The sequence below is a fragment of the Comamonas kerstersii genome (assembly GCF_002056725.1).
In the GTDB taxonomy this organism is placed as follows: Bacteria; Pseudomonadota; Gammaproteobacteria; order Burkholderiales; family Burkholderiaceae_C; genus Comamonas; species Comamonas kerstersii.
This window is the reverse complement of record NZ_CP020121.1, coordinates 3,206,591-3,321,933: the sequence shown is the minus strand read 5'-3', so window position 1 is coordinate 3,321,933 and position 115,343 is coordinate 3,206,591. Positions and strand designations below refer to the sequence as shown.

The 115,343-nt window shown below is 57.4% G+C and carries 85 protein-coding genes, 6 tRNA genes and 2 pseudogenes; 61 read left to right on the top strand and 32 right to left on the bottom strand.

Annotated features, from left to right (window positions below; genetic code table 11):
• The first annotated feature begins 11 nt into the window (after positions 1 to 11).
• On the top strand, positions 12 to 2,384 hold the full coding sequence (locus tag B5M06_RS15560) for an arginine/lysine/ornithine decarboxylase (protein WP_054065561.1): 2,373 nt from the start codon (positions 12 to 14) through the stop codon (positions 2,382 to 2,384).
• A gap of 128 nt (positions 2,385 to 2,512) precedes the next feature.
• Here the strand turns inward: B5M06_RS15560 and B5M06_RS15555 are convergent, their stop codons facing one another.
• Together B5M06_RS15555 and fabI are read right to left on the bottom strand one after the other, a co-directional pair.
• Positions 2,513 to 3,373 carry a DNA ligase gene (locus tag B5M06_RS15555; RefSeq protein ID WP_077344712.1) on the bottom strand — a complete coding sequence of 287 codons (861 nt, stop codon included), beginning with the start codon at positions 3,371 to 3,373 and terminating at the stop codon, positions 2,513 to 2,515.
• A gap of 164 nt (positions 3,374 to 3,537) precedes the next feature.
• Positions 3,538 to 4,338: an enoyl-ACP reductase FabI gene (gene fabI, locus B5M06_RS15550; protein WP_054065560.1), complete on the bottom strand. Its 801-nt coding sequence runs from the start codon at positions 4,336 to 4,338 to the stop codon at positions 3,538 to 3,540.
• 100 nt (positions 4,339 to 4,438) lie between these two features.
• Between fabI and B5M06_RS15545 the strand changes: the two genes are divergently transcribed.
• The 5 genes from B5M06_RS15545 to B5M06_RS15525 all read left to right on the top strand — a co-directional run bounded on the left by B5M06_RS15545 (position 4,439) and on the right by B5M06_RS15525 (position 10,621).
• Positions 4,439 to 6,289, top strand: a complete 1,851-nt coding sequence (locus B5M06_RS15545; RefSeq protein ID WP_054065559.1) for an extracellular solute-binding protein — start codon at positions 4,439 to 4,441, stop codon at positions 6,287 to 6,289.
• A gap of 6 nt (positions 6,290 to 6,295) precedes the next feature.
• Positions 6,296 to 7,324: a microcin C ABC transporter permease YejB gene (locus B5M06_RS15540; RefSeq protein ID WP_054065558.1), complete on the top strand. Its 1,029-nt coding sequence runs from the start codon at positions 6,296 to 6,298 to the stop codon at positions 7,322 to 7,324.
• A 45-nt stretch (positions 7,325 to 7,369) separates the two neighbouring features.
• A complete protein-coding gene (locus B5M06_RS15535; RefSeq protein WP_240183955.1) occupies positions 7,370 to 8,443 on the top strand; it encodes an ABC transporter permease in 1,074 nt (357 codons plus the stop codon).
• A complete protein-coding gene (locus tag B5M06_RS15530) occupies positions 8,443 to 10,056 on the top strand; it encodes an ABC transporter ATP-binding protein (protein ID WP_205245344.1) in 1,614 nt (537 codons plus the stop codon). The genes B5M06_RS15535 and B5M06_RS15530 overlap by 1 nt, the downstream gene beginning before the upstream one ends.
• A gap of 109 nt (positions 10,057 to 10,165) precedes the next feature.
• Positions 10,166 to 10,621, top strand: coding sequence for an RcnB family protein (locus B5M06_RS15525; RefSeq protein ID WP_080025310.1), 456 nt, complete (start codon positions 10,166 to 10,168; stop codon positions 10,619 to 10,621).
• A gap of 187 nt (positions 10,622 to 10,808) precedes the next feature.
• Here B5M06_RS15525 and B5M06_RS15520 read toward each other — a convergent pair whose 3' ends face one another.
• Positions 10,809 to 11,549, bottom strand: a complete 741-nt coding sequence (locus B5M06_RS15520; RefSeq protein WP_077344710.1) for a lipocalin family protein — start codon at positions 11,547 to 11,549, stop codon at positions 10,809 to 10,811.
• A gap of 433 nt (positions 11,550 to 11,982) precedes the next feature.
• Between B5M06_RS15520 and B5M06_RS17275 the strand changes: the two genes are divergently transcribed.
• The 9 genes from B5M06_RS17275 (at position 11,983) to B5M06_RS15480 (ending at position 22,548) form a co-directional block, all read left to right on the top strand.
• Positions 11,983 to 12,150, top strand: a complete 168-nt coding sequence (locus B5M06_RS17275) for a hypothetical protein (protein ID WP_165442789.1) — start codon at positions 11,983 to 11,985, stop codon at positions 12,148 to 12,150.
• Positions 12,151 to 12,335: 185 nt separating this feature from the next.
• A complete protein-coding gene (locus B5M06_RS15515; protein WP_054065555.1) occupies positions 12,336 to 12,689 on the top strand; it encodes a thioredoxin family protein in 354 nt (117 codons plus the stop codon).
• A gap of 192 nt (positions 12,690 to 12,881) precedes the next feature.
• Complete coding sequence (gene rimP / locus B5M06_RS15510) at positions 12,882 to 13,460, top strand: ribosome maturation factor RimP (RefSeq protein WP_054065554.1); 579 nt, start codon at positions 12,882 to 12,884, stop codon at positions 13,458 to 13,460.
• Between the two features lie 80 nt (positions 13,461 to 13,540).
• Positions 13,541 to 15,028, top strand: coding sequence for a transcription termination factor NusA (gene nusA, locus B5M06_RS15505; protein WP_054065553.1), 1,488 nt, complete (start codon positions 13,541 to 13,543; stop codon positions 15,026 to 15,028).
• Positions 15,029 to 15,053: 25 nt separating this feature from the next.
• Positions 15,054 to 17,915, top strand: a complete 2,862-nt coding sequence (gene infB / locus B5M06_RS15500) for a translation initiation factor IF-2 (protein WP_054065552.1) — start codon at positions 15,054 to 15,056, stop codon at positions 17,913 to 17,915.
• Positions 17,916 to 18,007: 92 nt separating this feature from the next.
• Entirely contained in the window at positions 18,008 to 18,388 is a 381-nt protein-coding gene (gene rbfA / locus B5M06_RS15495) for a 30S ribosome-binding factor RbfA (RefSeq protein WP_054065551.1), read from the top strand.
• A gap of 4 nt (positions 18,389 to 18,392) precedes the next feature.
• Positions 18,393 to 19,358, top strand: coding sequence for a tRNA pseudouridine(55) synthase TruB (gene truB / locus B5M06_RS15490; protein WP_054065550.1), 966 nt, complete (start codon positions 18,393 to 18,395; stop codon positions 19,356 to 19,358).
• A 24-nt stretch (positions 19,359 to 19,382) separates the two neighbouring features.
• Positions 19,383 to 21,206, top strand: a complete 1,824-nt coding sequence (gene typA, locus B5M06_RS15485; RefSeq protein WP_054065549.1) for a translational GTPase TypA — start codon at positions 19,383 to 19,385, stop codon at positions 21,204 to 21,206.
• Positions 21,207 to 21,447: 241 nt separating this feature from the next.
• Positions 21,448 to 22,548, top strand: a complete 1,101-nt coding sequence (locus B5M06_RS15480) for an enoyl-CoA hydratase/isomerase family protein (protein ID WP_054065548.1) — start codon at positions 21,448 to 21,450, stop codon at positions 22,546 to 22,548.
• Positions 22,549 to 22,725: 177 nt separating this feature from the next.
• Here the strand turns inward: B5M06_RS15480 and B5M06_RS15475 are convergent, their stop codons facing one another.
• Complete coding sequence (locus B5M06_RS15475; RefSeq protein ID WP_080025309.1) at positions 22,726 to 24,354, bottom strand: methyl-accepting chemotaxis protein; 1,629 nt, start codon at positions 24,352 to 24,354, stop codon at positions 22,726 to 22,728.
• A 583-nt stretch (positions 24,355 to 24,937) separates the two neighbouring features.
• Here B5M06_RS15475 and B5M06_RS15470 point away from each other — a divergent pair.
• Positions 24,938 to 26,146: an HD-GYP domain-containing protein gene (locus B5M06_RS15470; protein ID WP_162777376.1), complete on the top strand. Its 1,209-nt coding sequence runs from the start codon at positions 24,938 to 24,940 to the stop codon at positions 26,144 to 26,146.
• On the opposite strand, the gene B5M06_RS17190 is transcribed toward B5M06_RS15470, so the two are convergent.
• Complete coding sequence (locus B5M06_RS17190) at positions 26,128 to 26,367, bottom strand: hypothetical protein (RefSeq protein ID WP_130932708.1); 240 nt, start codon at positions 26,365 to 26,367, stop codon at positions 26,128 to 26,130. The two genes, B5M06_RS15470 and B5M06_RS17190, sit on opposite strands and share 19 nt — an antisense overlap.
• Before the next feature lie 192 nt (positions 26,368 to 26,559).
• On the opposite strand from B5M06_RS17190, the gene B5M06_RS15465 reads away from it, so the two are divergent.
• From B5M06_RS15465 to B5M06_RS15455, 3 genes are all read left to right on the top strand, one after another.
• Positions 26,560 to 26,796, top strand: a complete 237-nt coding sequence (locus tag B5M06_RS15465) for a hypothetical protein (RefSeq protein WP_058880184.1) — start codon at positions 26,560 to 26,562, stop codon at positions 26,794 to 26,796.
• A 21-nt stretch (positions 26,797 to 26,817) separates the two neighbouring features.
• A complete protein-coding gene (gene infA / locus B5M06_RS15460; protein WP_054065223.1) occupies positions 26,818 to 27,087 on the top strand; it encodes a translation initiation factor IF-1 in 270 nt (89 codons plus the stop codon).
• An 81-nt stretch (positions 27,088 to 27,168) separates the two neighbouring features.
• Entirely contained in the window at positions 27,169 to 27,534 is a 366-nt protein-coding gene (locus B5M06_RS15455) for an RNA recognition motif domain-containing protein (protein WP_054065222.1), read from the top strand.
• A 714-nt stretch (positions 27,535 to 28,248) separates the two neighbouring features.
• Here B5M06_RS15455 and B5M06_RS15445 read toward each other — a convergent pair.
• The 4 genes from B5M06_RS15445 to B5M06_RS15435 form a co-directional block, all read right to left on the bottom strand.
• On the bottom strand, positions 28,249 to 29,946 hold the full coding sequence (locus B5M06_RS15445; protein ID WP_054065221.1) for a sensor domain-containing diguanylate cyclase: 1,698 nt from the start codon (positions 29,944 to 29,946) through the stop codon (positions 28,249 to 28,251).
• A gap of 380 nt (positions 29,947 to 30,326) precedes the next feature.
• A complete protein-coding gene (locus B5M06_RS17185; RefSeq protein WP_162777401.1) occupies positions 30,327 to 30,683 on the bottom strand; it encodes a hypothetical protein in 357 nt (118 codons plus the stop codon).
• 86 nt (positions 30,684 to 30,769) lie between these two features.
• The gene (locus B5M06_RS15440; protein WP_054066211.1) at positions 30,770 to 31,378 is read right to left on the bottom strand and encodes an HD domain-containing protein; all 609 of its coding nucleotides are present in this window, start codon (positions 31,376 to 31,378) and stop codon (positions 30,770 to 30,772) included.
• A gap of 15 nt (positions 31,379 to 31,393) precedes the next feature.
• The gene (locus B5M06_RS15435; RefSeq protein ID WP_240183953.1) at positions 31,394 to 32,815 is read right to left on the bottom strand and encodes an aminotransferase-like domain-containing protein; all 1,422 of its coding nucleotides are present in this window, start codon (positions 32,813 to 32,815) and stop codon (positions 31,394 to 31,396) included.
• Positions 32,816 to 32,966: 151 nt separating this feature from the next.
• Between B5M06_RS15435 and B5M06_RS15430 the strand changes: the two genes are divergently transcribed.
• Positions 32,967 to 33,590: a LysE family translocator gene (locus tag B5M06_RS15430; RefSeq protein WP_054066213.1), complete on the top strand. Its 624-nt coding sequence runs from the start codon at positions 32,967 to 32,969 to the stop codon at positions 33,588 to 33,590.
• A 58-nt stretch (positions 33,591 to 33,648) separates the two neighbouring features.
• Here the strand turns inward: B5M06_RS15430 and B5M06_RS15425 are convergent, their stop codons facing one another.
• Positions 33,649 to 34,572, bottom strand: a complete 924-nt coding sequence (locus B5M06_RS15425) for a LysR family transcriptional regulator (RefSeq protein WP_054066214.1) — start codon at positions 34,570 to 34,572, stop codon at positions 33,649 to 33,651.
• A gap of 216 nt (positions 34,573 to 34,788) precedes the next feature.
• On the opposite strand from B5M06_RS15425, the gene B5M06_RS15420 reads away from it, so the two are divergent.
• Together B5M06_RS15420 and B5M06_RS15415 are read left to right on the top strand one after the other, a co-directional pair.
• A complete protein-coding gene (locus B5M06_RS15420; RefSeq protein ID WP_054066215.1) occupies positions 34,789 to 36,129 on the top strand; it encodes a DUF3100 domain-containing protein in 1,341 nt (446 codons plus the stop codon).
• A 141-nt stretch (positions 36,130 to 36,270) separates the two neighbouring features.
• Entirely contained in the window at positions 36,271 to 37,449 is a 1,179-nt protein-coding gene (locus B5M06_RS15415; protein WP_054066216.1) for a M20 aminoacylase family protein, read from the top strand.
• Positions 37,450 to 37,551: 102 nt separating this feature from the next.
• On the opposite strand, the gene B5M06_RS15410 is transcribed toward B5M06_RS15415, so the two are convergent.
• Entirely contained in the window at positions 37,552 to 38,631 is a 1,080-nt protein-coding gene (locus tag B5M06_RS15410) for an AbrB family transcriptional regulator (protein WP_114070913.1), read from the bottom strand.
• Between the two features lie 117 nt (positions 38,632 to 38,748).
• Here B5M06_RS15410 and B5M06_RS15405 point away from each other — a divergent pair.
• From B5M06_RS15405 to fdhE, 5 genes are all read left to right on the top strand, one after another.
• A tRNA-Pro gene (locus tag B5M06_RS15405) sits at positions 38,749 to 38,825 on the top strand.
• 689 nt (positions 38,826 to 39,514) lie between these two features.
• Positions 39,515 to 42,568 (top strand): formate dehydrogenase-N subunit alpha, encoded by a 3,054-nt coding sequence (fdnG, locus tag B5M06_RS15395; protein WP_205245360.1) that lies wholly within the window; start codon positions 39,515 to 39,517, stop codon positions 42,566 to 42,568.
• Positions 42,569 to 42,576: 8 nt separating this feature from the next.
• Positions 42,577 to 43,488, top strand: a complete 912-nt coding sequence (gene fdxH / locus B5M06_RS15390; RefSeq protein WP_054066218.1) for a formate dehydrogenase subunit beta — start codon at positions 42,577 to 42,579, stop codon at positions 43,486 to 43,488.
• On the top strand, positions 43,485 to 44,144 hold the full coding sequence (locus tag B5M06_RS15385; protein ID WP_054066219.1) for a formate dehydrogenase subunit gamma: 660 nt from the start codon (positions 43,485 to 43,487) through the stop codon (positions 44,142 to 44,144). The genes fdxH and B5M06_RS15385 overlap by 4 nt, the downstream gene beginning before the upstream one ends.
• Positions 44,141 to 45,100 (top strand): formate dehydrogenase accessory protein FdhE, encoded by a 960-nt coding sequence (gene fdhE / locus B5M06_RS15380; RefSeq protein WP_080025307.1) that lies wholly within the window; start codon positions 44,141 to 44,143, stop codon positions 45,098 to 45,100. The genes B5M06_RS15385 and fdhE overlap by 4 nt, the downstream gene beginning before the upstream one ends.
• A gap of 146 nt (positions 45,101 to 45,246) precedes the next feature.
• Here the strand turns inward: fdhE and B5M06_RS15375 are convergent.
• From B5M06_RS15375 to B5M06_RS15360, 4 genes and pseudogenes are all read right to left on the bottom strand, one after another.
• Positions 45,247 to 45,462: pseudogene (locus tag B5M06_RS15375) on the bottom strand (IS3 family transposase); the annotation flags it as partial.
• Between the two features lie 548 nt (positions 45,463 to 46,010).
• Positions 46,011 to 46,101, bottom strand: a tRNA-Ser gene (locus tag B5M06_RS15370).
• Positions 46,102 to 46,269: 168 nt separating this feature from the next.
• A tRNA-Val gene (locus tag B5M06_RS15365) sits at positions 46,270 to 46,346 on the bottom strand.
• A 151-nt stretch (positions 46,347 to 46,497) separates the two neighbouring features.
• On the bottom strand, positions 46,498 to 47,295 hold the full coding sequence (locus tag B5M06_RS15360; RefSeq protein WP_054066221.1) for an outer membrane protein assembly factor BamD: 798 nt from the start codon (positions 47,293 to 47,295) through the stop codon (positions 46,498 to 46,500).
• Positions 47,296 to 47,514: 219 nt separating this feature from the next.
• Between B5M06_RS15360 and dnaE the strand changes: the two genes are divergently transcribed.
• The 17 genes from dnaE to B5M06_RS15280 all read left to right on the top strand — a co-directional run bounded on the left by dnaE (position 47,515) and on the right by B5M06_RS15280 (position 75,547).
• The gene (dnaE, locus tag B5M06_RS15355) at positions 47,515 to 51,060 is read left to right on the top strand and encodes a DNA polymerase III subunit alpha (protein WP_054066222.1); all 3,546 of its coding nucleotides are present in this window, start codon (positions 47,515 to 47,517) and stop codon (positions 51,058 to 51,060) included.
• 122 nt (positions 51,061 to 51,182) lie between these two features.
• Positions 51,183 to 51,542 carry an ATP-dependent Clp protease adapter ClpS gene (gene clpS / locus B5M06_RS15350; protein WP_054066228.1) on the top strand — a complete coding sequence of 120 codons (360 nt, stop codon included), beginning with the start codon at positions 51,183 to 51,185 and terminating at the stop codon, positions 51,540 to 51,542.
• Positions 51,543 to 51,604: 62 nt separating this feature from the next.
• Positions 51,605 to 53,929: an ATP-dependent Clp protease ATP-binding subunit ClpA gene (clpA, locus tag B5M06_RS15345; RefSeq protein ID WP_054066223.1), complete on the top strand. Its 2,325-nt coding sequence runs from the start codon at positions 51,605 to 51,607 to the stop codon at positions 53,927 to 53,929.
• A 119-nt stretch (positions 53,930 to 54,048) separates the two neighbouring features.
• Positions 54,049 to 55,503, top strand: a complete 1,455-nt coding sequence (cls, locus tag B5M06_RS15340; protein WP_054066224.1) for a cardiolipin synthase — start codon at positions 54,049 to 54,051, stop codon at positions 55,501 to 55,503.
• Positions 55,504 to 57,991: 2,488 nt separating this feature from the next.
• On the top strand, positions 57,992 to 58,903 hold the full coding sequence (locus B5M06_RS15335) for an ABC transporter permease (protein ID WP_240183952.1): 912 nt from the start codon (positions 57,992 to 57,994) through the stop codon (positions 58,901 to 58,903).
• Positions 58,900 to 59,574, top strand: coding sequence for an ABC transporter ATP-binding protein (locus B5M06_RS15330; RefSeq protein WP_054065217.1), 675 nt, complete (start codon positions 58,900 to 58,902; stop codon positions 59,572 to 59,574). The genes B5M06_RS15335 and B5M06_RS15330 overlap by 4 nt, the downstream gene beginning before the upstream one ends.
• A complete protein-coding gene (locus B5M06_RS15325; RefSeq protein WP_205245334.1) occupies positions 59,571 to 60,695 on the top strand; it encodes a KpsE/RkpR family capsule polysaccharide export protein in 1,125 nt (374 codons plus the stop codon). The genes B5M06_RS15330 and B5M06_RS15325 overlap by 4 nt, the downstream gene beginning before the upstream one ends.
• 142 nt (positions 60,696 to 60,837) lie before the next feature.
• Positions 60,838 to 62,625 (top strand): polysaccharide biosynthesis/export family protein, encoded by a 1,788-nt coding sequence (locus B5M06_RS15320; RefSeq protein WP_054065219.1) that lies wholly within the window; start codon positions 60,838 to 60,840, stop codon positions 62,623 to 62,625.
• 212 nt (positions 62,626 to 62,837) lie between these two features.
• Positions 62,838 to 65,138, top strand: a complete 2,301-nt coding sequence (locus tag B5M06_RS15315) for a bifunctional glycosyltransferase/CDP-glycerol:glycerophosphate glycerophosphotransferase (protein ID WP_080025305.1) — start codon at positions 62,838 to 62,840, stop codon at positions 65,136 to 65,138.
• Between the two features lie 47 nt (positions 65,139 to 65,185).
• Positions 65,186 to 66,307 (top strand): capsular polysaccharide synthesis protein, encoded by a 1,122-nt coding sequence (locus tag B5M06_RS15310; RefSeq protein ID WP_080025304.1) that lies wholly within the window; start codon positions 65,186 to 65,188, stop codon positions 66,305 to 66,307.
• A gap of 7 nt (positions 66,308 to 66,314) precedes the next feature.
• A complete protein-coding gene (locus B5M06_RS15305; protein WP_080025303.1) occupies positions 66,315 to 67,688 on the top strand; it encodes a bifunctional cytidylyltransferase/SDR family oxidoreductase in 1,374 nt (457 codons plus the stop codon).
• Position 67,689: 1 nt separating this feature from the next.
• The gene (locus tag B5M06_RS17180) at positions 67,690 to 68,934 is read left to right on the top strand and encodes a hypothetical protein (protein WP_162777423.1); all 1,245 of its coding nucleotides are present in this window, start codon (positions 67,690 to 67,692) and stop codon (positions 68,932 to 68,934) included.
• 9 nt (positions 68,935 to 68,943) lie between these two features.
• Positions 68,944 to 71,028, top strand: coding sequence for a capsular polysaccharide biosynthesis protein (locus B5M06_RS15300; protein ID WP_080025302.1), 2,085 nt, complete (start codon positions 68,944 to 68,946; stop codon positions 71,026 to 71,028).
• 232 nt (positions 71,029 to 71,260) lie between these two features.
• A complete protein-coding gene (locus B5M06_RS15295; protein ID WP_240183951.1) occupies positions 71,261 to 72,610 on the top strand; it encodes a capsule biosynthesis protein in 1,350 nt (449 codons plus the stop codon).
• 8 nt (positions 72,611 to 72,618) lie between these two features.
• Positions 72,619 to 73,821 carry a hypothetical protein gene (locus tag B5M06_RS15290; protein ID WP_240183950.1) on the top strand — a complete coding sequence of 401 codons (1,203 nt, stop codon included), beginning with the start codon at positions 72,619 to 72,621 and terminating at the stop codon, positions 73,819 to 73,821.
• Positions 73,818 to 75,206: a cytochrome P450 gene (locus B5M06_RS15285; RefSeq protein ID WP_054065766.1), complete on the top strand. Its 1,389-nt coding sequence runs from the start codon at positions 73,818 to 73,820 to the stop codon at positions 75,204 to 75,206. The genes B5M06_RS15290 and B5M06_RS15285 overlap by 4 nt, the downstream gene beginning before the upstream one ends.
• A complete protein-coding gene (locus tag B5M06_RS15280) occupies positions 75,203 to 75,547 on the top strand; it encodes a hypothetical protein (RefSeq protein WP_054065767.1) in 345 nt (114 codons plus the stop codon). The genes B5M06_RS15285 and B5M06_RS15280 overlap by 4 nt, the downstream gene beginning before the upstream one ends.
• Positions 75,548 to 76,091: 544 nt before the next feature.
• On the opposite strand, the gene B5M06_RS17175 is transcribed toward B5M06_RS15280, so the two are convergent.
• A complete protein-coding gene (locus B5M06_RS17175) occupies positions 76,092 to 76,910 on the bottom strand; it encodes a hypothetical protein (RefSeq protein ID WP_162777403.1) in 819 nt (272 codons plus the stop codon).
• Positions 76,911 to 77,028: 118 nt separating this feature from the next.
• Here B5M06_RS17175 and sbcB point away from each other — a divergent pair, with 118 nt between their 5' ends.
• Positions 77,029 to 78,477, top strand: a complete 1,449-nt coding sequence (gene sbcB, locus B5M06_RS15265; protein WP_054066246.1) for an exodeoxyribonuclease I — start codon at positions 77,029 to 77,031, stop codon at positions 78,475 to 78,477.
• Between the two features lie 1,172 nt (positions 78,478 to 79,649).
• On the opposite strand, the gene B5M06_RS15260 is transcribed toward sbcB, so the two are convergent.
• Positions 79,650 to 81,695, bottom strand: coding sequence for a M3 family metallopeptidase (locus B5M06_RS15260; RefSeq protein WP_054065545.1), 2,046 nt, complete (start codon positions 81,693 to 81,695; stop codon positions 79,650 to 79,652).
• Positions 81,692 to 82,045 carry a hypothetical protein gene (locus tag B5M06_RS17170; RefSeq protein WP_205245587.1) on the bottom strand — a complete coding sequence of 118 codons (354 nt, stop codon included), beginning with the start codon at positions 82,043 to 82,045 and terminating at the stop codon, positions 81,692 to 81,694. The genes B5M06_RS15260 and B5M06_RS17170 overlap by 4 nt, the downstream gene beginning before the upstream one ends.
• A 30-nt stretch (positions 82,046 to 82,075) precedes the next feature.
• Here B5M06_RS17170 and B5M06_RS15255 point away from each other — a divergent pair.
• The 3 genes from B5M06_RS15255 (at position 82,076) to B5M06_RS15245 (ending at position 82,381) form a co-directional block, all read left to right on the top strand.
• Positions 82,076 to 82,152 (top strand) — tRNA-Gln (locus B5M06_RS15255).
• Between the two features lie 37 nt (positions 82,153 to 82,189).
• Positions 82,190 to 82,266: transfer RNA gene (locus B5M06_RS15250), tRNA-Gln, on the top strand.
• A 38-nt stretch (positions 82,267 to 82,304) separates the two neighbouring features.
• Positions 82,305 to 82,381 (top strand) — tRNA-Gln (locus B5M06_RS15245).
• 134 nt (positions 82,382 to 82,515) lie between these two features.
• Here B5M06_RS15245 and B5M06_RS15240 read toward each other — a convergent pair.
• From B5M06_RS15240 to B5M06_RS15225, 4 genes are all read right to left on the bottom strand, one after another.
• A complete protein-coding gene (locus B5M06_RS15240; RefSeq protein ID WP_054065768.1) occupies positions 82,516 to 82,836 on the bottom strand; it encodes a DUF2322 family protein in 321 nt (106 codons plus the stop codon).
• Between the two features lie 74 nt (positions 82,837 to 82,910).
• On the bottom strand, positions 82,911 to 84,851 hold the full coding sequence (locus B5M06_RS15235) for a UvrD-helicase domain-containing protein (protein WP_240183949.1): 1,941 nt from the start codon (positions 84,849 to 84,851) through the stop codon (positions 82,911 to 82,913).
• A 98-nt stretch (positions 84,852 to 84,949) separates the two neighbouring features.
• Positions 84,950 to 85,684 (bottom strand): hypothetical protein, encoded by a 735-nt coding sequence (locus B5M06_RS17165; protein WP_054065769.1) that lies wholly within the window; start codon positions 85,682 to 85,684, stop codon positions 84,950 to 84,952.
• A gap of 32 nt (positions 85,685 to 85,716) precedes the next feature.
• Positions 85,717 to 86,187 carry an EVE domain-containing protein gene (locus B5M06_RS15225; RefSeq protein WP_054065770.1) on the bottom strand — a complete coding sequence of 157 codons (471 nt, stop codon included), beginning with the start codon at positions 86,185 to 86,187 and terminating at the stop codon, positions 85,717 to 85,719.
• A gap of 121 nt (positions 86,188 to 86,308) precedes the next feature.
• On the opposite strand from B5M06_RS15225, the gene B5M06_RS15220 reads away from it, so the two are divergent.
• From B5M06_RS15220 to B5M06_RS15195, 6 genes are all read left to right on the top strand, one after another.
• Positions 86,309 to 87,559 (top strand): aminotransferase class I/II-fold pyridoxal phosphate-dependent enzyme, encoded by a 1,251-nt coding sequence (locus tag B5M06_RS15220; RefSeq protein ID WP_114070893.1) that lies wholly within the window; start codon positions 86,309 to 86,311, stop codon positions 87,557 to 87,559.
• 208 nt (positions 87,560 to 87,767) lie between these two features.
• Positions 87,768 to 89,825: a BCCT family transporter gene (locus B5M06_RS15215; RefSeq protein ID WP_054065771.1), complete on the top strand. Its 2,058-nt coding sequence runs from the start codon at positions 87,768 to 87,770 to the stop codon at positions 89,823 to 89,825.
• Positions 89,826 to 90,005: 180 nt separating this feature from the next.
• Positions 90,006 to 91,046 carry an ABC transporter ATP-binding protein gene (locus B5M06_RS15210; protein WP_054065772.1) on the top strand — a complete coding sequence of 347 codons (1,041 nt, stop codon included), beginning with the start codon at positions 90,006 to 90,008 and terminating at the stop codon, positions 91,044 to 91,046.
• Positions 91,047 to 91,078: 32 nt separating this feature from the next.
• Positions 91,079 to 92,365, top strand: a complete 1,287-nt coding sequence (locus B5M06_RS15205; protein WP_054065773.1) for an ABC transporter substrate-binding protein — start codon at positions 91,079 to 91,081, stop codon at positions 92,363 to 92,365.
• Positions 92,366 to 92,478: 113 nt separating this feature from the next.
• Positions 92,479 to 93,381, top strand: a complete 903-nt coding sequence (locus tag B5M06_RS15200; protein ID WP_054065774.1) for a carbohydrate ABC transporter permease — start codon at positions 92,479 to 92,481, stop codon at positions 93,379 to 93,381.
• The gene (locus tag B5M06_RS15195; RefSeq protein ID WP_054065775.1) at positions 93,378 to 94,202 is read left to right on the top strand and encodes a carbohydrate ABC transporter permease; all 825 of its coding nucleotides are present in this window, start codon (positions 93,378 to 93,380) and stop codon (positions 94,200 to 94,202) included. The genes B5M06_RS15200 and B5M06_RS15195 overlap by 4 nt, the downstream gene beginning before the upstream one ends.
• Positions 94,203 to 94,217: 15 nt before the next feature.
• Here B5M06_RS15195 and B5M06_RS17585 read toward each other — a convergent pair whose 3' ends face one another.
• The 4 genes from B5M06_RS17585 to B5M06_RS15180 form a co-directional block, all read right to left on the bottom strand.
• Complete coding sequence (locus B5M06_RS17585; protein WP_240183948.1) at positions 94,218 to 94,757, bottom strand: hypothetical protein; 540 nt, start codon at positions 94,755 to 94,757, stop codon at positions 94,218 to 94,220.
• A 15-nt stretch (positions 94,758 to 94,772) separates the two neighbouring features.
• Positions 94,773 to 95,579 (bottom strand): HD-GYP domain-containing protein, encoded by an 807-nt coding sequence (locus tag B5M06_RS17580; protein WP_240183947.1) that lies wholly within the window; start codon positions 95,577 to 95,579, stop codon positions 94,773 to 94,775.
• A gap of 112 nt (positions 95,580 to 95,691) precedes the next feature.
• On the bottom strand, positions 95,692 to 96,330 hold the full coding sequence (locus tag B5M06_RS15185; protein ID WP_054065776.1) for a 3-oxoacid CoA-transferase subunit B: 639 nt from the start codon (positions 96,328 to 96,330) through the stop codon (positions 95,692 to 95,694).
• A 1-nt stretch (position 96,331) separates the two neighbouring features.
• Complete coding sequence (locus B5M06_RS15180; RefSeq protein WP_054065777.1) at positions 96,332 to 97,051, bottom strand: CoA transferase subunit A; 720 nt, start codon at positions 97,049 to 97,051, stop codon at positions 96,332 to 96,334.
• Between the two features lie 79 nt (positions 97,052 to 97,130).
• Here B5M06_RS15180 and B5M06_RS15175 point away from each other — a divergent pair, with 79 nt between their 5' ends.
• A complete protein-coding gene (locus B5M06_RS15175; protein ID WP_054065778.1) occupies positions 97,131 to 97,673 on the top strand; it encodes a PAS and helix-turn-helix domain-containing protein in 543 nt (180 codons plus the stop codon).
• Positions 97,674 to 98,059: 386 nt separating this feature from the next.
• Positions 98,060 to 100,240 (top strand): catalase/peroxidase HPI, encoded by a 2,181-nt coding sequence (gene katG, locus B5M06_RS15170; RefSeq protein ID WP_054065779.1) that lies wholly within the window; start codon positions 98,060 to 98,062, stop codon positions 100,238 to 100,240.
• Between the two features lie 158 nt (positions 100,241 to 100,398).
• Here katG and B5M06_RS15165 read toward each other — a convergent pair whose 3' ends face one another.
• Positions 100,399 to 100,890, bottom strand: a complete 492-nt coding sequence (locus B5M06_RS15165) for a DUF6882 domain-containing protein (RefSeq protein WP_054065780.1) — start codon at positions 100,888 to 100,890, stop codon at positions 100,399 to 100,401.
• Positions 100,891 to 100,991: 101 nt separating this feature from the next.
• Here B5M06_RS15165 and B5M06_RS15160 point away from each other — a divergent pair, with 101 nt between their 5' ends.
• Positions 100,992 to 101,567 carry a peroxidase-related enzyme gene (locus B5M06_RS15160; protein WP_054065781.1) on the top strand — a complete coding sequence of 192 codons (576 nt, stop codon included), beginning with the start codon at positions 100,992 to 100,994 and terminating at the stop codon, positions 101,565 to 101,567.
• Positions 101,568 to 101,640: 73 nt separating this feature from the next.
• Here the strand turns inward: B5M06_RS15160 and folD are convergent, their stop codons facing one another.
• From folD to B5M06_RS15145, 3 genes are all read right to left on the bottom strand, one after another.
• Positions 101,641 to 102,501, bottom strand: coding sequence for a bifunctional methylenetetrahydrofolate dehydrogenase/methenyltetrahydrofolate cyclohydrolase FolD (gene folD, locus B5M06_RS15155; RefSeq protein ID WP_054065782.1), 861 nt, complete (start codon positions 102,499 to 102,501; stop codon positions 101,641 to 101,643).
• Between the two features lie 87 nt (positions 102,502 to 102,588).
• Positions 102,589 to 103,224, bottom strand: coding sequence for a response regulator transcription factor (locus B5M06_RS15150; protein WP_054065783.1), 636 nt, complete (start codon positions 103,222 to 103,224; stop codon positions 102,589 to 102,591).
• Positions 103,225 to 103,344: 120 nt separating this feature from the next.
• Positions 103,345 to 105,864, bottom strand: coding sequence for a PAS domain S-box protein (locus tag B5M06_RS15145; protein ID WP_054065784.1), 2,520 nt, complete (start codon positions 105,862 to 105,864; stop codon positions 103,345 to 103,347).
• 302 nt (positions 105,865 to 106,166) lie between these two features.
• On the opposite strand from B5M06_RS15145, the gene aceE reads away from it, so the two are divergent.
• Genes aceE through lpdA form a run of 3 tightly spaced genes read left to right on the top strand, consistent with a single transcriptional unit; the run spans position 106,167 to position 112,549 of the window.
• Positions 106,167 to 108,884, top strand: coding sequence for a pyruvate dehydrogenase (acetyl-transferring), homodimeric type (gene aceE, locus B5M06_RS15140; protein ID WP_054065785.1), 2,718 nt, complete (start codon positions 106,167 to 106,169; stop codon positions 108,882 to 108,884).
• A 21-nt stretch (positions 108,885 to 108,905) separates the two neighbouring features.
• Positions 108,906 to 110,666 (top strand): dihydrolipoyllysine-residue acetyltransferase, encoded by a 1,761-nt coding sequence (gene aceF, locus B5M06_RS15135; protein ID WP_054065786.1) that lies wholly within the window; start codon positions 108,906 to 108,908, stop codon positions 110,664 to 110,666.
• Positions 110,667 to 110,683: 17 nt separating this feature from the next.
• Positions 110,684 to 112,549: a dihydrolipoyl dehydrogenase gene (gene lpdA / locus B5M06_RS15130; RefSeq protein WP_054065787.1), complete on the top strand. Its 1,866-nt coding sequence runs from the start codon at positions 110,684 to 110,686 to the stop codon at positions 112,547 to 112,549.
• A 558-nt stretch (positions 112,550 to 113,107) separates the two neighbouring features.
• On the opposite strand, the pseudogene B5M06_RS15125 reads toward lpdA, so the two are convergent.
• Together B5M06_RS15125 and B5M06_RS15120 are read right to left on the bottom strand one after the other, a co-directional pair.
• Positions 113,108 to 113,750: pseudogene (locus B5M06_RS15125) on the bottom strand (IS5 family transposase).
• A 1-nt stretch (position 113,751) separates the two neighbouring features.
• Entirely contained in the window at positions 113,752 to 114,084 is a 333-nt protein-coding gene (locus B5M06_RS15120; protein WP_077344733.1) for an addiction module antidote protein, read from the bottom strand.
• Between the two features lie 361 nt (positions 114,085 to 114,445).
• On the opposite strand from B5M06_RS15120, the gene B5M06_RS15115 reads away from it, so the two are divergent.
• Positions 114,446 to 115,321: a YrhK family protein gene (locus B5M06_RS15115; RefSeq protein WP_054065789.1), complete on the top strand. Its 876-nt coding sequence runs from the start codon at positions 114,446 to 114,448 to the stop codon at positions 115,319 to 115,321.
• Positions 115,322 to 115,343: the final 22 nt, after the last annotated feature.

Below are 115,343 nucleotides of genomic sequence, written 5' to 3'. Positions count from 1 at the left end.
AAGGGTTGCGCATGAAATTCCGCTTTCCCATCGTCATCATTGACGAGGATTACCGCTCCGACAATACGTCTGGTCTTGGCATCCGCGCTTTGGCTCAGGCGATTGAGGCCGAAGGTTTTGAAGTGCTGGGGGTGACCAGCTATGGTGATCTGAGTCAGTTTGCGCAACAGCAAAGTCGGGCCAGCGCCTTCATCCTGTCGATTGACGATGAGGAGCTGACGGGCCATGACGAAGACCCCATCATTCACAGCCTGCGCAGCTTCATTGGCGAGCTGCGCCGCAAGAATGAAGAGGTGCCGATCTACATCTACGGCGAGACCAAGACCGCGCGCCACCTGCCCAACGACATTCTGCGTGAGCTGCACGGCTTTATTCACATGTTTGAGGACACGCCGGAATTCGTGGCCAAGCACATCATCCGTGAAGCCAAGGCCTATCTGGAAGGCGTGCAGCCGCCGTTCTTCAAGGCGCTGCTGGACTATGCGGAAGACGGCTCGTACTCCTGGCACTGCCCCGGTCACTCCGGCGGCGTGGCGTTTCTGAAGAGCCCCGTGGGCCAGATGTACCATCAGTTCTACGGCGAGAACATGCTGCGTGCCGACGTGTGCAATGCGGTAGAAGAGCTCGGTCAGCTGCTGGACCACAACGGCGCGATTGGCGAGTCTGAGCGCAATGCGGCGCGCATCTTCAATGCCGACCACTGCTACTTCGTGACCAATGGCACATCGACATCGAACAAGATCGTCTGGCACCATGCTGTGGCGCCGGGTGACGTGGTGGTGGTCGATCGCAACTGCCACAAGTCCATCCTGCACTCCATCATCATGACGGGTGCGATTCCGGTGTTCTTGAAGCCCACGCGCAACCACTTCGGCATCATTGGCCCGATTCCGCAAAGCGAATTCAGTGTGGAATCCATCCAGGCCAAGATTGCGGCCAACCCGCTGCTCAAGGGTGTGGATGCCAAGGCGGTCAAGCCCCGCGTGCTGACGCTGACGCAGTCCACCTATGACGGCGTGCTCTACAACACCGAGACCATCAAGCAGATGCTCGATGGCTACGTGGCCAACCTGCACTTTGACGAGGCATGGCTGCCCCACGCGGCCTTCCACCCCTTCTATGGCACCTACCATGCCATGGGCAAGAAGCGCATTCGCCCGAAAGAGTCGGTGGTCTACGCCACCCAGTCCATCCACAAGCTGCTGGCCGGTATTTCGCAGGCTTCGCATGTGCTGGTGCAGGATTCGCAGACACAGAAGCTGGACCACCACCTGTTTAACGAGGCGTACCTGATGCACACCTCGACCAGCCCGCAGTACAGCATCATTGCTAGCTGCGACGTGGCCGCGGCCATGATGGAGCCACCCGGCGGCACTGCGCTGGTGGAAGAATCCATTCTGGAGGCGCTGGACTTCCGCCGCGCCATGCGCAAGGTCGATGATGAGTTTGGTGAGGATGACTGGTGGTTCCAGGTCTGGGGCCCAGAGAAGCTGGCCGAAGAGGGTGTGGGTCGTGCGGACGACTGGATCATCCGTGGCAAGGACGCAGCGCCCAAGACCAAGTCCAAGAAGAAAAACGGCAAGCAGTTTGACAACTGGCACGGCTTTGGCGATCTGGCCGACGGCTTCAACATGCTGGACCCTATCAAGTCCACCATCGTCACGCCCGGCCTGGATCTGGATGGTGAGTTTGCTGAGACGGGTATTCCTGCCTCCATCGTGACCAAGTACCTGGCCGAGCACGGTGTGGTGGTGGAGAAGACCGGCCTGTACTCCTTCTTCATCATGTTCACCATCGGCATCACCAAGGGCCGCTGGAACACCATGCTGGCTGCGCTGCAGCAGTTCAAGGACGACTACGACCGCAACCAGCCTCTGGTGCGCATCCTGCCCGAGTTTGTGCAGCAGCACCGCCGCTACGAGCGCATGGGCCTGCGTGACCTGTGCCAGCACGTGCACGAGCTGTACGCCAAGTACGACATTGCGCGCCTGACGACAGAGATGTACCTGTCTGATCTGCAGCCAGCCATGAAGCCCTCGGACGCCTACGCCCACATCGCGCAGCGCAAGACCGAGCGTGTGGAGATTGACCACCTGGAAGGCCGTATCACCGTGGGTCTGGTCACGCCTTACCCACCCGGCATTCCGCTGCTCATTCCCGGTGAAGTCTTCAACAAGAAGATCGTGGACTACCTGCTGTTCGCGCGCGAATTTGCCAAGGAGTGCCCCGGCTTTGAAACCGATATCCATGGTCTGGTGGAAATCGAGGACGAAAAGGGCGAAGTGCACTACTACGCAGACTGCGTGGCGCAAGAGCAGCCTGCTGCGAAGCCAGCAGCCAAGCCTCGCGCGAAAGCCGCACCCCGCAAGACGGCTGCCAAATAAGCTCAGCCAAGATCAGCAAGGGCATTGCCCTTCAAAAATAAAAGCGCCTTGCGCTTGATTCATAAGGGTTTCAGGTAGAAAACTATCTGAAACCTTTACAGAATCAGCGCAAGGCGCTTCTTTTTTTATTATTTGGTGGGTGAAGTGGCCTCTTCTCGCACACGCCAGAACCGTGCAAAGCGTGGCACCCCACTGGGATGCGTGCCGTTGTAGCGATAAGTGATGGTGCTGCCAATCGGGGGCGGGTTGGCACGGTCTGCATCCTTGAGCCCACTGCCAATGCGAAAGCGCAGGCCCTCGGGCGTCTGCACCAGCAGCGCGCCTGTCATGCCCGTGTATTTACCTTTGCCGGGCAGGTGGCCAATGACCACGGCTTCTGCGTCATCAAACAGCTTGAGTTTGATCAGGTCATCACTGCGCCCAACGCGATAGGGCGCGTGCTGGTGGCGCAGCATCAAGCCTTCCGCGCCTTGCTGGCTGAACTGGCGCAACTGCTGCATCAGTGTGGCGTGGTCCGGCACTTGCCATTGCGGCGCAGCCTGCACCCAGGGCTGCGCGATGCCTTGTACCAGCTGCTGCAGCGCCTGGTAGCGCTGGGTGAAGCCTCCGCTGTGCTGCGGCAGGTCAAACACCATGTAGCGCAGCTGCTGCCAACCTGTTTCATCTTTGCTGCCTTGTGCCACCGTGGACTGCACTTTGGCAAACTGCCCGCGCCCGGCCCACAGCTCACCGTCCAGGGCGTAGGCAGGCCAGCCTGCCGTGAACCAGGCAGGGGCTTCAATCGGCAGGCCCTGGCGGCTGAGGAACTGCTGGCCGTTCCAGTAGGCGCGAATGCCATCGTATTTTTCGCTGACCCAGTAGTGCGCCAGGTTCAGGTTGGGGTGGTAGGGGGTGGCGAGGGTGAGTGGAGTGCTGTACGCAAGTTGCGCTGACAGCATCCAGCCTGCCATCCAGTAGAGCATCTGAGAGATAAAGCACCGCCTGTGCATGGTTACCCTCCACTTTCTGGGTAGCGTAATCTCCGGTGGATAAGCTACAAGGCCTTATATCGGGGAGATAGCACTATGGTGGTGCGCGTCTCAGACTGAGCCACAGATAAAAAATCCCCGCAGCTTTCAAGGCTGCGGGGATTTTTTTGAGGAACTGGTTGGTATCAGACCTGATCAGCACTCAGACCTGCGGTCTGGCTGAAACCGCCGTCCACATAGGTGATTTCAGCGGTCACGCCAGAGGCGAGGTCAGACAGCAGGAAGGCAGCTACATTGCCCACGTCTTCAATGGTCACGTTGCGGCGCAGCGGTGCAGCGTCGGCCACGCGGCCCAGCAGCTTGCCAAAGTCCTTGATGCCCGAGGCAGCCAGTGTCTTGATGGGGCCGGCAGAGATGCCGTTGGCGCGGATGCAGCGGCCATCTTCGGTGCGGCCCACGGCTTCGGCCAGGTAGCGCACGGAAGCTTCCAGCGAAGCCTTGGCCAGGCCCATGGTGTTGTAGTTGGGGATGGAACGCAGGGCGCCCAGGTAGGACAAGGTCAGCAGCGAGGACTTGTCGTTCAGGTAAGGCAGGGCAGCCTTGGCCATGGCTGGGAAGCTGTAGGCGCTGATTTCGTGTGCAATCTTGAAGGATTCGCGCGACAGGCCGTCCAGGAAGTTGCCTGCAATGGCTTCACGGGGAGCAAAACCGATGGAGTGCACAAAGCCGTCAAACTTGCCCCATACAGCGCCCAGATCGGCAAACAGCTTTTCAATTTGTGCGTCGTCAGCAACGTCGCAGTCAAACACCAGCTTGGAATCGAATTCGGCAGCAAACTCGGTGATGCGATCCTTGAAGCGCTCGCCCACATAGCTGAATGCCAGCTCGGCACCTTGCTCATGGCAGGCCTTGGCAATGCCGTAGGCGATGGAGCGGTTGGACAGCACGCCAGTGATCAGCAGCTTCTTGCCGGTCAGAAAACCCATTGTTCTTCTCCTTGTGAAAATGCGGTGAAGGCCTGCCAGACAAATTCGCCAGCTGCAATACAAGCTGTGGTGGCAGGCCGCTGTGGTGCAGAATTGTCGCATGCGCCTATGGAAGTTTTTTTTCTTGCTCGCAGGAGCCACTACGGCAGTCCCAGTTTGGGCTGAGCACGCTTACGCTTTATGGGGGCAACCCAAATATGCGCAGGGCTTTACGCACTTTGACTACGTCAACCCTGATGCTCCCAAAGGCGGTGAGCTGCGGCTGGTGAGCAATCTGCGTGTTTCCACCTTCGACAAATACAACCCCTTCACCATCAAAGGCACGGCGCCTGCGTATCTCTCGGGCCTGCTGTTTGATACCTTGCTGGTAGGCAGCATGGATGAAACCGCCACCGGCTATGGGCTGCTGGCGGAGGATGTGCAGGTCGCACCTGATCGCCTGTCGGCCACCTTCCGCCTGCGGCCCCAGGCGCGCTTTCACAATGGCAAGCCGGTGCTGGCGGAAGATGTGAAGCACAGCTTTGATACCCTGACCGGGCCGCATACCTCTCCCGGCTACAAGACCGTGCTGGCCGAGGTGCAAAGCTGGGAAGTGTTGGATGCGCGCACCATTCGCTTTCACTTTCGCTCACCCAACCGGGAGCTGCCTTTGACCGTGGGCGGCATGCCCATCTTCAGCCGTGACTGGGGGGCAGGCAAAGCTTTCAATGAGGTGGTCATGGAAACACCCATTGGCAGTGGCCCGTACCGCATTGGCTCCGTAGTGTTTGGCAAGGACATTACCTATGTGCGTGACCCTGACTACTGGGCCAGAGACTTGCCCGTGCGCCGGGGCACCGGCAACTTTGACCGCATCATCGTCAAGATCTACAAGGACAGCACGGCACGGCTGGAGGCGTTGAAGGCCGGTGAGTTTGATGTGATGCGCTTTTTCAGCGCGGGCGACTGGGCGCGGCGCGTGAATGGGCGCAAGTTTGATGCGGGAGAACTGGTCAAGGGCGAGTTTGCACACAAGCAGCCCACGGGCTTTCAAAGCTATGTGCTCAATGTACGCCGACCTTTTCTGCAGGATGCCCGTGTGCGCGAGGCGCTGGGCATGGCGCTGGACTATGAGTGGATGAACCGCCAGATGTTCTATGGCTCCTACCAGCGCGTCAAAGGCCTGTTTGGCAATACCATCTGCGAGGCCAATGGCAAGCCCACGCCCGAGGAACTGGAGTTGCTGGAGCCATTCCGTGGCGAAATTCCAGATGCAGCCTTTGGCCCCATGGCAGTGCCGCCGCGCACCGATGGTGAGCAAGGCCTGCGCGGCAATCTGCGTGCGGCCAAGCAGCTGCTGGCGCAAGCGGGCTGGGAGGTTGGCAAGGACGGTGTGCTGCGTAATGCAGCAGGGCAGGCCATGGTGCTGGAGTACCTGGACAGCGGCGAAAGCGGCCAGCGCGTGGTGGCACCGTGGCAGCGCAACCTGCAAAAGCTGGGCATTCAACTCAAATTCCGCGCGGTGGACTTTGCGCTGTACCAGCAGCGGCTGCAGAAGTTTGATTTCGACATCACCTCCATCGCCTACCAGGGCACGAACAACCCGGGCCAGGAGTTTGCGGACCTGTTCGGCAGTGCGGCGGCAGACCAGGAAGATTCCGGCAACTTCCCCGGGGTGAAGAACCGCGCCGTGGATGCGCTGATTGCCGCCATGGTCCAGGCCAAGACGCAGGAGCAGATGCAGCCCGCCTGCCGTGCGCTGGAGCGCGTGATTGCGCACAGCCACTACCTGATTCCACAGTGGTCGGCCAACACCCACCGCATGGCCTACAACCAGTGGCGGCTGGAGCACCCCAGTGTAATTCCGCCGTACTCCAATGGAGAGGGCTGGGTCATAGATACCTGGTGGGCGCGCATGCCCCCGCTCAATGCAGAGACGGCGCGCGTCGCTTTGCCTTCCACACAGCCCTAAGCCGCCATGTTTGCCTATATTCTCAAACGCATTTTTTTGATGATTCCCACGCTGCTGGGCGTGCTGCTGCTGACCTTTGTGGTCATTCAGTTTGTGCCCGGCGGCCCGGTGGAGCAGTACCTGGCCGAGGCCAAGGCCGGCGCGGGTGCCGGGGCTGAAGGCGGCGGCATGGCCTACCGCGGCGCGCAGGGGGTAGACCCGCAACGCATTGAGCAGATCAAGGCCTTGTATGGCTTTGACAAGCCTGCCCATGAGCGCTTTGTGCAGATGCTGGGCCAGTTTGCGCAGTTTGATCTGGGCACCAGCTTTTTCCAGAACAAGCCCGTGTGGGAGCTGATTGTGGAAAAGCTCCCGGTCTCCATCAGTCTGGGGCTGTGGACCTTTCTCATCAGCTATCTCGTGGCAGTGCCGCTGGGTGTGGCCAAGGCAGTGCGTGCAGGTTCGCGCTTTGATCTGGTGACGACGCTGATGATTCTGGTGGGCTATGCCATTCCCGGTTTTGTGCTGGGCGTGGCACTGCTGGTGATTTTTGGCGGGCAGCTGCAATGGTTCCCGCTGCGCGGGCTGACCTCGGCCAACTGGGAGTCGCTCAGCCTCATGGGCAAGATCACGGACTATCTGTGGCACATCGCCTTGCCGGTCACAGCCATGGTGGCAGGCAGCTTTGCCGTGACTGCCATGCTGACCAAGAATGCTTTCCTCGAAGAAATCCGCAAGCAGTACGTGCTCACGGCGCGTGCCAAGGGCTTGAACGAGAAGCAGGTGCTGTACCGGCACGTGTTTCGCAATGCGCTGATTCCCATCATCACCGGCTTTCCTGCGGCGTTTATTGGCGCGTTCTTTGCGGGTTCCCTGCTGATTGAGACCTTGTTCTCGCTCGATGGTCTGGGCCTGCTCAGCTACGAGAGTGTCATCCGGCGCGACTACCCTGTGGTGCTGGGTTCGCTCTACCTCTTTACCCTGATTGGTCTGGTGACCAAACTCATCAGCGACCTGTGCTATGTCTGGGTCGATCCCCGTGTGAAATTTGATTGAAATATGGCGCTAACGCAATCCGCATCTGCGCAAGCAGCTATATCTATGCAAGCAGAAAACACCGCCTTGCCGCGTTCTCTTTCCCCCAGCCAGCGTGCCTGGCAGCGCTTTCGTCGCAACAAGCTGGGCTTTTACAGCCTGGTGCTGTTTTGCGTCATGGTGGTGGTCAGCCTCTTTGCCGAGGTGGTCAGCAACGACAAGCCGCTGGTGGTGCGCTATGAAGGGCAGTTTTACTTCCCGCTGCTGAAAAACTACCCGGAAACCGTGTTTGGCGGCGACTTTGCCACGCCCACGGATTACCTCGACCCCTTTATCGAAGCGCAGCTGCACAAGCCCGGCAACTGGGCCATTTTCCCGCTCAACCGCTACGGGGCAGACACCATCAACTACTTTGCCAAGGCGCCCAACCCAGCCCCGCCATCGCGGGAGAACTGGCTGGGCACGGACGACCGTGGGCGTGACCTGCTGGCCCAGCTCATCTACGGCTTTCGCCTGAGCGTGCTGTTTGCGCTGGCGCTGACGGCAGTGGGCGTGGTGCTGGGCGTCATCACTGGCGCCATTCAGGGCTTTTTTGGCGGCAAGGTGGATCTGGCCTTCCAGCGCTTTATTGAGATCTGGGGCTCCATGCCGGAGCTGTACCTGCTCATCATCTTCAGCGCCGTGCTGGCCCCCAGTATCTCCTTGCTGCTGGTGCTGCTGAGCCTGTTTGGCTGGATGGGGCTGTCTGACTACGTGCGCGCCGAATTTTTGCGCAACCGTCAGCTGGACTATGTGAAGGCCGCACGGGCGCTGGGTGTGCCCAATGGACAGATCATCTGGCGGCACATCCTGCCCAACAGCCTCACACCCGTGGTGACGTTTTTGCCGTTTCGCATGAGTGCCGCCATTCTGGCGCTGACCTCGCTGGACTTTCTGGGCCTGGGCGTGCCGCCCGGCACCCCGAGCCTGGGTGAGTTGCTCAATCAGGGCAAGAACAGCATTGATGCGTGGTGGATTTCGCTGTCCACCTTTGGTGTGCTGGTCATCACCTTGCTGCTGCTGACTTTTATGGGCGATGCGCTGCGTGATGCGCTGGACCCCCGCAAGGCACAGGCCAGCGACGCGAAGGAGGGCGCATGATGCAGCCAGACCAAAATCCACAGCCGCTGCTGTCCGTGCGTGACCTCAAGGTGCGCTTTGGCAGCAAGCAGGTGGTGCATGGCGTGAGCTTTGATGTGCGCGCTGGGGAAAAGCTGGCGCTGGTGGGCGAATCCGGCTCGGGCAAGACCGTGACTGCGCTCAGTTTGCTGCGGCTGGTGGGCGAAGCCCAGCTCAGCGGTCAGGCCCTGTTCGATGGGCGAGATCTGCTGGCACTGACCGAGCGCGAAATGCGTGGCGTGCGTGGTGGCGATATCGCCATGATTTTTCAAGAACCGATGACCGCGCTCAACCCGCTGATGACCGTGGGTGCGCAGGTGGCGGAAGTGCTGCAGCTCAAGCAGGCGCTCAGTACACAGCAGGCCTGGGCGCAGGCCGTGGAGCTGCTCGCCGCCACGGGCATTCCAGAGCCTCAGCGCCGCGCGCAAAGCTATCCGCACCAGCTCAGCGGCGGCCAGCGCCAGCGCGCCATGATCGCCATGGCGCTGGCATCGCGCCCCAAGCTGCTGCTGGCCGATGAACCTACGACGGCGCTGGATGTGACGCTGCGCATGCAGATGCTGGAGCTGCTGGGCGATCTGCAGCGCCAGACGGGTATGGCGCTGCTGCTGATTACCCACGATCTGCATCTGGTGCGCCGCTTTGCCGACCGCGCCGTGGTCATGGAGCATGGCGTGCTGGTCGAGCAGGGGCCGGTGGCGCAGCTTTTCGAGCATCCACAGCACCCCTATACCGAAAAGCTGCTGCACAGCCAGCCTGAGCGCGAGGTGCTGGTGGTCGATGCCGCCGCACCCGTGGTCGTGCAGGCCCAGCAGCTGCGCGTGGGCTACCCCGTGCCGTTGCCAGGCATCAAGGGCTGGTTCAGCAAAGGGGAGTTTGTGGCCGTGCAGGGCGTGGATGTCTGTCTGCGCCAGGGGCAGACGCTGGGTGTGGTGGGCGAGTCCGGCTCGGGCAAATCCACGCTGGCACAAGCCATTCTGGGGCTGTTGCCCAGTCAGGGGGAGCTCCAGATTACGGGCCAGTGCTGGCAGCAGCCAGCCATGCGCAATACGCCTGCGAACCAGGCCTTGCGGCGCATGGTGCAGGTGGTGTTTCAGGACCCGTTCTCGTCGCTCTCGCCGCGCATGACGGTGGAGGAGATTGTGGGCGAAGGCCTGCGCGTGCATGCCCCTGATATCAGCGAAGCAGGCCGTCGTACCCAGGTGCTGGAGGTGCTCCAGAGCGTGGGCTTGAGTGAGCAGCAGTTCCCGGGGCTGCTGCAACGCTATCCGCATGAGTTCTCAGGCGGCCAGCGCCAGCGTCTGGCGGTGGCACGGGCCTTGATTTTGCGGCCCAAGGTGCTGGTGCTCGATGAGCCCACCAGTGCGCTGGATGTGACCATTCAGAAACAGGTGCTGCAACTGCTGCAGCGTCTGCAGCGCGAGCTGGGGCTGAGCTATCTGCTGATTACGCACGACATGGACGTGATCCGCGCCATGGCGCATGAGGTGATGGTGATGAAAAACGGCCAGGTGGTAGAGGCCGGCAGTGTCGAGCAGGTGCTGCAGCAACCCCACCATCCATACACCCAGCAACTTGTGCAGGCCACGCTGTAGCAGTGGAAGGTGCTACAAAATTTGCAATCCCTTTACAGACCGTGGCGTAAAGCTTTGCGGTGCCTGCCTATGATGGCTTCATCAGCAAGCACCGTCACAAGGAGGCGCTATGAACCCAAACAAGATCACCGCAGCGCTGGCTGCATTCGTGCTGGGCAGCACATCGCTGATGGTCAGCGCACAGCCCATGCCTCCCGGGCACGGAGGCCAAGGAGGTCCGGGCCGTGGACCTGCCGCAGTCAAGCCTGCGCATCCAGGTGGTAAAGCGCCCGGGCATGCACCGAATGCCTACAGGCCCGCTCCCAACATGGCAGGCAAACCCATGCACCCCCATGGCATGCCACCGGGGCAGGCCAAGCGCATGGGCGCAGGCCCGCAGTACAACTGGGTCAAGGGATCGCGTGTGCCGCCGCAGTACCGCACGCCACACTACGTGGTCAATGACTGGCGAGGGCATGGTCTGAAGGCGCCGCCCCGAGGCCATCAGTGGGTGCAGTACGGTGCGGACTACATGCTGGTTGCCATCGCCACGGGTGTGATCGCGCAGCTGATTCTGGGCCGTTAAAACCAAGAGTCTGCAACCATGGACTGCTGCAAGCTTTGCAGCATGAAGCTGGATGCAGGTGTTCATCAAAAAAGCCGATGCATCTGCATCGGCTTTTGTTTTGATAGCTGCTTGCGCTTGTTTTTAGGGGCTTTCAGATATAAAGCATGTGGAATTCTTTATAAATCAAGCGCAAGCAGCTATGGTTTTATAAGTACGAGCCTGTGGGGTTGACGCCATCCTGATGCACCCAGAGCACCTTGGTCAGGTCTACGCCCAGCTGCTGCGCATGGTGCAAAAGGCGCTCCTGCACACCATCGGGCAGGGTGGGAGTGCGCGAGAGAATCCAGAAATAGTCCAGCTTGTCGCCAATCACCATGGCCCAGCGGTACTTGTCGTCCAGGGCGACCACGTTATAGCCACCGTAAAAAGGGCCGAAGAAGGACACTTTCAGTGCCGCAACGTCAGGCCGGATGGTGGGCATGGCCTTGCCGAAGGAGATCTTCCATTCTCCGCGCTTGGGGTCATAGCCGCGGTTGACCACCTGAATGCGTCCATTGGGCAGCAGGCTGTATTCGGCCTGCGTGCGCTGCAGGCCTTTTTCAAAACTGTGGTCAATGCGTGCCACCTCATACCACTTGCCCAGATAGCGCTGCAGCTCAAAGTCTTCGACCGGGTGAATGCCCTGCGGTATGCGCGGATTGCGCGTGGCGTAGAGGGCAAGGCCTGCTACGGCAACCAGGCCCAGCGTGCACAGTGCTGCCTGGTTGACGCCAGACCGGGCCTGTTGAGGCGGCTCGCTGGCAATCTGAGGCAAATGGCCTGCCTTGCGATGCTGCAGCAGTGTGGCCTGAATGCTTTGGATGGTGTTTTGCAGGGCATCCTGCGTAGCGCAGCGCGGGCAGCTGGGTAATGCGGAGTGCGTGCTGGAGCGACGAAAAAGCGGCATGGGTATGTTCCTGTAGCGATGAACACAAAAGGCGCACCAAAAGCTTGGCACATCTGCAGACATCGAGCACCAAGTATTTGCAGCAGCAACTGCCAGGGCATTGTAGGTGGCGGCTGTGAAATGCTGTCGTAACGATGGCTGCAAACGGTGTTGCTATGGATAAAAGTGATTGCAGCTACTGCGTGGTGTGATGCGTGTGTAGTGCTGCGTGTGTAGTGCTGCGTCCCTGGATCTATCCCAGCTTGCGCGAGCATGATCCTGCAACAGTGGCCATGGTATCCATGCTGCGCAAAATCTGGCACAAGGAGTCTGCAGCGTGTTGTCAGGTCCATAGCACCCGCCTTTTTTTGTGTTTTTCATGGGATTTCAAGAATAAACAGAGCGAATGTGGAAAAATACGCCGTTTACTCAAACTTCAACTGGAGAAATTGCCATGGGCAATAAAATCGTTACTGAAGCTGACCGCAAGCGCACACCCCGTCCCGTTCCTCCCAAGGGTGTGACCCTGCTGGCCCAAGGCCGTGGCCAGCGCGTGAGCCTGGAGCGTGGTTCCCACACTCGCAGCAAGAAGAATCCTGGCAAGCGTGCTCACTCGGGTTAATTCCCGCCAGCACGACTGGACTGCATAGCCCAGTCGCCAAGCAAAGCCTCAGACCTGTGTCTGGGGCTTTTTGCATTTCGGACGCCTGCCGTGTGCAATAGCTGCCGTCAGGCGGCTGGCATCAAGGGTAGGATGCCAGTCTGAAATATCTGAATGCTGGCCCCGGGCCTGGAGAGCAGAACAAGATGAACAGTGATCAAGCCCCCGTAGGGGTCGTCTGCCTGTGTGCAGCATGGTGCGGCGTGTGCCGTCAGTACGCACCGGAGTTTGAGGCCCTCAAGGCCAGGTTTCCGCAGGTGCGCTTTGACTGGGTTGACGTCGAGGATGAAGAAGAAGTCGTGGGCGATGTAGATGTAGAAACCTTTCCCACATTGTTGATTGGGCAAGGCTCCAAAGCCCTTTTTCTGGGGCCACTGCTGCCGCAGATCAAAGTGCTGGAGCGCTTGCTGACATCGTTGCTGGCAGGTGAGTCTGGAGGGACGGCAGTCTCTGAGGAGGCCGATGCATTGTGGCAACGCGTATGCAAAAAATGGCAGTGATGCCTACAGGAATTGCATGTGGCTGACATCGCGAATCAACACTTTGCGGATACAATAAAGCATTCACGACCAAACGGGCGGATACCAACCGCCCGTTTTTTTTGGTCGGTTGCTTTTGGAGCTCGAAGCCGTCCCCAAGCAATTGCAGGATGGTTGTCGGGTTTTTCGTACTTCCGGGATTGAACTTAGCACGTGGCACTACAGCAAATTGTTGAACAAACCGTAACGGGTCTGGGCTATGACCTGGTGGAAATTGAGCGCTCGGCCGGTGGCCTGCTGCGCATCACCATCGATCTGCCTTGGCAGGCACCTGAAGAGGGCGTCGATCCGCTACCAGAGGCTTTTGTGACTGTGGAAGATTGTGAAAAGGTCACGCGCCAACTGCAATTTGCACTGGAGGTGGAAGGGGTGGACTACACGCGTCTGGAAGTTTCCTCTCCTGGCATCGATCGTCCCCTGCGCCATGAGCAGGATTTTGTCCGCTTTGCTGGCTCTGAGATTGACATCACCCTGAAGGAAGCCATTGGTGCAGCAGGTGCAGGTGTGGTCAATGCCAATCGCAAGAAATTCCGCGGCACGCTGGAGCGCGCGGAAAATGGTGGCTGGCAGATTGTCTGGAGTGATGAGCCAGCACGCAAACCCGGTGCCAAGGTGAGCAAAAAGCGTGAGCCCGCACCATTGCAGGCTATGGGCTTCACGCTGGATGAGCTGAAAGAGGCACGACTGGCTCCTGTGGTGAACTTCAAGGGGCGTGGCGTCAAGCCCGTTTAAGACGAAGACATTGCTAAATGCTAAACAGGCGTCCCGGCAGGCGCCACGCTGGAAAGAATTGAAATTAGGAGAGTCATCGCATGAACCGCGAACTGTTGATGTTGGTTGAGGCCATTTCGCGCGAGAAGAACGTAGAACGCGATGTGGTGTTTGGCGCCGTTGAGCAGGCTTTGGCGCAGGCCACCAAGAAGCTGTACGAAGGCGAAGTGGACATTCGCGTTGCGATCGATCGCGACACTGGTGACTACGACACCTTCCGTCGCTGGGTCGTCGTGCCCAATGACGCAGGTCTGCAAAACCCTGAGGCCGAAGAGCTGCTGATGGATGCTGAAGAGCGCAGCCCTGGTATTGAAGTGGGTGAGTTCATCGAAGAGCAGATCGAGTCGCTGCCCATCGGCCGTATCGGCGCGATGACTGCAAAGCAGGTCATCCTGCAAAAGATCCGTGACGCTGAGCGCGAAATGCTGCTCAACGAATTCCTGTCGCGCGGCGAAAAAATCTTCACCGGTACCGTCAAGCGCATGGACAAGGGCGACATCATTGTCGAATCCGGCCGCGTGGAAGGCCGCCTGCGTCGCAGCGAAATGATCCCCAAGGAAAACCTGCGCAATGGCGACCGCGTGCGCGCCATGATCATGGAAGTGGATCTGACACTGCGTGGCGCCCCCATCCTGCTGTCGCGTTCGGCACCTGAGTTCATGATTGAGCTGTTCCGCAACGAAGTGCCAGAAATCGAGCAAGGTCTGCTGGAAATCAAGAGCTGCGCACGCGATCCCGGCAGCCGTGCCAAGATTGCGGTGCTGTCCCATGACAAGCGCGTAGACCCCATCGGCACCTGCGTGGGTGTGCGTGGCTCGCGTGTCAACGCAGTGACCAACGAACTGGCTGGTGAGCGCGTGGATATCGTGCTGTGGTCTGAAGACCCCGCACAGTTCGTGATCAATGCACTGGCTCCTGCGAACGTGTCGTCCATCGTGGTGGATGAAGAAAAGCACGCCATGGACGTGGTGGTGGACGAGGAAAACCTGGCCATCGCTATCGGTCGTGGCGGTCAGAACGTGCGTCTGGCTTCCGACCTGACAGGCTGGAAGATCAACATCATGGATGCAGCTGAGTCTGCACAGAAGCAAGCTGAAGAAACCAGCTTTGCGCGCAAGCTTTTCATGGAAAAGCTGGATGTGGACGAAGAGCTGGCCGACATTCTGGTGTCGGAAGGTTTTGCCAGCCTCGAAGAAGTGGCCTATGTGCCGCTGTCTGAAATGCTGGAAATTGAAGCTTTCGATGAGGAAACCGTGACTGAGCTGCGTGCCCGTGCAAAGGATGCGCTGCTGACCATGGAAATCGCTCAGGAAGAAAGCGTGAGCGCGGTCTCGCAGGAACTGCGTGACTTGGAAGGTATTACACCCGAGATTGTGGCCAAGCTGGCAGCAGGTGGTGTGTTGACGCGTGATGATCTGGCTGATCTGGCCATCGACGAGCTGACCGATTTGACCGGCCAGTCGGAAGAAGAGGCCAAGGCCTTGATCATGAAGGCGCGTGAACACTGGTTCGCCGACGGTCAGGAATAAGGGTCAGGGAGGATAGAACGGAGATATGTCTTTGAACACTGTTGCAGAGTTCGCCAATGAACTGAAAAAGTCCCCCGAAACCTTGCTTGTGCAATTGCAGGCAGCGGGTGTTTCTAAGCGCGCGATTACTGACGTCCTGACGGAAACTGACAAGCAAAAACTGCTGTCTCACCTCAAAGCCGCACATGGCCAAGAAAGTGAAGGCAAGAAAAAGATCACGCTGACGACCAAGTCCACCAGCGAGATCAAGCAGGCCGATGCCACAGGCAAGGCCCGCACCATTCAGGTGGAAGTGCGCAAGAAGCGTACTTTCATCAAACGTGACGACACCCCAGAGGTGGCTGCAGAGGCTGCAGCCCGCTCTGCGCAAGCTGCGCAGGCTTCCAAGGAGTTGGTACGCCGTGAAGAGGAAGCGCGCAAGCAAGCAGAGATGATCAAACAACAGGAAGACCAATTGGCCCAGGAACGCCAGGAACGCGAAGAACGTGAGCGTAAGGAGCGCGAAGCTGAAGAGCGCGCGCGTGCATACGCAGAAGCTGAAGCTGCCAAGCAGCGTCAGGTAAAGGAAGCCCAGAAGGAAGCGCAAGCGGAAGCTGCTGCTGCAGCTGAAGCACGTGCCAAGGCGCAAGCCGAAGCCCGTGCCAAGGCAGAAGAAGAATCGCGCCAGCGCGCAGCTGAAGAAGCCGCGCGTGCCAAGGATCTGGAAGATCGTCGCCGCAAGGCACTGGCTGAGGCTGAAGCCATTCGCGCCATGATGGCAGCACCTAAGAAGGTGCTGGTGGCCAAGAAGCCTGAAGAGCCCAAGAAGGCAGCGCCTGCTGCTGACGCCAAGAAGGACCCCAAGGCTGCGCCGGCCAAGGATGCCAAGGATGCCAAGTCGGCTGTCAAGGCTCCTGCTACGGCTGCCAAGGACGACAAGTCCGGCACCAGCGGTCGCGGCGGCAAGGACAAGGATGGCAAGTCCAAGTCCGCATGGGGCAGCGATGCTCCTGGCAAGAAGAAGGAAATCAAGACCCGCGGTGACGCCGGTGGTGATAGCCGTGGCAACTGGCGTGGTGGCCCCAAGGGTGGCCGTCGTGGCAATGATCGCAACGACCAGCGCAACAGCCAGCCTCAGCAGCAGGAATTCCGTGCACTGGAGATTTCCGTGCCCGAAACCATCACTGTGGCCGAACTGGCCCACAAGATGGCGGTGAAGGCTTCCGAGCTGATCAAGGTGCTGATGAAGATGGGCCAGATGGTCACCATCAACCAGCCGCTGGACCAGGACACCGCCATGATCGTGGTGGAAGAAATGGGCCACACCGCCAAGGTGGCAGCGCTGGACGACCCAGAAGCCTTCAGCGAAGAGGATGCAGCACGCTACACCGGCGAGCTGCTGCCTCGCGCACCTGTGGTGACTGTGATGGGCCACGTGGACCACGGCAAGACCTCGCTGCTGGACTACATCCGTCGCACCAAGGTGGCAACTGGCGAAGCTGGTGGTATTACCCAGCACATCGGTGCCTACCACGTCAAGACGCCTCGCGGCATCGTGACCTTCCTGGATACCCCCGGCCACGAGGCGTTTACCGCCATGCGTGCCCGTGGTGCACAGTCCACCGACATCGTGATTCTGGTGTGTGCGGCTGACGACGGCGTGATGCCCCAGACCAAGGAAGCGATCAAGCACGCCAAGGCTGCTGGTGTTCCTATCGTGGTGGCTATCACCAAGGCCGACAAGCCTGAAGCCAACCCCGAAAAGGTCAAGCAGGAGCTGGTGGCTGAAGAAGTGGTGCCTGAAGAATACGGTGGTGATTCGCCGTTCATCGCTGTGTCCTCCAAGACCGGCATGGGCATCGACGAGCTGCTGGAAAACGTGCTGCTGCAAGCCGAAGTGCTGGAACTGAAGGCGCCTGTGGATGCATCCGCCAAGGGTCTGGTCATCGAAGCACAGCTGGACAAGGGCCGTGGTACCGTGGCAACGGTGCTGGTGCAGTCCGGTACGCTGAAGGTGGGCGACGTGGTGCTGGCTGGTCAGACTTATGGCCGCGTGCGTGCCATGGTCGACGAAGACGGCAAGCAGACCAAGGAAGCTGGTCCTTCGATCCCTGTGGAAATTCAGGGCTTGAACGAAGTGCCTCAGGCTGGCGATGACTTCATGGTCATGTCCGACGAGCGCCGTGCCCGCGAAATTGCGACTTACCGTGCTGGCAAGTTCCGCAACACCAAGCTGGCCAAGCAGCAGGCTGCGAAGCTGGAGAACATGTTCTCCGAGATGAGCGCTGGCAACGTACAGACACTGCCTCTGATCATCAAGGCCGACGTACAGGGTTCGCAGGAAGCGCTGGCTGCCTCGCTGCTCAAGCTGTCGACCGACGAAGTCAAGGTGCAGGTCGTGTACTCCGGCGTGGGTGGCATTTCCGAATCCGACGTCAACCTGGCGCTGGCTTCGAAGGCCATCATCATCGGCTTTAACGTGCGCGCTGATGCCCAGGCCCGTAAGACGGCTGAAGGCAACGATGTGGACATCCGCTACTACAACATCATTTACGATGCGGTAGACGAAGTGAAGGCTGCCATGTCCGGCATGCTGGCTCCCGAGAAGCGCGAAGAGATCATCGGTATGGCCGAGATCCGCACCGTGTTCGTGGCGTCCAAGATCGGTACGGTGGCTGGTTCCTACATCACCCAGGGTCACGTGACCCGCAACGCACACTTCCGTCTGCTGCGCGACAACGTGGTCATCTACACGGGTGAGATCGAATCGCTGCGCCGCATGAAGGACGATGTCAAGGAAGTCAAGGAAGGCTTCGAGTGCGGTATCAAGCTGCGCAACTACAACGACATCCGCGAAGGCGATATGCTGGAAGTCTTTGAAATCAAGGAAATCGCGCGTACGCTGTAAACTATAGCTGCCAACGCTGATGAATAAAGGGTTTGAAGGTCGCAAGGCTTTCAAACCCTTATCTGACTAGCGCTACAAGCTCACAATTTTTAATGGCACCTAAACGTAAATCTGCTGCGCCCAACCGCAGCTTCAAAGTTTCTGACCAGATCCAGCGCGATCTGGCGGAGCTGATCGCCCGTGAGTTGAAGGACCCACGCGTAGGCATGGTCACACTGCAAGGTGTGGAAGTCACACCCGACTATGCACACGCCAAAGTGTTTTTCAGCCTGCTGGTGGGTGATCCCGACGAGACACAAAAGGCCCTGAACCAGGCAGCAGGCTTCCTGCGCAACGGCCTGTTCAAGCGCCTGCACATTCACACTGTGCCCACCCTGCATTTCATCTACGACCGCACCACTGAGCGTGCTGCTGACATGAACGCCTTGATTGCCAAGGCTGTGGCGTCGCGCGGTCCTGAAGAGAACCAATAAGCCTATGAACGCCACGCGCACACGGGTGCAGCGGCGCCCTGTGCATGGGGTGGTGCTGCTCGATAAACCGCTGGGCCTGTCCAGCAACGACGCTTTGCAGAAAGTGAAGTGGTTGCTGCGCGCCGAAAAAGCCGGTCACACTGGAACGCTGGACCCTCTGGCCACGGGCGTGTTGCCCCTGTGCTTTGGAGCGGCGACCAAGTTCAGCCAGCTGCAGCTGGAAGCTCCCAAAACCTATATCGCTGTAGCCCGTCTGGGGCAGGTGACCACCACGGCCGATGCCGAAGGTGAGGTGCTGCGTGAGCGTCCTGTGGAGCTTGCGTCTTACACGCCTGAGCTGCTGGCGCAGGTGCAGGCCAGGTTCACAGGCCCGATCAGCCAGGTGCCGCCCATGTACAGTGCCCTCAAGAAAGATGGCAAGGCGCTGTACGAGTACGCACGGGCTGGCATAGAAATTGAACGCCCTGCAAGAAACGTCACTATTCACGCTCTGGACATGGTTTTGTGTCAGGATGCGGACGGATTTGCTGCCTTGCAGCTGACGGTGACGTGCAGCAAGGGCACCTACATTCGTACACTGGCAGAGGACATTGGCGAGGCACTCGGTTGCGGTGCCCACCTGCGTTCACTGCGCCGTACTGATACGGGCGGCATTGGTGTCGATCGCTGCATCACTTTGGATGCCTTGATCGCCATGCCCGAAGAAGAGCGCCTGCATGTGGTGCAGCCGGCAGATTGTCTGCTGCATGCCCACACCCGCGTGGTGCTTGATGCGCGCGAGAGCGGACGGTTTCTGACCGGTCTGCGCCGCCGTGGTGACTGGCCCGATGCCGAAGCCGTTGCCGTTTATGGAGATGAACCGCGCGCCTTGCTGGGTGTGGGGCACATCACAAGTGGGGAGCTGATACCCGATCGCCTGCTCAGCCCCCTAGAAATTCAACAAATTTTGGAAGGCACGCCGCGCGCATAAGTCTCGTGGCATTTTGGAAACCGTATGAGCAAAGAAATCCGCAACATCGCCATCATTGCGCACGTTGACCATGGTAAGACCACCATGGTTGACCAGTTGCTGCGCCAATCCGGCACATTCGCCGAACACGAAAAAGTGGTTGACACCGTGATGGACAACCACGCCATCGAACGTGAACGCGGTATCACGATTCTGGCCAAGAACTGTGCCGTGTCCTGGAAGGGCACCCACATCAACATCCTCGACACACCCGGCCACGCGGACTTCGGCGGTGAAGTGGAACGTGCGCTGTCCATGGTGGACGGCGTGGTGCTGCTGATCGACGCGCAAGAAGGCCCCATGCCTCAGACCCGCTTCGTGACCAAGAAGGCACTGGCCCTGGGCCTGCGTCCTATCGTGGTGGTGAACAAGGTGGACAAGCCCGGTGCGAACCCCGACAAGGTGGTGAACCTGGCATTTGACCTGTTCGACAAGCTGGGTGCGACCGACGAGCAGCTGGACTTCCCCATTGTGTACGCCTCCGGTATCAACGGCTGGTCGTCCAAGGAAGAGGGCGTGCCCGGTGAGAAGTGGGGCGAAGACATGTCGGCCCTGTTCGACACCATTCTGGAACACGTGCCTTCTGTCAAGGGTGATGCTGAAGCGCCTCTGCAGCTGCAAATCTCTGCGCTGGACTACTCCACCTTCGTGGGCCGTATCGGCGTGGGCCGTATCACCCAGGGCACGATCAAGCCCGGTCAGCAAGTGACTGTGATGGCTGGTCCTGAAGGCAAGCCTTACACCGGCAAGATCAACCAGGTGCACACTTTCCAGGGTCTGGACCGCGTGCAAGCCACCGAAGCTGGTCCTTCCGAGATCGTGCTGATCAGCGGTATTGAAAACATCGGTATCGGTGAAACCGTGACCGATCCTGCCAATCCTCAGCCTCTGCCCATGCTGAAGATTGACGAACCTACCCTGACCATGAACTTCTGCGTGAACACCTCGCCTCTGGCAGGTCGTGAAGGCAAGTTTGTGACCAGCCGTCAGATCTGGGACCGCCTGCAAAAGGAACTGCGCTCCAACGTGGCCCTGCGTGTCAAGGAAACCGACGAAGACGGTATCTTTGAAGTGTCTGGCCGTGGTGAACTGCACTTGACCATTTTGCTGGAAGAAATGCGCCGCGAAGGCTACGAGCTGGCCGTCTCCAAGCCCCGCGTGGTGATGCAGACCATCGATGGCGTGAAGTACGAGCCTATCGAGCTGGTGACTGCTGACATCGAAGAAGGCCACCAGGGCGGCGTGATGCAAGCTCTGGGCGAGCGCAAGGGCGAGCTGGTGAACATGGAACCCGATGGACGTGGTCGTGTGCGTCTGGAATACCGCATTCCAGCACGTGGCCTGATCGGCTTCACCAACGAATTCCTGAACCTGACACGTGGTTCCGGCCTGATCTCCAACATCTTCGACGGCTACGAGCCCCACAAGGGTGACATCGGCGGCCGTAAGAACGGTGTGCTGATCTCCATGGACGACGGTGAAATCTTCACCTACGCCCTGGGCAAGCTGGACGACCGCGGTCGCATGTTCGTGAAGGCTGGCGACCCTGTGTACGAAGGCATGATCATCGGTATCCACAGCCGTGACAACGACCTGGTGGTGAACGCAACGCGTACCAAGCAGCTGACCAACTTCCGCGTGTCCGGCAAGGAAGATGCGATCAAGATCACACCTCCTATCGAGCTGTCGCTGGAATACGGTGTGGAATTCATCGAAGACGACGAGCTGCTGGAAATCACTCCTACCAGCCTGCGCGTTCGCAAGCGCTTCCTGAAGGAACACGAGCGCAAGCGCGCTTCGCGTGACTAAGACCTGCTCACACAACACGTCATCCGTTGTTGTGTGCTGCCAGTCGCACTAAGCACAGTAGCTGGGGCATGTCCCCAGCTATGCCAAGGCCGCCATGGAGCGGCCTTTTTTGCGTCTGTACAGGCGTTGTGAGCGCTGCCGCTGACCTATGGTTTGTCCTAGGAATGCAGCAAGGGTGACAAAGTTTGCCGCTGGCCTGCGCTATGGTTGCCGCATCAGGAGACACAAGGAACACAGCGCAATGACACAAGCAAGTTCAGACATCGTGGCCGAGGTACGTGGCCAGGTCGGTTTTATTACGCTAAACCGCCCCAAAGCCATCAATGCACTTTCGCTGGGCATGGTGCGTGATCTGTACGCCCAGCTGCTGGCCTGGAAAGACGATCCACAGGTGCTGGCGGTTGCCATTCGTGGCAGCAACAAGGAAGGGGTGTTTGGCCACTTCTGTGCAGGCGGAGACATCCGCTTTCTGCACCAGGCAGGCAGCACGGGCAACCCGCAGCTTGAAGACTTCTTTACTGAGGAGTACACGCTCAACCACCTGATCTTTCACTATCCCAAGCCCTATATCGCTTTCATGGACGGCATCGTCATGGGCGGTGGCATGGGCATTAGCCAGGGGGCAAGCTGGCGCATCGTCACGGAAGCGACCAAGATGGCGATGCCAGAGACCATCATTGGCCTTTTCCCCGATGTGGGTGGCGGCTACTTCCTCTCCCGCTGCCCCGGCGCCGCCGGCGAATGGCTGGCGCTCACGGGTGACACCATTGGCGCGGCAGATGCTATTGCATTCCGCCTGGCTGATGCCTTTTTGCCCGCCGCAGAGCAGGGCGCGTTGTGGGATGCGCTGGGTGTGCAGACCTTTGCAGACAGCCATGCCGTGCAGGCCTTTGTGCAGGCCAGCACACAAAAGCAGGCGCCCGGTGCGTTGCGTGATCTGGCGGAGATCAACCGTGTGTTTGCTCTGTCTTCCGTGCAGGACATCATTCGTGCGCTGGAAGCAGACCCCGCCAGTGCATGGGCACAGAGCACGGCTGCAGCGCTGCGCAAGCGCTCACCGCTGATGCTGTTTGTGGTGCTGGAGCAGATCCGCCGGGCCCGCAAGCTGGGGGTGGCGGATGACTTGCGCATGGAACGCGACATGGTGCGCCACTGCTTTTATCTGCGCCCTGGCCAGAGCGAGACAGTGGAAGGCATTCGCGCGCTGGCGGTGGACAAGGACCACAACCCGCGGTGGAACCCTGCACGCATCGAAGATGTGCCTGAAGACCTGTGGAAAGCCTTTTTTGTCAGCCCCTGGCCTGCGCACTCCCACCCGCTGGCTGCGCTCAAAGACAGCTGAGCAGGCACTGGAGAAGACATGAAAAAAACCACCTGTGCAGACCACAGGTGGTTGGTTGGAAATTTAAAAAGTAGAGCTGCCAGCGCTTGCAGATAAAGGGTTTGAAAACAAAATCTATTTCAAACACTTGTATATCAAGCGCTGGCAGCTTTTTATTTGATAGCTGCCGGCAGGCAATCAGCCCCCCAGCAGTGCAGGCTCCTGGCGGTTGTCAGCCAGGTGTGCTGTGCCTGCAGGGCTGGGCTTGCCCAGATGCTGCTCTGCCAGTCTGAAGGCATCTACCAGCTTGCGCAGCTGCTCGGCCTGTGCGTACAGATGCCCGGCGGCAGCGCTGGATTCTTCCACCAGTGCGGCGTTCTGCTGGGTCATCTGGTCCAGCTGGGCAATGCTCTGGTTGATCTGCGTGGCGCCCGTGCTTTGCTCCAGCGTTGCAGCGTTGACCTCTGACACGATGTCCTGCACGCGGGTCACGTTGTCCAGAATGTCGCGCATGGCCGCGCCTGCTTCCTGCACCTGGTTGTTGCCAGCCGTCACGCTTTGCAGATTGCTGTTGATGAGCTGGCGAATTTCCTTGGCCGCTGCAGCACTGCGCTGTGCGAGGGTGCGCACTTCGCCTGCCACCACGGCAAAACCGCGGCCTTGCTCGCCAGCGCGTGCAGCTTCCACCGCTGCGTTGAGTGCCAGGATGTTGGTCTGGAAGGCAATGCCGTCGATCACGCCGATGATGTCGCCAATCTTCTGGCTGCTTTGCTGGATCTCCTGCATGGTGTCCTGCGCCAGTCTGGCTTTTTTAAAGCCCAGCTGCGTGGCCTGCAGCGAGTTGCGCGACAGGTGCTCTGCCTGACGGGTGGAGTCCGAGCACTGCTGGGCTGAAGTGCTCAGCTCTTCAATGGCTGCCGCGCTTTCTTCCAGATTGGCCGCGGTGTTTTCGGTACGGCTGCTCAGGTCATTGCTGCCGCTGGACACCTGGGCGCTGGCCGTGGAAATGCTTTGTGAGGCCTGCAGCACCTGGGCCATGGTGCGGTTCAGGGCATCGCGCATCTGGTCGATGGATTGGAGCAGCTCGCCGGTCTCATTGTGTGTGTAGTGTGTCTGTGCAGGCTGGCTCAGGTCCAGCGCTGCCATGGCCTTGGCTGCAGCATTGGCGCGCTGCAGTGGCTCGGTGATGCTGCGTGTCACCGCGATGGCCAGCCAGATGCCCAGGGCAAGCGCTGCTGCCGAGAAAATCATCAACTGCACCATGCTGTCCGCACGCAGTTCTGCGCTGCGATGGGCCATCGTGTCGAGCTGCTGGCGCTGGTATTCGGTCAGTTCGGCCACTTTGTCCAGGTAGGCCTGCATGGTGGGCTCAAAGCGGTTGGTGAACACCTGCTCTGCTTCACCCATGCGCCCCACATTCTTGAGCGCTGCAATGTCCTTGCGCAGGCTGAGATACGCGTCACGCAGCTTGGAAGCCTCCGCCAGCATCTGCAGCTCGTGTGGAGACTTCAGATTGGCTTCGATGATCTTCATCTGGCGTGCCGTGTCGGCGGTCGCGTCCTTGGTGGCCTTGTCAAAGTAGGCCACCAGGCTGGTGTCAGTGCTTTTGGCAATGGCTGCTGCGCGCTGTACACCCGCCGTCACGTTCTTGGACCAGTTGGCCAGGGCGCGCTCGGTCAGCAGCACTTCGCCAACCATGTGATTCAGGATTCTGTCTTGTTCGCGCGTCTGATAGAGGGAGAGGGCGCTGCTGCCCATGAATAAAACCAGAATGCTTGCTAAGACGGCCGCGAGCTTGCGGCCAATGGACCAGTGACGGAAAAACATGTTCCCCTTCGTGTCGGATCAAGATTGGGAGGCCTGGCACAGATCGGTGTGCAGGTCTCTGAAGTGATTGGAGTGTCAGAACGCAGGGAGAACCGTCAGCACAGCTTTAGGGGGGTGAATTTGCTTCACCTGTGCGTGCGACGTGTGCGGTCTGCAGCGCTGCTATGCAGTGCGGGCAGCTCTGATGACGTAAGTGACTTCCAACTTCAGTTTAATAGTGAAGCATTTGTGACATTTGGGTGACAAATATAAACGCACTGAAATAGTGCTTTATCGCAAAGGTGTGCATCTTTCTTGTGCGTGCATATTGATTTTTGTTTCTTTTTGGTGCACCGCAGCATGCAGCTTGCTGCTTTATTTGGCCCATAAGTTCACCGCCAAGGCCCGTGAAGGCTTGGTATGTGCTGCATGGACAGCGAAGTCTGTCATCGCAAAACGCGCAATGTCCGAGTGTGACAAGGTGTGTTTTTTGCGTCTAATTGCTTGATTGCCAATAAGCGCTGCAGGTGCTGTGGCCACCAGCGCAGAGCACCGCCTTTGACAGGTGGCTCCGCCCGGCTCAAGAAAAACAATGGAGCAAGCAATGAAGACCACAATGCGGCGCATTCTTCCTTATGAACTGGCATTGAATGAGGCGCTGCCCTGGACGGTATATGACGAGTTCGGCAACCTGCTGCTGCGCGAAGGCTATGTGATTCGCCAGCAGCGGCATCTGGACTCACTGTTCACGCGCGGTGCCTACATCTATGAGCAAGCTCCAGACGAGGAGGTGGAAGAGGCCCCGGCCGCACCTGTGGCAGCACCGCGCCAGCGTGTGCCGCACAAGGCTGAGCCGGTGTTTGTGCGCACGCGCCGGTTAGCCAATAGCCTGGAGCGTCTGCACGCCAGTTTGCTGGCTGGTGAGCTGCGCAACGACATGCGCATGCTGGTCATTGGCATGGCCCACGTGATTGCTCAGGCCTGCAAGGACGATGCGGATGCGTTGCTGGCGGGTCTGCATACCAACCGCTCCCACAGCTATCTGGTGGTGCAGCAGCTGCTGGGCGCTGCTGTGGTGGAAGTGCTTGCTTCTGAAGCAGGGATCGATGAGGACACGCGCACCTCCTGGGTCTGCGCCGCACTGACACGCGATGTGGGCATTCTGGACCTGCAGCAGCAGCTCGATACCCAGACCCGGCCGCTGACTGCGGAGCAGCAGGCCGAAATACGCTGTCACCCCGCCTATGCAGAAACCATGCTGGGTCAGATGGGTGTCAAAGACCCACTCTGGCTGCAGGTGGTGCGTGAGCACCATGAACGCTGTGATGGCACGGGCTACCCACAGCGCCTGCTGCGTGATGCCATCTGTGATGGTGCGCGCCTGCTGGCCGTGGCGGACTCTTACGCTGCCATGGTCACATCACGGGCCAATCGCACGGCGCGACTGCCGCGCCAGGCCATGCAGACCCTGTACATCGAGCGCGAGACAGCCTATGACAGCGCCTGGGTGCTGGCACTGGTGCGCAGCCTGACACTGTTCCCGCCCGGCAGCATGGTGGCTTTGCACAATGGAGATCTGGCACTGCTGCGCACCCGCCAGCGCAAGCCGCAGGACATGCAAGTGTGGGCCGTGCAAAACCGCAGTGGTGCACTGCTGCAGCCGCCGCAGCCACGCAGTACGGCGCAGCCTGACCATGCGGTGGAGCAGCCTGTTGCCGTGCCTGAAGCACTGTACGCCGCCATCGACTGGGCCAGTCTGTGGCAGCCGCCCGAGCCACCCACACAGGTCGAGCCTCAGGCAGAAGCTGTATAAAAAATTGCCCGGCCTTGCGAAAGGCGGTGGTGTCTGGTGCTGCAAGGGGGCGTCGAGGAAAAATTTTCAAATAAAAAACATAGCTGCAAGCGTATATGCAGCAAGGGAAAAGCAGTTTTTTGTACTGCTTTTTGGGAATAACCTTGCAACTTGCCGCACCAAGACTTGCGCGCTGCAGCATAAGTTCTGTTAGAGTGAGCATCTTTGAGCTTGCTGCTCATGGCAGTAAGTCTGATTTTTCAGCCGCCACAGTAGGCGGTTTTTCTTTACCTCCGTCCATCAGGCGTGGCCCCCGCCGGTGGAATGCAGCACAGGGCCAGTCCTCTCTAAATTACGTTTTCCCAAAAAAGCGTAAAGCGGCTTGCTTTTGAGCCACCTTTTTTCTGCGCCAGCGCTGTGCTTGCGCCACTTTGTTGAACTACGTTTCCCCGACCTTAGAAGTCATCGGCAGATATGCGCTGACACCAGCCGCCGAACTGACAAACAGCGGTTCCTACACCGCCTCGCTTTCCATCCGCAGCGGCCACGGCCAGAGCACGCATGATCGCGTGTTTCGTTTTGTGCCTGACTTTGATACCGCCGCCGCTGCCCTGCGCTACGCCTGCCGTGAAGGCCGGCGCCTGCTGCAACAGCCGGGCCTGACTGCCTGACATCCCATCGAAGGAGATCCCATGTCAAAAGAAGATCTGATTGAAATGCAAGGCCAGGTCATGGAAGTGCTGCCCGACTCGCGTTTTCGCGTCACGCTGGACAACGGCCATGAACTGGTTGCCTACACCGGCGGCAAGATGCGCAAGTTCCGCATCCGCATCCTGGCTGGTGACAAGGTCACCCTGGAGATGTCGCCCTATGACCTGAACAAGGGCCGCATCACCTTCCGACATATCGAGCAGCGTTCGCATGCTGGCCCATCGGCCGCCAAGCGTCGCCCTCACCGATAAATCGCACAGAGCAACCACCTCTTTTCTTTTTTCCCTGGCACGGCGTGGTGGCTGTGCGTTTTTTCTCTCAAGAGTTTCACCATGAACAACAAACTGTACGTTGGCAATCTGGCCTATTCCGTCCGCGACAACGATCTGGAGCAAGCATTCTCCGAATTCGGTAACGTCGTATCCGCTAAGGTCATGATGGAGCGCGACTCCGGCCGTTCCAAGGGCTTCGGCTTTGTGGAAATGTCTTCCGACGCTGAAGCACAAGCAGCCATCGAAGGCCTGCACGAGCAGCCTCTGGGCGGCCGTAACATGATGGTTAACGTGGCCCGTCCCCGTGAAGAGCGTCCTGCCGGCTTCGGCGGCGGCTTCCGTGGCAACAACGGCGGCGGCGGTTTCCGCGGCGGCCGTGAAGGCGGCTTCGGTGGCGGTTTCGGCGGTGGCCGCGATCGTTACTAAGCACTCAGATTTCGCTGTCTTTCCTGGAAGGGCAGCGTGCTGACAAAAAAATCTGCCCTTGTGGCAGATTTTTTTTTCGCCTGTGCATGCCTGCCGCCGGGCTACAGTGGCGGCATGAGCCCCATGCTTGCAGGCGCGCAGCGCATTCTCATCCTTGGCAGCCCCGGAGCCGGTAAATCTACCCTGGCCCGGCAGCTGGCGCGCAGCATGGCTTTGCCACTGGTGCACCTGGATGCCCTGTACTGGGCGCAGGGCACACCACCCGCAGCTGGCAAGGCCAGCGTGCCGATGGCGTGCCAGCCACATCGCTGCCGCGTTGGGACTGGCGCTTTGTGCAGCGTGTATGGCACTACCCCAGTGTTCAGCGCCCACGGGATATGGCGCTGCTTTCTGCTTTTGAGGGCCCGGTGCTGCGGTTCACAGGGCCTTCCGCTTTGCAGCAATGCTTGCACGAAGCTAAATACTTATAAATTAATAGCTGCTAGCGCTTGCTGGGTAAGCGTTAGAGCAACTTTTTATACTTAAATTTTGTTGCTGGCCGCAGGCAGCCACTGCTGCACAAGCGCAGCCTGAAAGCTGCAACTCCAGGCCATCTGCTCCTCACCCAGCTTGGCCTCTCTGGTCTGCGGCGCAATCCTTGCTGAAAAGCTATGGGCCCTCAATCTGATGGGCCACGGTATCAGCGGTGATGGTGTTGTCGCTGCAGGCTTGTGCTCAGTCGCTGAAGCACACTTTGTTGCGGCCACTGTTTTTGGCCGCATACAAGGCGGCATCGCTGCGCTTGATCATTTCATTCAAGCTGTCTCTGGCCTGGTCGAGATACAGGCTGCTTACGCCAATGCTCACGGTGATGTGGCCAACAGGTGCAAGGTGTAAATCTGCAATGCTTTGGCGCAGATGCTCCGCCATGTGTTTGGCACCTTGAGCATCGGTGTCGGGCAAGAGCAGCACAAACTCTTCACCCCCAAAGCGCGCGAGCACATCGGAGTCGCGGGCGCGTTCAGCCAAAGTACGGGCCAAGGCTTGCAGCACCATATCACCCACATCGTGGCCATAGGTGTCGTTGATGCGCTTGAAGAAGTCGATGTCGATGCTCAGTACGCTGAGCGGCCGTGCATTGCGAACGGCCAGGGCCAAAGCCAGTGCAGCGCGGGCTTCAAAACCGCGGCGGTTGAGCAGCTGTGTGAGTGGATCGGTCGTCGCCTGGCGTTCCAGCTCCGCATTGGCTTGTTGCAGCTCCAGAGTATGCAGGCGCACTTGCGCCTTCATCTCGTCATTGGCCTGCAGCAGTTTTTGCGTCATGTGGGACAGCGACGCGCTCAGCAACTGCACTTCACGGTTGCTGTTCATGAGTGGCAGGGGGGTGTCTACCGCACCAGCATGGATGCGGCCTGCCGCCTGGGCCAGGGTCTTGAGGTCATCGCTGACGTGCTTGGCCAAGCGCCAAGCGATCAATGCGCCCAGAAGCCCTAGGAACAAACCAGCTGCCAGGGCCATCCAGATCACGCGGTTGGCATCGGCATAGGCCATTTCCAGCGGCTGGCGCGCTACGATCCACCAGCCCAGGTCAGTGACTGTAGCTGGCAGCTGGACTGCCGTGGTCAGATAAGGCTGGGGCCTGTCTTTCCAGATGGCGGATACCGGCGCACCAGTCAGCGCATCTTGTAGTTGCTTGCCTTGCAGCGGCAAGCTTTGGCCTAAGTCGGTGTAGGGAGCCATGACTCCTGCTGGTGCATAAATCAGCGCCCCTTGGCGGTCGAAGATAAATACGCTTTGCTGCAGCTCCGTACCAGGCCCTTGGAGCAGGCGCTCTACCGAATCGCGTATCCAGTCCCAGCTGCCGTGCACGCCCAGCACACCCGCAATATGGCCGTCTGGGTGGTAGATGGGGGCCGAGAAGTCCACCAGACGCAAGGGCTCGCCGGTCATGCTGCGTGGCAGCAAATCTGCCAGCAGCTTGGCGGGGTGCACTTCGCTGATAAAGGGTGTGCTCATGCCTTCCTGAAACCAGGGGCGTGCAGCCACATTCGCACCTTGCAGCATGCCTTGTGTGGCATTGCGTACCGTGCCTTGTGTATCAGCGACGCCAATCCAGACGTTGTGTGGGTTGATGTGCTGCACGCGGTCAAGCATGGTGCGTACGCTGTCGGCATCCAGGCCGCTTTCCCACAGCTCTTTGGCACGTGCCAGCACTTGTGTGCGGTGGCTTTGCTGGCTGATTTCTTCGTGCAGCAAGGTCACAGTGTTGTGCGCGACCATGTTCAGGCGGGTCGCGGCTTGTTGCTGCAGGCGCAGTTTGAGGATTTCCCCCCACAGCAGACACAGTGCAATGGTCAGCAATGCCGTAAAGCTGCCAAATACCAGCGCAATGTGGGTGCGAAAACTTTTGGCGGGAGGGCTGGAAGGGGTCATAACGCGGGGGGCAGGAGAAAGAGGCTGCACAGGGTGCGTGTAGCAAGGCGCAATCATCAATGTATGCGCTTTGCAAGTTCCATGCTGGGGCTTGTTGTGGTGAAGCTCCAGTTAAGGAAGCGCTGCATCAAGCGCTTTCGCGCGCGATGGCTTGACTTTGAAAGACCTGCTAGGCAGCGGTCGCAACGAAGAAACAACAACTTACCGATGATGCTTTGCACGCCAATGGCTAGGGCGTGTTCACATAAAGCTTGGGAATTCGCGTTGAAGGCTTGGGGATGGGCTGCTAGGCGCGGTGGCGCAGCAATGCCGAGCGCCTTGCCAGCCACCGCAACAACGCAGACCGCCCCAAGCCTTCAACCCCATTGGTGATTTCAATATCAGGGGCAGCCACGACAAGGCCGCCCCTGCTTTGTTGCCCGTCTTGCGCGGGTGGACACCCGCGCTGCACCGTGCGTCGCGCATTGACGGCCTTGTCGTGGCTGCGCGAACCCAATGTTTACGTGAACACGCCCTAGACGTTCGTTTTTTTGGCTGCTGATTTTTGATGGATGCAGAGTATCCTCAAGCGGCATGCTTGTCGCTGTAAGCCATTCATGATGATTGAAATATTCCCAGAAAGAATCATCGACATCATCCACCACCGACATCACCGCTGGCACCGGCAACCGCAACATCGTTGCCATCTGCCGTGCGAGCACTTCGGTATCTTGCCCTGCATAGACCCAGATCAACATGCCACGACCAGGCCCATGTTCTCCACGAGCTTGAGGCAGAACTGACTGGGCAAGGGCGTCACCAGTTAGGCATGCTGCGGGAAAGGTCAGGGCGTTGCCGCAGGCAGCCACTGCTGCACAAACGCTGCCTGAAAGCTGCGAATCCAGGCCATGCGCTCCTCTCCCAGCCGCCTTCCGGCTGCGGTCTGCATGCTGGCGGGCAGGGTGGCGAGCTTGACCTCGATATGGTCCAGCGTGTACGTCACATCGTCGAGCGGGCGCTGCTGCGCCAGAGGGTCGGTGGGGTGGGCCAGCGCACGGCCCAGCTGACCGCCCACGCTGAACATGCGTGCAATGCCTACAGGGCCAAGGGCATCGAGCCGGTCAGCATCCTGCACGATCTTTGCCTCTATGGTCTGTGGCGCAATACCTGCCGAAAAGCTATGGGCCTCAATCGCATGGGCCACGGCATCGAGCTTGTGCGCGGGAAAGCCTCGCGCTCGCAGCGCAGCGACTGCTTTTTCTGCCGCCATGCGCGAAGCCTGTGCACGCTGCGGATGGTTTTTGGGCAGATTCACACAGTCATGCCACAGGCAGGCAGCGTGCACCACTTCGGCATCTGCTTCGGGGTGGTCTTGCAGCAGGGTTTGGGCAGTGGCCCAGACACGGGTGAGATGGGTGGTGTCGTGGGCGGGGTCAGTTGAAAAGCAGTTCATCGAGAGTAATGCCGTTCACTTAAGCGGAAAAAGCCACATTCTTGGCTCATTGAGAAGTAGAGAAATGTCTGAATCAGTGATCGACACCGGCAACCGCAACATGGTTGACCCCTGTTGATTGGCAGAAAACAACACCCCCGGTGCCAGTAAAACCCCTTGCGCTGCCATCTGCCGTGCCAGCACTTCGGTATCGCGCCCTGCATCGGCCCAGATAAACATGCCGGCCAGTGGCTCCTGGTGCACGACCAGGCCCATGTTCTCCACGAGCTTGAGGCAGCGCTGGCGGGCCGTGTCCACCCGTTCGCGCAGGCGCTGTACATGCTTGCGGTACTGGCCATCGGCAAGGATGCGGTGCACCACGCGTTCGCCCAGCTCCGGGCTGGTCAGGCCGCTGAGCAGCTTGGCATCCGTCAGCGCGCGAATGCGCTCGGGCTGTGCGGCCACATAGCCCACGCGCAGACTGCCAGCCAGTGTCTTGGAAAAGCCCCCAATCAGCAGCACACGGCGCAGCCGATCCAGCGTCGCCAGGCGCATGGGCTGTGGCACAAAGTCTGCATAGGTGTCGTCTTCCAGAATCAGAAAGTTGTGCTGCTCGGCCAGGCGCAGCACGTCATAGGCCACGGGCAGAGAAAGGCCAAAGCCCGTGGGGTTGTGCACCACGGTGTTAGTGATCAAGAGCTTGGGCCGGTGCGCCCTGGCCAGGCGCTCCAGCACTTCCAGATCAGGGCCATCGCGCAGACGGGGCACGGGCAGCACCTGTACGCCCAGCGCGCGCAGCATGCCAAACACCATGAACCAGGCGGGGTCCTCCACCAGCACGGCGTCGCCCGCGCGCAGGGTGCTGCGCAAGATCAAATCCATGCCCTGGGTGACGCCGGTGACGGTCATCAGCTCCAGTTCAGGGTCTATCTGCAGCCCTTGCGCCAGCAGCATGGCGCTGATTTGCTGGCGCAGCGGCGCGTATCCCTGTGGCTCGCCATAGCCCAGCAGCTGCATGCCTGCGCTGCGGCCCACGGCACGTACGGCGGCGTTGAGCATGTCGTGGTCCATCCAGCTCTGGGGCAGCAGGCCGGTGCTGCCGTCAAACTGCACCTGTCCATGGCTGCGGAACATGCTGCGCAGCAAAAAGGGGGTGTCAAAAGCCTGTCCTGCAGAAAGACAGGGCATTTCAGGGGTGGAGGGCGCATGCAGCCTGCGCTGGGTGCTCACAAAAAATCCAGCACCGGGGCGCGAATGCAATAAACCGAGCGCGACCAGCCTGTCATAGGCCTGCACCACGGTGTCGCGGCTCACGCCTGCGCTGTCTGCCAGCTGGCGAACAGAAGGCATGCGGGTGCCCGCACGCAGGCTGTGGTTGCCCAGCAGCTGCTGGCAGTGCTGCACCAGTTGCTCGACCAGCGGCGGGCTGTCGCTGCCGCGCAGGGGTTGCCAGCCCAAGGCGTTGCTGCTGTCAGCGGTTTGGGGGCGTACTGTTCGGGTGTTTGAGGCCATACAGTCTCTAAAGTGAGTGGAATAACTGTATGGCAACTGTATGGGTAATTGCGCCTAGCATGCAAGCCTTGTGATGGTTTTGCTACGAGGTGTCTGCATGAATCTGCCGCTGGATTTGTCGTCTTCCAACCATTGGTTGCCGCTGGTGATGTTTATTGTGGTGAGCTCCATCACGCCGGGGCCGAACAATGTGATGCTCACGGCCTCTGGTGCCAACTTTGGCTACCAGCGCAGCGTGCCGCATATGCTGGGGATTTCAGTGGGTACATCGGTGCAGCTGCTGATGGTAGGCGCAGGGCTGGGGGCTGTGTTTACGCAGCAGCCCCAGTTCTATACCGCAGTGCAGTGGCTGGGGGCGGCCTACCTGATCTGGCTGGCATGGAAGATTGCAAGCGCTGGCCGCATGCAGACCCAGGGCGGCAGAGTTCAGCCTTTGAACTTCTGGCAGGCTGCAGCCTTTCAGTGGGTGAACCCCAAGGCATGGCTGATGAGTATTGGTGTGGTGGCAGCCTATACCTCGCCACAGGCGTACTGGCCCAGCCTGTTGCTGAGTGCACTGCTGATGCCGCTGGTGAACTACCCCTGCATCAGCGTATGGACACTGTTTGGCAGCGCGATTGGCCGCTGGCTGCAGTCGCGCCGGGCGTTGCGCATCTTCAATGCTGCGATGGCCGCTTTGCTGCTGCTGTCACTGTGGCCCATGCTGGCAGTGAAGATATAAAAATTTAATAAAAATGGCTGCTAATGCCCGAAAAATAAGCGCTGACAGCTATTAATTTTTAAGTCTCAGCAGCCTGCTGCTGGAAGGCAGCCATACCCTGCAGGCAAAACCGCAGAAAGCGATTGGCAGCTGGTGAAAGCTGACGGCCTGTGCGCGTGATGAGCTGCATCTGCGCATGGGCAAAGGCGGGGTTGTCGATAGGCACGGCGCGCACCAGGCCCTGTGCCAGTTCGGTGGTGACGGCGCACTGGGGCAGCAGGGTGACGCCCTGGCCGCTGCCGACAAAGTGCAGCAGTACACTGATCAGGTTGCTGGTCAGCGCAGGGCTCAGCCGCAGCTGGTCGGTCTGCTCTGCATATTCCACCAGCTGGCGAATGCCGTACACGCCCTGCAGCAGGGCAACGGGCCATTGCTGCAGCTCGTGCAGCGAGGTCATGGGCTGGCTGGCCAGCGGGTGGTTGCTGGCGACGATGGCATGCATGGGCTGCAGCGCGCTGGCACGCACCTGCACCATGGGATCTGCCGGGGCGTAGTACACCAGCCCCAGCTCGGCCTGGTCTTCGCGCACGCGGCGCATGATTTCGTTGGTGCCATACACCTCCAGCGATACCGAGATGCCAGGGTGCTGCTGGCGAAACTGCTGCAGCGGCCCCTGCACCAGTTCCTGGGCAAAGCCTTCACCGCTGACCACGCTCACAGTGCCGGTGTGCAGGCCGCGCAGGGCTTCAATCTTGGCCAGCATGTCGTGCTGGTGGGCCAGATGCTGGCGGTAGTAGTCCAGCAGCAGCAGCCCCGCTGCCGTGGGCACCACGCCGCTGCGGTGACGCTCGAGCAGCACCAGCCCCAGCTCTTCTTCCAGCAGTGCAATCTGGCGGCTGACGGCAGAAGGCACGATGCCCAGCTTTTCTGCAGCATGGCGCACACTGCCAGAAGTTACAGCCTCATACAAATAACGAGCACGGGAATCGTGAAAGGCGAGCATGTGCAGCAGAAAGTGATGACTTACGAGAGAACGGGGCAGCAACTGGTATTTTGTTCTAATTTTCAGAACGCAAAACTAATAAAGTGCAATCTATGCGCAGATATAGTCATTGACAGTGGTCCGTGTGCATAACCAGCGTAGTTGTGGGTGCGGCCGAACGGTTTGTTCAATATCAGCGCGTGGGACTGCGCAGGCAGCAGCGCAAAAGGAAAATCGATGACTTCCAACGTTCCAAAGGCCGCTTCGGCCCAGCCCGGCATCAGCGCCGGCAGCGTCATGCAGGTGTTTGCATTGGCACTGGTGATTGCCGCTTTGTCCGAGTGGCTGGGGCCACTGCCCATTGAGCTGGGTGTAGGCAAGGTGGTGTTGCTACCCATGATCTGGGCGCTGCTGATTGGCCTGATTCTGGGCCTGCTCGCCAAGCGCATGCCCAAGCCCGTGAGCCTGGGGCTGCACAGCCAGCACCTGGCGGCAGCTGTGCTGTCGTGCGCACTGTTCCTGTTCATTGCCAAGCTGGGCCTGATGGTAGGTGGCTCGCTGCCGCAGCTGGCCAAGGTGGGCTGGGGCCTGGCGCTGCAGGAGCTGGGCAACCTGATTGGCTGCGTGCTGCTGGGTATGCCAGTGGCGCTGTTGCTGGGCATCAAGCGCGAAGCCATTGGTGCAACGTTCTCGATTGGCCGTGAGCCCGGTCTGGCCATTGTGGGTGAGCGCTTTGGTATGGACTCGCCCGAAGGCCGCGGCGTGCTGGCGGAATACATCACTGGCACTTTGATTGGCGCCATCTTTATCTCGCTGCTGGCGGGCTTTGTGGCCAGCCTGGGCATTTTCCACCCCATCGCGCTGGGCATGGGCGCGGGCGTGGGCTCGGGCAGCATGACGGCGGCGGCGGTGGGTGCCATCTCTGCGCAATACCCAGAGCGTGCGAATGACATTGCGACTTTTGCTGCTGCGGCCAACCTGATCGCCACCACGCTGGGTACGTATCTGACGCTGTTTATCTCCCTGCCTCTGGCCATACGTGCCTATCGTTTCCTGGAGCCTATTCTGGGCCGCAATCGCAAGGCAGTGGCGGTGCAGGAGGCTGCACCTGCTGCGCATGAAGTGGTGCATGTGCCTGCGCTGAACCTGGGTATGCGTCTGCTGGCATGGGTGTATGTGGGTTTCCTGGTGCTGGTGGGCAACCAGATCGGCTACGGCATCCCCATGCTGGATGCGCTGCCTGGCATCGCACTCATCGTTGCTGTGGTACTGGTGGGTGATCTGATCTATATGGGTACTGGCCGCAAGCTGCCTGCGGTGTGCTGGATTTCTTTTGTGGCCATGGCGCTGACTTTCCCTGCCGTGCCCTATGCGGCAGAGGTGGCAGCGATTACCAGCAAGGTGAGCTTCCTGGCCATGATTACGCCCATGCTGACTTTTGCGGGTCTGTCGCTGGCCAAGGACATTCCCGCCTTCCGCCGCCTGGGCTGGCGCATTGTGGTGGTCTCGCTGATGGCCAATGCCGGAGTCTTCCTGGCGGCTGCGGTGATCGCACAGTTCTTTGTGAGCAATATGTAAGGCGGTCATCACCACCGATGTGATCTATGCCTCGTCAGTACATCCCGATGTGCTGCGAGGCATTTTGTTTGGGGCTGCGCTGGCATTGCTGCAGGCGTATATTGCTATCAACTTTGATTTTTTGAACAAGAGGAATCTGTCATGAACACCATCAAGTGGCCCGGTCAGCAAACGCTGCAGGCATGGAGGCATGACTTTCACCGCCATCCCGAAACCGCCTACCAGGAGCACCGTACCAGCCAGCGTGTGACTGAGCTGCTGCAAAGCTTTGGCCTGGAAGTACACACGGGACTGGCTGGCACGGGCGTGGTGGCTGTGCTGCGCGGCAAGCGTGGCGATGGCCCATCGATTGGCCTGCGCGCAGACATGGATGCCCTGCATGTGCAGGAGCTCAACAACTGCGAGCACAAGTCTGTCAACGAAGGCCGCATGCACGCCTGCGGCCACGACGGTCACACCACCATGCTGCTGGGCGCAGCGCAGGCCCTGGCCTCCAACCCTGACTTTGCGGGTACGGTGCATTTCATCTTCCAGCCTGCCGAAGAAAACGAGGGCGGTGCACGCACCATGATTGAGCAGGGCCTGTTTGAGCGCTTCCCCGTGGATGCGGTCTACAGCATGCACAACTGGCCCGGCCTGCCCGTGGGCACAGCAGCCGTGCACAGCACCGCCGTGATGGCAGCCTTTGACATTTTTGACCTGACACTGACGGGCAAGGGCTGCCACGCCGCCATGCCGCATCTGGGCAAAGATGCATTGCTGGCCGCCTGCCAGCTGGTGACGCAGTTGCCCGCACTGATTGCCCGTGAGCAGGAAGTGCACAAGCCTGCCGTGCTGAGTGTGACCAGCTTTAACGCAGGCGATACCTACAACGTCATGCCCGAAGTCATCAAGCTGCGCGGCACCGTGCGCTGCTTTGACATGGAGCAGCGCGCCCGGATTGAGCAGCGCTTTCGTGATGCCATTGCCGCTACCTGCACCCTGCATGGTCTGGAGGCACAGCTGGACTACCGCGTGAGCTACCCCGCCACCATCAACCACCCCGAGCATGCTGACATCTGCGCCGAGGTGCTGACCCAGGTGCTGGGCGAAGGCAATGTGCGCCGCGATCTGAAGCCCAGCATGGCCTCGGAAGACTTTTCCTTCATGTCGCAGACCCGCCCCGGTGTCTATATCTGGATGGGCAATGGTGAAGACAGTGCCTCGCTGCACAACCCGAAGTACGACTTCAACGACAACGTATTGCCCAAGGGCGTGCAGTATTTTGTGGAGCTGGTCTACGCATTGCTGCGTGACGGCAAGCTGCCCAAGGCGGGCTGAGTCGCAGACAGCATCTGCCAATCACGAAAAAGCGCTTCCTGGTGAAGCGCTTTTTTTATAGCTGCCAGCGCTTGCTGCATAAGCGCTAGAGGCCAATTTGGCTTATGTTTTTCGTACATAGAGCCAGCGGTGCAAAGGCTCGGTGAGCAGCAGCACGGCAATCAGGCGCGTGACCTGAAACGATGTGACCACGGGCACGGACAGCGCAAAAATCTTGGCAGTGATGGACATTTCCACAATGCCACCCGGTGCAGTGGCCAGCAGCAGCGAGGTGTAGTCCAGATCCATGCATTGCCACAGCAGCCAGGCAAACCCGGCACACAGCGCGATCAGCCCCAGCGTCAGCAGCGTAATGCTCAAAGCCCAGCGCGGCGCGCTCTTCAGAAACTGGCGGTTAAAGCGCACACCAAGACTGATGCCGATGACCAGCTGTGCAGCGTTGCTCAGGCCTGGTGGCAGGGCGGAAAGCTGCAGATCACACAAAGCCATGATGACGGAAGCTGCGAACGGCCCCAGAAACCATGGGTTGGGTTGCCTGAGCCACTGAAACACCGCCACGCCAGCCGCAGTGAGCAGCGCAAACAGCGCAAAGCCTGCAGGCTCAAAGCTCAGTGCCAGTGGTGCGCTGGGGAGGCTGGCGGCGGGAACTTCACGCTCAATCAGGGCCACGAGAAAAGGCACGCACAGTGTGACCAGCATCAACCGCAGGCTGTGGCTGGCGGCGACCAGATCGGTTCTGGCCTGGCTGCGCTCCGCCAGGATGGACATTTCCGAGGCAGCCCCAATCACCCCCGAAAAGTAGGCGGTGGAGTGCAATTGCTCCGGGCTGTGGAAGCCGTCGTTACCACGGTTGCACCACGCAATGAACCGGGCGCTGAGCAGGCCCAGCCCCAGCGAAAACATGACGGCCAGCCCCACGGCCCACCACAGCTGGGCCAGCAGCCCCAGGATCTCCGACGAAAAATACATGCCCAGTGCAGAGCCCATGGCCCATTGGGCCAGGTTGCGCATGCGGTTCAGGCTGACTACGGGCAGCTGCATGACGGACAGCACGCCCGTCACCAGCAACGGGCCGGTCAGCCAGGGCAGTGGCACATGCCACCACACAAACAGCTGGGCTGCCGCAAAGGCAATGAGCAGGGTGAGCAGATAGGCAGGAAGAGGGCGCAGAGGCAAACGCATGTTGTAAAACTTCGGTCTATTCAGATTGCTTTGCACATGATGTGCCATGAATGCTTGATGCTGACACGCTTTTCACTTTTCATAGCAAAAAAAGGCGTAGAATCTAAGGATTGTCATCGGAGCGTAGCGCAGCCTGGTAGCGCATCTGCTTTGGGAGCAGAGGGTCGCGAGTTCGAATCCCGCCGCTCCGACCAAAAGATTCAAGGACTTAGCTGAGAGATCGGCTAAGTCCTTTTGTCTTTTCTGGGCTGAGGGGTAAACAAAGGGGTAAACAAGAAATTTGCTACTTGCGCCTTCGAGGCGCGCCTGCCGACATCGCACTGCAGATCCGCGTTAGGCACAAACCTGTCAGGCAGTTCTGCTGCAAAAACGAGGAGTGCTGGAGTGGTGCACGTGCGGCAAGTTTTCTGGAGTAGAAAGCAAAAAACCTCTGTAAATCAAAGATCTACAGAGGTTTTTTGTTCTGGCGGAAGGGGCGTCCGCCATTGATGCCCCATTCTTCGGGCCCCTAAAAAGTAAAAAATAACTGACAAATTTTCAGCGCTATATAGCATTTTGTCCATCGAGCTATATGTGCGGTGGTAGATTGGCGCTCTTTTGACTTTTTAACATAGGTCAAGTGACAGAAGCTTGAGGGCTTTTGTTTGAATTCCCTCGTCTTGCGAGCCGTTCTCATCGAGCAGCTCTATTGCTTGCCATTGGCATTCCCTCAACATTCGACGTGGCCCGTGAGGCTCGGCAATGTGTGAGCAATCGTCAAGGTCGAGGCCTTTGAGTTCGGGCTGTTCCCCCGACTCAACAGGTAGCATTCCTCATGCACTGCTGCCTGTAAACCTAACGCCCTCCATGGTCATGGGAGCGCGGTTTATGAAAACTACTCACGATGATGAATCACGGCAGAAGAAGATTCTTTAAGCTGTGTGGCGCTGCTGCTGCTAGCGCCACTGCTGCGTCCTTGGGCTTTGCCCCCTCTGTTGCGCAAGCCACTCTCCCCCGCCAGTACAAACTACTGCGCGCCAAAGAAACACGCAATAACTGCACCTACTGTTCAGTGGGTTGCGGCATGCTGATGTACAGCTTGGGTGATGGTGCCAAAAACGCCAAGTCCAAGATCTTCCACATCGAAGGTGACCCAGACCACCCAGTAAGCCGTGGTTCTCTGTGCCCCAAGGGTGCGGGCGCATTGGATTACATTCATTCCGAACAGCGCCTGAAGTACCCCGAAGTGCGCGAAGCTGGGACCAATGAATGGAAGCGCATCAGTTGGGAGGAAGCGAACGAGCGCATCGCTCGCTTGCTCAAGGACGACCGAGACGCCAACTTCATCGAGAAAAATGACAAAGGCGAAACGGTCAATCGCTGGCTCTCTACTGGCATGTTAGCTTCTTCTGCAGCATCCAATGAAACCGGCATCTTAGACTTCCGCTTTGCCCGTGCCTTGGGCATGGTAGGTTTCGACTGCCAAGCCCGTCTGTGCCATGGTCCCACCGTGGCGGCCCTCGCCCCTTCGTTTGGCCGTGGTGCTATGACCAACCACTGGGTGGACATCAAGAACGCCAATGTGATCTTGGTCATGGGCGGCAACCCCGCTGAAGCCCACCCGGTGGGATTCAAGTGGGCGATTGAAGCCAAGATCCACAACAAAGCCCACCTGATGGTGGTGGACCCACGCTTCAACCGCACGGCGGCTGTTGCTGACTTCTACGCCCCCATTCGCGCTGGCGCAGACGCTGCATTTTTGATGGGCATCGTCAACTATTTACTGCAAAACGACAAAATCCAGCACGAATACGTCAAAGCTTACACCAATGCAAGTCTGATCGTGCGGGAGGACTACAACTTTGAAGAAGGCTTGTTTAGCGGTTACGACGAAGACAAAAAAATCTACGATAAGTCCAGTTGGACCTACGAGCGAGATGCTGAAGGCCATGCCCTGCAAGACGACACGCTGCAAAATCCCCGCTGTGTGCTGAACTTGCTGAAAAAGCATGTGGAGCGCTACACCCCCGAGATGGTGAACACCATCACAGGCACCAAGGTGGAAGACTTCCTGCACGTGTGCGAGCAACTGGCCAGCACCTGCGTGCCTAACCGCACCGCCACCTTCCTGTACGCCCTGGGCTGGACGCACCACACTGCTGGCGCTCAGATCATTCGCGGTGCAGCCATGATCCAGTTGCTGCTGGGCAACATTGGCATGGCTGGCGGCGGCGTGAATGCGCTACGCGGACACTCAAATATTCAGGGCTATACCGACCTTGGCTTGCTATCCACACGCCTGCCTGGCTACATGGATCTACCCAAAGATGCACAGCAAACCCTGGAAGGCTATCTGAGCGATATCACACCCAAAGCGGATGTGGCAGGCCAAGTGAACTTCTGGAAAAACACGCCCAAGTTCTTTGTCAGCCTGATGAAGGACCTGTACGGCGAGCACGCCACCAAAGACAACAACTGGGGCTTCGACTGGCTGCCCAAGTGGGACCGCAGTTACGACATGCTGGCATACTTTGACCTGATGTACCGCGGCAAGGTCAACGGCTACATCGCCCAGGGCTTCAACCCCGTGGCGGCCATGCCCGACTCCACCAAGGTGCGCGATGCACTAGCTAAACTGAAGTTCTTGGTCGTCATCGACCCACTACAAACAGAAACTTCGACTTTCTGGAAGAACCACGGCGAATTCAACGACGTGGACCCAGCCCAGATCCAAACGACGGTGTTCCGTCTGCCCTCGTCGTGCTTTGCCGAGGAAAACGGCGCCATTGTCAACTCAAGCCGCTGGCTGCAGTGGCACTGGGCTGCGCAAGAGCCCCCATTTGAAGCACGCCATGATGGCCGCATTCTGGGTGGCATCTTCATGAAACTGCGTGAGCTGTACGCCAAGGAAGGTGGAACATGCCCCGAGCCGCTAATGAATATGCGCTGGGAATACCACAACCCAGAAGATCCACACCCCGAAGAAGTCGCCAAGGAAGCCAACGGTTATGCGCTGGCCGACCTGTATGACGACAGCGGCAAGCTGATCGCCAAGAAGGGGCAACTGCTTTCTGACTTCGGCATGTTGCGTGACGACGGCACCACCGCCAGCTACTGCTGGATTTTTGCCGGCTCATGGACCGAAGCAGGGAACCAGATGGCCCGCCGCGACAACACAGACACAGGTCACGGCAATACTCCCGGCTGGGCTTGGGCCTGGCCGGCCAACCGCCGTGTGCTCTACAACCGTGCCTCGGCTGACCCAGCGGGTAACCCTTGGGACCCGAAGCGCCAAATACTGCACTGGGATGGAAAGAAATGGGGCGGCGCTGATGTACCCGACTACCCAGTCACAGCAGCCCCCAATAGTGGCGTCAATCCCTTCATCATGCTTCCCGAAGGTGTGGGACGTTTGTTCTCTGCCAAGGGGATGAACGATGGTCCTTTCCCCGAACACTATGAACCGACGGAAAGTCCCATCGCCGCAAACCCATTGCACGCAAAGGTCAGTAAGAGCCCCGTGGCTCGTGTGTTCGCTGATGACGCTGCACGCATGGGGACACGCGAGCAGTTCCCCTATGTCGCGACCACCTACTCGATCACCGAGATGTTCCGCCACTGGACCAAGCACTCGCGTCTGAATGCGATTGTTCAGCCCGAACAGTTCATTGAGTTATCCGAAAAACTGGCTCAGAAAAAAGGTATTAAGGCCGGCGATGTCATTCGTGTCTCTAGCAAACGTGGCCATATCAAGGGTAAAGCAGTTGTTACCAAACGCGTGATGACGTTGCAAGTTGATGGCCAGGAGATTGAACAGATCGGTATTCCCTGCCACTGGGGCTACGAAGGCACCACACGCAAGGGTTATCTGGCAAATACGCTGAGCCCTGGTATTGGCGATGCCAATGCCCAGACTCCCGAGTTCAAGGCCTTCTTGGTCAACATCGAAAAGGCATAAGGCACGCCATGACCATGCAATCCCAAGATATCGTGCGGCGCTCGGCCACCAACGGTTTCACACCGGCTGCCCATGCCCGCGACCATAAGGCCGAAGTGGCTAAACTTATCGACGTCAGCATCTGTATTGGCTGTAAAGCCTGCCAAGTCGCTTGTAGCGAATGGAATGATCTGCGCGATGACGTTGGTGAGAACTTCGGCGTTTATGACAACCCACGCGATCTTTCACCCCAAACTTGGACCTTGATGCGCTTTGATGAGCACGTCAATGAGCAAGGCAAACTGGAATGGCTGATCCGCAAAGACGGTTGTATGCACTGTGAGGATCCTGGCTGTCTGAAAGCATGCCCGCAACCTGGTGCGATCGTGCAATATGCTAACGGCATTGTTGATTTCCAGTCCGAGCACTGTATTGGCTGCGGCTACTGTGTGGCCGGTTGTCCGTTTGATGTACCACGCATCAGCGAAAAGGACAACAAAGCCTACAAATGCACCTTGTGTTCTGACCGTGTCGCTGTGGGGCAGGAGCCGGCTTGCGTAAAAACCTGTCCGACTGGTGCGATTTCGTTCGGCACGAAAGACGACATGCTGATCAAGGCAGAAGGTCGTGTGGACGAGATGAAATCCCGTGGGGTGCAAAACGCTGGGGTTTACGACCCGGCAGGTGTGGGTGGCACTCATGTGATCTACGTGCTGCAACACGCTAATCAACCCGAGCTCTACCACAAGCTGCCTAATGAGCCCAAGATCAGCAGTGTGGTTGAAGGCTGGAAGGGCTGGTTCAAGCCACTGGCAGCACTTGGCTTTGTGACTGCGTTGGCAGGCGCTGCCGCTCACTACATCACTACAGGCCCCAATGAAGTCGACGATGACGATATCGAGGGCGATCACACATCCACGTCGAAGGGAGAAAAGGCATGAAAAAAGACCGCATGATTTTGCGTACACCCTTGCCTGAACGTTTGTGTCACTGGGCCATGGTGGTGTGCTTCTTTCTAGTTGCCATGTCGGGGCTCTCTTGGGTATTTCCCAGCTTGAACTGGCTAAATGGCGTCTTCGGCACGCCACAGATGGCGCGAGTCTTACACCCCTTCTTTGGCATCGGGGTGTTCTTGGCACTGGTGTATTTATTTATCCGTTTTGTGAAATACAACTTGTTCGTCAAGGAAGATCGTATCTGGGCAGACAACATTAAGTCTGTAGCCGCAGGTGATCACAGCAAGCCACTGCGTATCGGTAAGTACAACGCCGGCCAAAAATTCCTATTTTGGGGAATCATGTTGCTGATTAGCGTGCTGCTGATTAGCGGTCTGGTCATCTGGCGTGCCTACTTTGCTCACCTGTTTCCCATTCCTGTATTGCGCGTTGCTTTGCTGCTGCATGCGGTAGCGGGTGTCGGCCTGATGTTGCTGATCATAGGCCACATCTATCTGGCGCTCTGGGTCAAGGGCTCTATCCGTGGAATGGTCACGGGCTACGTCAGCCATGCTTGGGCACGTGCCCACCACGATCGTTGGTACCAAGAAATTGCCAGCAAAAGCTCCAAGGAAAAAACAAAGGTTAAAGGAACACAATGAGCATCCAAGTCGTTCCTGAAGCAGAGCGATCGCCGGGCGTGGGGGAAATTGCATCCTTGCAGCGTCCTACGGCCAAGCTTCCTTACACACAGCGCTCCAGTCGTTTGCAAGCGCTAGCTGAGGGCCATGCGATGGCGGACTATCTGCTATGGGCTGCGGACCTCGTTAGCGCGCAGCAGACCACAGCACAAGCTCTACCTTTGCCAGAGGCAGAAAGCCTATATCTTGGCACTGTTTTGCAGCATAGTAAGAAAGCACCATTGCATTCAGCGCAATGGAAACGATCTGTTCATTGGCAAACACTGCTAGATCAGTTTCTCGTGCAGTTGACCGAGCAACCGCGGATGCATACCAGTGCTGTACAAAAAGCACTGCAAAGTCTGCAGTCTGCAGACGCTGAACAGCGTGAAATGTGGGCAGATGCGCTGCTCACCGCACTGCGTGGCGAGGAGCTAAGTGATGCTGGAGCTTTGCCGGAACCTGGTATTGCACAACTGCTGTGGTGTGCGTTGTCCATGTATTGGCGTCAGCTAAGTAGCCAATTGCCAGCGTCTGGCCAGGCGGAAATAGGAGACCTTAATCATCTCTGCCCCGTGTGCGGTCATGTTCCTACTGGCAGCTTAATACAAGGCGGCGCGCAAGCTGGTCTGCGCTATCTGCAATGCAGTTTGTGTGAATGCCAATGGCATGTGGTTCGCGCCACTTGTACGAACTGCGATAGCACTGGTGCCTTGGACTACTGGTGCCTAGAAAGTGAAAAAGCGCCAATCAAGGCAGAGAGCTGCAACGGCTGCAACACCTACCTGAAGGCCTTTTACCAGCAACTGGATCACCAGCTTGAGCTCGTTGCCGACGATTTGGGGAGCCTTGCACTCGATGCGGAAATGGAAGAAAAGGAGCTGGCACGTAGCGGAGTGAATCCCTTAATGCTGCCCGCACTCGATGTCCCAGGCTAGAGGGTACAGACTCTTCCGTGTACCTTAGCTCTCGGCGAAGGTGCTAAAAGCCCATCTGTAGATTGATTTGCAGATGGGCTTTTTCGTTAGCCGTAATTTAATCGAACTGATGTTGCCCCTGCTTTGTGGAGCTCTTAGCTCCCTGCTTACGCGGCCTTTTTACGCTGTGCTTCGTACCAGCGTTTCTCGTATTGCATGGGGCTGAGGTAGCCCAAGCTCGAATGCAATCTACGGTGATTGTTGAAGGCCATCCAGTTCATGATGACCTGCCTTGTTTGCTCCCGGGTAGCGAAGCGCTGTCCATGCACACAAGCGTTCTTCAATCGTCCCCAGAAGCTTTCAATGGGGGAGTTGTGATCGCATCAGCAATTGGCTGAAGCTGCTTGGCTAGGTAGTGCTGGCACTGAGCACTTCCAACAGCTCTGCCCCATTTCTGGCCATTACGTACTGAATCCCGCCCCCGCTCTGGTACTACTGTGCCCCTGCATACGCTGGTTGTATTCATCGGCAATGCGCGCAGCTCTGACTTGCGACGGCACATTCTTGACGTACTCATCCAAATGAGTTCCTTAGGCGCCTGCGGTAGATGAGTAGATCATCTTTGTGACCAGCAAGGGGCTTGCACGTACTCAGCCAAAAACTCTTTGTATGGCTCGCCTTTGAAGAACCGTGCGAGCAGGCCATCCTGAAACTGCCGCGCCAGCAACGCCCCATCACTGCACGCAATCTCGCAGTACGGAAAGAACATCAGTCAGCATGCGTATTTGAACCGGAATGCTCAGGCTTGGTTTTTTGCTCTAGATTGATCCAATCCAGCAGCAACAAATCAAACGATCCATGGCATACCAAATGGCATACCGATTCAAAGCAAAAAAAAGCCTAAGTGAATCAATCACTTTGGCTTATGTCTTGGCGGAAGGGGCGGGATTCGAACCCGCGGTAGGCTATTAACCTACACACGCTTTCCAGGCGTGCGACTTAAACCACTCATCCACCCTTCCGGGGTGTAACTCAAGCATTTCTAACATGCTGAAGTGCAAATTTACTTTTTGCTCTTGATTTTGAAGCTGTAAGCCTGGCTTCTTTGAGCGTGTGTTGATACTTTGGCCAGGATTTGTGAAAAACAAAAGGACTTGTGTATTTGGACAAGTCCTTTGTTTGAAGAATCCTGGTAGGCGCGATTGGATTCGAACCAACGACCCCCACCATGTCAAGGTGGTGCTCTAACCAACTGAGCTACGCGCCTGTTTTGTCAACAGGAAGAACTATAGCAGGGTTTTCAGGCCTCAAAAGGGAAAACTGCCAAATCGTTCAAAAAAACAGGGCTCAAAAGCCCTGTAAAGAAGTAGCGATGGGAACAAATGCTCAGCAGTACCCGGAGCCCAACATCTGGTGCATCACCAGAGCTTCCACCAAGGCTTCTTTTGGGTGTCCTGGGCCTGAGTGCTTTCGGCGCTGCTGCCAAAGCTGCTTTCGCGCACGCGCTTGGCATCGTCACGCAGGTCGGCCATGCCCAGCTTGTCGTAGGAGTTGATCAGAATATCCAGGGCTTCCTTGGATGCGGGAACGCCGTCATAGTCCGTCAGCGCGGTCTGGGCGCGTGCAATGGCTGCCACATAGGCACCACGCTGGTAGTAGTAGCGTGCAACGTGCACTTCATACTGGGCCAGCGAGTTGACGATGTAAGTCATGCGCTGGCGTGCATCAGGGGCGTAGCGCGAGTTGGGAAAGCGTGTGACCAGTTCCTTGAAGGATTCGTAGGAGTCCTTGGCGGCTTTCTGGTCGCGCTCGGACAGGTCCTGGCGTGACAGCCACGAGAACAGTCCCAGGTTGTCATTGAAGTTCACCAGACCCTTGAGGTAGAGGGCGTAGTCCAGAGCAGGGCTGGAGGGGTGCAGGCGGATGAAGCGATCCAGTGTTGCCAGTGCCTGCTCACGCTCGCCACCCTTGTACTGGGCATAGGCTTTTTCAATTTGTGCCTGCTGTGCCAGTGGTGTGCCTGCGGCGCGGCCTTCGAGCTTTTCAAACAGAGGCACTGCCTTGTCGTAGCCGCCTGCTTCTGCCTCGTCACGCGCTTCGGTGTAGATGCGCTCTGGAGTCCAGTTTGCAGTGGGATCATCTTTGGTGGACGAGCACCCGGCCAGAAATGCCGCAGTCAAAACAACAGCAAAAACAGGTCGTGAAAAACGCGGCATGGCGAACAGCTTTCGGACTGAGGTTGTCATAAGGTTCCAGAAGGATCAGACGCGCTCTCAAAGCCAAGAGCACTCTGCAGTGGTCTTGCATTGTATAGGTCCGTGGCGCGTTCCCGTAAGTACCTCTGGTGACTGTACGCACGCAGCGCCAGCCTCAGTCTGGTGAGGACATGCAATGAATTGGGCGTGCGGTGTGCGCGGTGTTTCTACAATGCTTGGATGTTTGTTCACTTGCGCTTGCACACCGAGTTTTCCGTCATTGATGGAACGTGTCGTATCAATGATGTCATCAACGCGGCTGCCGCTGATGGCCAGCCAGCACTGGCGCTCACCGACCTGAACAATATGTTCGGGGCCCTGAAGTTCTACAAAGCAGGGCGGGGCAAGGGCGTGAAGCCCTTGCTGGGGGCTGAGCTGAATATGGAAGCCTGGGGCGGAGACGTCGCAGGCCGCGTACTGCTGCTGGTGCAAAGTCATCAGGGCTTTTTGAATCTGTCCGAAATTCTGGCGCGTGGGTGGACAAGCAATGTGCCCAAGGGGCAGGCACAGCCCTTGTTCAAATGGGAATGGCTGCGTGAGCTGGGTGAAGGCCTGCTGCTGCTGTCTGGTGCCAATGCCGGCCCGATAGGGCAGTTGCTGCTGCGTGGCGATAGCCAGGGTGCAGCAGATGCGGCCTTGCAGCTGGCCAGCACATTCCCCCACCGCTTTTATCTGGAGCTGCAGCGTGCAGGGCGGCCAGATGATGAGCGTCTGGTGGTACAGACGGTGCAGCTGGCAGCACGCATGAACTTGCCTGTGGTGGCAACGCACCCCATCCAGTTTGTCAAGCCTGGCGACTTTGAAGCGCACGAAACGCGAGTGTGTATTGCCGAAGGTGAAGTGCTGGCCAACCCCAAGCGGGTGCGCCGCTTCACGCAGGAGCAGTACTTCAAGAGCAGTGCGCAGATGGAGGCCTTGTTTGCCGATATTCCTTCTGCCATTGAGAACACGCTGGAAATTGCGCGTCGCTGCAGCGTCCAGCTCAAGCTGGGTACGTACTACCTGCCTGAATTCCCCATTCCCGAGGGGATGACAGAGCAGCAGTATTTCCGCCATGCCTCGTATGAGGGGCTGGAACACCGTCTGGCCTTGCTGTTCCCGGATGTGGCAGAGCGCAACCGCAAGCGGCCGGAGTATGTGGAGCGACTGGAGTTTGAGCTGGGCATCATCTTGAAGATGGGCTTTCCGGGCTACTTCCTGATCGTGGCGGACTTTATTAACTGGGCCAAGAACAATGGCTGCCCCGTGGGGCCAGGCCGTGGCTCTGGTGCAGGTTCGCTGGTGGCCTATGTGCTCAAGATTACGGATCTGGACCCGCTCTACTACAACCTGCTGTTCGAACGCTTTCTGAACCCAGAGCGTGTGTCCATGCCTGACTTTGACGTGGACTTCTGTCAGGCCAACCGTGACCGCGTGATTGACTATGTGAAGGAGCGCTACGGCCGCAATGCCGTGAGCCAGATTGCCACCTTTGGCACCATGGCGGCACGGGCGGTGATTCGTGACGTGGGCCGTGTGCTGGACCTGAGCTACAACTTCTGTGACGGCATCTCCAAGCTCATTCCCAACAAGCCGGGCCTGCACGTCACGCTGAAGTACCCGCCCAACCCCAAGAAAGAGGGCGACAAGTACACCTACGCGATTGAGGCGGAGCCTATTCTGGCGCAGCGCATTGAGCAGGAAGAAGACGTCAAGCTGCTCATCGAGATGGCGCAAAAGCTCGAGGGCCTCACGCGCAACATCGGCATGCACGCGGGTGGTGTGGTGATTGCGCCGGGCAAGATCACGGACTTTTGCCCCATGTACCAGCAGCCGGGCAGCGAATCGGCCGTGGCCATGTTCGACAAGGACGACGTGGAGCAGATTGGTCTGGTGAAGTTCGACTTCTTGGGGCTTGCCACGCTGACCATCCTGGAAATTGCGCGCGAATTCATCATGAAGCGCCACAAGGGCCAGGAGAACTTCCGCTTTGAAGAAATTCCGCTGGATGACTACCCGACCTACAAGCTCTTCCAGGAGGGCAAGACCGAGGCCGTGTTCCAGTTTGAATCGCGCGGCATGCAGGGCATGCTGCGTGATGCCAAGCCTTCGCGCCTGGAAGATCTGATTGCCCTGAACGCCTTGTACCGTCCGGGGCCTATGGACCTGATTCCTTCTTTCGTGGCCCGTAAGCACGGGCGCGAAGAGATTGAATATCCACACCCTCTGGTGGAAAAGGTGCTGGCAGAGACCTACGGCATCATGGTCTACCAGGAGCAGGTGATGCAGACCGCCCAGGTGCTCGGTGGCTACTCGCTCGGTGGCGCTGACTTGCTGCGCCGTGCCATGGGCAAGAAAAAGGTCGAGGAGATGGTCAAGCACCGTGCCATCTTCCGTGAGGGTGCGGCCAAGCAGGGCATCAGCCAGGAAAAGGCCGATGAGGTCTTTGACCTGATGGAAAAGTTCGCGGGCTACGGCTTTAACAAGTCGCACGCGGCTGCTTACTCGCTGCTGGCCTATCACACGGCATGGCTGAAGGTGCACTACACGGCAGAGTTCTACTGCGGGAACATGACCGTGGAAATGGACAACACCGACAAGCTCAAGGTGCTCTTTGAAGATGCCATCAAGATGGGCATGAGCTTTGAGCTGCCGGATGTCAATCGCGGTGTCTACCGCTTTGAGCCGGTGACAGACAAGGTCATCCGCTACGGGCTGGGTGCGGTCAAGGGCACCGGTCAGCAGGCGATTGAGGCCATCATCGCTGCCCGTGAAGGGCAGGGCGTGGGGCCGGACGGGCATGTCAAGGGGCCGTTCAAGAGCCTGTTTGACTTCTGCTCGCGCGTAGACCGCAGCAAGATCAACAAGCGCACCGTGGAAGCGCTGATCAAGGCTGGCGCTTTTGACAGCATTCACCTGGACCGTGCTGCGCTGGCCGCGTCGATTGACACGGCCTTTGAATATGGCAATGCCCAGATCGTCAATGCCAATCAGGGCGGCCTGTTCGACATGATGGGTGATGATGCTCAAGGCTCCAGCAGCCAGGAGCCACCGCTGGCCAATGTGCTGCCATGGACCGTCAAGGAGCGCCTGACGCAGGAAAAGCAGGCCATTGGCTTTTACATCTCGGGCCACCTGTTTGATGAGGTGGAGCACGAAGTGCGCCAGTTCATCCGCACGCCGCTGAGTGAACTGGGTGACAGCCGTGAGCCACAGCTGGTGGCGGGCATTGTGAGCGACCTGCGCGTCATCAACGGTCAGCGCGGCAAGCTGTGCCTGTTCAAGCTCGATGACAAGAGCACCGTGCTCGAAGCATCGATTGATGAAGCCACCTTGCTGGCCAACAGCGATCTGCTCAAGGATGACGAATTTGTCGTGCTCAGCGCCAGAGCGCAGCACGACCACTTCAGCGGCGGCCTGCGTCTGAAAGCGCAGAAAGTCTTCAGCCTGGCCGATGCACGCTGCCTGTTTGCACGCTATCTGCAAATTGACGCCAAGCAGCAGTTGCCTCACGTACAGCGCATTCTGCGTGAGTTCCCGGCCAAGGTGGTGTCAGATGCCGAAGGCGATGTAGTGCGCGGCCTGCGCGTTCGCATGGAGGTTCGCTGCCAAAGCGGCGAAGATGCGGCATTGGTTGAGCTGGACCTGGGCGAGCACAACCGCTTCTACCCCAGTGATGCGGCACTCGCTGCCTGGCGCGCAGAAACTGGCAGCACAGCCTGTCAGCTGGTCTGGCGCAATAGCTGAAAATACGAAGTGTTGGATGCCTGTCACCCGGGCGTCCTACATGATGTTTCTTGAAACTGCCCTTTTCGATCCCACCTCGCAGTATGAAAAATGACAGAGGGACGATCACTAAAATGAAATTCATGGCTACCCCCCAATCACCTATTCGTCCATCATTGCCCGAGCAAGCTCCTCATGAAGAAGATGGCAACCAGGTCGTCCTGGAGCGCCAGGTTCACAAGCTGGCTCCGCCGCCGATGTACCAGGTGGTCATGCTCAATGACGATTTCACCCCCATGGAGTTTGTGATCGTGGTCCTGCAAGAATATTTCGGTAAAGATAGGGAACAGGCTACCCAGATCATGCTCAAAATCCATCTGGACGGGCGCGGCGTATGCGGCGTCTATTCACACGACATTGCGACGACCAAGGTAGAGCAGGTCTTGCAGGCCGCCCAGCAGGCAGGACACCCCCTGCAGGCAGTATGTGAGCCTATTGAATAAATGGTGTTCGCCCCGACCTATCACATCAGTCTTATTAACCGCAAGCACAAAGGAGTTCGTACATGATTGCCCAAGAACTGGAAGTCAGCTTGCACATGGCTTTTGTCGAGGCGCGACAGCAGCGCCACGAGTTCATCACGGTGGAGCACCTGCTGCACGCCCTGCTGGACAACCCCAGCGCTTCTGATGTGCTGCGTGCCTGCTCCGCCAACATCGAAGATCTGCGTTCCTCGCTGAGCAACTTCATCCGGGACAACACCCCACAGGTGGCTGGAACGGAAGAGGTGGACACGCAACCCACGCTGGGCTTTCAGCGTGTGATTCAGCGCGCCATCATGCATGTGCAGTCCACAGGCAATGGCAAGAAGGAAGTCACCGGCGCCAACGTGCTGGTCGCTATCTTTGGCGAGAAAGATTCCCACGCCGTGTACTACCTGCACCAGCAGGGTGTCACACGTCTGGACGTGGTCAACTACATCGCACACGGTATTCGCAAGAGCGATCCGCCTGAAGCTGGCAAGGCCGAGGCGCAGATGGACAGCGAAGAAGTGAACATGGGTGGTGAGCGCAATGAAAAAGCCTCGCCGCTGGAGCAGTACACACTCAACCTGAACCAGGCCGCCAAGGAAGGCAAGATCGATCCTCTGATCGGTCGCGACTACGAAGTCGAACGCACCATCCAGATCCTGTGCCGCCGCCGCAAGAACAACCCGCTGCTGGTGGGGGAAGCAGGCGTTGGTAAAACGGCCATTGCAGAAGGCCTGGCATGGCGCATCACCGAAGGCACGGTGCCTGAGGTGCTCAAGGACGCCGTGGTGTATTCGCTGGACATGGGTGCACTGCTGGCAGGCACCAAGTACCGCGGTGACTTTGAGCAGCGCCTCAAGGGCGTGCTCAAGACGCTCAAGGACAAGCCCAATGCCGTGCTGTTCATTGACGAAATTCACACCCTGATCGGTGCGGGTGCTGCGTCTGGCGGCACGCTCGATGCTTCCAACCTGATCAAGCCTGCGCTGTCCAGCGGTCAGCTCAAGTGCATCGGGGCGACCACATTCACGGAATACCGTGGCATCTTTGAAAAAGACGCTGCCCTGTCGCGCCGTTTCCAGAAAGTGGATGTGGTGGAGCCCACCGTGCCTGAGACCATTGAAATCCTCAAGGGTCTGAAGCCTCGCTTTGAAGAGCACCACGGCATCAGCTATTCCACAGAAGCGCTGGAAGCAGCAGCACAGCTGTCTGCCAAGTACATCAACGACCGTCACCTGCCTGACAAGGCCATTGACGTGATTGACGAAGCGGGCGCAGCCCAGCGCGTCAAGTCCGAGGCCGATCGCAAGGCAGTGGTGGGCCGCACCGAGATTGAGGAAATCGTTGCCAAGATGGCGCGCATTCCCCCTGCGAATGTCTCTAATGACGACCGCAGCAAGCTGCAAACCCTGGAGCGTGACCTCAAGAGCGTGGTCTTCGGTCAGGACAAGGCGCTGGAAGTGCTGGCCTCTGCCGTCAAGATGGCGCGCTCCGGCCTGGGCAAGCCAGACAAGCCGATTGGCTCCTTCCTGTTCAGCGGCCCCACAGGTGTGGGCAAGACCGAGGCAGCCAAGCAGCTGGCCTACATTCTGGGTGTGGACCTGATCCGCTTTGACATGTCTGAGTACATGGAGCGCCATGCGGTCAGCCGCCTGATTGGCGCGCCTCCCGGCTATGTGGGCTACGACCAGGGCGGTCTGCTGACCGAGGCTGTCACCAAGAAGCCGCACGCCGTGCTGCTGCTCGATGAAATCGAAAAAGCGCACCCAGACATCTTCAACGTGCTGCTGCAGGTCATGGACCACGGCACGCTGACGGATAACAACGGGCGCAAGGCCGACTTCCGTAACGTGATCATCATCATGACCACGAACGCGGGTGCCGAGACCATGCAAAAGTCTGTGATGGGCTTTACCACCCAGAAGCAGGCGGGCGACGAAATGGCAGACATCAAGCGCCTGTTCACGCCCGAGTTCCGCAACCGTCTGGATGCCATCGTCAGCTTCAAGCCGCTGGACGAGCAGATCATCCTGCGCGTGGTGGACAAGTTCCTGCTGCAGCTGGAGCAGCAGCTGGCCGAGAAGAAGGTGGAAGTCACCTTTACCGACAAGCTGCGCAAGCACCTGGCGGCCAAGGGCTTTGATCCTGCCATGGGGGCACGCCCCATGCAGCGCCTGATTCAGGACACCATCCGTCGCTCACTGGCCGACGAACTGCTGTTTGGCCGCCTGGTCGATGGCGGTCGCCTCGAAGTGGACTGGAACCCCGATGCCAACGAAGGCAAAGGCGATGTGGTGCTGGACATCACGGCACTGCCAGAGGCCGCGTCTGAGCCAGAACACACGGCAACGTCAGACTAAGCGCTTTGCTACGCCAACCGACAGCTCACCAGGCTGTCGGTTTTTTTATGGGCATGTGCGCCAAGCCATGTCGTACGGGATACATTCGCGGCAATTCGATATTTCGTTGAGGAGCGGTCGTGGAGGCAATTGCACAGTGGTTCACGCGTGATCATGTGATGCTGGCTCTGTCCGTGCTGTGGTCGCTGTACGTGGTGGTTGTGGCGGTCTGGATCTTGCTCCAGCGCCGCGCGCCGGTCGCCACACTCAGCTGGCTGCTGTCCATGGCCGTGATTCCTGTGGTCGGGGTCGGGGTGTATTACTTTTTCGGCCCCCAGCGTCTGAAACGCCAGCGCCTCAAGCGCCTGCGCAGCCGCCGCCGCTCCCGCGTGCGTGCCAGCATTGCGCGTCTGAAAGACAAAGTGCCCACGGCGCCTGCCAACCTGCACCAGCTGGTCAAGCTGGTCAGTGCATCCAGTAATCTGCCGCTCAGTACAGCCGACAAGGTGCAGCTGCTGGTGGGCGGCGCAGCAACTTTTGACAGCATCATGGCTGCCGTACGCCAGGCGCAGCACCATGTGCATCTGGAGTACTACATTTTTGAGCCCGATCAGACCGGGCAGGCCCTGCTGGCCCTGCTGTGCACCAAGGCGCGCGAAGGGGTAAGGGTGCGTCTGCTGGTCGATGCACTGGGCTCCAAAAGGCTGAGCCGCAGGCACTACCGAGAGCTGGAAGCCGCAGGTGGAGAAGTGGCACTGTTCCACCCGACCCGGCTGGGGCGGCGCACACGGCCGGTCATCAACTTTCGCACCCACCGCAAGATTGTGGTGGTTGACGGTGACATCGGCTTTACGGGCGGCGTCAACATCACTGACGAAGAAAACCAGCGCATCTTGCCCGAGGCCTATCACGACGTGCATGTGCGCCTGCATGGCCCGGTGGTCAACTGGCTGCAGACCGTGTTTCTCGAGGATTGGGCCTATGCGCTGGACTACAGCACCAACCAGGAACCTACCGATCTGGACGTTTTGCTGCCCGATATGCCGGATGGCGATCAGGCCGTGCAAATCATGGCATCTGGGCCAGATAGCAGTATGGAAGCCATTCACCGCGTGCACGTGGCTGCCATTCATGCCGCGCATGAGCGCCTGTGGCTGACAACGCCTTATTTCGTGCCCACGGAAGCAGCCATGCTGGCGCTGACCAATGCCGCTCTGCGTGGTGTGGATGTGCGGCTGCTGGTGCCGGAAAAATCAGACTCACGCATCGTCACCGCAGCGGCGCGCTCCTACTTTGATGAGCTGATCAAAAGTGGCGTCAAGGTGTTCGAATACCGCAAGAGCATGCTGCACTCCAAGACCATGGTGGTCGATGACTGGATGGGCATCATCGGCACCGCCAATTTTGACAACCGCAGCTTTCGCCTGAACTACGAAGTCTGCGCAGTCATCTATGGCCGTGCCTTTACCACAGATCTGGAGCAGCAGTTCATGGCAGACCTGCAGCATGCCCACCGTGTCATGTACGCCCGTCCACAGCCTTTCCTGCAACGCCTAGGAGACTCCATTGCGCGGCTGATGTCGCCGCTGCTTTGAGGGGTGTTTCCTTTGTACCCTCACCCTGACCCTCTCCCGCAAGCGGGAGAGGGAAAAAGCATTCCCTCCCCCGCTGGGGGAGGGTGAGGGGCAACCCAATGCATCCCCACTACCTGCCTGACCATCGCCTGTGTGTACTCCCTCTCCCACTTGTGGGAGAGGGCAGGGGTGAGGGCGATTCTTTCCCTCCCCCTTTGGGGGAGGGCTAGGGTGGGGGCCAGCCAGGCGTAGCCCACACCACTCGCCCGTGCTTACGGCCATGCACGGCCCCCATCCCTGCCTTCCCCCAGAGGGGGAAGGAGAGGAAGCCAGAGGGGAAAGGATTCACCTCTCCCGCCTCTATTCCCTCCCCCGCTGGGGGAGGGTGAGGGTGGGGGCCACCAGAAGAGGAAGGAGCACCCTCACCCTGACCCTCTCCCGTAAACGGGAGAGGGAAAAAGCATTCCCTCCCCCGCTGGGGGAGGGTGAGGGGCAACCCAATGCATCCCCACTACCTGCCTGACCATCGCCTGTGCGTACTCCCTCTCCCACTTGTGGGAGAGGGCAGGGGTGAGGGTGATTCTTTCCCTCCCCCTTTGGGGGAGGGCTAGGGTGGGGGCCAGCCAGGCATTTGCTACTTCACCTGCTCATATTCAGGGCCGTGCCCGGCCCCCATCCCTGCCTTCCCCCAGAGGGGGAAGGGGAGGAAGCCAGAGGGGAAAGGATTCACCTCTCCCGCCTCTATTCCCTCCCCCTTTGGGGGAGGGTGAGGGTGGGGGCCACCAGAAGAGGAAGAAGCTCCCCTCACCCTGACCCTCTCCCGTAAACGGGAGAGGGAAAAAGCATTCCCTCCCCCGCTGGATGAGGGTGGGGGCAACCCAATGCATCCCCACTACCTGCCTGACCATCGCCTGTGTGTACTCCCTCTCCCACTTGTGGGAGAGGGCAGGGGTGAGGGTGATTCTTTCCCTGCCCCTTTTGGGGAGGGTGGGGGCCAGCCAGGCGTAGCCCACACCACTTGCCCGTGCTTAAGGCCATGCCCGGCCCCCATCCCTGCCTTCCCCCAGAGGGGGAAGGAGAGAAGACCAGAGGGGACGGAACAAAGGTGGGCTGGTGGAAGGAGCACCCTCACCCTGACCCTCTCCCGCAAGCGGGAGAGGGAAAAAGCATTCCCTCCCCCGCTGGGGGAGGGTGAGGGTGGGGGCCAGCCTGATATTTGCTGCTTCACCTGCTCATATTCAGGGCCATGCCCGGCCCCCATCCCTGCCTTCCCCCAGAGGGGGAAGGAGAGGAAGCCAGAGGGAGGAAGCAGTACCCTCACCCTGACCCTCTCCCGTAAACGGGGGAGGGAAAAAGCATTCCCTCCCCCGCTGGGGGAGGGTGTGGGGCAACCCAATGCATCCCGACTACCTGCCTGACCATCGCCTGTGCGTACTCCCTCTCCCACTTGTGGGAGAGGGCAGGGGTGAGGGTGATTCTTTCCCTCCCCCTTTGGGGGAGGGCTAGGGTGGGGGCCAGCCTGATATTTGCTGCTTCACCTGCTCATATTCAGGGCCATGCACGGCCCCCATCCCTGCCTTCCCCCAGAGGGGGAAGGAGAGGAAGCCAGAGGGGACGGAACAAAGGTGGGCTGGTGGAAGGAGCACCCTCACCCTGACCCTCTCCCGTAAACGGGAGAGGGAAAAAGCATTCCCTCCCCCGCTGGGTGAGGGTGAGGGTGGGGGCCACCAGAAGAGGAAGGAGCACCCTCACCCTGACCCTCTCCCGTAAACGGGAGAGGGAAAAAGCATTCCCTCCCCCGCTGGGTGAGGGTGTGGGGCAACCCAATGCATCCCCACTACCTGCCTGACCATCGCCTGTGTGTACTCCCTCTCCCACTTGTGGGAGAGGGCAGGGGTGAGGGTGATTCTTTCCCTCCCCCTTTGGGGGAGGGCTAGGGTGGGGGCCAGCCAGGCGTAGCCCACACCACTCACCCATGCTTAAGGTCATACCCGGCCCCCATCCCTGCCTTCCCCCAGAGGGGGAAGGAGAGGAAGCCAGAGGGGAAAGGATTCACCTCTCCCGCCTCTATTCCCTCCCCCGCTGGGGGAGGGTGAGGGTGGGGGCCACCAGAAGAGGAAGCAGTACCCTCACCCTGACCCTCTCCCGTAAACGGGAGAGGGAAAAAGCATTCCCTCCCCCGCTGGGTGAGGGTGAGGGAGGGGGGCAGCCAGGCGTAGCCCACACCACTTGCCATACCCGGCCCCCATCCCTGCCTTCCCCCAGAGGGGGAAGGGGAGGAAGCCAGAGGGGAAAGGATTCACCTCTCCCGCCTCTATTCCCTCCCCCTTTGGGGGAGGGTGAGGGTGGGGGCCAGCCAGGCGTAACCCACACCACCTGCCATACCCGGCCCCCATCCCTGCCTTCCCCCAGAGGGGGAAGGGGTGAATGCCCGAGGGAGAAGCAGAAAAAGTTAGCGCAAAGCAGGAGAGGAATCCAGTGGGGGAGCAATCCATTTAAGGCGCACTTGATGAATTCCATGCAAGTTTGCAAACACTTTGTTAACAACCTTGTCTGTGATAGGTTACCAATACATTTTGTGATATGGTGCAAACGCTTTTTTCACAACCTCAAAAAGTTCAGCCAAACGGCTGAACTTTTGTTTTCCATGAATAACTTTCAAAGAGCAGCCGCTGTCTGGAAAGCACTGTTTCTACGAGAGGCATTGGTCAGAATGTTCAGCTCCCGGTTTGCGTGGGGCTGGGTCGTGTTGGAGCCAGTGGTCAATATCCTCTGGCTGGTTTTGATCTTTACCGTCATCCGCGTGCGGCATATCGGTGGCATAGAAACGCCGCTGTGGATTGCCATCGGCATGCTGGTGTTCATGACGTTCAAACGCACGGTGTCTCAAGTCCAGAACGCCGTAGACGCCAACTCTGCATTGTTTGCCTATCGCCAAGTACGTCCGTCTGATGTTGCCTTGGTCCGCGCCGTGCTTGAAGGCGTCACCATGCTCGTCATCAGTACAGCGGTTTTTGCTGTGGGCGGAATTTTTGGCTGGATGGCCTTGCCTGCTGCGCCACTGCTGGTGCTGGAAGCCTTTTTGCTCGCCTGGTTGTGCGGCCTGGGCCTGGGCATGTGCTTTGCCGTACTCATCAAGCTGGTGCCAGAGCTGGAGCGCATCATTGGCTTCATCATGATGCCGCTGATGATGATCTCTGGCGTCCTCTTCCCTCTGTCTATGGTGCGGCAGCCTTATCTGGACTGGCTGCTTTACAACCCCCTCGCCCACGCCATTGAGGCTGCGCGCCTTGGCTTTGCACCTTACTACCATGCTGTTACCGGGCTGGACGTGGGCTATGCCTATGGCTGTGCACTGGTGTTGAACTTCATGGGCTTGGCCCTGTTTCGCCGCTATACCCAGCGCTTGGTGATGCAATGATTGAAGTGATTGACGTACATAAGCGCTATTTCACCGAGCATGGCATGGGCCCCTGGGTGCTCACCGGCGTGAACCTGAATATTCCCACCGGCTGTAGCGTGGGCCTGGTAGGTGGTAACGGGGCGGGTAAATCCACCTTGCTGCGCATTATTGGTGGCGTGGACTACCCCACCAAAGGTGAAGTCATTCGCCACTGCAATGTCTCCTGGCCCATGGGTTTTGGTGGCGGTATTCAGCACAGCCTCACCGGCCGCCAGAACGCCAAGTTTGTGGCGCGCATTCATGGGCTGGAAGATGAGATTCCTCGCATTGTGGAGCAGGTACAGGCCTTTGCCGAAATTGGTGAAGCCTTTGACCGCCCCGTGCGCACTTACTCCTCAGGCATGAAGTCACGCCTGCAGTTTGGCCTGTCACTGGCTTTTGATTTTGATGTGTATATCTCAGACGAAGTGACAGCCACGGGTGATAAGCAATTTCAGCAAAAAGCCGCCAAGGCATTTAAAGACAAAGTGGGCAAAGCCAGCCTGATCATGGTCTCGCACAGCGAAAAAACGCTCAAAGACTTTTGCCAGGCAGGCATCTGGCTGCATAACGGCACAGCGCACTGGTTTGACCAGGTTGACGACGCCATCCGCGCCTACCACGACAGCATCTCTCTTTCCCGATCATGACCATTGCCATTGCCTCCCTCACCACGCGCAGCCTGCAGTGGCTGCGCAAAAAACCGCTGCGCGCGGTCACGGCCATTGCCTGCGCATGCAGTGCCATTTACTGGCTAGGCATTGCCTCAGACCGCTATGTGTCTGAATCGCGCCTCATCATTCAAAGCACCAATTTGCACAGCGGCAGCCAGATCGACCTGGGCAGCCTGATCTCTGGCGCCTCTGGCGGCAACCGTACCGACCAGCTGCTGCTGCGTGAGCACCTGCGCTCACCCGACATGGCCGAAAAGCTGGACGAGCAACTGCACCTACGCCAGCACTTTGCCGGGCAGGGCGACTGGTTCTCTCGCCTGTGGAGTGCAGAAGCAAGTGCGGAAAGCTTTTACGACTACTACCTGCGCCGCGTAGCCGTGGAGTTTGATGAATTTGCGGGCGTGCTTGTGCTCAAGGCACAGGCCTATGAACCTGAAATTGCCCAGCGCATTAACCAGGCCCTGCTCAAAGAGGGGGAGCGCTTTATGAACCAGCTGGCCCATGCCATTGCGCAGGACCAGGTGGACTTTCTCTCGCAGCAAGTGCAGCTGCTGCATGACAAAGTGCAAAGCACCCGGCAGGAGCTGCTGCGCTTTCAGGAAAGCAAGCGCCTGATATCGCCTGAAGCTGCCGCCCAGGTGGTGGCCTCCATCATCGGCAACCTGCAAGGCCAGCTGGCAGACCTGCAAGCCCAGCGCAGTGCCCTGCAGGCTTATCTGGTGGAAGACCACCCCAACATCGTCTTGCTGAACCAGCGCATCAAAGCACTGGAAAAACAGATTGAGCAAGAACAGACCAAGCTGGCCGCCCCCGGCGGCAAAACCCTGAACCGCACGGCAGAAGCCTACGCCCAGCTGGAACTGCAGGCCCAGTTTGCGCTGGATATGTACAAAACCGCCATCACCGCGCTGGAGCAGGGCAGGCTGGAAGCCACCCGCACCCTGAAAAAAGTCTCGGTACTGCAGCAGCCCAATCTGCCTCAGGAGGCCACAGAGCCTCGCCGCCTTTACACCACCACCGTCTGGGTGGTAGTGATCTTGCTGGTTGCGGGCGTGATCAGCTTGCTGCTGGCCATTGTTCGTGACCACAAGGACTGAGGCGCAGCGTATGACCACTCGCACCATGAACAAGCTGACCAATAAAATTACTTTTTTTGTAGCTGCTAGCGCTGATAAAATCTTGCATTCACATACATTTCATCCGCAAAGCGGCATTGCACCAGTGCAAAGCACTCCTTTTATGCAAGCAGTCAAGCGCTGCACACAGCGTTGGCACTGGCTGGCCGCTGCTGGTCTTGCCCTTGGTTTGCAAACCGCCCATGCGCAATTGGCTTATGAGGCGCTGATGGGCGGCAGCAATACGGCCCACTCTGCTTCAGCCTCTGCCAGCAGGCAGCAGCCAAGCACCCCTGCAGACCCCCAGGCTGCAGCCATGTTGGGCTACCCAGCAATGGCTAACACCACTCCTGCCAGCAAACCCACGCCCCCCAGCGCCTTGCTGACGGAAGACCACCTGCGCAACCAGGCCAGTGATGTATTTGGTGCCCAGCTGTTTACCGGCGCCTTCAGCGCGCCCGGGGCCATGCAGTTCAACCCAGACTACGCCATCGCCATTGGGGACCAGATTCAGGTCCGCCTGTGGGGGGCGTTCAATTTTGAGCAAACACTCACCGTAGACCCGCGCGGCAACATCTTTTTGCCCCACGTAGGCCCCGTGCCTGTGCTGAGTGTGCGCAACAACGAGCTGCAAACCGTGGTGCAGACCGCCGTGCGCAAGGCATTCCGCAATAACGTGAGCAGCTACGCCACGCTGGCTGCCGCCCAGCCCGTGCGTGTGTTTGTGGGCGGCAATGTGAACCGCCCTGGCCTGTACAACGGCACCAGTATGGACAGCGTGCTGCACTACCTGGACATTGCCGGTGGCGTAGACCCTGAGCGCGGTAGCTACCTGCAGGTGCAGGTCAAGCGTGGGGAGCATGTCAAGGCCACACTCAACCTGTATGACTTTTTGCTGCAAGGCACCATTCCCATGGTGCAGCTGGCAGATGGTGATGTGATTTTTGTACCCGCCAATGGCAAGCGCATCAGCGTGAAAGGCCTGGTGGTCAACGCCAAGCGCTTTGAATTCAAGGGCGAGCAGCAAACCGTGGCGCAGCTCATGAAGCTGGCCAAACCCTTGCCCCTGGCAACGCACGTGCGCGTGGTACGCAACACCGGCAGCCTGCGCAATGTGGAGTACTACCCGCTGACAGATGCTGAGGCCATTGCCTTGAGCGATGGTGACGAGCTGGAATTTACCGCCGACAAAAAGCCCGGCACCATCACCGTGCGTGTAGAAGGGGAGCACGACAGCGCGCAGGAATACGTGCTGCCCTACGGCACCCCCATGGGTGAACTGCTGCAGCGCATACAGCCGCGCCAGCACTCTGACATGCAAAGCGTGCAGCTCTTCCGCGAAAGCGTGAAGCAGCGCCAGCGCGAAATGCTGCAAACCAGCCTGCATAACCTGGAAATGAGCCTGCTCACCGCCCGCAGCGGCAGCAGCGAAGAAGCACGCCTGCGCACGGAAGAAGCCGACCTGGCCCTGCAATGGGTAGAGCGCGCCAAAAAGATTGAGCCCATTGGGCAGGTGCAAATTGCCAAGGCCAGCCAGCTGGACAGCATCTTGCTGGAAAACGGAGATGTGATTCGCATTCCCCGTAAGGACGACATTGTGCTGGTCAGCGGTGAAGTGCTGTTCCCCAATGCCGTGGCCTATGAAAACAATTTGAGCCTGGAAGGCTATATCGACCGCGCAGGTGGCTTTACCCAGATGGCCGATAACGCCCGTGTGGTGGTCGCCCGCCGTGATGGCTCTTTTGAACAGGTCAACCCCAAGCGCCTGTTTGCCAATACCAATATTCAGCCGGGTGACCAGATTCTGGTGCTGCCTAAAGTGGATGAGAAAAAACGCCAGTTCTGGAAAGACATGACGCAAATCCTCTACCAGATCGCCGTCAGCGCCAAGGTGGTGTTTGGCAGTTGGTAAATCTTTAATTTAGAAGCTAATAAACATAATGAACTTATGTATGTGGTGATTGCAAGGCTTACTAAATATTTCTAACGGATATTAGTTGAAGACTCGTTAATAATATTTAATTAAGCATTTTGACTGTGGATTCTGTTATCCATAAAGCCATATAAATTTCATCAAGATTTAGCTTGTGTAAGCATTGAAATTCAATCATTTTTAATTAAATTATGAACGTTAATAGCGATAATGAAAAAGTTGGTATCAGTGTTATTGTGCCAATGTATAACGTAGTTGGTTTGATTGAGGAGACAATTGAAAATTTAAAAACAAATAAAGTGGATTGTGAATTTATTTTGGTTAATGATGGATCGACTGATGAAACATATAATGTTGTGTCTGCTTGTATAAAAAATGATAAAAGATTTGTTATTGTAAATAAACCCAATGGAGGTGTCTCTTCTGCAAGAAATCTCGGGATTGAGGTTTCTAGAGGTGAATATATTTGTTTTTTAGATGCAGATGATTTGTTATCAACTGCTGCTTTAGATAAGTTGCATCAAATAGCCGTTGATAAAAAAGCTGACTTTTTAAATTTCCAGATAAAGAGATTTGATGGGGAAAAGGTATGGACAAATGAGTCATATGTGAAAAATAATGTTTTTTTAGAAGGGTATAAAGATATAGTTAGAAATAAAGAGCTTTTTTTAGCACTAGGTGTTAGTGGGAAAATTATAAGTAGAAGTTTGATAAATGGGTTGCGGTTTCCTCTTGGGATTAAATTTTCCGAGGACTCAGCATTTATGGTGCAAGCTTTAATTCGGGCAAAAAATATTTTTACTACCAATCAGTGTACTTATTATTATAGAGTCAGGGATTTAAGGATGCATGAAGCCTCAGCAACTCAAAAACAAGTTAGTGAAGCATATTTTTACTTGCAAAATTTAATTCATACAATGAAAATATGTAAAGAAGCTATCTTGTTGCAAAGCGTTTCTGATTCGGATAAGAGAATAATAATAAAAAGCTACTATGATCGGATGTTTACATATGAGTTTAAGAGCTTATTCTTGAAGGCAATTAATGCTAAAAATAGTGATTCTGGAATGGCTTGGCGGGCTGCGTATGTTTTCCTTTATTCTCACTCAAAAAAAGAGATTAATGAAATTCCAGCAATCAGATATTTCTTTATAAGAGTAATAATAGATCATGTTAATAAAATAAGATTAATTGATTTCAAAAAATATAGAAAGATTTTGATTTTAATTTTAAACAGTCTGGATGAGATGTTTTATAAGAAATACGACAATCCCGATTTTTATGATGGCAGGTGGATGCAGGCAAAAAATATAGCGGGTAATAACTTTTTTTTGGGATTTTTTAGTTTTTATAAATCATATGCAAAGAAAAATATCAATGTTTTTCTAAATAAAAAACAATACAAAATAAATAAATTGGTATTTGAAGTATCTAAAATTTTACTTCCGCTAAACGAGAAAAAAATGGTTTTTGCTAAAAGCAAAAACTCGCCATTAAGTGAAAATATGGCTTTAATTTTGGATGCTGTTAAAAGCAAAGGTGAGGTATTAAAATTTTTAGGAAAACATAAATCTTTTGCTGTAAACATGCTGAGAGCATATCATTATGCTACTGCAAAGTATATTTTTTTAGAAGATTATCATAATCCAATATATGGTTACAATTTTAAAAAAGAAACAAAAGTAGTACAGCTCTGGCATGCTGCTGGGGCCTTTAAGCGGTTTGGATACTCAGCAATTGGATTGAAAGATTCTAATGCGGTGGAGTTTGAAAAACGTGCTCACTCAGCATATACGAATGTATATGTAAGTTCTCCGGCTTTGCGTGGTATTTATGCCGAAGCTTTTGGTGTGGATCTGTCAAAAGTTAAAGCTTTGGGTGTCCCAAGAACAGATTTATTTTTTAATGAAAAGAAAAAAAATAAAATTCTAGAAAAAGTTAATTTAATTTTACCAAAGGATAAAAAAAATATTTTGTATGCCCCTACTTTTAGAGGAAGTCCTGCTGAAAGAATAAATTTTCATCTAAAGATTGATTGGAAAATGTTTGATGATGAGTTTTTTAGGGGAAATAGATTTGTTATTAAGTTGCACCCAGTTGTAAAGCATGTTTTTAATAGACCACCTGAATCAATAAAAGATCATGTGATTTTTATTTATGATGAATTAACAGCTAATGAATTAATGCTTCATTGCGATTTGTTGATTACAGACTATTCGTCACTAATTTTTGAGTATGCACTGCTTGATAAGCCAATCATTCATTACGTATATGATCTCGATGATTATTATGATGAGCGCGGTTTTTTCTTTGATTGGAGTTCTTATGTTTATGGGGAAATTGTTAAAAATGAGGGTGATTTAATTAAATCTATTAAAGATGTTAGTTACGATGTTGATTTTTTTAAAGTTGAGAGAAATAAATTTAAAGATAAATTTATGAAGTCATGTGACGGTAAGGCAACCAAGAGAATTGTTGAAGACTTATTCTGAATAACAGATTTAGCAATAATATATTTTGATAGGAGGTAATTTTATATATGGTAAATATTTTGAAAAATAATTTGTTTGTGTTTTGGGAGTCTCAGGGAAAAATGCCTGGATATCTTGATGCATGCCAAGACACATGGCGTAAAAATATAAAAAATTTAGAAATACACATTATTAACCATGGCAATATCAAAGATTACATTGGTGATGTTTATGACGTCGAACTTTTAAAAAAGATAAGTTTGCCAAAACAATCGGATGCAATTTCTGTGGCTGTTTTGGAAAAGTTTGGAGGGCTTTTTATCGATATGGATACATTGATAACTAAAGATATATTTAATTTTTTTAATAAATTCGATCCTGATAAATTGATATTTTTTGGTTATCCTCCTGATAGAGGGGTTCATGTTGCTGTTATGTATGCTGGAACGTCTTTAAATCCTATTCTTATAGAGTGGCGAAAGCAATGTCAGTATAAACTTGAAAATCTAAACGAGGATGTTTCTTGGAGCTCATTTGGTAACTCTATTATCGATCCAATGTTAAAAAATGAAAATTATAAAAATTTTTATCATATAATAGACTGTGTCGCTTCTGGAAATATATTGGAGCGATGTTTAAATATGCTTGATGCTCGAAAACAGTATGAAGCATTTTATTTTTCTCCAAAGCTTAAAATTGATGTAAGGCAGTATATAGAGGGAGCAAGAGATGGGATTATATCTCTTCATAACTCTTGGACGCCGGTAGAATATAAAAGCATGGAAAAAAAGATTTTTTTAATTAATCAATGTCCATTGGCTGAAATTATTAATTCGATCCTAAAAAAAGAAGATTATGAATACATTGATGCACTGTCGGGTGCTTTATACTGGAAATTCTCAAAAAATAAATTTTTCTTGAAAAATAGAACTATAAAAAATAAAGCGCTCGCAGTAATTGACTTTAATGTCAATGGATGTTTGTTTGGTTTTGATTTGAAAAAAGTTTTTGAAAAAGATGAAGATCAAATTTCTATTGAAATAGTTGCTAGAAATGAAGGTGCAAAAAATAAATTGACTGATTTATTTAATTTTAACAAATCTGTAAATAAATGGATGGTTGAGAAATGTGATGAAAGCTTATGTTTTTCAGTAATTGAAAAAATTATTAACGATATTTCAAGAATTTAATAATATTATGAGTAATGTTGCAGTAATACTTTCTGGTGGTGTTGGTAGTCGTTTTGGTGGGGCTCTACCTAAACAGTTTACAAAATTAGCAGGAAAAGCCGTTATTGAGTATACAATCGATGTATTTGAGAAAAATGAAAATATTGACGAAATATTAATAGTTTCAGAGCTTAATCATATAGAGCAAACATGGGAGATTATTAAAAAAAACAAATGGAAGAAAATTTCTAAAGTAATTGCAGGCGGTAAGGAAAGATTTGATTCAACGTATTCAGCTTTGCAAGCGTTGCAAGATTATAAAAAAGAAACGAAAATTTTATTTCACGATGCGGTGAGACCTCTAGTAACAAAAGGTATTATCAATGAGTGTCTGAGTCTGTTAAATGACTTTGAAGCAGTAGATGTTGTAATTAATTCTGTTGATACTTTAGTTGAAGTTTATGATGACGGATGTATCGCAAACATTCCAAATCGTTCCATTATGCGACGTGGCCAGACTCCTCAAGGTTTTTTGCTGGGTACGATTAGAAGAGCATATGAAAAAGCTATCGATGCAAATCGTTATATTTTTACTTGTGACTGTGGCGTTGTACGGGCAATGCTGCCTCAAACAAAAGTTGCGACAGTGGCGGGCAGTGAACGTAATTTGAAAATAACACAGCCGATTGACCTTTTTATTGCTGAGAAGCTATTGCAAGCTGGCGATAAGACGGATTATAGGTCAGCCGATACACTGAATTTATTAAAAAATAAAAATATTGTGATATTTGGTGGGAGTAGTGGTGTTGGTGCAGAGATAAAAAAATTGGCCATTTTAAACGGTGCTCATGTTGAAATTGCTAGTAGAAGTTATAATGGTGTTGATATTTGTGATATAGGCGCGCTAAATAAATATCTGGAAACAATTCGAAAGAAGTGTGGTGAAATAAATTATATTGTGAATACAGCAGGGCTTTTAATAAAGAAACCAATTGACAGCCTTTCTCTAAAAGAAGTTTCTGATTTGATTTCTGTAAATTATTCAGGGGCGGTTAATGTCGCTATTTCTTCGAAAAAATATCTTGCTGAGAGTCACGGTATGCTGCTAAATTTTACTTCAAGCTCTTACACTCGTGGTCGTGCTTATTACGCAATATATTCATCTGCTAATGCGGCTATAGTGAATTTAACTCAAGCTTTAGCTGAAGAGTGGGATAATGAGTTGATCAAGGTGAATTGCATTAATCCTGAAAGAACAGCTACACCAATGAGGTTGAAGAATTTCGGAGTAGAGCCCGAAGAACTGCTTCTTAGTGCACATGAAGTTGCTATTGTAAGTTTGAATGTACTGCTTTCAGCGCTTACGGGTATTATCGTTGATGTCCGAAAGGATGGGCGTTAAAATGCTTTCCCTCCTTCATTTTTGTGTTAAAAAAATCAAGGTATTTTTAAAATTTTTTGATCTCAAATGGGGGGGGGGTAGGAGAAAGCCTGAGCGATACCACGACTGTGATTATATATATATTGATAATAAATTTGAGAATTTTTTTGATCAAATAAGTATATTTTTTGAATCTGGATTTTTTAATCCATTAAAAACGGTATTGGTCTTTAAATTCTATTCTAATAATTACTTTAATATTCTTGCTGAATCAAAAAAGTACAAAATTAAAATTTGTCCTTACCTTTTTTATAGGCAGCTGCCTGATTTTAATGGAAGGGTAATTTTTTATCCGTATAACTCGCAATCTAATGCTAGGTTGATTCTTAATAGAAGTGCTACACATGTTTTTCTGACGCATGGTGAAAGCAATAAAAAGGCTTCTGTAAATAGAATGATTAGATTATATGATTATGTTTTAGCTGCGGGAGATTTTTCAGTAGATCGCTACCTTGAAAGTGGTGTTTTTACACCATATGATATTGAACAGGGTAGAGTAATTCGCATTGGTGATGCACTTATTGCAAAGTTTGGAGATTATTCCATATATAATGGTGAACCAGCATTAATTTATATGCCAACGTGGGAGGGTGGGCTTGAAGAAGAAAATTTTTCATCGCTATCTAGCCCGCTAGTTGCAAAAATTTTAATTAATATTGTTCAGTCATTGAATATTAATAGCATTGTTATTCGGCCTCATCCAAATACAGGCTCTAGAAATACAAAGTACAAGAATATGATAAAGAATCTATGTGAATTTCTTTTGTCGAGAGGGATTTTTGTGTATATGAGTGAAGATTCTCAAAGAAAAATATTCCCTAATAATAGATTATTAAAATCCGTTCGGACAAATACATATGATTTATGTATGGTTTTTGGTGTTGTTGACATCTCTGCATCTGAGTTTATGCTTGCTGCGCAAAGGATTCCAAGTATTGTCTTGGCTAAAAATGTAAATAAATGTTATGCATCAAAGAGTTATTTTGAAGCACGTGGCGGCTCTTTTGTTGACATTGACGTTATAAATAGTAATGATGATTTGGGTGAATTATTTTCTTTAGTTAAAGATATTAAGGCAAATGAGGTTTTTTTTGAAAAGGCATTTAACAGAGAACTTTTTTTAAAGGATAAAAAACCAAAAGAAATTAATAATATATTGCTTGAATATTTTAAATGCAATTCTAATTCAGGTAGAGATGAATTTTAAATAAAAATAATGGTTTTTGGAATTTTTTCTTCTGGTATAGTAAAAATACCTTTTTTGCCTATTTTACTTAGTGAAAAAGTACGAAAGCTTTCACGGTTCAACGGCAGGCAAAAAGTCAGTGCTGTAATTGGCTGGGGATTACGCCCTTCTGCGCATTACGCAAAAAAATATGCGCAGAGCCATGGCTTACCTTATGTGGCATTGGAAGATGGCTTTTTGCGATCCTTTCACACAGGGCAGCATCAGCCACCTTTATCGCTGGTGGTAGATGAAGCTGGTATTTACTACGACTGCACCCAGCCCAGTGCATTGGAGCAATTGCTGGCAAGCCCTGTGGATGTACTGGCTGGCCCCGGCAGCCGCGCGGTGCAGGCGCGTGCGGCTTTGCTGCAGGCTGGACTGAGCAAATACAACCATGCGCCAGACCTGCCGCCAGATGCCTTGCGTGCGGGTGATGCGCAGCGCGTGCTGGTGGTTGACCAGACCGCTGGGGATATGAGTGTGGCTCTGGGCGGCGCCAGTGCGCAAAGCTTTGCAGACATGCTGCAGGCCGCGCTGGATGAAAACCCGCAGGCCACCATTTATGTGAAAACCCACCCGGAAGTAAGCAGTGGCCGCAAGGGCGGCTACCTGACTGCTGTGCAGAACAGTGAGCGGGTGGTGGTGTTGCGCGAGGCGGTGAATCCACTCTCCCTCATCCAGCAGATGAGCAAGGTGTATGTGGTCAGCTCCACCATGGGTTTTGAAGCGCTGTTGGCAGGCAAGCCTGTGACTTGCTTTGGTGTGCCCTGGTATGCAGGCTGGGGTGTGACGGATGACCGCCAGCCCCATCACCCAGCCATGCAGCGGCGCGCTGCTGGCACAGGCCGCAGGCGCAGCGAGGATGAGCTGTTTGCGGCAGCCTATCTGCACTACACACGTTACTTAAACCCCTATACCCACCAGCGTGGCGAGATTACGGATGTGATGCGTTGGCTGGTGCAGCAAAAACAGGTGGCACAGCGTTATGCAGGGCGCATGATTTGCGTGGGCTTTCGGCGCTGGAAGGCGGCGAACTTGCGGGCCATGCTGTCGCTGTACCCAGAGAAGGTGCTATTTGTCAAAAACGCGGCACAGGCAGCTGCGCTGCAGCCTGTGAAAGACGACTGCCTGGTGTGCTGGGGGCGAGTGCCGCCTGCTGGTGTGCAGGAACTGGCCGAGCAGACGGGCGTGCGCCTGCTGCGCATGGAAGATGGCTTTGTGCGCTCTGTGGGCCTGGGCTCTGACCTGATACCGCCCCAGTCTTTTGTGCTGGATGCCAAGGGCATTTACTTTGACCCCGGCCAGCCCTCTGAGCTGGAAGATTTGCTCAACCACCGTGAATGCACGGCGAACGATGTAGAGCGTGCACGCAAGGTGCGTGAATACATCGTGCAGCACCGGCTGACCAAGTACAACCTGGAGCCAAACGCCCCTGTGCAGTGGGGCAGTGCCGGGCGGCAGGTGGTGCTGGTGCCGGGCCAGGTGGAAGATGATGCATCCATTCGCTTTGGTTGTGATGTGGAACGGGGCGTGCATACCAATATGGGCTTGCTGCAGGCTGCACGGGCGCAGTTTCCTGATGCCTTTATCGTCTACAAGCCGCACCCGGATGTAGCCAGCGGCAACCGCAAGGGGCGGCTGGCTTTGCAGCAGGCCATGCACTATGCGGATGCGGTGGAAACACAGGCATCCGTGGTGAGCTGTGTAGAGGCCTGTGATGTGGTGGTCACCATGACGTCGCTGACCGGGTTTGACGCCCTGCTGCGCGGCAAGCGTGTGATAGTGCATGGCAGGCCGTTTTATGCGGGCTGGGGGCTGACGGAAGATGTGCTGCCTGTGCCCCGGCGCTTGCGCACGCGCAGCCTGGATGAGCTGGTGTATTGCGCCCTGATTGCCTACCCGCTGTATTGGGACCCGGTACTCAAAGGCTATACCAGCTGCGAGGCCGTGCTGGAGCAATTGCGCCAGCGGCGCGATGCCTTGGCTAGCAGTGGCAAGCTGCAGCAGCTGCGCGTGGGCTATGTGGCGCGGCAGTGGCGCAAGTTGAAGGTGCTATGCCAAGCACTTTATTAACATAAGTTAAATAAGGTGCAGAGGCAGGTGCTGGAATATGGGGCATAGCTGCTACGGTACTAGAGCCCTGCTTTTTATTTGGTAGAGAATGTGCGAAATGCTCTGATTTTGCCAGCTAGGCAAGCAGCGCTTTTCTTGGTTAAGGACATGAGTGCAATCAATGGGTAAGCCGAGCTTTGCTGGCAAAAGAGTGTTGTTGTTGCAGGGGCCAGTAGGCCCCTTTTTCTGGAACTTGGCTAAGGATTTGCGCGGCAGAGGTGCGCAGGTTTTCAAGTTCAACTTCAACGCTGGCGACTGGCTGTTCTACCCCAAAGGCGCACAAAGCTACCGTGGCAGCCTGCAGGGCTGGCCTGCCACCTTGCGGGCCTTTATGCAGGCACAGGCCATTGATGTGGTGCTGGTGTTTGGGGATTGCCGTCCTGTGCACGCCTGTGTACGGGATTTGTGTACCCAGCTGGGCTGTGCATTGGGGGTCTTTGAAGAAGGCTATCTGCGCCCGGACTATGTGACCTTTGAGCCGTTTGGCGTGAATGGGCATTCTGTGTTTGGGCAAGGCCTGCAGGAATGGCTGTTTGCACGGACGTTGCTGGATGCCGCCCCTGCTCGAAAAACAAAGGCTGCAAAGCCTGAGGCATTGCACACGGTGAAAGTAGGCAATAGCTACTGGCATGCAGCCATGTGGGGTATGGCCTATTTTTTTGCGGCTTGGCTGGGGCAAAAGTGCTGGAACAATGGCCTGCACCACCGCCCCATGACGGTGGCTGATGCACCGTACTGGTGGCTGTCTTTTGGGCGCAAGGCCTGGTACAAGATCAAGGAAAGCGGTATTGAGGCACAGCTTTGCAACACCTGGCACAAGAATTTTTTCCTGGTGCCGCTGCAGGTGTACAACGATGCCCAGATCAGCGTGCATTCAGACTTTGCCTCCGTCTGTGAGTTTATGAATCTGGTAATGCGCACCTACGCCCGGGCATTGCAAGCAGAGCGAGACGGCCAGATGCCTGAAGGTGGGCAGTCTCTGGAGCATACGCGCCTGGTGTTCAAGCACCACCCCATGGACCGCGGGCACCGCCACTATGGCAAGGTGCTGAAGCTGCTGGCCCAGCGCTATGGGCTGCAGGAGCAGGTGCTCTACATCCATGACCAGCATTTGCCCTCACTGCTCAAAGCTGCGCGTGGGGTGGTAGTGGTGAACAGCACGGTGGGCCTGTCTGCGCTGGGGCATGGTGCACCAGTCAAAGTGTGTGGCGCGGCGTTGTATGACATGCCGGGGCTGACGTACCAGGGCAAGCTGCGCAGCTTCTGGCACCTGGCACATACAGCAGCGCCTGAGCCTGATTTGGTGCTGCGCTTTAAGCAGGCACTGGTGAGCCGCACGCAGCTTAACGGCAGTTTTTACCGAAAAATTGCGCAGGCTCCTTGGAAGTGCGGTGTGTTTTTGAATGGGCAGATGGCGCAGCGCCTGTGGCCTGAAACGGTGAACACAACGCAGGGAGTCGCCGCCACAAAAAGTACAGTCAAAGCACATTCACGTGCGCGTAAGAAGCAGTCGCGCACTGCTTCACGCCGCAGCAATTCATGAGCACTTTTATGCAAAAGTCTGCAGCACAGAGCCTGGTGCTGTTTGTGGGTGGTTTTGATCCGCGAGGTGCTGCTTACTACCACCGGCTGATGCGCCAGCAGGCGCAGCTGCAGTCAGCGGTGGTGGGCGCCGCCTACCGCATAGGGCCACGTGAGCGATGGCCAGCGGGTGAGCAAGCAGACTTGCCACATGCGGCATGGCGCGTATCCAGCGCCCAGGGGCGATCTGCAGACTATGTGTTTTATGACTGGTCAGATGTGGTGCGAAGCCACTGGCCCAAAAGCCGCTGGGCGGTGGCCAGCCAGGCGCTGAAGACTTACGCATTGGTCTGGAAAGAGCGGCGCTGCTTGGGGCCCTTGCACCAGCAGACGCCTTACACGCTGTGGACGCTGGCTTATCCACTGGTGTATGGCTTGCTGTTCGTCTTGTTTGCCGTGCTGGCAGCATGGGGCGCTGTGCAGCTGCTACCACAAATAGCCAGTACAGCCAGCCTGGTGTGGAATGTGTTGGCTGCCGTACTGACAGCGCTGGCGGTGCTTGGGCTGGGGTGGAAGCTGGATGGGGTGCTGCATGTCTCGTGGATCATGCGGATCATGAATTTTGCGCGTGAGGCTGCAGAGAGCAACGGCGTGCCTGCGCTGCAGCAGCGCCATGCAGCCACAGCCAAGGTGCTGGCAGAGGAACTGGCTGCACACCCCGAGCGGGAATTGCTGGTGGTGGGGTTTAGTGTGGGCAGTGCCATGGCCGTGGATTTGCTGCACAGCTTGCAGCAGCAATTGACGCAGGAGCAATGGCAGCGGGTGCGACTGGTGACGCTGGGGAATTGCATTCCACTGTTCAGCCTGATGCCCCAAGCCACGCAGATGCGCCAGCATTTGCTTGATCTGGCGCAGGACGCCAACTGGTTTTGGGCGGATATTTCATCTCCGGGGGACAGCGTGAGTTTTGGCATGTGCGACTTGATGCGCTTAAGCCTGCGCGAGAGCTATCTGCCAAAGTCACAGTCCCTGCACAACCCGCAGTGCATGTGCACGCCGCGGTTTCACAAGCTGTTCAGGCCTGACACTTACCGCTGGCTGCGCCGCAATAAGATGCGCATGCATTTTCAATATTTGATGGCTGCACAGTTGCGTGGTGGTTATGACTATTTCGCCATGCTCACGCATGCTGGCCCTGTAGAAGACTTTGTTCGAAAAAGATTGTTGAGATGAGCCGTTTTTGCCCTGTGTACCCCAAGCCTCGTCCTGAGCAGGCATCCAAGCTGAGCATGTTCTGGCATGCGCGCCGTTCTTGGATGGACGCGCTGTATGAGCGCAGCTACCACATGCAGATGGGTGAGGTGCACCTGCCCAGCCTGGATCTGTACATGCTCAATGACCCTGAACAGGTCAAGCGCGTGATGCAGACCGAGGCGGCCAACTTCCCTAAAAGCCAGCTGCTGCATGAAGCGCTGGAGCCTTTGCTGGGTGAGAGCATCTTCACCACCAATGGCGCGCAATGGCAGCGCCAGCGCAGCATGATGAACCCCGCGTTTGAGCAGGCACGGCTGAATGTGGCTTTCCCGCGCATGCTGGAGGCCTCACAGGCTTTGCTCCAGCGGCTGCAGGCCATGGCGGATGGCAAGCCGCATGACATTGAGGTGGAGATGACGCATGTGACGGCAGACATCATCTTCCGCACGATTTTCTCGGAGCCCATGCAGGGGCCGGATGCGCTGAAGATCTTCAAGGCGTTTGCGCGCTATCAGGCATTGGCCCCCAAGCTGATGCTGCCCGCGTTGTTTGGCATGCGTTGGGCAGCGCTGCCATGGAACCGTTGGCGCAGTAACCAGGCAGCCAAGGAAATTCGCAGCCTGCTTAGCGCCATGGTGCTGCCCCGTTATGAAGCCCACCAGCGTGGCGAGGTGGATGAAGAGCCCAAAGATATTCTTGCGGCCTTTATGCAGGCCAAAGATCCGCAGACAGGCCAGCCGTTTGACTTTGAAGAGCTGGTGAATCAGGTGGCCATGCTGTTTCTGGCGGGCCATGAGACTTCAGCCAGTGCGCTGACATGGGCCTGCTATTTGCTCTCCATGGACCAGGAAGTGCAGACCCGTGCACGGGCCCAGATTGATGAGGTGCTGGCACAGCGCCAGCCGGAGCAGCGCGATATGAAAGACTTGCCGCTGGTGTGGAACATCTTCCGCGAGGCATTGCGGCTGTTTCCACCCGTGGGCTTCTTCGCGCGTGAAAGTGCCCAGACGTGCCCGATCCGCAACAAGCAGGTCAAGGCTGGCAGCACGGTGGTGGTGGCCCCCTGGCTGATGCAGCGGCACAGAAAGTGGTGGAAGGAGCCTGATGCGTTTGACCCTGACCGGTTTGACCGCGAAGAGAGCAAGGCTGCACTTAAGCATGCCTATTTTCCTTTCAGCATGGGCCCACGGGTGTGCCTGGGGGCTGCGTTTGCACTGCAGGAGGCCGTGCTGATTTTGAGCATGCTGCTCAGAGATTTTGAAATATTGCCTGTGGATGAACACGAGCCCCAGCCGGTGGGGCGGCTTACGATTCGATCAGCCAATGGGGTGATGGTGCGTTTGAAGCAAAGGGCTGCAGTGTGAAGGAACGTTTGGCAGGTTTTTTATTGATGTGTGCCATTGTTCCCTTGGCGATTCTGGGTTACTTGCTGTTGTGGTGGGTTGGCTTGTTCGGAAAAACTGATCGAGGCCGTGCAGGGGTGCGAGCCTTGGACCATTTTGTGAATGCCACGCTTTTTAATGGCTATGCGTGGGAGAGCGTCTCCTCCCACGCCTGGCGCGAGCGCGACAAGAAATGGGCCAAGGCCGTGATCTGGGTAACAGACCTTTTCCAGAAAGACCATTGCATGCGATCGAATAAGCGAGAGCAGCGGATTGTGGATCTGGTGCTGCAAAAAGGGCTGGACAAGCGAACGATTGATTGAGCACCAGCGATGCTCTCTCCTGCTTGCGGGGTTTTCATCATGCAATATGCCTCTAACGCCCATGCAGCAAGCGCTAGAAGCTATGAATTTGGTATGAACTCCCTCTCCCGCTTGCGGGAGAGGGCAGGGGTGAGGGCGGGAGAGGTGACTCCCTTCCCCTCTGGCTTTCTCTCCTTCCCCCACTGGGGGAAGGCAGGGATGGGGGCCTGCCAGGCTTGAGGCATGCCGCCTTGGCGCTGCATGATAGCCGCCAGTTTTCATCATGAAAAATGCCTCTAGCGCCCATGCAGCAAGCGCTGGCAGCTATGAATTTGGTATGAACTCCCTCTCCCGCTTGCGGGAGAGGGCAGGGGTGAGGGATCGTCTTCCTCTTCTGGCGGCCCCCACCCCCACCCTCCCTCAGCGGGGGAGGGAATAGAGGCGGGAGGGCAGGGGTGAGGGGAGCGTCTTCCTCTTCTGGCGGCCCCCACCCTCACCCTCCCCAGCGGGGGAGGGAACAGAAGTGAGGGAAGGAGGGCTGTGCAGGGAGGCCGTCACCCAACCATTAACAGACAGCTTCTGCGCTGGCCAGCTGGTGTGCCATCCACAAAATGGCCTGTATGGGTGATTTTTTATGGGTCTGGCAGATCTGCTGAAGCAAATCCGTATGCACCATGCGAATTTCCACCGGAATATGTGAAATATTCAGCAATTTCGCCAGTGCAAAGCGGTGCTGACCACCCTGGAGTTTGATGATGTTGCCACGGCGATCAATGGCAATACCAATTTCTCTGTCTGGTTGCTGAGTGCTACGCTGGCTGATCTGCGCATTACTCAATAAACCGTGGTTTTGAATGGATAGATACAGTTGCTGGAAGCGTTCAAAATAGGCATCAATGGCTATGGTGCTATCCAGCAGTACATGCTGTTTTTTAATCGGTTTGCCTTTGCTAAGGGCTGTGCTGAAGTATTGGTAGGCTTTGGTGCTTTGGTAGTTCCAGTCAGCAGCGAGGAGTTCTTTCGCATGCCGGTATGCCAGTATGTTTTCCACTGGGTGGCTGATGGAAAGCAGATCTTGATTACTCAAAAAATAATCGCTGGTGTGCAAGTGCTGTGCATTGCATTGCACCCAGTCGTGCATGGCGTGTTCTATGCGCTGTACGGGGAGCTGAATAATAAGTTTTTGTTTGAAAAAATACTGTGCATACAGCGGGTGCAGAGAAAAAGCGCTGCCTTGATGTATGAGCTGGAGATGGTGTTTGAAAAAAGCAGGGAAAGTAATAAAGTTGCCAAGCAGTCTTTGAGTTTTTTTGGCAATGTAGATTTGTTTTTTTCTGGTTTCTATATCTTCGGGGCTAATTTTAGAGGAGGCTATTTTTTCCATTGGTTTTTAATAAGCCCTTGTTTTCTTTATTAATTATTTAAAAGACTGGGCTAGAATCAGCAATCTTTCGATCATAACTGCACTTGCGCTGCCTGCAGGTGCTCAAGCTGCAACCCTCATGGCTGAACTTACCTTCCTCTGGCACGACTACGAAACCTTTGGTGCCAATCCGCGTTATGACCGTCCCGCGCAGTTTGCGGCGATTCGCACCGACATGGACCTCAACGAGGTGGGCGAGCCCATCATGCGGTACTGCCAGCCAGCGCCGGATTATCTGCCCAGCCCCGAGTCCTGCCTGATCACCGGCATTACCCCCCAGCAGGCGCTGGAGCAGGGCGTGCCAGAAGACGTGTTTGCGCGCGAGATTGAAGCTGCCTTCAGCCAGCCGGGCACGGTGGGCGTGGGCTACAACACGATTCGCTTTGACGATGAGGTGACGCGTTTTCTGTTCTGGCGCAATCTGATCGATCCCTATGCGCGTGAATGGCAGAACGAATGCAGCCGCTGGGATTTGCTGGATGTGGTGCGCATGGTCTATGCGCTGCGCCCGGATGGGATTGAATGGCCTGTCAAGGAGGATGGCAGCCCGTCTTTCAAGCTCGAAGACCTGGCGCGCGCCAACGGCCTGGGGCATGAGCAGGCGCACGATGCACTGAGTGACGTGCGCGCCACCATTGCGCTGGCGCGCCTCATCAAACAGAAGCACCCCAAGCTGTTTGAGTTTGCCTTCGCGCTGCGCAAAAAAGACCGTGTGCTGCATGAGATGGGGCTGCCTGCACAGCAAATCGACGCACGGCCTTTTCTGCACGTTTCCGGCATGATCCGGCCCGAGCGTGGCTGCATTGCCGTGATGTGGCCGCTGGCCCAGCACCCTACGAACAAGAACGAGGTGATCTGCTGGGATTTGAATGCAGACCCCAGCGAGCTGGCTGCCATTGATGCGGACACATTGCGCTTGCGCATGTTCACCCGGGCGGCAGATCTGCCAGAGGGGGTGACGCGTCTGCCCATCAAGAGCATTCACATCAACAAGTCGCCCATGGTGGTGCGCAACCTCAAGACGCTGTCGCCCGAGATGGCGGCCAAGTGGGGCATTGACATGAATCTGTGCATTGAGCATGCCGTCAAGGCCCGCGCGTTGCCAGACATGAGCCAGCTGTGGAAGCAGGTGTACAGCAAGCTCGAAGGCCATGGGCCGAATGATGTGGATCAGGACCTGTACAACGGCTTCATCGGCCCGGCCGACCGCCGCAGGTTGAACCAGCTGCGCGAGCTGTCGCCCCAGGAGTTGAGCGTGGACCGCACGGGCTTTGACGATGTACGCCTGCAGGAGCTGGTCTTCCGCTGGCGTGCACGCAACTGGCCGGAAAGCCTGACGGAGCAGGAGCAGGAACGCTGGCAGCTGCACTGCATGGCGGTGCTGCTGGATGGGGCAGGCGGTGCTCGCACCGTGGAGCAGCTGTTTGCGCAGATTGATGCGCTGTCGGAGACCGTGGAAGACGAGCGTGCCGAAGAGATTCTGGGGGCGCTGTATGACTACGCGGAAGCCATAGTGCCGGAGGCATAGGCGGCGGGCTGGCCCCCACCCCAGCCCTCTCCCACAAGTGGGAGAGGGAGTCACTACGCTAGCACAGGGGCGCTAAACACCAGTCGGTGGTGTAGATGCATCGGGCTGGCCCCCACCCCAACCCTCCCCCAGCGGGGGAGGGAAAGTGGCCCTCACCCCAGCCCTCTCCCACAAGTGGGAGAGGGAGTCACTACGCCAGCACAGGGGCGCTTGCTCCAGGAGAGAGCGAGGGTGCATCAACGTCCCTGACTCTCACTCCTTCCCCCTCTGGGGGAAGGCGGGGATGGGGGCAGGGGAGCTAAACACCAGTCGGTGGTGTAGATGCATCGGGCTGGCCCTCACCCCAACCCTCCCCCAGCGGGGGAGGGAAAGTGGCCCTCACCCCAGCCCTCTCCCACAAGTGGGAGAGGGAGTCACTACGCCAGCACAGGGGAGCTAAACACCAGTCGGTGGTGTAGATGCATCGGGCTGGCCCCCACCCCAACCCTCCCCCAGCGGGGGAGGGAAAGTGGCCCTCACCCCAGCCCTCTCCCACAAGTGGGAGAGGGAGTCACTACGCCAGCACCGGGGCGCTAAACACCAGTCGGTGGTGTAGATGCATCGGGCTGGCCCCCACCCCAACCCTCCCCCAGCGGGGGAGGGAAAGTGCCCCTCACCCCAGCCCTCTCCCACAAGTGGGAGGGGGAGTCACTACGCCAGCACAGGGGCGCTTGTTCCAGGAGAGAGCGAGGGTGCCTGAACTTCCCTGACTCTCACTCCTTCCCCCTCTGGGGGAAGGCGGGGATGGGGGCCGGAGCTAAACATCAGTCGGTGGTGTAGATGCATCGGGCTGGCCCCCACCCCAACCCTCCCCCAGCGGGGGAGGGAAAGTGGCCCTCACCCCAGCCCTCTCCCACAAGTGGGAGGGGGAGTCAATATGCCAGTACAGGGGCGCTAAACACCAGTCGGTGGTGTAGATGCATCGGGCTGGCCCCCACCCCAGCCCTCCCCCAGCGGGGGAGGGAAAGTGGCCCTCACCCCAGCCCTCTCCCACAAGTGGGAGAGGGAGTCACTACGCCAGCACAGGGCCCTTGTTCCCTCTCCCGTTTACGGGAGAGGGTTAGGGTGAGGGGGCTATGAAGCAAAAAGGAGACCGCAGTCTCCTTTTGTTGTGGGTTGGCTCCAGCCTCGGCTTATGCCGCAACGGGCTCTGCCATGCCCTGGTGGCGCAGCAGGGCGTCCAGCTGGGGCTCACGGCCGCGGAAGGCCTTGAAGTTGTCCATGGCGCTGCGGCTGCCGCCCATTTCCAGGATGTTGTGCAGGTACTTCTGCGCAGTTTCCTGGCTGGCGGTGCCATCCGAGCCTTGGGTTTCTTCAAACGCTGCGTAGGCATCTGCGCTCAGCACCTCGGCCCACTTGTAGCTGTAGTAGCCAGCGGCATAGCCACCTGCAAAGATGTGGCTGAAGGTGTTGGTGGAGCGGTTGTAGTCGGTCGTGGGCAGCACAGCCACTTCGTCACGCACTTGCTTGAGCAGTGCCAGGTAGTCGCCATCTTTGGCGGCGCCGGTGTGCAGCAGCATATCGAATAGCGCGAATTCGATCTGGCGCAGCGTGCCCATGCCGGCCTGGAAGTTCTTGGCGGCAATCATCTTGTCGTACAGCGCACGGGGCAGTGGCTCGCCGGTGTCCACATGCGCGGTCATGTCGCGCAGCACGTTCCATTCCCAGCAGAAGTTTTCCATGAACTGGCTGGGCAGCTCGACGGCATCCCATTCCACGCCGTTGATGCCGGACACATCACGCTCGTTGACCTGCGTGAGCATGTGGTGCAGCGCGTGGCCGGATTCGTGGAACAGGGTGATCACGTCATCGTGCGTCAGCAGCGCAGGCTTGCCATCTACGCCATCGGCAAAGTTGCACACCATGTGGGCCACAGGTGTCTGCAGCGTGCCGGTGTCGGGGCGCAGCCAGCGGCTGCGCACATCGTCCATCCATGCGCCGCCGCGCTTGCCTTTGCGGGCGGGCTGGTCCAGATAGAACTGACCGACCAGCTGCCCGTTGCGCTCCAGTCGGAAGAACTGCACGTCCTTGTTCCAGACAGGCGCTTCGTCCTTGACGATCTTGACGTCAAACAGGCTTTCAATGATCTTGAACAGGCCAGCCAGCACCTTGGGGGCCGTGAAGTACTGTTTGACCTCCTGCTCACTGAAGGAATAGCGCGCTTCCTTGAGTTTTTCGGAGATGTAGGTCCAGTCCCAGGGCTGTGGGTCGGTAATGCCCAGCTCCTTGGCGGCAAACTCGCGCAGATCGGCCACATCTTTTTCTGCGTAGGGGCGGGCGCGGCGGGCCAGGTCACGCAGGAAGTCAATGACCTGCTGCGGCGACTGCGCCATCTTGGGCACCAGCGAAACTTCGGCAAAGTTCTGGTAGCCCAGCAGCTGGGCCTCTTCCTGACGCAGGGCCAGAATTTCCTGGATGATGGCCGTGTTGTCGTACTTGGCCAGATCACCCTCGGCCTGCTCGGAGGCGCGGGTGACGTAGGCGCGGTACAGCTTTTCACGCAGTGCGCTGCTGTGCGCAAACTGCATCACGGGCAGGTAGGAAGGGATCTTGAGGGTCAGCTTGTAGCCTTCCTTGCCATCAGCCTCGGCAGCAGCCTTGGCGGCCTGCTTCACATCTTCGGGCACACCGTCGAGTTCCTGCTCGGTGGCGTAGTAGGCCCAGTGGTCGGTGGCATCCAGCGTGTTTTCGCTGAACTTCTGCGCCAGCTCGGCGCTGCGCTCCTGAATCTTGGCAAAGCGCTCACGGTCTGCACCTTGCAGCTCAGCACCGGAGAGCACAAAGCCGCGCAGCGAATTCTCATGCGCCTTTTTTTGCTCTGGGGTAAGGGTAGTGGTGTCAATGGCCTTGTACTTGGCGTAGAGGCGTTCATCGGCCCCCAGGTTGGTCCAGAACTCGGTGACTTTGGGCAGCGCTTCGTTGTAGGCGGCACGCAGCTCAGGGCTGTCGGCCACGCTGGAGAGGTGGCTGACGGCGCTCCATTGCATGCCCAGCTTTTCGGTGGCGACGTCCAGCACTTTGGCGATGGCGTTCCAGTCTGCGGGGAAGTCCGGCGCTGTGACTGTCTCCAGCGCCACCTGGGCGCGCTCAATCAGGGTGTCGATGGCAGGGCCGACGTCTGCAGGCGTGATGCGGTCAAACAGCGGCAGGCTAGAGGGTTCAAGCAAAGCATTGGTCATAGCAAAGCATTTTGCTCCAACTGCCTGTGTTTCAAGGGCGTATAAAAACTATTTTCTTGATAGCGGCAGGTGCTGGATGGACATGCGGTTTGCCAGGCTTTCGATGTGTGCAGAAGATGTTGGGTCAGCAGCGCATCATCTGGTTCAGCAGGGTGGAGTCTCCTGTACTGTGATGCATGCGGTTTGGCTTGGGCTTGCGCCTGTGGAACTGTCTGGTCAGGCTGGAGATCTGTATCGCTTTCGCATTGGAGTGCGGAAGCTTTGCGCGAATTGCTGAAAACATCAGCAATTCGGGACATCTTTCGAAAATTTTTTTGAGATTTGACAGCGTTTTTGATCAGAGAGGCCAAAAACTATGTGCATAATCTCGGCTTCTCTGAAGGGGAGTCGCCAAGTTGGTTAAGGCACCGGATTTTGATTCCGGCATGCGAGGGTTCGAGTCCTTCCTCCCCTGCCAGATTTGTAGCTGGTCTGTTTGCAGGTCGGTTGCGTGTAGGGGAGTCGCCAAGTTGGTTAAGGCACCGGATTTTGATTCCGGCATGCGAGGGTTCGAGTCCTTCCTCCCCTGCCAGATTTTGTAGTTGGTCTGTTTGCAGATCAGTTGCGCGTAGGGGAGTCGCCAAGTTGGTTAAGGCACCGGATTTTGATTCCGGCATGCGAGGGTTCGAGTCCTTCCTCCCCTGCCAGAACACAAAACCCAGTCAGTTCACTGACTGGGTTTTTTTATGCCTGTTGCACAAATAAATGCCTATGTGCTGCCGTGGTCAGGCGTGCTATCAGCGGCATTCTGGCTGGCCCTATGCAGAGCCAGGCCGTCTGCCTAAGCCAAGGCGACGATGCGTACGTGCAAGGTCTGACCGCTGGCAATGATTTCGAACAGCCGGTCGATATTCGGGTGGCTGCCTGGGTGCTGGCGCGCAGCTTCTGTGTGCTCGGCAAACAGCACCAGCCCTTCTTGCGCAGCGGCAGCAGTGATGACACCACCATGCTTTGCAGCGAGCGCGTGGTACACGCGCACGGAACCGGCCTTGCCGGGCTGGTTGGGGATGCGGGCCACAGTGTTGCCCTGTGCATCCAGCAGTTGCAGTTCGGCAATATGGTCTACGGCGGGAAGGGTTTGCAAGTTGTCGGCGAAGGGCATGAAACGCTTTTAAGTAGAAAAAAATGAGAAGGCAGCCGGGCGGCAGGCTGCCGTGAAAATGTGCGTCCTATGCATCAAGCATCAAATGGCTGGACAGGCCGCAGAGCATTTTCCATCAGCCACAGGCGTTGGCGTGCACGGGTCATGGCAACGTACAGGCGGTTGCGCTCCAGAAAAGCTGTGGTTTTTTCTGCCGGTGCAGGAAAGCGACCGGGCTCCAGAAAGGGCAGGGCCACGTAGTCAAATTCCTGGCCCTTGGCCTGTTCAATGCTCAGCAGCTGAAAGGCAAAGCCGCCTCCCTGGCGCAGGGTTTTGCCGTGGCGCTGCGCCATGGTGGCTACGTGGGTCAGCACATCGGCTACTGGCATGTCTGCAATGGCTGCGATAAAGGCCTGCACACGGGCTCGCAGCTGGGCGCGGTCCTGCTCGGGCATGGGGGTTGCTGCAAACAGACCCCAGATGTCCGCTTGCTGCAGCAGCTGCGCTGCGTTGTCCTGCAGTGCCAGCGGCAGCTGCAGAAAGTTGCCAAAGGCCGCGAAGTTGCGCTGGCCGCCTTGCAGGCTTTGCTCACCAATCAGAAAGCGCCAGATGGCCTGTGGGTAGGCCTGCATCTGCGCGGCCATGGTGGCCAGATCGCTGTCTTCCTCCTCGCTGCGCTGGCGAATCTGGCCTTTGCCGAAGTACAGCGCGCCATCGATAAAGGCGCTCAGAATGTCTGTGCCCAGCATGCAGCGCGTACTCTTCCAGTCAGCTGCCTGCATGCCGTGGGCATAGAGCAGGCCCAGCAGCAGCGCAATGTCGCGGTGCTGGTAGAACGGCTTCAGACCGTGCAGGCTGACGCTTTGGCCTGCGTGATAAATGGCCCATTCCAGTGCGACCGCATCATGCGCGTGGCGCAGGATGATGGTGAGCGGCCGCACAGGCTGTGCAGGGGCTGCTGGAATGCTGGCCTGTGCCTGCAGCAGCTGGGCCATGCATTGCGCATCGCTTTCGTAGCTGCAGCGCGTGACGGTGCTGCGTCGTGTGCTGGGTGCCTTCATGTCCACCGCAAACCACTGGTTGACGGCCTGTGCAATCTGCGGGCCAAAGCGGCGCGACTGGGTCAGCGGCAGGCTTTGCGTGGGCAGGGGTAGAAAGTCGGCCAGCTGGTGCAGCTTGTCCTGAAACACAGACCAGGCCTGGGCCTCAATGTGCTGGTTAAAGTCGCCTGCGCCCAGAAACCGTGCCTGCGTGGCCTGCAGCAGCTTGCGCAGCACGGTGAGTGCCGCCAGGTCCAGATCGTGCATTTCGTCAAACAGCACAAGCTCATACGAGGCGTGCAGCTGTGGTGCATCGTCCTGCGCCAGGGCGTAGGTGCAGTCGCCTTCGGCGTAGTAGCGGATATCGCCGCAGTGGTCGATGCGCAGGCGCTCATAGGCCGCAAACAGCCGCGCCTGCGTATAGCTGAGCTGGTAGTTGTCGCAAAAGTCAGCCAGATCACCACCTTCTTCCTGCACACGCTGCAGCAGCAAAGACTTTTTGGCGGCGTGGTTGAAGGCGGCAAAGGCTTGCATATCCACTTCGGATGGCAATTCAATGCGTGGATCGGGGCGCTGCTGCAGCTGCTCTTCCAGCAGACGCAGGGCTTGCTGGGCCTGCTCGCGCAGCGCTACAGGGTCGGTCAGAAAGCGTGTGGCCGGGTCATGCTGGCGCAGCACGCGTGCGCACCAACGCTCCAGCGTGGTGATGTGCAGATTCGCGGGCACGGCCTGCGTCAGCTGGCCCAGACGCTGGCGAAAGGCTTGCACCCCGGCGTGTGAACAGGCCAGCACAAGAATGCGCGTCTGTGGCCGCTCTCGCAGCACATGCACAGCGCGGCATGCCAGGGTGGTGGTCTTGCCAGTGCCTGCCAGCGCGGCAATGATGGCAGAGGGCGCGTCGCTGTAGACAATGGCTTGCTGCTCGTGGGAGAGCATCAGTGTCTGGCCGTGGTCGGTCAGAAAAGCATTGGGGCGTTGCATGGTTTCAAAGTGCATGACTGTGTGTCAAACAGTCCTTGGTCAATGTGCAGGCCAGGCCTGCTTTCAGCGGTGTGTTGTGCAGAGCGTTCTGAGCAGGCAAGTGCGGCAGATGCTCAGTCTTCATGACGGCGAGCACCCATGCCCATGCCAAGCCCGAGACCGCCCCCCATGCCGCCGCCACCGGCTCCACCACCGCCGCCACGGTTGCCTCCGCCTGCCCCCCCTTCGGCGTTGCCCGCACGGCGCCCGCCTGGGCCTCCGGCGCTGTTGGGGCGCAAAGGGCCCTGGTTAGGGATGGCTACATCGCTGGGAATGGCTTCCAGATCCAGCGCATCGCGAATGTACTGGCGCAGTGAGCTCACCAGCATGGCAGTTTGCACGGGGCGTCCCGCGACCAGGTCCTGGGCGGCCTGTGCGGCCATGCGCACCTGGTCTTCGGTACCCAGCAAGATGATGTCAGACAAGGCGGCCTCTACGGCATCGCGTGTGCGGCGCTGGCGTTCGGAGCTGCCGCCGGTAACGGGGCTGTCGTCATCTTCATCGGGTTCTAAAAAAGGTGTGGGTTCATCTTCCGGGCGCTCTCCGGCCTGCGTCATGGTGCGTGCATCCCGCAGATGCACGGGGCTGACGGTCAGATTGCCGGTGAAGGAGCTGCCCAGCGTTTTGTAGGCAGCAATCAGGGTGCGCAGTCGTTCATTGATCTGGCGGTTCTCGCGCTCGCGCTTTTTCTGAATGGTCTGCATGAACAGCAGGCGCACGCCCATCATCAGCAGCGTCATCAGCAGCAGACTCATGATGGTGACGAGGATGGACGACCAGGAACTGAAATCAAACAGGGCACCGCGCATAGGTACTGCTTTCTGTGGGACGACGTAATTTTTTAGCGGAGGATGACGTTCATGATGTAGTCCCATTCCTCCGGTGTCACAGGCGTGATCGACAGGCGATTGCCGCGCTGCAGCACGCGCATGTTTTCCAGCGCCTGATGCTCCCGCAGTTCGGCAATGGAGACGTAGCGGGTTTTCTTGACGGCCTGCACATCCACCATCAGCCAGCGGGGCTTGTCGGGGGATGACTTGGGGTCATAGTACGGGTCGGCCGGATCGAATTGCGTGGGATCAACGCGCAGATTGCCTGCAATGCGTGCGATGCCGTAGATGCCCGGCTCTGCGCAGCTGGAATGCCAGTACAGCACGCCATCGCCCACCTGCATCTGGTCGCGCATGAAGTTGCGTGCCTGGTAGTTGCGCACGCCCGTCCAGGGCATGAGCTGCCCGGGGGCCTGCAGGGCGTGGTCTATGGAGTATTCGTCGGGCTCGTTCTTCATGAGCCAGTATTGCGCACAGGTCATGGCGCTATTGTCAGGGCAGCGGCAATGCCTTGTGCGCGTACGTGCAACGGCATGGCGGTGTGTCTGTTTCACGCAGGGTGGCCGCGCTGCTGAACCTTTACCGCGCGGTGGGGCGCTTAATATGTATGGCATGAAGGAACAAGCTCGCCACATCACTACCGAACTGGTGCACCACAGCTACCAGCCCCCCCAGGCCTTTGCCGCCCCTCAGCCTGCGGTGCACAAGGCATCGACCGTCATTTTTGACAGCGTGCAGGACATGCGCACGCGCCGCTGGCTGGACAAAAGCGGCTACACCTACGGCCTGCACGGCACGCCGACCACCTATCAGCTGGAAGAGCGCCTGTGCAGCCTGGAAGGCGGTAAGCAGTGCCTGCTGGTGCCCAGCGGCCTGTGCGCCATCAGCACCGTGGCGCTGGGTTTGCTCTCGGCCGGTGATGAGGTGCTGATTCCCGACAACGCCTATGGCCCCAACAAAGACTTTGCGGAGCACGAGCTGGCGCGCTGGGGCATTCGCCATGCCTGGTACAACCCTATGGATGTGGCCGATCTGCAGGCCAGGATCAGCCCCGCGACCAAGCTGGTATGGCTGGAAGCGCCGGGCAGTGTGAGCATGGAGTTTCCAGACCTGATCGCGCTGGTGCAGGCCTGCCAGGCGCGCGGCGTGACCACGGTGCTGGACAACACCTGGGGTGCAGGCCTGGCTTTCCAGCCTTTTGATTTGCTGGCCGATGGCGGCAGCCTGGCGGTGGATGTCTCTGCCCACGCGCTGACCAAGTACCCCAGCGGCGGCGGTGATGTGCTCATGGGCAGCATCACCACCGTGAACCAGGCGCTGCACATGCGCATCAAGCTCACGCACATGCGTCTGGGCATTGGCATTGGCGCCAATGATGCAGAAGCCGTGCTGCGTGCGCTGCCCAGCATGGCGCTGCGCTACCACGCACAGGACCAGTCTGCACGCCAGCTGGCAGCGGCCCTGCAGCGCCAGAGCGGCGTGGTGCAACTGCTGCACCCTGCGTTTGAAGGTGCGCCCGGGCATGCCTGCTGGCAGCAGCTGTGTGGCGCTGCCAACCAGGGGCAGGGCGCAGCGGCTGGCATCTTCAGCGTGGTGATAGATGCCAGGTTTGAGCAGGCTGCGATTGACCGTTTCTGTGACAGCCTGCAGCTGTTCAAGCTTGGCTACAGCTGGGGCGGCCCCATGAGTCTGGTCATGCCCTACGACATTGACAGCATGCGTGCCAACGGCCGTGGCTGTGTGCAGGCTGGCACCGTAGTGCGCTTTTGCATTGGTCTGGAAGACACGCAGGACTTGCTGCAGGATCTGGCCCAGGCCTGGGAGCAGGCCTTTGGGCAGGCATGGCAGCACTGAGTTGAATTGAGTTGTAAGCTACTTAAATAGGAGCTGCCTGCGCTTCAATTTAAAGAATTTCAGATATAAAACTATCTAAACCCCTTGTATTTCAAGCGCTGGCAGCTATTTTTTTGTTCGTCGGCTTCACAACTTTGTCTGACGTACAGACGCATGCTGTTGCCTCCATACTGGTTGGCATTTCCTGGCTAACCAATGCTTATTGCCTATGCAACCTGACACTCAAGCCCCCACCACCGCCGCGCGCAAGCCGCGCATGACTTTTGCCCCTGCCGTTGTCTTGCCTTCCTTGCTGGTGCTCGGTGCCCTGCTGGTGCTCTGCGGTTTTTATCCCCAGCGTGCAGACCAGCTGTTTGGCAGCGCGCAGGCCTGGGTGGTGACGAATTTCGACTGGTTCTACACCGTGGCCGTGACGGGTTTTCTGGTGTTTCTGGTGCTGATTGCCTGGAGCCGCTATGGCGATATTCGCCTGGGGCCAGATGATGCCAAGCCCGAGTTCAGCTTTGCCTCATGGACGGCCATGCTGTTTGCGGCTGGCATGGGCATCGGGCTGATGTATTTCGGCGTGGGTGAGCCGCTGCAGCACTACCTGAATCCACCCACGCAGGAGGCAGGCACACCGGCTGCTGCGCGTGAGGCGCTGACCTCTACCTTCTTTCACTGGGGTTTTCAGGCCTGGGCCATCTATGGCGTGATGGGGCTGGTGCTGGCGTATTTTGGCTTTCGCTACAACCTGCCGCTGACCATGCGCTCGGGCCTGTACCCGCTGCTGCAAAAGCGCATCAACGGGCCCATTGGTCACAGCGTGGATGCCTTCGCTTTGGTGGGCACGATTGCCGGTTTGGCCACCACACTGGGCTATGGCGCACTGCAGTTGGCGGCAGGTCTGAATCTGGTGACCGGCTGGGATACAGGAACCACGGCGTTTCGTATCGCCGTGATCGTCGTCGTCGTGGGGCTGGCGGGTCTGTCCGCAGCCTCCGGACTGGACAAGGGCGTCAAGCGCCTGTCAGAAGTCAATCTGCTGATTACGTTTGCCCTGCTGGGCTTTGTGCTGCTGTGTGGCCCCACGGTGTTTTTGCTGCAGGCCTTCAGCGAAAACATCGGCAACTACCTGTCCAGCCTGGTGGGCATGTCGCTGCGTACCTTCACCTATGAAGTCGCCAAGGACGATGGCTGGTTTGGCGGCTGGACCATCCTCTACTGGGCGTGGTGGATCTCCTGGTCGCCCTTTGTGGGCATGTTCATCGCGCGTATTTCGCGTGGCCGCACGGTGCGTGAATTCATTGTGGGCGTGCTGTTCATTCCCACGGCGTTCAACCTGCTGTGGATGACCGTGTTTGGCAATGGTGCGATCTGGATCGACACCCATGTGGCGCAGGGCGCGCTGTCAGCGACGGCCAGCAATGTGGATGCGCTGCTGTTCCGCTTCTTTGAATATCTGCCGCTGGCCAAGGCTGTGTCGTGGATCGCCGTCTTGCTGATTACCCTGTTTTTTGTGACATCGGCTGACTCGGGCGCCTATGTGGTGGATGCGATTGCTTCGCGTGGCCACCCACAGTCCCCTGTCTGGCAGCGCCTGTTCTGGGCGGTCGTGCTGGGTATGACTGCCGTGGTGCTGCTGCTCGCCGGTGGGCTCAAGGCCTTGCAGGCCATGACACTGGTGACCGCTTTGCCTGTAGCCGCCATCATGGTGCTGCTGTGCATAGGCCTGTGGCGCGGCATGAAGGCCGACCTGGCGCATGCCGGGCAGGATCTGGCGCCTGCTACCAGCTTCTGGACAGGCCAGCACTGGCGCAAGCGCCTGGAGCAGATCGTGCACCAGCCTACAGAGGCAGATGTCAACCGCTTCCTTAAGGTATCGGTACTGCCTGCCATGCAGGAAGTAGTGGCTGAAATGCGCAAGCAGGGCGTAGATGCCCGGGTGCAGGATGACACGGCAGTGACAGAGGGTGCGGATGCAGGCTCTGTGCGCCTGATCGTGCCGATTACCGGGCTGCGTGACTTTGTCTATGGCGTGCGACCCGTCACACGCAGACTGCCGGGCTTCATGCTCACCGAGGTGACGGACGACGAAGCAAACGTGCGCCGCCACGTGGTGGAGCCCATCACCTTCTTTGAAGACGGCCGTGAAGGCTATGACGTGCAGTATCTGCGCCAGGAGGAGCTGATTGCTGACATCCTGCGCAACTACGAGCGCTACCTCTCGCTGATGGCCGACCAGCGCACCGTGCTGCTCAATCGCGCACCCGGGCATACGGAGTAACGCGCCTTTGCACTGAATACCCCCATGCCGCAAGTACACACGTGGCATGGGTGGTGTGACAGGTGCTGATGTCATGCTTGTGAATTCATGACATTTTTATGACGATGCAGGCTTTTACCCGGGTTACCACGGGTAAAGATGTCATGACAATGCAATATTGGCTGCCTAGACTGCGCAGTCATGTCAACCATTGAATTAGAAGCAGTCGCCAAGTCGTGGGGAGACACCACGGCATTGCGCGCCATGAACCTGCATATTCCTGCAGGTTCTTTTTGTGTCCTGCTTGGCCCTTCGGGCTGCGGCAAGTCCACCACCTTGCGCATCATTGCGGGCCTGGAAACCGCTACATCCGGTCAGGTGCGTATCGGTGGCAAAGATGTCACACAGCTGCCACCGGCTGAGCGTGGCATTGCCATGGTCTTCCAGAACTACGCGCTGTTTCCGCACCTGAGCGTGCGCGAGAACATTGGCTTTGGCCTGTCTGTGCGCAAAGTGCCTAAGGCAGAAGCCGAAAAACGCCTGTCGGAAGCGGCTGAACTGCTGGGCCTGAGCCATTTGCTGGACCGCAAGCCCGGGCAGCTGTCCGGTGGCCAGCAGCAGCGTGTGGCCCTGGGCCGCGCACTCGTAGCCCAGGCCCATGTCTGCCTGATGGATGAGCCTCTGTCCAACCTTGATGCCCAGCTGCGCCAGGAAATGCGCGCAGAGCTGCGCGAGTTGCAGCAGCGCCTGGGGCTGACGGTGGTCTACGTGACGCACGACCAGGCCGAAGCCATGAGCATGGCCGACCAGGTCGTGCTGCTGCATCAGGGCAAGGTGGAGCAGTGTGCAGCGCCGCGTGAAATGTACGCACGCCCAGCCACCACCTTTGCGGCCCGCTTTATTGGCACGCCTGCCATGAACCTGCTGCAGCTGCAGCAAGGCTGCATTGCTGGCAGCGACATCCAGACCGGCATGGCCTCTGCCGCCACCATGGGCCTGCGCCCCGAAGCCGTTCAATGGGGGGCCGTCGCCAGTACCGAGGGTATGACCGTACAGGCGCGGGTTACGGGGCAGGAATATCTCGGCGCTGATGTGGTGATGCGCTGCCAGCTTGGCAGCGAGCAGATCACTGTGCGTGCGCCCGGCAATCTGATTCCTGAAAACGATAGCTTGGTACCCCTGCACTGGGCGCGGCAGGACATGCATTTCTTTGACGCAAACGGCCAGCGAGTGGCTGCCTGATTGCCTTCTTTCAACCAGCAAGGATCGACAACATGCAACGCAAGACTTTTCTGAAAGCCATGGCCGCAGCCAGTGTGCTGAGCGTGACCACCGCAGTGTGGGCGCAGAACCCTATTGAGGTGCAGTTTTACTACCCCGTCGCTGTGGGTGGCCCCATCACCAAAACCATTGACGGCTACGCGGCTGAGTTCAACAAGGCGTATCCGCAGTACAAGATCGTGCCGATTTATGCAGGTACGTACCAGGAGACCATCGTCAAGGCGCTGACGGCGCACAAGTCCGGCAAGGCGCCGGCCACTTCGGTGCTGCTGTCTACCGACATGTTCACGCTGATTGATGAAGATGCGATTGCACCGATTGACGACTTCATCAAGACCGAAGAAGACAAGGCATGGCTCAAGGGCTTTTACCCAGCCTTCATGGCCAACAGCCAGACGGGCGGCAAGACCTGGGGTGTGCCATTCCAGCGCTCCACCGTGGTGATGTACTACAACAAGGATGCGTTCAAGGAAGCAGGGCTGGACCCCAACAAGGCTCCGCAGAACTGGGCAGAGCTGAAAGAAGCAGCACACAAGCTCACCAAGAAAGATGCCAACGGCAATGTGATGCAGTACGGCATCCAGATTCCATCCACCGGCTTTGCCTACTGGATGCTGCAGACTTTTACTACGCCCAATGATGTGCTGCTGGCTAATGAAGCGGGTACCCAGGTGACGTTGGACAACCCCAAGGTCATTGAAGCGCTGGAGTACTGGGTGAACCTGGCCAAGGAGGGCGTGCATCCCAAGGGCGTGGTGGAGTGGGGCACTACACCCAAGGACTTCATGGAAAAGAAGGCTGCCATCATTGTGACCACCACGGGCAACCTCACCAACATCAAGAACAATGCCAAGTTTGATTTCGGCGTGGCACAGATTGCGGGCAACATCCGCAAGGGCTCACCTACAGGCGGTGGCAACTTCTACATCTTCAAGAATGCGCCCAAGGAGCAGCAGGAGGCCGCCTTCAAGTTTGCGCAGTGGATCACCCAGCCTGAGCGTGCTGCGCATTGGAGCATGGACAGTGGCTATGTGGCTGTTTCTCCTGCAGCCTACAACACGCCAACGCTGAAGAAATACGGTGAAGACTTCCCTGCCGCTTTGGTGGCACGTGATCAGCTGCCCGTGTCAGTGGCTGAGTTCTCTACGCATGAGAACCAGCGTGTGACCAAGACACTGAATGACGCCATTCAGGCTGCACTTAACGGCACCAAGACCCCTGCGCAGGCCATGAAGGATGCGCAGCGTGAGGCTGACCGCATTCTGCGTAGCTACCGCTGATGATGCGGCTGTGCCGCAGAGGCCTGCCTTCTCCGGCACCTGTGACTGCTCGCCTTGCCTGGGCATAAGCCCAGCAAGGCGCTTGTTTTTGCTCTGAGAGATGGTTTGAACGCATGTCCGGTTCTGTTTCTTCCCCCATGGCAGGTGCCAGCCAGCGCAGCGTCCACGCATGGCTGCTGCTGTTGCCTGCACTGGTGCTGCTGGTCACATTTACGCACTGGCCCGCTGTGGCCACGCTGATAGACAGTTTTTTCTCTACCCCCAAGGGTGCACGCCCTGCGCAGTGGGTGGGGTTGGAAAACTATGAAGTCATGGTCGATGACCCGGTGTTCTGGCAGGCTGTGCGCAACAACCTGTGGTTTGCTCTGGCCACGATTCCGGCTTCGATTGGCCTGGCCTTGCTGATGGCGGTCTGGGTCAATGAACGCATGGCTGGGCGCTCGTTCCTGCGCATGGCCTACTTCACGCCTACGGTGCTGCCCATGATTGCCGTTGCCAATATCTGGCTGTTTTTCTACACGCCGCAATACGGCCTGCTCGAGCAGTTCACCGCGGCACTGGGCTTTCCCTCACACAACTGGCTGGGCAGCCCATCGACGGCTTTAGGCGCCGTCACGCTGGTGGCAGTGTGGAAGGAAGCAGGCTTTTTCATGATCTTCTACCTGGCTGCCCTGCAGACGCTGAACCCCAGCCTGAAGGAGGCCGCAGCCATTGAGGGCGCTTCACGCTGGTATTTCTTCTGGCGCGTGCAGTGGCCGCTGCTCATGCCCACCACCTTGTTTGTGCTGGTCAATGCGGTGATCAATGCATTCCGCCTGGTGGATCACATCTTCATTCTTACGCGCGGTGGGCCGGACAACGCCACCACGCTGCTGCTGTACCACCTCTATGAGGTGGGCTTCAAGTTCTGGGATACGGCCTATGCGGCAGCGATTACCGTGGTGCTGGTGGTCGTGCTGGCCAGCGTGGCGCTGTTTCAGTTTTTTGTGCTGGACAAGAAGGTGCACTACAAATGAATGCATCCCCTGTGATTTACCGACACACGCGGTTAGATACTTTGGCGGCCTGGGTACTGGCCATTTTGTGGATTTTGCCGCTGGCTTATGCGTTCTGGACGGCATTCCACCCCAGCGATTACGCCATTCGATTTGACCTGAGCGCGCCATGGACGCTGCAGAATTTTCGCAATGCCTGGGAAGCGGCACCTTTTGCGCGCTACTTTCTGAACACCACGCTGCTGGTGCTCATGATTTTGGCGGTGCAGCTGGTGCTGTCTACGCTGGCGGCCTTTGCGTTTGCACGCTATGAGTTTCGCGGCAAGAACGTGGCTTTTGCGCTGGTGCTGGTGCAGCTGATGATCATGCCGGACATCCTGCTCGTGGAGAACTACCAGACCATGGCACGCCTGGGGCTGGTAGATACGCTGTTTGCCATCGGCCTGCCGTACTTTGCTTCAGCGTTTGCCATCTTCTTGCTGCGTCAGACTTTCATGGGCATTCCCAAGGAGCTGGACGAAGCCGCACGCGTGGAAGGTGCCAGCACTTTGCAGGTGCTCTGGCGCGTTTATGTGCCGTTGGCCAAGCCCGTGTACACCGCGTTTGCGCTGGTATCGGTGAGTTTTCACTGGAACAACTTTCTGTGGCCGCTCATCATTACCAATAGCGTGGAGTCGCGCCCACTGACGGTGGGGCTGCAGGTGTTTTCCAGCGTAGAGCAGGGCGTGGACTGGAGCACCATCACCGCCGCCACATTGATGACTTCTGCGCCGCTGCTGATCGCTTTTATCCTGTTCCAGCGTCAGTTTGTGCAGAGCTTCATGCGGGCTGGTATCAAGTAAGCAGCGGGCGGCGGCTCAGCTATCCGCTGCTGCAGGCTTGCTGCCCAGCACTTGCTTGCAGGTGCTGATCCATTCCGCCATGGCCTTTTCAAAAAGGCTTTGTGGGTGTTGCACGATCTGTGGCCAGCGGCGTGTGCAGGCGTCAATACAGTTTTCAACCTGCCACAGGGCTTCGCGGTTGATCAGCACCAGCTCTGACATGCTGGATGGGGCTTCCTCGAGCATGGCCAGCCAGTCTGCCTGATGGCGGGGGTGTGAGCCTGCTTCGGCCAGCGCTTTCTCCAGTGCCACCAGACGTGCGTCGACGTAAACGCCAGCACGTCCACTGGGCATGGCCTGCCAACGTTCCGGAAACTGGCGCTTGCACAGCATCCATTGCTGAAAAATCGCTGCCAGCGTGGCAATCTCACGCCGGACTTCGGCCTGTGTGTGCTCCCGTGCCTGTACAGGCTGGGCTGTATCTGCACGGAGCATGGCGTGGATATGCTGCATCAGCTGCCTGTCAAAGCGGTTGTGGTTCATGCGCAGCACCAGGGACAGCCGCTGTGCGGGCATATCGCGGTATTTGTCTTAGAAGGCAGAGACCACTTCCGCCAGCATCAGGATGCGGCCCATGGACGAAATCGCATCGCCACTGATGCCGCGCGGGTAGCCGCTGCCATCCATGCGCTCATGGTGCTCCAGCACAGCCTCTTCAATCTCGTGTGAATAGGCCTTGCAGTTGCGCACCACCAGCATGCCTGTGACGCAGTGGGCGGCCAGATGCTTGCGCTCCTGGTCTGTCAGTTTGTGATTGCGGTTCAGCCAGCTGGGTGGCATGTAGAGCATGCCTACATCGTGCAGCATCGCAGCAGCAGCCAGCTGTCCACATTCACGCGTCTTCATGCCGGACTTGATGCCCAGGTACACGGAGCTCATCATCATGGTGATGCTGTGTGCGTACAGCACGGGCAGCTGTTCGCGCATGACGCTCATCTTGAAGCTGGCCTGGTAGGGCCATGGCATCTGGCGCACAGCTTCCAGCAGCATGTGGCTGTCAGCACCAAGATGAGCTTGCAGTGAACGACCCAGCGCTGATTCGGAGCACAGGCGCAGCACCTCTTCCTCGATCGCACGCACATCCACACCATTGCGTATGAGCAATTGCTCGTCAATGGGGGTGGCCAGCTTGTGCTGGATCAGTTGCTCGTACAGGCGACTGTCCAGCCGAACACCTTTTTCCAGCAGCTTGATGCCGGTCTCAGAGTAAATGGCCCCGCCCGTCACCACTTCTTTCTTGTCTGCCATGTCTGTGACAGCGCGTAGAAAGTGTGCGTCGTTATGCAGGCGCTCAGGAGCCAGCAAATCGTCGGGTTCCTCTACGCTCACTCCCTGCATGCAATCTCCATTCTCTGAATCAAGGCAGCCGATGGTAGTGGATTGCACACAGTGCCAGACAAGAAAAAGCCCGCATGGTGCGGGCATTGGCGTTTGTCAACAGTGTCAACGCTCAGCGAAGCAGCGTCACACCGGTCTTGCTCTGGATTTCGTCAAAGCTGACGTCAGGTGCCAGTTCCACCAGTTTGAGGCCTTCGGGCGTGACGTCCATCACGCCCAGATCGGTAATGATGCGGTCCACAACACCTACACCTGTGAGCGGCAACGTGCACTGGGGCAGGATCTTCAGGTCGGTCGTGCCGTCCTTCTTGCGTGCCACATGCTCCATCAGCACGATGACGCGCTTGACGCCTGCGACCAGGTCCATGGCGCCGCCCATGCCCTTGACCATCTTGCCCGGAATCATCCAGTTGGCCAGATCGCCTTTTTCGCTGACCTGCATGGCTCCCAGAATTGACAGGTTGATCTTGCCGCCGCGAATCATGGCAAAAGACTGGTCCGAGCCAAAGATGGATGAGCCTGGGATGGTGGTCACGGTCTGCTTGCCGGCATTGATCAGGTCAGCATCCACCTGGTCTTCGGTGGGGAAGGGGCCAATGCCCAGCATGCCGTTTTCGGACTGCAGCCACACTTCCTTGTCGCCTGTGTGGTTGGCTACCAGTGTGGGGATGCCAATACCCAGGTTCACGTAGAAGCCGTCTTCCAGTTCTTGCGCCGCACGTGCGGCCATTTGGTCTTGGGTCCAAGGCATGTCAGGCTCCTGCTTTGTCGTTCTTGGTTTCGGTCATCGTGCGTTTTTCAATGCGCTTTTCGGGGCTGGGGTTGTGCACGATGCGGTGCACGTAGATGCCGGGCAGGTGGATGTCGTCCGGTGCAATTTCGCCCAGTTCCACGATCTCCTCCACCTCCACAATGCAGATCTTGCCGGCTGTGGCCGCAGCAGGATTGAAGTTGCGTGCCGTCAGGCGAAACTGCAGGTTGCCGCTGGTGTCCGCACGGTAGGCCTTGACCAGCGATACATCGGTGACGATGGAGCGCTCCATCACATAGGTCTCGCCATCGAACTCGCGCAGTTCCTTGCCTTCGGCAACCATGGTGCCCACGCCGGTCTTGGTGAAGAACGCAGGAATACCGGCGCCACCAGCGCGCAGCTTCTCGGCCAGTGTGCCCTGCGGGGTAAATTCCAGCTCCAGCTCGCCTGCGAGATACTGGCGCTCGAATTCCTTGTTCTCGCCCACATAGGACGAGATCATCTTCTTGATCTGGCGCGTCTCCAGCAGCTTGCCCAGACCAAAGCCATCCACACCGGCGTTGTTCGACACCACGGTCAGATTATTCACGCCGCTATCGCGCAGGGCGTCAATCAGTGCTTCAGGAATACCGCACAGGCCAAAACCGCCGACGGCGATCAGCTGTCCATCAGCGACCACGCCCTTCAATGCCTCATGGGCTGAGGGATAGAGTTTTTTCACGCTTGTCTCCTTGTTGGGAATTTATGCTTCGTAAGATACTACGTAGTTACATACGTAGTTTTTCCTAGAGAGTTGCACTATGGAGCTTGATCACCGACTCGCCTTTGACCTTGCCCCCGTGGGTTTGGTGATCTCGCGCAACCGCATCATGGTGGACTGCAACCAGCGCGTGTGCGAAATGTTTGCCATGTCGCGCGAAGTCATGGTCGGGCAGTCCTTTCAGCTGCTGTACCCGAGCATTGATGAGTATGAACGCCTGGGAGCACGCATGGCACCCATTCTGAATGCGCGGGGCACGTATTCAGACAACCGCATCATGCGGCGTGGTACGGGCGAGACCTTCTGGTGCCATGTGAGCGGGCGCGCACTGGACCGCAATGATCCGCATGCAGCAGGCATCTGGAGCTTTGAAGACATGAGCGAGCAGCGTCCGGTCAAGGCAGAGCTCACGGGCCGCGAACGTGAAGTGGCAGCACGTCTGCTTGAAGGCCTGACTTCCAAGGAGATCGGGCGTGTGCTCCATATCAGCCACCGCACGGTGGAAATTTACCGCGCACGTCTGATGCGCAAATACAGCGCCAGTACCACGGCCGATCTGGTGCACAAGCTGCTGACGGCATAAGTCGTAACGGTCCAAGCTGCTTGCTGGAGCAGCGTTTCTAATCTGCATCATGCATCTCGCAATGGTCTTGTAGTCCAAGTGCGCGATCGACTGCTGCTGCCTTGTTCTTTAAAAGCTTCCGCGACAGACTGAGGAACTTAAGTTACATGTGGCATCTCCCTTGATAGGAGTGCCATGGCAGTTACATGCTGCGCTTGCAGTTTTGCCTATGGGTGCACTTGGTATTTTCAATCGAAAACGCATACCGGATGTCACATGACTCCTGCATAATTCGATCCATAGATTGCTTATGTCTATCTAATTTCAAATCTGATATCAATTATTAATTGATATCTTCGCCCCCCACGACTTGCGTTGTTGCAAGTTCAATTCAACGGAGATCACACATGACAGCTGAATCGAAGTGCCCTTTCCACCAAGAAGGTCAGAACCTAGGCACTGCTGCCAAAGGCGGAACAACTAATCGCGACTGGTGGCCTAACCAGCTGCGTGTGGACTTGCTCAGCCAGCACTCGTCCAAGAGCAACCCCATGGGCGAAGACTTCAACTACGCTGAAGAATTCAAAAAGCTCGACTATGAAGCCCTCAAGCGCGACCTGCGTGCACTGATGACGGACTCCCAGGACTGGTGGCCTGCTGACTTTGGTCACTATGGCCCTCAGTTCGTGCGCATGGCGTGGCACTCTGCCGGTACCTACCGCATGCAGGACGGCCGCGGTGGCGCAGGCCGTGGTCAGCAGCGCTTTGCACCGCTGAACAGCTGGCCCGACAACGTCAATATCGACAAGTCTCGTCGCCTGCTGTGGCCCATCAAGCAAAAGTACGGCAACAAAATTTCCTGGGCTGACCTGCTGATCCTGACTGGTAACGTGGCGCTGGAAACCATGGGCTTCCGCACTTTCGGTTTTGCCGGTGGCCGTGTGGACACCTGGGAACCCGATCAGGATGTGTACTGGGGCTCCGAAAAGGAGTGGCTGGCACCTACCGCCAACCCCAATAGCCGTTACTCCGGTGAGCGCGATCTGGAAAACCCACTGGCTGCCGTGCAGATGGGCTTGATCTACGTGAACCCCGAAGGTCCAGATGGCAACCCCGATCCCCTGCTGTCCGCCCGTGACATTCGCGACACCTTCGCCCGCATGGCGATGAACGACGAAGAAACTGTGGCGCTGATCGCTGGTGGTCACACCTTTGGTAAGACCCACGGTGCAGGCCCTGCTTCGCATGTGGGTGCAGACCCTGAAGCTGCGGGCCTGGAAGCCCAGGGCTTGGGCTGGGCTTCGAGCTTCGGCAAGGGCAATGCTGGCGACACCATCACCTCCGGCCTGGAAGTGACCTGGACCCAGACGCCTACACAGTGGAGCAACTTCTTCTTTGAAAACCTGTTCAAGTACGAATGGACGCTGGAGAAGTCCCCCGCTGGTGCCTGGCAGTGGGTGGCCAAGGACGCGGACGATGTCATCCCTGACGCACACGGCGGCCCTCGTAAAAAGCCCACCATGCTGACCTCGGACATTGCCCTGCGCATGGACCCTGCTTACGAGAAGATTTCTCGCCGCTTCCTGGAAAACCCACAGGCATTTGCTGAAGCTTTTGCCCGTGCATGGTTCAAGCTGACCCACCGTGACATGGGCCCCCGCTCGCGTTACCTCGGCCCCGAAGTGCCAAAGGAAGAGCTGATCTGGCAAGACGTGATTCCTGCACCTTTCTACGCTCCTGTGGGCGAAGCAGAAATTGCAGCCATCAAGGCCAAGATCCTGGCTTCCGGCCTGAGTGTGCAAGAACTGGTGGGTACAGCCTGGGCTTCGGCATCCACCTTCCGTGGTTCCGACAAGCGCGGTGGTGCCAACGGTGCTCGCATCCGCCTGGCTCCTCAAAAGGACTGGGCTGCGAACAACCCTGCCCAGCTGGCCAAGGTGCTGGCAACACTGGAAAGCATCCAGGCTGAGTTCAAGATCTCGTTGGCTGACCTGATCGTGCTGGCCGGTGGTGTGGGTATCGAGAAGGCAGCAGCAGACGCAGGCGTGCAGATCACCGTGCCTTTCACGCCTGGTCGCAGCGATGCCTCTGCAGAGCAGACCGATGTGGAATCGTTCTCGGTGCTGGAGCCTCAGGCTGACGGCTTCCGTAACTTCCAGAAGGCCAAGTTTGCGGTGCCTGCTGAAGCCATGTTGATCGACAAGGCCCAGCTGCTGACGCTGACAGCCCCTGAAATGACCGTGCTGATCGGTGGTCTGCGTGCCATCAACATCAACACCGACGGCAGCAACACCGGCGTGTTGACCAAGACGCCTGGCAAGCTGACCAACGACTTCTTTGTGAACCTGCTGGACATGAGCACCCAGTGGAAGCCTCTGGACAACGGCAACTACGAAGGCGTGGATCGCAAGACTGGCGAAAAGCGCTGGACTGGCACCCGCGTGGACCTGGTGTTCGGCTCGAACTCCATCCTGCGTGCACTGGCTGAGGTCTATGCCGAAGTCGGTAACGAGCACAAGTTCTACCAGGACTTTGTGGCTGCCTGGGTCAAGGTCATGGAGCTGGACCGCTTCGACCTGAAGAAGTAATGCAGCGAGGGCTGGTGTTCACCACCAGCCTGTTGCTGAAACGACTGAAAATGGTCATTTCAAGCGCCCTTCGGGGCGCTTTTTTTATGCCATCTTGGGGATGGCTGCAAGACGTAAAAAAAGCGCTCTGGCGAGCGCTGTAGATCCTGGGTATGGCTTTAGCTGGGTAGCTGATCATTGGGTACAGCTACCTGCAGATGCAAGATGCTGAAGTACAGCGATACATCGCCTTGCTGGTCCACATAGGTGCCCAGTGCTCGCTGCAGCCGTGCAGCAATTGCCAGACACTCCGTGGCTTCTGGGCGGCCGCCCTGGATGCAGGGCGTGGTCAGCAGTGCCAACTGATGTTCTCGGCCAAAGTCATAGACCACTTCGAGGGCCTGGGCGTGCTGAACAGGAATGGCTTCATTGCCCCAGCTCCATATGAACGTGCCGTCTTTGTTGCTGCTGGTACCAACCAGACACACTGTTGCCACAACCTCGTGCAAAGGGCCTTCGAAGGCCAGCAGTGCACGTTCCAGATCCCAGCGGCATTTCAGCGGGGCATGCAAACCAAACTGCTGTGGCCATTGTGCATTTTGGGCCAGCATGTTCTCTACGGCTTCACGGCTCCAGGCCGCCCAGTCGGTGCTTGCTTGTGTATCGCTCATTCCCTATCCATGGTGTTTGTCATTGCCTGCATTGTCCGTCACATGACGATCTTGGTGCAGGCATTTGACTATGCTTGGGAAAAACTGTGAGGAGACAAACCTTGAAAGCGCGTTATCCCTTCCCTGATCTGAATGTTTTGCCTGAAGACATCCGTGCCCGCATTCTGGAGGTGCAGGAAAAGGCAGGCTTTATTCCCAACGTGTTTCTGGCGCTGGCGCGCCGCCCGGCCGAGTGGCGCGCATTCTTTGCCTATCACGACGCACTGATGCTCAAGGAAGGGGGCAGCCTGACCAAGGGAGAGCGCGAAATGATCGTCACTGCCACCAGCGCAGCCAACCAGTGCCTGTATTGCGTGGTGGCCCACGGAGCCATCCTGCGCATTTACGAGAAAAAGCCGATGGTGGCGGACCAGGTTGCGGTGAACTATCGCAAGGCCGACATCACGCCGCGCCAGCGTGCCATACTGGACTTTGCGATGAAGGTCAGCCAGCGCAGCCACGAAATTGAAGACCGTGACTTTGAGCTGCTGCACGCACATGGCTTTGATGATGAAGACATCTGGGACATTGCCGCCATCACTGCGTTCTTTGGCCTGTCCAATCGCATGGCCAGCTTCAGTGGCATGCAGCCTAACCCGGAGTTCTACCTGATGGGGCGCATCCCCAAAAGCCGCTGAAAAAACAAAACCTCCACAGACTTTGGCAGCCTGCGGAGGTTGTTCAATGTTCAGCCTTGCAGCTATGGGCTGATTACTTGGCCGCAGCCGTGCGCTCAGCGGCTTCCATGGTGTTGACCAGCAGCATGGTGATGGTCATGGGGCCCACGCCGCCGGGTACGGGGGTGATGTAGCCAGCCACGTCCTTGCAGCCGTTGTAGTCCACGTCACCGCACAGCTTGCCTTCGTCATCGCGGTTCATGCCCACGTCAATCACTACGGCACCGGGCTTGACCATGTCGGCGGTCAGCACATTGCGCTTGCCTACGGCAGCGACCACGATGTCAGCCTGGCGGGTCATGGCGGCCAGATCAGCAGTGCCGCTGTGGCAGATGGTCACAGTGGCGTTGGCAGCCAGCAGCATCATGGCCATGGGCTTGCCCACAATATTGGAGCGGCCGATGACTACGGCGTGCTTGCCGCGCAGATCTTTCATGCCAATGGATTCCAGCATCTTCATGCAGCCGTAGGGTGTGCAGGCCTTGAAGCCCACTTCACCGACCATCAGCGCACCGGCACTGGCAACGTGGAAGCCATCGACGTCCTTGGAAGGAGAAATGGTCTCGATGACCTTGTGGTCGTCAATGTGCTTGGGCAGGGGCAGCTGCACCAGAATGCCGTGGATGCTGGGGTCGTTGTTCAGCGCTTCCACGCGTGCCAGCAGCTCTGCTTCGGTCATCGACGCATCGTACTTTTCCAGCACGGAGTGGAAACCCACGTCTTCGCAGGCCTTGACCTTGTTGCGCACGTACACCTGAGAGGCCTGGTTGTCGCCCACCAGAATCACAGCCAGACCAGGTTTGGTACCTTGGGCTGTCAAGGCTGCTGCACGCTGGGCGACTTCGGAACGCAGTTGGGCGGAAAGGGCTTTGCCGTCAATGATTTGGGCTGTCATGGTGATGCTGGAGGAGGAAAGACATCAAAAGAAAAAGCTGCCGGACCTGTACAGGCGCTGGCAGCCTTTGAGGGTAAGCCCCGAATTTTATGCCGGGACTTTGGCTGCGGAAGATGAACCCAGTGCAATCTTGAGCAGATCAGCCACGGTGTTGGCTCCCAGCTTTTCCATGATGTTGGCGCGGTGCGCCTCCACGGTCTTGATACTGATGCCCAGATCGTCTGCGATTTGCTTGTTCAGGCGACCGGCGACGATGCGCTCGAGCACCTGCGATTCGCGGCCAGTGAGCTTGGACAGCAGCGCTTCACGGCTGGCTGCCTGCTGGTGGTCAGTAAATGCTTCCTGTGCGCGTTCGAGCATGCGCTCCACCACACTCAGCAAGTCATTTTCGTTAAAAGGCTTCTGGATAAAGTCCAGCGCGCCTTTTTTCATGGTGTTCACCGCCATGGGCACGTCGCCGTGACCGGTGATGAACACGACGGGCAGGGGGGACTTGCGTTCCAGCAGCTTGTCTTGCAGCTCCAGACCTGTCATTCCTCCCATGCGGATATCGGCAATCAGGCAGGCCACTTCGCGGGGGTCATAGCGCGAGAGGAATGACTCGGCGGAGTCAAAGCAGCGTACGCGATAGTCTTTGCCCTCCAGCAGCCATTGCAGCGAATCGCGTACGGCTTCATCGTCATCGACTACGTAGACTGTGCCTTTTTTGGGTGTCAAGCTCATGCAGGTTTCCTTGTATTTGGATTTATCGCCGAAGAAAGGTTGTCTCCTTTTCCTGAGCTGCTCACACAAGCCTTGGAGCCATCTTTAAGAAGCCTGGGCGTAAGACTTGTGTAAACCACTCTAAGTGCTGGCCAGAGGTATCCAGAAGGAAAACCGGCAGCCAACCACTTCGGAACCATTGTAGATGTTCTCAGCAGCCATGCGACCCTGATGTGACTCGACAATGGATCGGCACAGGTTCAGACCAATGCCCATGCCTTCGTTTTTAGTGGAAAAAAAGGCTTCGAACAAGCGTTCCTGCACTTCGGGCGGCAGGCCTTTGCCTGAATCCTGCACGGAGAACTCCACGCCCTTGAGCCCTGTGGACTCCTTGGGCTCTACGCGCAGCTCCACATGACGCTGTGAGGGTGGGCGCTGGGCCTGCTCAATGGCTTCGCCAGCGTTCTTGATCAGGTTGATCATGACCTGCTCAATCAAGATGGTGTCCGCCATGACCGGCGGAATGGCCGGAGCCACCCAGTGCGTCAGGCGCACATTGCGCCGGCGCATTTCAATATTGGCCAGCTCCAGTGCTTCTTCCACCATGGTTTCCACGTGCGCCAGGGTGCGGTTGGGCTCGCTGCGCTTCACAAAGGAGCGAATGCGCTGAATGATCTGGCCCGCGCGCTGGGCCTGGTGGGCGGTCTTTTCCAGCGCAAAACGCATTTGCGATTCGGACAGCGATCCACTATCGAGGCGCGTCAACATGCCGCTGCAGTAGTTGCTGATGGCGGTCAGTGGCTGGTTCAGCTCATGCGCAACGCTGGAGGCCATCTCGCCCATGGTGATCAGGCGGCTGGCGGTTTGCGCCTGCTCGGCCTGGCGGGCTGCCTGCTCTTCGGCATGGCGGCGGGCGGTGATGTCGGTGGCAATCACCATCTGCGCCAGGCGGCCGTCCACCCAGCTCAGGTAGCGGGAGCGCACTTCCAGCCACTTGCCCAGTTCCGCTACATAGATTTCGGCGTTATTGCTGCCAGCGCTGGTCAAGCTGTCGGTGGGCAGGCCCATGAGCCCGTCTTCATCGTCTACCGACTCATTGCGCTTGCTGGGCAGGCCGCCTTGCTGCACCAGCTGCAGGTGTCCTTCGGTCTGTGAGCCAAACCACTGGCGGTAGAGCTTGTTGGCAAACAGCAGTTCTGCACTACCCAGTGGTGCTACGGAAACTGAAGCATCCAGCGCTTCCAGCACAATGGTAAAACGCGCATGAGAGGCAGAAAGCTGATCGCGGATGCGCTTGGATTCCGTAATGTCCGTCATGGACGACATCCAGCCTGTCTGGTTGCCATGGGCATCGACGAGCGGCGAGATATACAGGCGCGCATCAAAGATAGAACCGTTTTTGCGCTGCACCCGCACCTGAAAGCCGCCGGGCGAGCTCTTGCCGCTGAGCTCTTCGTTGAGCTTGCTCTGCAGAATTTCGTAGTCAGCCGCAGGCCAGTAGGAGTAGGGCGGCGTCTGGCCTACCAGCTCCTGCTCATCCCAGCCCGTCATCTGGCAGAACGCAGCGTTCACATAGGTGATACGGCCCTGCATGTCCAGCGCACGCATGCCGGTGAGCAGCGAGTTTTCCATAGCGCGGCGGAAATTGGTTTCCGCCACCAGCGCTTCCTGTGTGCGCAGGCGCTTGCGGGTATGGCGCCAGGTGGCTACCAGCAGCCAGGCAGTGAGCATGCTCAGCGTCGCCACCAGCCAGAACATGCCATTGCCAATCATGCTCATGGAGGTGCGGTATGCCTGCACCTTGAGATTGAGTGCCTCCCCCACGGGCGCAATCGGCATGCTGTATTCCGTGGACTTGGGGGTGTTGATGTCGTACCACTTCCTGTCGGCCTTGGACAGCGTCAGTGGCGTGCCAGCAATCACCGTGCCCTGACCATCGGTCAGCGTCATGGCGTAATGCGCCAGCAGCTCGCTGGGGGTGGCATAGCGCATCAGGCTGTCGGGCGAAAACTCCGCCATGACGGTGCCGCCAAAGCTGCTGATGCCCAGCACGGGAGTCTGAAACTGCAGCATTGGCGGGTAGTCACCAGGCTTGGCCAGTGGCTGGGTGTACACAGGCAGGTGTGTGGTCTTGACCTGCTCAAAGCTGTGCGCTGCTGCGTCGTCCTGCAGTTTTTCCGAAGGCATGCGCAGGCGTTCGCTGGACACGGAAGGCGTGGCGTAGCTGGTAATGACGCGGCCATCGCGGTCCACCCAGGTCAGGCTCTGCAGCTCTGGGTACTGGGTGGTCAGCACTTCTGCGCGGTTGGTGAACTCGGAAGTGCCAATGTCTCCGGCAGCCAGGTCACGGGCCAGCAGCATGACCTGTTCCTGGCGTTCCAGCAGACGCAGGCGCATGCGCTGCTGGGCGTATTCCACATCGCGCTGCAGGGCCTGGTTGTCGCGGTCGATTTCCTCCGAGCGCAAATACCAGAAAGCGGCCACGATTGCAGCCATGAAAAGGGCAACGGAAACCAGCGGTGCCAGTGCGGCCAGACGGTCCTGTCGGGTGGGGGAGAGGCTGCGCCACCAGGAACGCCACCACTGCGTGGGATCGGCGCTGGAAAAGCTGCTGGCTGTCTTTGTCTTTGTCTCTGTGTTCTTTTTTCTGAATAAAACCATGTACGCAGTGTAGGGGAATCCTAGTGATTTCACTGAGTTTGCATGTGGTTTTGCGGTGTTTCAGAGTATGTGCGCTTGCAGCAATTTTTCGCAATAAGAAATGATGGTGCATCATTTGAAATCTGTGGAAAATGTGCGAAACTGCAAGTTGAAATGGTCAACGTATTGCGCGTCTTTGTCTCTCTAACAAGTCGTGGTCCACTGAGTAAGCTCAGAGCATTGCGGTCTTAGGGAAGCAAAGTAGATGGCACGCATTACATCCCTGACCGCGTACCTGCAGCCTCTTGAACAGGAGACAGACAATGACAGCTCAGACCGACCCTCAGGCCGGCGCTAACGTAAAGCCCAGCCTTGACCCCCAGGAAACCCGCGAGTGGATGGACGCGCTGTCCGCCGTCATCGACCGCGAAGGTGCGCAGTACGCGCACCAGCTGATCGAAGAAGTGCTGGAGCATGCCCGCCAGAACAGCGTGGACATGCCTTTCTCTGCACAGACCGGTTATGTGAACACCATCGAGCCTTCGCAGGAAGCCAAGTGCCCCGGCAACCTGGAAATCGAAGGCCGCCTGCGCGCCTACATGCGCTGGAACGCCATGGCCATGGTGGTGAAGGCCAACCGCCACAACCCACCCGAAGGTGGTGATCTGGGCGGCCACATTGGCTCCTTTGCCTCGCTGGCCAACATGTTTGGCGCAGGCTTTAACCACTTCTGGCACGCCGAGAGCGAAAACCACGGCGGTGACTGCATCTACTTCCAGGGCCACGTATCGCCCGGCGTGTACGCACGCGCCTATCTGGAAGGCCGCCTGAGCGAAGAGCAGCTGCTGAACTTTCGCCAGGAAGTGGATGGCAAGGGCCTGTCCAGCTACCCCCACCCCAAGCTGATGCCTAACTTCTGGCAGTTCCCCACGGTGTCCATGGGCCTGGGCCCGCTGATGGCCATCTACCAGGCGCGCTTCCTGAAGTACCTGCACGCACGTGGCATTGCCAACACCGAAAACCGCAAGGTCTGGGTGTTCTGCGGCGACGGTGAAATGGACGAGCCCGAATCCCTGGGCGCGATCGGCCTGGCCGCACGTGAGAACCTGGACAACCTGATCTTCGTGATCAACTGCAACCTGCAGCGTCTGGACGGCCCCGTGCGCGGCAATGGCAAGATCATTCAGGAGCTGGAAGGCGAATTCCGCGGCTCTGGCTGGAACGTCATCAAGCTGTTGTGGGGCAAGGGCTGGGACGAGCTGCTGGCCAAGGACAAGGACGGCGTGCTCAAGAAGATCATGATGGAGTGCAACGACGGCGACTATCAGGCCTTCAAGGCCAACGATGGTGCCTACGTGCGCAAGCACTTCTTCGGCCGCGACCCCCGCGCGCTGAAGATGGTCGAGCACATGAGCGACGACGAAATCTGGAATCTGCGCCGTGGTGGTCACGATGCGCAGAAGGTCTACGCCGCTTTCCACGCTGCCAACAACCACAAGGGTCAGCCCACTGTGCTGCTGGTCAAGACCGTCAAGGGCTTTGGCATGGGCAAGGTCGGTGAAGGCAAGAACACCGTGCACCAGACCAAGAAGCTCAGCGATGAAGACGTCAAGGCCTTCCGCGACCGCTTCAACATCCCAATTCCTGACAGCCAGATCGCCGATCTGCCTTTCTACAAGCCAGCGGACGACACCCCTGAGATGAAGTACCTGCACGAGCGCCGCAAGGCCCTCGGCGGCTACCTGCCTCACCGCCGCGAAAAGGCCGACGAAGCCTTTACCGCGCCTTCGCTGGATACCTTCAAGGCCATTCTGGAGCCCACACCCGAAGGCCGCGAAATCTCCACTACGCAAGCCTACGTGCGTTTCCTCACGCAGCTGCTGCGTGACAAGAACATTGGCCCCCGCGTGGTGCCCATCCTGGTGGACGAAGCCCGTACCTTTGGTATGGAAGGCCTGTTCCGCCAGATCGGTATCTACAACCCCCACGGCCAGAAGTACACCCCTGTCGACAAAGACCAGGTCATGTACTACCGCGAAGACAAGGCCGGCCAGATTCTGCAGGAAGGCATTAACGAAGCCGGTGGTATGGCATCGTGGATTGCGGCTGCGACGAGCTACAGCACGTCCAACCGCATCATGATTCCTTTCTACGTCTACTACTCCATGTTTGGTTTCCAGCGCATTGGCGACCTGGCATGGGCAGCTGGCGACATGCAGGCGCGCGGCTTCCTGCTGGGCGGCACATCGGGCCGTACCACACTGAACGGCGAAGGCCTGCAGCACGAAGACGGTCACAGCCACATCCTGGCCAACACCATTCCTAACTGCGTGAGCTACGACCCCACCTTCGCACACGAAGTGGCAGTCATCATGCAGGACGGCCTGCGCCGCATGGTGCAGAACCAGGAAAACGTCTTCTACTACATCACGCTGCTCAACGAAAACTACGCCATGCCCGGCCTGCAGCCGGGCACGGAGCAGCAGATCATCAAGGGCATGTACCAGTGCAAGCCTGGTCAGAAGGTGCCCCAGTCCGGCCTGCGCGTGCAGCTGCTGGGCTCCGGCACCATCCTGCGCGAGTCCCTGTTTGCACAGGAGCTGCTGGAAAAAGACTGGCAGATCGCTGCGGACGTGTGGAGCTGCCCATCGTTCAACGAACTGACCCGCGACGGTCAGAACTGCGAACGCCACAACATGCTGCATCCGCTGGAAACCGCCAAGGTGCCCTTCGTGACGCAGCAGCTGCAAGGCACACAAGGCCCCGTCATTGCGTCTACCGACTACATGAAGGCCTACGCCGAGCAAATCCGCCCTTACATCCCCAAGGGCCGCAACTACAAGGTGCTGGGCACAGACGGTTTTGGCCGCTCGGACTTCCGCCGCAAGCTGCGCGAGCACTTCGAGGTGGATCGCCACTTCATCGTGGTCGCTGCACTGAAGGCGCTGGCCGAAGAAGGCAAGCTGCCTGTGACCAAGGTGGCCGAAGCGATTGTCAAGTACGGCATCAAGGCCGACAAGATCAACCCCCTGTACGCCTGATAGAGCACCGGAGACATAGATATGGCATTGACAGAAATCAAGGTCCCGGACATCGGCGACTTCGACAGCGTCGGCGTGATTGAAGTGCTGGTCAACGTGGGCGACACCATCAAGGTTGAGCAATCCCTGATCACCGTGGAGTCCGACAAGGCCTCCATGGAGATTCCTTCCAGCCACGCAGGCGTGCTCAAGGAACTGCGCGTCAAGCTCGGCGACAAGGTCGCTGAAGGCGCAGTGATTGCCGTGATTGAAACGGCAGACGCAGCCCCTGCACCAGCACCCGCTGCAGCCCCTGCTGCAGAAGCTGTAGCTGCCAGCGCAGCTCCTGCGCCAGTTTCAGAGCAAAAAGCAGCTGAAGTGCCCGCTACACCAGCGCAAGCTGCTCCTGTAGCTGCAGCAAGCTCTATGAATATCACCATTCCTGACATTGGTGACTTCAAGGACGTGGCCGTCATTGAAGTGCTGGTCAAGGTGGGCGATACCGTAGAGGCAGAGCAGTCGCTGTTCACCGTGGAGTCTGACAAGGCTTCCATGGAAATCCCATCGCCCGCCGCTGGCACCATCACCGCCTTGAGCCTCAAGCTCGGTGACAAGGTCAACGTGGGTGACGTGGTGGGCGCCATGACAGTGCAGGGCGCTGCAGCACCTGCTCCTGTGGCTGCTACTCCCTCGCCCGCTTCAGCGGGAGAGGGCAGGGGTGAGGGTGCGACGGCCTCTGTGCCAGCACCTGCACCTGCAGTTGCCAACAGCCAGCCCTCACCCCAACCCTCTCCCGCAAGCGGGCGAGGGGGCGAGCCAGCCCACAACCCCACCGTGGCCCCATCGGGCACGCTGCCCCATGCATCGCCTTCCGTGCGCAAGTTTGCGCGTGAGCTGGGCGTGCCGCTGGAAGAGGTCAAGGGCTCCGGCCAAAAGGGTCGCATCACGCAGGAAGACGTGATGGCCTTCACCAAGTCCGTCATGGCGGGCGCGGTGCAGACACTGGCCCAGCAGGCTGCTGCCCCCAAGGCCGCACCTGCTGCCGGTGGTGGCGCAGGTCTGGACCTGCTGCCCTGGCCCAAGGTGGACTTTGCCAAGTTCGGCCCTGTGGAGCGCAAGGATCTGTCGCGCATCAAGAAGATCTCGGGCGCCAACCTGCACCGCAACTGGGTGATGATTCCCCACGTCACCAACAACGATGTGGCCGACATCACCGAGCTGGAAGCCTTCCGCGTGCAGACCAACGCCGAGCAGGCCAAGGCCAAGAGCGATGTCAAGGTCACCATGCTGGCCTTCGTCATCAAGGCCGTGGTCGCTGCGCTGAAGAAATTCCCAGAGTTCAACGCCTCGCTCGATGGCGATACGCTGGTCTACAAGCAGTACTACAACATCGGCTTTGCGGCAGATACGCCCAACGGGCTGGTGGTGCCTGTGCTCAAGGACGCTGACAAGAAGGGCATCCTGCAGATCAGCAAGGAGATGGGTGAGCTGGCCAAGAAGGCCCGTGACGGCAAGCTGGGCGCTGCAGACATGCAGGGCGGCTGCTTCTCCATCAGCTCGCTGGGCGGCATTGGCGGCACCAACTTCACGCCTATCGTGAATGCGCCTGAAGTGGCCATTCTGGGCCTGTCGCGCTCGTCCATGCAGCCTGTGTGGAACGAAGAGAAGGAAAAGTTTGTGCCGCGCCTGATGCTGCCTTTGAGCCTGTCGTACGACCACCGCGTCATCGACGGCGCAGCCGCTGCACGCTTTAACGCCTTCCTGGGCCAAGTGCTGGCGGACTACCGCCGCATCTTGCTGTAACGAAAGGGCTGCTACCTATGGCAATCATCGATATCAAAGTGCCAGACATTGGCGACTTCGCCGAAGTCGGCGTGATCGAACTGCTGGTGCAGCCCGGTGACACCGTCACCGTGGACCAGTCGCTCATCACCGTGGAGTCGGACAAGGCTTCCATGGAAATTCCTTCCAGCCACGCTGGTGTTGTGAAGGAATTGAAAGTGAAGCTGGGCGACAAGGTCGCTGAAGGCTCCGTCATCCTGACGCTGGAAGCCGCTGGCGAGGCTGCAGCTGCTGCACCTGCTGCACCTGCTGCTGCTCCTGAAGTGCAAGCAGCTAGTGCACAGCCTGCAAGCGTTTCCGCGCCAAATGCATCGCAAAGCCAGTCTGCGCCAGCGCCAGCAGCTCCTGCACCTGTAGCAAGCAGCTACGCAGGTCATGTGGACCTGGAAGCAGACGTCGTCGTCATCGGCGGCGGCCCTGGCGGCTACTCTGCCGCCTTCCGTGCTGCGGACTTGGGCCTGAAGGTTGTGCTGGTTGAGCGTTACAAGACGCTGGGCGGCGTGTGCCTGAACGTGGGCTGCATCCCATCGAAGGCACTGCTGCACGTGGCGGCGGTGATGGATGAGGTCAAGCACCTGGAAGTGGCCGGCGTCAAGTTCGGCGCGCCTGAGGTGTCGATTGACCAGCTGCGTGCGCACAAGGAAAAAGTCATTGGCAAGCTGACCGGCGGCCTGGGCCAGATGGCCAAGATGCGCAAAGTCACCATCGTGCGTGGCGTGGCGGCCTTCGTTGGCTCGCACCACATTGAAGTGCAGGAAACCACCGGCGAAGGCAAAGAACTGGCTGGCAGCAAGAAGGTGGTGCAGTTCAAGAACGCCATCATTGCCGCTGGCTCTGAGGCCGTACACCTGCCATTCCTGCCCAAGGACGAGCGCATTGTGGACTCCACCGGCGCGCTGGCGCTCAAGGAAGTGCCCAAGCGCATGCTGATTCTGGGCGGCGGCATCATCGGCCTGGAAATGGGCACGGTCTACTCGACCCTCGGCGCACGCCTGGACGTGGTGGAAATGATGGACGGCCTGATGCAAGGCGCTGACCGTGATTTGGTCAAGGTCTGGCAGAAGATGAATGCCCACCGCTTTGACAACATCATGGTCAACACCAAGACCGTGGCGGCCGAAGCAACGCCCGAAGGCATCAAGGTGAGCTTTGAGCCTGCCAAGAACGGCGTCACCGTGCCTGAGCCCCAGACTTACGATCTGGTCTTGCAAGCTGTGGGCCGCACGCCCAATGGCAAGAAGATTGGCGCAGAAGCCGCAGGCGTGAGCGTGACGGATCGCGGCTTTATCAACGTCGATATCCAGATGCGCACCAACGTGCCGCACATCTTTGCCATTGGCGACATCGTGGGCCAGCCCATGCTGGCGCACAAGGCGGTGCATGAGGCACACGTGGCCGCAGAAGTTATCGCCGGTGAATTGCAGGGCAACAAGGAACTGGCATCTGCCGCGTTCAACGCCCGCGTGATTCCTAGCGTGGCTTACACCGACCCCGAAGTGGCATGGGTGGGCCTGACCGAAGACCAGGCCAAGGCACAAGGCATCAAGGTCAAAAAGGGCCTGTTCCCCTGGGCCGCCTCCGGCCGCGCCATTGCCAATGGCCGCGACGAAGGCTTTACCAAGCTGCTGTTTGATGAAGAAACCCACCGCATCCTGGGCGGCGGCATCGTCGGCACGCACGCAGGCGACATGATTGGCGAGATTGCGCTGGCCATTGAAATGGGCGCAGACAGCGTGGATATCGGCAAGACCATCCACCCCCACCCCACGCTGGGCGAAAGCATTGGCATGGCGGCAGAAGTGGCGCATGGCAGCTGCACGGATGTGCCACCGGCACGGCGTTAAGCGCACTTTCTGAGAAAGTGCTGCAAAGCAACAAAGGCAACCTTCGGGTTGCCTTTTTTTATTGCTTATTTTATAGCTGCTAACGCATGCTGGATAAGCCTTAGAGGTTGATTGGGCTGATATTTTTTATCTGTGCTTTGCCGCTTGTGCTTGACTCCCTCTCCCGCTTGCGGGAGAGGGCAGGGGTGAGGGGGTATTCAATTCCTTCCCCCGTTGGGGGAAGGCAGGGATGGGGGCCCGTGTGTGCGTGGTTAAAGCGGCGTGCTTGGTTTGAGCGAGGGAGTCGGGTCTCGGCCCAACAGCCGAGTTACTTTGTTGTAGCGACAACAAAGTAACCTTCACGCTTGCGTGGGGCGGAACTCATATTGCGAAGCAATGTGAGTGGAGACCAAAAAGCGCCTCTGCCGAGGGCTGTCCGGCTGAACTCCCGTCGCTCCTTCGTCGCTCTGGTCAAACAGGCAGCCGGAAATCAGATTTTTTATGTCCAAGCACGCCAGTCTTTCAGCTGGCGTGCGGGGTAGCACTTGCGCCTGGCCTTGAAGAGGCTAGGGCGTGTCATCAATTGAGCCATATGGCGATTGCTGCCAGATGGATGCCTCCCAAGAACGCATCTGCAGTTTTGTCGTAGCGTGTTGCAATACAGCGGTACTGCTTCAAGCGTGCAAAGAAGTTCTCGATCAGGTGACGTGCTTTGTATAAGTGTTTGTCGTACGGGCGTTTTTCTTTGCAGTACCTGCGACTGGGAATAACCACTTGTTTGCCTTGTCGCAAGTGAGGTAAAAGTTAGTTGGGTTGCCCAAGGCATCCACAGTGGCATGAATCTTGGTGCTTAACCCGCCTTTACTTCGTCCGATTGCATTGCTATGGAGCCCCCTTTTGCGCCAGCGCTATGCTGGTGGGCCCGGACGATGGTGGAATCAATCATTGCGTATTCGTTGTCTGCCTGAGCGCTCAAGACAGCAAAGACTTTCTGCCAGACACCCGTACGACTCCAACGCATGTGCCGCAGATGCACGACGCGAAAGTCGCCAAACCGTTCGGGCAAATCACGCCATGAGATGCCTGCGCGGTATCGAAAGAGCACGGCATCTACAAAGAGGCGGTTGTTCTTGGCGGGAGCGCCCACATGGCCAGCCCTTCCGGGCAGAAGGTCCTTAATTTGCTCCCATTGGTTGTCGGTCAAAGCATATCTACGAGTCACGCTACGTATAACGTAGCGTGACAGCTATTAGATGACACGCCCTAGGAAAAGCTGGTCGATTCAGGTTCCCTAACTTGGTGATCTCAACGCCTCCGTGGCAGAGGTTCCCTAAAGCTTTGTACAGCCCCTCACGTGTCAGGCCGGTGTCTTTGGCCAGTTGCATCATGCCGCGTGCGCGGGCAATGTCGCCAAGGGCTTTGGCAAATACGGCAGCATCGTCGGGTGTCTGCTCCAGGCAGGCTTGCAGGTAGGCGGCGCAGTCTTCGTCAGACTGCAGATACTCCGCAGCATCAAAGGCTTTGATGCCCAGTTTCTCAGCGGCTGTGCGGTTCATAGCTGTTACTCCTCCAATAGTTGCACCATGGCTTGGGCCTTGGCAATGTCGCGCTGCTGGGTAGATTTGTCGCTCCCCTGAGGCGATGAGCACCATGTTTTTATCACCCAGTGGCCGGGTACTGGTGGTCCGTACACCCACAGAAGAAAAGCCCCAACTGTTACCGTTCCATAGCTGCTGGTTAGCTGGGCAAGCGTGGCGACTTGGCAGGTTGTGGTGGGGGGCTTGGTCGCTGTTCTCTATGGCGGGGAAAGGGCATGCATGGCCCGCACTTGCCAGATACCGGCTTCGCCCTGATAGGCAGTTCTCGGCTGAGCGTCATGTAATACTGCACGCCTTGTGCATAGCGCCCACCCGTGACATGAGCTTTCGCTTGGACCCATCGATTCACCGTTCTACCCTTCACGGCATCCTGCAGGCCGGGGCAGGCCCCTTCATCACCTTTCGCAGTTATCAGCTGGCAGCAGGGCGGCGCATTATCTGGAAGGCGCGCGAGCATCGCAAAGGCTTGTTGCGTGCGGCGCGTGCCATGGAGCATCTGCCTGTGCCGTTGTGGAAGTCGCGCGGCTACAACCGGCTGATGGGGGGCACTTTTGCGGTGGGGTCAGCGCTGTTTATTCTGGGCAGCGTGCTGTCCATGCTGCCGCAGGCGAGCGCTGCCTTGCTGGCCTGGGCCAACGTGATCTTTTTCATGGGCTCGATACCCTTCACGCTGGCTGCCTATATGCAGCACTTTCAGGCAGCCAATACAAGCAGTTTTACGCCAGACCCAGAGGGGCAGGCGCGCCACACCCGCATTCAGCTGCTGGGGTGGCAGCCCAGAGATGCTGGCTGGCTGAGTACGCTGACGCAGTTTCTGGGGACGCTGGCCTTTAACGTGAGCACGCTCAGCGCGGTGAAGCTGGGCAGCCTCTGGTATCTGCAGGATCTGCTGGTCTGGGCGCCGGATATGCTGGGGTCGGTGCTGTTTCTGGTGTCTGCCTATCTGGCCTTTGTAGAGGCCAATCACAGCTTCTGGCGCTGGCGGCTGAAGGATCTGGACTGGCAGATCGTGTTTGTGAATCTGGTGGGCTGTATCGCCTTCATGATCGCGGCATGCACGGCCTTTGTGCCACAGCAGGGGCAGTCGAGTGCAGTGGCGCTGTTTTCCAATGCGCAGCTGATGCTGGGGGCCGTGTGCTTTTTGATTGGTGCCTTGCTGGCGGTGCGTGAAGCCAAGGCGGCGGATCGCGTCTAGATTTCAACAAGTTTCATTTTTC

Bases quoted from the DNA above. Each gene is read 5' to 3' on its own strand.
- B5M06_RS15235 (WP_240183949.1), bottom strand. From the start codon at position 84,851: ATGCACTTTGAAACCATGCAACGCCCCAATGCTTTTCTGACCGACCAC.
- B5M06_RS15225 (WP_054065770.1), bottom strand. From the start codon at position 86,187: ATGACCTGTGCGCAATACTGGCTCATGAAGAACGAGCCCGACGAATAC.
- B5M06_RS15200 (WP_054065774.1), top strand. From the start codon at position 92,479: ATGTCCGGTTCTGTTTCTTCCCCCATGGCAGGTGCCAGCCAGCGCAGC.
- B5M06_RS15455 (WP_054065222.1), top strand. From the start codon at position 27,169: ATGAACAACAAACTGTACGTTGGCAATCTGGCCTATTCCGTCCGCGAC.
- B5M06_RS17165 (WP_054065769.1), bottom strand. From the start codon at position 85,684: ATGCGCGGTGCCCTGTTTGATTTCAGTTCCTGGTCGTCCATCCTCGTC.
- B5M06_RS15360 (WP_054066221.1), bottom strand. From the start codon at position 47,295: ATGCCGCGTTTTTCACGACCTGTTTTTGCTGTTGTTTTGACTGCGGCA.
- B5M06_RS15260 (WP_054065545.1), bottom strand. From the start codon at position 81,695: ATGACCAATGCTTTGCTTGAACCCTCTAGCCTGCCGCTGTTTGACCGC.
- B5M06_RS15175 (WP_054065778.1), top strand. From the start codon at position 97,131: ATGGAGCTTGATCACCGACTCGCCTTTGACCTTGCCCCCGTGGGTTTG.
- B5M06_RS15145 (WP_054065784.1), bottom strand. From the start codon at position 105,864: ATGGTTTTATTCAGAAAAAAGAACACAGAGACAAAGACAAAGACAGCC.
- B5M06_RS15305 (WP_080025303.1), top strand. From the start codon at position 66,315: ATGAGTAATGTTGCAGTAATACTTTCTGGTGGTGTTGGTAGTCGTTTT.
- dnaE (WP_054066222.1), top strand. From the start codon at position 47,515: ATGTTTGTTCACTTGCGCTTGCACACCGAGTTTTCCGTCATTGATGGA.
- typA (WP_054065549.1), top strand. From the start codon at position 19,383: ATGAGCAAAGAAATCCGCAACATCGCCATCATTGCGCACGTTGACCAT.
- B5M06_RS15560 (WP_054065561.1), top strand. From the start codon at position 12: ATGAAATTCCGCTTTCCCATCGTCATCATTGACGAGGATTACCGCTCC.
- B5M06_RS15335 (WP_240183952.1), top strand. From the start codon at position 57,992: ATGAATTCCATGCAAGTTTGCAAACACTTTGTTAACAACCTTGTCTGT.
- nusA (WP_054065553.1), top strand. From the start codon at position 13,541: ATGAACCGCGAACTGTTGATGTTGGTTGAGGCCATTTCGCGCGAGAAG.
- folD (WP_054065782.1), bottom strand. From the start codon at position 102,501: ATGACAGCCCAAATCATTGACGGCAAAGCCCTTTCCGCCCAACTGCGT.
- infA (WP_054065223.1), top strand. From the start codon at position 26,818: ATGTCAAAAGAAGATCTGATTGAAATGCAAGGCCAGGTCATGGAAGTG.
- B5M06_RS17275 (WP_165442789.1), top strand. From the start codon at position 11,983: ATGGGCAATAAAATCGTTACTGAAGCTGACCGCAAGCGCACACCCCGT.
- B5M06_RS15385 (WP_054066219.1), top strand. From the start codon at position 43,485: ATGAAAAAAGACCGCATGATTTTGCGTACACCCTTGCCTGAACGTTTG.
- B5M06_RS15410 (WP_114070913.1), bottom strand. From the start codon at position 38,631: ATGCGTTTGCCTCTGCGCCCTCTTCCTGCCTATCTGCTCACCCTGCTC.
- sbcB (WP_054066246.1), top strand. From the start codon at position 77,029: ATGGCTGAACTTACCTTCCTCTGGCACGACTACGAAACCTTTGGTGCC.
- B5M06_RS15310 (WP_080025304.1), top strand. From the start codon at position 65,186: ATGGTAAATATTTTGAAAAATAATTTGTTTGTGTTTTGGGAGTCTCAG.
- B5M06_RS15115 (WP_054065789.1), top strand. From the start codon at position 114,446: ATGAGCTTTCGCTTGGACCCATCGATTCACCGTTCTACCCTTCACGGC.
- fdhE (WP_080025307.1), top strand. From the start codon at position 44,141: ATGAGCATCCAAGTCGTTCCTGAAGCAGAGCGATCGCCGGGCGTGGGG.
- B5M06_RS15150 (WP_054065783.1), bottom strand. From the start codon at position 103,224: ATGAGCTTGACACCCAAAAAAGGCACAGTCTACGTAGTCGATGACGAT.
- B5M06_RS15315 (WP_080025305.1), top strand. From the start codon at position 62,838: ATGAACGTTAATAGCGATAATGAAAAAGTTGGTATCAGTGTTATTGTG.
- B5M06_RS15165 (WP_054065780.1), bottom strand. From the start codon at position 100,890: ATGAGCGATACACAAGCAAGCACCGACTGGGCGGCCTGGAGCCGTGAA.
- B5M06_RS17580 (WP_240183947.1), bottom strand. From the start codon at position 95,579: ATGCAGGGAGTGAGCGTAGAGGAACCCGACGATTTGCTGGCTCCTGAG.
- B5M06_RS15215 (WP_054065771.1), top strand. From the start codon at position 87,768: ATGCAACCTGACACTCAAGCCCCCACCACCGCCGCGCGCAAGCCGCGC.
- fdxH (WP_054066218.1), top strand. From the start codon at position 42,577: ATGACCATGCAATCCCAAGATATCGTGCGGCGCTCGGCCACCAACGGT.
- B5M06_RS15325 (WP_205245334.1), top strand. From the start codon at position 59,571: ATGACCATTGCCATTGCCTCCCTCACCACGCGCAGCCTGCAGTGGCTG.
- lpdA (WP_054065787.1), top strand. From the start codon at position 110,684: ATGGCAATCATCGATATCAAAGTGCCAGACATTGGCGACTTCGCCGAA.
- B5M06_RS15300 (WP_080025302.1), top strand. From the start codon at position 68,944: ATGGTTTTTGGAATTTTTTCTTCTGGTATAGTAAAAATACCTTTTTTG.
- B5M06_RS15530 (WP_205245344.1), top strand. From the start codon at position 8,443: ATGCAGCCAGACCAAAATCCACAGCCGCTGCTGTCCGTGCGTGACCTC.
- truB (WP_054065550.1), top strand. From the start codon at position 18,393: ATGAACGCCACGCGCACACGGGTGCAGCGGCGCCCTGTGCATGGGGTG.
- clpA (WP_054066223.1), top strand. From the start codon at position 51,605: ATGATTGCCCAAGAACTGGAAGTCAGCTTGCACATGGCTTTTGTCGAG.
- B5M06_RS15205 (WP_054065773.1), top strand. From the start codon at position 91,079: ATGCAACGCAAGACTTTTCTGAAAGCCATGGCCGCAGCCAGTGTGCTG.
- B5M06_RS15330 (WP_054065217.1), top strand. From the start codon at position 58,900: ATGATTGAAGTGATTGACGTACATAAGCGCTATTTCACCGAGCATGGC.
- fdnG (WP_205245360.1), top strand. From the start codon at position 39,515: ATGATGAATCACGGCAGAAGAAGATTCTTTAAGCTGTGTGGCGCTGCT.
- B5M06_RS15480 (WP_054065548.1), top strand. From the start codon at position 21,448: ATGACACAAGCAAGTTCAGACATCGTGGCCGAGGTACGTGGCCAGGTC.
- B5M06_RS15415 (WP_054066216.1), top strand. From the start codon at position 36,271: ATGAACACCATCAAGTGGCCCGGTCAGCAAACGCTGCAGGCATGGAGG.
- B5M06_RS15290 (WP_240183950.1), top strand. From the start codon at position 72,619: ATGCAAAAGTCTGCAGCACAGAGCCTGGTGCTGTTTGTGGGTGGTTTT.
- B5M06_RS15285 (WP_054065766.1), top strand. From the start codon at position 73,818: ATGAGCCGTTTTTGCCCTGTGTACCCCAAGCCTCGTCCTGAGCAGGCA.
- B5M06_RS15520 (WP_077344710.1), bottom strand. From the start codon at position 11,549: ATGCCGCTTTTTCGTCGCTCCAGCACGCACTCCGCATTACCCAGCTGC.
- B5M06_RS17175 (WP_162777403.1), bottom strand. From the start codon at position 76,910: ATGGAAAAAATAGCCTCCTCTAAAATTAGCCCCGAAGATATAGAAACC.
- clpS (WP_054066228.1), top strand. From the start codon at position 51,183: ATGGCTACCCCCCAATCACCTATTCGTCCATCATTGCCCGAGCAAGCT.
- B5M06_RS15220 (WP_114070893.1), top strand. From the start codon at position 86,309: ATGTATGGCATGAAGGAACAAGCTCGCCACATCACTACCGAACTGGTG.
- rbfA (WP_054065551.1), top strand. From the start codon at position 18,008: ATGGCACCTAAACGTAAATCTGCTGCGCCCAACCGCAGCTTCAAAGTT.
- B5M06_RS15535 (WP_240183955.1), top strand. From the start codon at position 7,370: ATGCAAGCAGAAAACACCGCCTTGCCGCGTTCTCTTTCCCCCAGCCAG.
- B5M06_RS15320 (WP_054065219.1), top strand. From the start codon at position 60,838: ATGCAAGCAGTCAAGCGCTGCACACAGCGTTGGCACTGGCTGGCCGCT.
- infB (WP_054065552.1), top strand. From the start codon at position 15,054: ATGTCTTTGAACACTGTTGCAGAGTTCGCCAATGAACTGAAAAAGTCC.
- B5M06_RS15515 (WP_054065555.1), top strand. From the start codon at position 12,336: ATGAACAGTGATCAAGCCCCCGTAGGGGTCGTCTGCCTGTGTGCAGCA.
- B5M06_RS15210 (WP_054065772.1), top strand. From the start codon at position 90,006: ATGTCAACCATTGAATTAGAAGCAGTCGCCAAGTCGTGGGGAGACACC.
- B5M06_RS17185 (WP_162777401.1), bottom strand. From the start codon at position 30,683: ATGTTGATCTGGGTCTATGCAGGGCAAGATACCGAAGTGCTCGCACGG.
- B5M06_RS15555 (WP_077344712.1), bottom strand. From the start codon at position 3,373: ATGCACAGGCGGTGCTTTATCTCTCAGATGCTCTACTGGATGGCAGGC.
- B5M06_RS15240 (WP_054065768.1), bottom strand. From the start codon at position 82,836: ATGCCCTTCGCCGACAACTTGCAAACCCTTCCCGCCGTAGACCATATT.
- B5M06_RS15420 (WP_054066215.1), top strand. From the start codon at position 34,789: ATGACTTCCAACGTTCCAAAGGCCGCTTCGGCCCAGCCCGGCATCAGC.
- B5M06_RS15120 (WP_077344733.1), bottom strand. From the start codon at position 114,084: ATGAACCGCACAGCCGCTGAGAAACTGGGCATCAAAGCCTTTGATGCT.
- B5M06_RS15525 (WP_080025310.1), top strand. From the start codon at position 10,166: ATGAACCCAAACAAGATCACCGCAGCGCTGGCTGCATTCGTGCTGGGC.
- B5M06_RS15445 (WP_054065221.1), bottom strand. From the start codon at position 29,946: ATGACCCCTTCCAGCCCTCCCGCCAAAAGTTTTCGCACCCACATTGCG.
- aceF (WP_054065786.1), top strand. From the start codon at position 108,906: ATGGCATTGACAGAAATCAAGGTCCCGGACATCGGCGACTTCGACAGC.
- B5M06_RS15470 (WP_162777376.1), top strand. From the start codon at position 24,938: ATGAAGACCACAATGCGGCGCATTCTTCCTTATGAACTGGCATTGAAT.
- B5M06_RS15185 (WP_054065776.1), bottom strand. From the start codon at position 96,330: ATGCCTTGGACCCAAGACCAAATGGCCGCACGTGCGGCGCAAGAACTG.
- B5M06_RS15475 (WP_080025309.1), bottom strand. From the start codon at position 24,354: ATGTTTTTCCGTCACTGGTCCATTGGCCGCAAGCTCGCGGCCGTCTTA.
- B5M06_RS15430 (WP_054066213.1), top strand. From the start codon at position 32,967: ATGAATCTGCCGCTGGATTTGTCGTCTTCCAACCATTGGTTGCCGCTG.
- aceE (WP_054065785.1), top strand. From the start codon at position 106,167: ATGACAGCTCAGACCGACCCTCAGGCCGGCGCTAACGTAAAGCCCAGC.
- B5M06_RS15545 (WP_054065559.1), top strand. From the start codon at position 4,439: ATGCGCCTATGGAAGTTTTTTTTCTTGCTCGCAGGAGCCACTACGGCA.
- B5M06_RS15425 (WP_054066214.1), bottom strand. From the start codon at position 34,572: ATGCTCGCCTTTCACGATTCCCGTGCTCGTTATTTGTATGAGGCTGTA.
- B5M06_RS17180 (WP_162777423.1), top strand. From the start codon at position 67,690: ATGCTTTCCCTCCTTCATTTTTGTGTTAAAAAAATCAAGGTATTTTTA.
- B5M06_RS15440 (WP_054066211.1), bottom strand. From the start codon at position 31,378: ATGAACTGCTTTTCAACTGACCCCGCCCACGACACCACCCATCTCACC.
- B5M06_RS17585 (WP_240183948.1), bottom strand. From the start codon at position 94,757: ATGCCCGCACAGCGGCTGTCCCTGGTGCTGCGCATGAACCACAACCGC.
- B5M06_RS17190 (WP_130932708.1), bottom strand. From the start codon at position 26,367: ATGAGCAGCAAGCTCAAAGATGCTCACTCTAACAGAACTTATGCTGCA.
- B5M06_RS15540 (WP_054065558.1), top strand. From the start codon at position 6,296: ATGTTTGCCTATATTCTCAAACGCATTTTTTTGATGATTCCCACGCTG.
- B5M06_RS15195 (WP_054065775.1), top strand. From the start codon at position 93,378: ATGAATGCATCCCCTGTGATTTACCGACACACGCGGTTAGATACTTTG.
- fabI (WP_054065560.1), bottom strand. From the start codon at position 4,338: ATGGGTTTTCTGACCGGCAAGAAGCTGCTGATCACTGGCGTGCTGTCC.
- katG (WP_054065779.1), top strand. From the start codon at position 98,060: ATGACAGCTGAATCGAAGTGCCCTTTCCACCAAGAAGGTCAGAACCTA.